Origin of the sequence: Mesobacillus subterraneus (assembly GCF_023715485.1) — a bacterium.
GTDB lineage: Bacteria > Bacillota > Bacilli > Bacillales > Cytobacillaceae > Mesobacillus > Mesobacillus subterraneus_B.
In genome coordinates this window covers 57,296-139,531 of record NZ_JAMBOF010000011.1, presented here as the reverse complement: position 1 = coordinate 139,531, position 82,236 = coordinate 57,296, and the positions used below count along the sequence as shown (strand labels likewise).

At 42.7% G+C, this 82,236-nt stretch carries 76 protein-coding genes and 1 other annotated feature (1 of these 77 running past the window's edge); of the genes, 22 read left to right on the top strand and 54 right to left on the bottom strand.

Going from position 1 to position 82,236, the window contains the following annotated elements:
* Nucleotides 1-264: 264 nt before the first annotated feature.
* Entirely contained in the window at nucleotides 265-762 is a 498-nt protein-coding gene (queF, locus tag M3204_RS16560; protein WP_251484203.1) for a preQ(1) synthase, read from the bottom strand.
* Between the two features lie 438 nt (nucleotides 763-1,200).
* Here queF and deoC point away from each other — a divergent pair, with 438 nt between their 5' ends.
* The 3 genes from deoC to M3204_RS16545 all read left to right on the top strand — a co-directional run bounded on the left by deoC (nucleotide 1,201) and on the right by M3204_RS16545 (nucleotide 3,221).
* Nucleotides 1,201-1,875: a deoxyribose-phosphate aldolase gene (gene deoC / locus M3204_RS16555; protein ID WP_251484201.1), complete on the top strand. Its 675-nt coding sequence runs from the start codon at nucleotides 1,201-1,203 to the stop codon at nucleotides 1,873-1,875.
* A gap of 179 nt (nucleotides 1,876-2,054) precedes the next feature.
* Nucleotides 2,055-2,462, top strand: coding sequence for a cytidine deaminase (locus M3204_RS16550; RefSeq protein ID WP_251484199.1), 408 nt, complete (start codon nucleotides 2,055-2,057; stop codon nucleotides 2,460-2,462).
* 144 nt (nucleotides 2,463-2,606) lie between these two features.
* Nucleotides 2,607-3,221, top strand: a complete 615-nt coding sequence (locus M3204_RS16545; protein WP_251484197.1) for an AmiS/UreI family transporter — start codon at nucleotides 2,607-2,609, stop codon at nucleotides 3,219-3,221.
* A gap of 59 nt (nucleotides 3,222-3,280) precedes the next feature.
* On the opposite strand, the gene M3204_RS16540 is transcribed toward M3204_RS16545, so the two are convergent.
* The 3 genes from M3204_RS16540 to M3204_RS16530 form a co-directional block, all read right to left on the bottom strand.
* Nucleotides 3,281-4,210 carry a manganese-dependent inorganic pyrophosphatase gene (locus M3204_RS16540; protein ID WP_251484227.1) on the bottom strand — a complete coding sequence of 310 codons (930 nt, stop codon included), beginning with the start codon at nucleotides 4,208-4,210 and terminating at the stop codon, nucleotides 3,281-3,283.
* Between the two features lie 237 nt (nucleotides 4,211-4,447).
* Nucleotides 4,448-5,569, bottom strand: a complete 1,122-nt coding sequence (gene ald, locus M3204_RS16535) for an alanine dehydrogenase (protein ID WP_251484195.1) — start codon at nucleotides 5,567-5,569, stop codon at nucleotides 4,448-4,450.
* Between the two features lie 341 nt (nucleotides 5,570-5,910).
* Nucleotides 5,911-6,066, bottom strand: a complete 156-nt coding sequence (locus M3204_RS16530; RefSeq protein ID WP_251484192.1) for a hypothetical protein — start codon at nucleotides 6,064-6,066, stop codon at nucleotides 5,911-5,913.
* Between the two features lie 106 nt (nucleotides 6,067-6,172).
* Here M3204_RS16530 and M3204_RS16525 point away from each other — a divergent pair, with 106 nt between their 5' ends.
* Nucleotides 6,173-6,622 carry a universal stress protein gene (locus tag M3204_RS16525; RefSeq protein ID WP_251484190.1) on the top strand — a complete coding sequence of 150 codons (450 nt, stop codon included), beginning with the start codon at nucleotides 6,173-6,175 and terminating at the stop codon, nucleotides 6,620-6,622.
* A 57-nt stretch (nucleotides 6,623-6,679) separates the two neighbouring features.
* Here the strand turns inward: M3204_RS16525 and argH are convergent, their stop codons facing one another.
* Nucleotides 6,680-8,050, bottom strand: coding sequence for an argininosuccinate lyase (argH, locus tag M3204_RS16520; RefSeq protein ID WP_251484187.1), 1,371 nt, complete (start codon nucleotides 8,048-8,050; stop codon nucleotides 6,680-6,682).
* Entirely contained in the window at nucleotides 8,047-9,252 is a 1,206-nt protein-coding gene (locus M3204_RS16515; RefSeq protein WP_251484184.1) for an argininosuccinate synthase, read from the bottom strand. The genes argH and M3204_RS16515 overlap by 4 nt, the downstream gene beginning before the upstream one ends.
* 212 nt (nucleotides 9,253-9,464) lie before the next feature.
* Between M3204_RS16515 and M3204_RS16510 the strand changes: the two genes are divergently transcribed.
* Nucleotides 9,465-9,782, top strand: a complete 318-nt coding sequence (locus tag M3204_RS16510; RefSeq protein WP_251484181.1) for a hypothetical protein — start codon at nucleotides 9,465-9,467, stop codon at nucleotides 9,780-9,782.
* A 708-nt stretch (nucleotides 9,783-10,490) separates the two neighbouring features.
* Here M3204_RS16510 and M3204_RS16505 read toward each other — a convergent pair.
* The 9 genes from M3204_RS16505 to sppA all read right to left on the bottom strand — a co-directional run bounded on the left by M3204_RS16505 (nucleotide 10,491) and on the right by sppA (nucleotide 18,441).
* Entirely contained in the window at nucleotides 10,491-11,003 is a 513-nt protein-coding gene (locus tag M3204_RS16505; protein ID WP_251484178.1) for a MogA/MoaB family molybdenum cofactor biosynthesis protein, read from the bottom strand.
* Between the two features lie 4 nt (nucleotides 11,004-11,007).
* Entirely contained in the window at nucleotides 11,008-11,844 is an 837-nt protein-coding gene (locus M3204_RS16500; RefSeq protein ID WP_251484175.1) for an EcsC family protein, read from the bottom strand.
* 99 nt (nucleotides 11,845-11,943) lie between these two features.
* Entirely contained in the window at nucleotides 11,944-13,131 is a 1,188-nt protein-coding gene (locus M3204_RS16495; protein WP_251484171.1) for an acetate kinase, read from the bottom strand.
* 448 nt (nucleotides 13,132-13,579) lie between these two features.
* Nucleotides 13,580-14,575 carry a class I SAM-dependent methyltransferase gene (locus tag M3204_RS16490; RefSeq protein ID WP_251484168.1) on the bottom strand — a complete coding sequence of 332 codons (996 nt, stop codon included), beginning with the start codon at nucleotides 14,573-14,575 and terminating at the stop codon, nucleotides 13,580-13,582.
* A 119-nt stretch (nucleotides 14,576-14,694) separates the two neighbouring features.
* Entirely contained in the window at nucleotides 14,695-15,195 is a 501-nt protein-coding gene (tpx, locus tag M3204_RS16485) for a thiol peroxidase (protein WP_251484165.1), read from the bottom strand.
* Nucleotides 15,196-15,418: 223 nt separating this feature from the next.
* Nucleotides 15,419-15,922 carry a GerW family sporulation protein gene (ytfJ, locus tag M3204_RS16480; RefSeq protein ID WP_251484162.1) on the bottom strand — a complete coding sequence of 168 codons (504 nt, stop codon included), beginning with the start codon at nucleotides 15,920-15,922 and terminating at the stop codon, nucleotides 15,419-15,421.
* An 18-nt stretch (nucleotides 15,923-15,940) separates the two neighbouring features.
* A complete protein-coding gene (locus M3204_RS16475) occupies nucleotides 15,941-16,636 on the bottom strand; it encodes a DUF2953 domain-containing protein (RefSeq protein WP_251484148.1) in 696 nt (231 codons plus the stop codon).
* Between the two features lie 74 nt (nucleotides 16,637-16,710).
* Entirely contained in the window at nucleotides 16,711-17,280 is a 570-nt protein-coding gene (locus M3204_RS23895) for an RDD family protein (RefSeq protein WP_435367731.1), read from the bottom strand.
* A gap of 150 nt (nucleotides 17,281-17,430) precedes the next feature.
* Entirely contained in the window at nucleotides 17,431-18,441 is a 1,011-nt protein-coding gene (sppA, locus tag M3204_RS16465) for a signal peptide peptidase SppA (protein WP_251484145.1), read from the bottom strand.
* Between the two features lie 146 nt (nucleotides 18,442-18,587).
* On the opposite strand from sppA, the gene M3204_RS16460 reads away from it, so the two are divergent.
* Complete coding sequence (locus M3204_RS16460; RefSeq protein WP_251484142.1) at nucleotides 18,588-19,388, top strand: NAD kinase; 801 nt, start codon at nucleotides 18,588-18,590, stop codon at nucleotides 19,386-19,388.
* A 70-nt stretch (nucleotides 19,389-19,458) separates the two neighbouring features.
* Here M3204_RS16460 and rarD read toward each other — a convergent pair whose 3' ends face one another.
* From rarD to ezrA, 7 genes are all read right to left on the bottom strand, one after another.
* Complete coding sequence (rarD, locus tag M3204_RS16455; protein ID WP_251484139.1) at nucleotides 19,459-20,391, bottom strand: EamA family transporter RarD; 933 nt, start codon at nucleotides 20,389-20,391, stop codon at nucleotides 19,459-19,461.
* 280 nt (nucleotides 20,392-20,671) lie between these two features.
* Nucleotides 20,672-20,986 carry an iron-sulfur cluster biosynthesis family protein gene (locus tag M3204_RS16450; RefSeq protein WP_251484135.1) on the bottom strand — a complete coding sequence of 105 codons (315 nt, stop codon included), beginning with the start codon at nucleotides 20,984-20,986 and terminating at the stop codon, nucleotides 20,672-20,674.
* Between the two features lie 151 nt (nucleotides 20,987-21,137).
* Entirely contained in the window at nucleotides 21,138-22,721 is a 1,584-nt protein-coding gene (gene mbcS / locus M3204_RS16445) for an acyl-CoA synthetase MbcS (RefSeq protein WP_251484133.1), read from the bottom strand.
* 152 nt (nucleotides 22,722-22,873) lie between these two features.
* Entirely contained in the window at nucleotides 22,874-23,077 is a 204-nt protein-coding gene (locus M3204_RS16440; RefSeq protein WP_251484131.1) for an alpha/beta-type small acid-soluble spore protein, read from the bottom strand.
* Between the two features lie 133 nt (nucleotides 23,078-23,210).
* Nucleotides 23,211-24,419, bottom strand: coding sequence for a tRNA uracil 4-sulfurtransferase ThiI (gene thiI, locus M3204_RS16435; RefSeq protein WP_251484129.1), 1,209 nt, complete (start codon nucleotides 24,417-24,419; stop codon nucleotides 23,211-23,213).
* A complete protein-coding gene (locus M3204_RS16430; RefSeq protein WP_251484122.1) occupies nucleotides 24,416-25,561 on the bottom strand; it encodes a cysteine desulfurase family protein in 1,146 nt (381 codons plus the stop codon). Before M3204_RS16430 ends, thiI begins: the two co-directional genes overlap by 4 nt.
* A gap of 182 nt (nucleotides 25,562-25,743) precedes the next feature.
* Nucleotides 25,744-27,438, bottom strand: a complete 1,695-nt coding sequence (gene ezrA / locus M3204_RS16425) for a septation ring formation regulator EzrA (RefSeq protein ID WP_251484121.1) — start codon at nucleotides 27,436-27,438, stop codon at nucleotides 25,744-25,746.
* Between the two features lie 205 nt (nucleotides 27,439-27,643).
* On the opposite strand from ezrA, the gene hisJ reads away from it, so the two are divergent.
* Nucleotides 27,644-28,444, top strand: coding sequence for a histidinol-phosphatase HisJ (gene hisJ / locus M3204_RS16420; RefSeq protein WP_251484120.1), 801 nt, complete (start codon nucleotides 27,644-27,646; stop codon nucleotides 28,442-28,444).
* A gap of 79 nt (nucleotides 28,445-28,523) precedes the next feature.
* Here hisJ and refZ read toward each other — a convergent pair whose 3' ends face one another.
* Nucleotides 28,524-29,156, bottom strand: coding sequence for a forespore capture DNA-binding protein RefZ (gene refZ, locus M3204_RS16415; RefSeq protein WP_251484115.1), 633 nt, complete (start codon nucleotides 29,154-29,156; stop codon nucleotides 28,524-28,526).
* Nucleotides 29,157-29,308: 152 nt separating this feature from the next.
* Between refZ and M3204_RS16410 the strand changes: the two genes are divergently transcribed.
* Complete coding sequence (locus M3204_RS16410; protein ID WP_251484106.1) at nucleotides 29,309-29,788, top strand: GAF domain-containing protein; 480 nt, start codon at nucleotides 29,309-29,311, stop codon at nucleotides 29,786-29,788.
* Nucleotides 29,789-29,874: 86 nt separating this feature from the next.
* Here the strand turns inward: M3204_RS16410 and megL are convergent, their stop codons facing one another.
* Both megL and M3204_RS16400 read right to left on the bottom strand, forming a co-directional pair.
* A complete protein-coding gene (gene megL, locus M3204_RS16405; RefSeq protein ID WP_251484103.1) occupies nucleotides 29,875-31,086 on the bottom strand; it encodes a methionine gamma-lyase in 1,212 nt (403 codons plus the stop codon).
* Nucleotides 31,087-31,199: 113 nt separating this feature from the next.
* Nucleotides 31,200-33,095: a sensor domain-containing diguanylate cyclase gene (locus M3204_RS16400; RefSeq protein WP_251484093.1), complete on the bottom strand. Its 1,896-nt coding sequence runs from the start codon at nucleotides 33,093-33,095 to the stop codon at nucleotides 31,200-31,202.
* Between the two features lie 459 nt (nucleotides 33,096-33,554).
* On the opposite strand from M3204_RS16400, the gene rpsD reads away from it, so the two are divergent.
* A complete protein-coding gene (gene rpsD / locus M3204_RS16395; RefSeq protein WP_251484083.1) occupies nucleotides 33,555-34,157 on the top strand; it encodes a 30S ribosomal protein S4 in 603 nt (200 codons plus the stop codon).
* Nucleotides 34,158-34,548: 391 nt separating this feature from the next.
* On the opposite strand, the gene tyrS is transcribed toward rpsD, so the two are convergent.
* Nucleotides 34,549-35,808, bottom strand: coding sequence for a tyrosine--tRNA ligase (tyrS, locus tag M3204_RS16390; RefSeq protein ID WP_251484222.1), 1,260 nt, complete (start codon nucleotides 35,806-35,808; stop codon nucleotides 34,549-34,551).
* A 71-nt stretch (nucleotides 35,809-35,879) separates the two neighbouring features.
* Nucleotides 35,880-36,102, bottom strand: a binding site (T-box leader).
* Between the two features lie 142 nt (nucleotides 36,103-36,244).
* Here tyrS and M3204_RS16385 point away from each other — a divergent pair.
* On the top strand, nucleotides 36,245-39,133 hold the full coding sequence (locus M3204_RS16385; protein ID WP_251484066.1) for a transglycosylase domain-containing protein: 2,889 nt from the start codon (nucleotides 36,245-36,247) through the stop codon (nucleotides 39,131-39,133).
* A 263-nt stretch (nucleotides 39,134-39,396) separates the two neighbouring features.
* Here M3204_RS16385 and acsA read toward each other — a convergent pair whose 3' ends face one another.
* On the bottom strand, nucleotides 39,397-41,115 hold the full coding sequence (gene acsA / locus M3204_RS16380; protein WP_251484050.1) for an acetate--CoA ligase: 1,719 nt from the start codon (nucleotides 41,113-41,115) through the stop codon (nucleotides 39,397-39,399).
* Between the two features lie 315 nt (nucleotides 41,116-41,430).
* Between acsA and M3204_RS16375 the strand changes: the two genes are divergently transcribed.
* The 3 genes from M3204_RS16375 (at nucleotide 41,431) to M3204_RS16365 (ending at nucleotide 43,967) form a co-directional block, all read left to right on the top strand.
* Nucleotides 41,431-42,063 carry a GNAT family N-acetyltransferase gene (locus M3204_RS16375; protein ID WP_251484047.1) on the top strand — a complete coding sequence of 211 codons (633 nt, stop codon included), beginning with the start codon at nucleotides 41,431-41,433 and terminating at the stop codon, nucleotides 42,061-42,063.
* A gap of 87 nt (nucleotides 42,064-42,150) precedes the next feature.
* Nucleotides 42,151-42,798 (top strand): acetoin utilization AcuB family protein, encoded by a 648-nt coding sequence (locus M3204_RS16370; RefSeq protein WP_251484044.1) that lies wholly within the window; start codon nucleotides 42,151-42,153, stop codon nucleotides 42,796-42,798.
* Nucleotides 42,795-43,967, top strand: coding sequence for an acetoin utilization protein AcuC (locus M3204_RS16365; protein WP_251484041.1), 1,173 nt, complete (start codon nucleotides 42,795-42,797; stop codon nucleotides 43,965-43,967). The genes M3204_RS16370 and M3204_RS16365 overlap by 4 nt, the downstream gene beginning before the upstream one ends.
* Before the next feature lie 122 nt (nucleotides 43,968-44,089).
* Here the strand turns inward: M3204_RS16365 and ccpA are convergent, their stop codons facing one another.
* The gene (gene ccpA / locus M3204_RS16360) at nucleotides 44,090-45,088 is read right to left on the bottom strand and encodes a catabolite control protein A (protein WP_251484038.1); all 999 of its coding nucleotides are present in this window, start codon (nucleotides 45,086-45,088) and stop codon (nucleotides 44,090-44,092) included.
* Between the two features lie 348 nt (nucleotides 45,089-45,436).
* Nucleotides 45,437-46,510 (bottom strand): bifunctional 3-deoxy-7-phosphoheptulonate synthase/chorismate mutase, encoded by a 1,074-nt coding sequence (locus M3204_RS16355; RefSeq protein ID WP_251484016.1) that lies wholly within the window; start codon nucleotides 46,508-46,510, stop codon nucleotides 45,437-45,439.
* A gap of 268 nt (nucleotides 46,511-46,778) precedes the next feature.
* On the opposite strand from M3204_RS16355, the gene M3204_RS16350 reads away from it, so the two are divergent.
* The gene (locus M3204_RS16350; protein WP_251484003.1) at nucleotides 46,779-48,926 is read left to right on the top strand and encodes a cell division FtsA domain-containing protein; all 2,148 of its coding nucleotides are present in this window, start codon (nucleotides 46,779-46,781) and stop codon (nucleotides 48,924-48,926) included.
* Nucleotides 48,927-48,958: 32 nt separating this feature from the next.
* Here M3204_RS16350 and ytxJ read toward each other — a convergent pair whose 3' ends face one another.
* The 3 genes from ytxJ to M3204_RS16335 all read right to left on the bottom strand — a co-directional run bounded on the left by ytxJ (nucleotide 48,959) and on the right by M3204_RS16335 (nucleotide 50,324).
* On the bottom strand, nucleotides 48,959-49,288 hold the full coding sequence (gene ytxJ / locus M3204_RS16345; RefSeq protein ID WP_251484000.1) for a bacillithiol system redox-active protein YtxJ: 330 nt from the start codon (nucleotides 49,286-49,288) through the stop codon (nucleotides 48,959-48,961).
* A gap of 68 nt (nucleotides 49,289-49,356) precedes the next feature.
* Nucleotides 49,357-49,827, bottom strand: coding sequence for a YtxH domain-containing protein (locus M3204_RS16340; protein WP_251483985.1), 471 nt, complete (start codon nucleotides 49,825-49,827; stop codon nucleotides 49,357-49,359).
* Nucleotides 49,828-49,844: 17 nt separating this feature from the next.
* Entirely contained in the window at nucleotides 49,845-50,324 is a 480-nt protein-coding gene (locus M3204_RS16335; protein ID WP_251483983.1) for a DUF948 domain-containing protein, read from the bottom strand.
* A gap of 317 nt (nucleotides 50,325-50,641) precedes the next feature.
* Here M3204_RS16335 and M3204_RS16330 point away from each other — a divergent pair, with 317 nt between their 5' ends.
* Nucleotides 50,642-51,757, top strand: coding sequence for an aminopeptidase (locus M3204_RS16330; RefSeq protein WP_251483981.1), 1,116 nt, complete (start codon nucleotides 50,642-50,644; stop codon nucleotides 51,755-51,757).
* A 165-nt stretch (nucleotides 51,758-51,922) separates the two neighbouring features.
* Here the strand turns inward: M3204_RS16330 and murC are convergent, their stop codons facing one another.
* The 5 genes from murC to M3204_RS16305 all read right to left on the bottom strand — a co-directional run bounded on the left by murC (nucleotide 51,923) and on the right by M3204_RS16305 (nucleotide 59,451).
* Nucleotides 51,923-53,224 carry a UDP-N-acetylmuramate--L-alanine ligase gene (murC, locus tag M3204_RS16325; RefSeq protein WP_251483979.1) on the bottom strand — a complete coding sequence of 434 codons (1,302 nt, stop codon included), beginning with the start codon at nucleotides 53,222-53,224 and terminating at the stop codon, nucleotides 51,923-51,925.
* 270 nt (nucleotides 53,225-53,494) lie between these two features.
* Nucleotides 53,495-54,595, bottom strand: a complete 1,101-nt coding sequence (locus tag M3204_RS16320) for a nicotinate phosphoribosyltransferase (RefSeq protein WP_251483977.1) — start codon at nucleotides 54,593-54,595, stop codon at nucleotides 53,495-53,497.
* Nucleotides 54,596-54,841: 246 nt separating this feature from the next.
* A complete protein-coding gene (locus tag M3204_RS16315; protein ID WP_251483975.1) occupies nucleotides 54,842-58,054 on the bottom strand; it encodes a DNA translocase FtsK in 3,213 nt (1,070 codons plus the stop codon).
* A 204-nt stretch (nucleotides 58,055-58,258) separates the two neighbouring features.
* Nucleotides 58,259-59,053 carry a DUF1444 domain-containing protein gene (locus tag M3204_RS16310; RefSeq protein WP_251483960.1) on the bottom strand — a complete coding sequence of 265 codons (795 nt, stop codon included), beginning with the start codon at nucleotides 59,051-59,053 and terminating at the stop codon, nucleotides 58,259-58,261.
* Between the two features lie 83 nt (nucleotides 59,054-59,136).
* Nucleotides 59,137-59,451, bottom strand: a complete 315-nt coding sequence (locus M3204_RS16305; RefSeq protein ID WP_251483959.1) for a thioredoxin family protein — start codon at nucleotides 59,449-59,451, stop codon at nucleotides 59,137-59,139.
* A 236-nt stretch (nucleotides 59,452-59,687) separates the two neighbouring features.
* Here M3204_RS16305 and M3204_RS16300 point away from each other — a divergent pair, with 236 nt between their 5' ends.
* Nucleotides 59,688-60,008: a hypothetical protein gene (locus M3204_RS16300; protein ID WP_251483956.1), complete on the top strand. Its 321-nt coding sequence runs from the start codon at nucleotides 59,688-59,690 to the stop codon at nucleotides 60,006-60,008.
* A 106-nt stretch (nucleotides 60,009-60,114) separates the two neighbouring features.
* Here M3204_RS16300 and M3204_RS16295 read toward each other — a convergent pair whose 3' ends face one another.
* The 3 genes from M3204_RS16295 to M3204_RS16285 all read right to left on the bottom strand — a co-directional run bounded on the left by M3204_RS16295 (nucleotide 60,115) and on the right by M3204_RS16285 (nucleotide 62,453).
* Nucleotides 60,115-60,618 (bottom strand): hypothetical protein, encoded by a 504-nt coding sequence (locus M3204_RS16295; protein ID WP_251483954.1) that lies wholly within the window; start codon nucleotides 60,616-60,618, stop codon nucleotides 60,115-60,117.
* A 172-nt stretch (nucleotides 60,619-60,790) separates the two neighbouring features.
* Nucleotides 60,791-61,312, bottom strand: coding sequence for a DUF84 family protein (locus M3204_RS16290; RefSeq protein ID WP_251483952.1), 522 nt, complete (start codon nucleotides 61,310-61,312; stop codon nucleotides 60,791-60,793).
* Between the two features lie 67 nt (nucleotides 61,313-61,379).
* Nucleotides 61,380-62,453, bottom strand: coding sequence for a M42 family metallopeptidase (locus tag M3204_RS16285; protein WP_251483950.1), 1,074 nt, complete (start codon nucleotides 62,451-62,453; stop codon nucleotides 61,380-61,382).
* 436 nt (nucleotides 62,454-62,889) lie between these two features.
* Between M3204_RS16285 and M3204_RS16280 the strand changes: the two genes are divergently transcribed.
* Nucleotides 62,890-63,204 carry a PepSY domain-containing protein gene (locus tag M3204_RS16280; RefSeq protein ID WP_251483947.1) on the top strand — a complete coding sequence of 105 codons (315 nt, stop codon included), beginning with the start codon at nucleotides 62,890-62,892 and terminating at the stop codon, nucleotides 63,202-63,204.
* Between the two features lie 25 nt (nucleotides 63,205-63,229).
* Here M3204_RS16280 and M3204_RS16275 read toward each other — a convergent pair whose 3' ends face one another.
* Entirely contained in the window at nucleotides 63,230-64,069 is an 840-nt protein-coding gene (locus M3204_RS16275; RefSeq protein WP_251483932.1) for a YtnP family quorum-quenching lactonase, read from the bottom strand.
* Between the two features lie 350 nt (nucleotides 64,070-64,419).
* Nucleotides 64,420-65,064, bottom strand: coding sequence for a tRNA (guanosine(46)-N7)-methyltransferase TrmB (gene trmB, locus M3204_RS16270; RefSeq protein ID WP_251483928.1), 645 nt, complete (start codon nucleotides 65,062-65,064; stop codon nucleotides 64,420-64,422).
* A gap of 159 nt (nucleotides 65,065-65,223) precedes the next feature.
* On the opposite strand from trmB, the gene M3204_RS16265 reads away from it, so the two are divergent.
* Entirely contained in the window at nucleotides 65,224-65,502 is a 279-nt protein-coding gene (locus M3204_RS16265; RefSeq protein ID WP_251483925.1) for a YtzH-like family protein, read from the top strand.
* A 9-nt stretch (nucleotides 65,503-65,511) separates the two neighbouring features.
* On the opposite strand, the gene M3204_RS16260 is transcribed toward M3204_RS16265, so the two are convergent.
* From M3204_RS16260 to thpR, 5 genes are all read right to left on the bottom strand, one after another.
* Nucleotides 65,512-66,285, bottom strand: a complete 774-nt coding sequence (locus M3204_RS16260) for a phosphotransferase family protein (protein ID WP_251483922.1) — start codon at nucleotides 66,283-66,285, stop codon at nucleotides 65,512-65,514.
* Nucleotides 66,286-66,672: 387 nt separating this feature from the next.
* Nucleotides 66,673-68,823 (bottom strand): type I pullulanase, encoded by a 2,151-nt coding sequence (pulA, locus tag M3204_RS16255; protein ID WP_251483919.1) that lies wholly within the window; start codon nucleotides 68,821-68,823, stop codon nucleotides 66,673-66,675.
* On the bottom strand, nucleotides 68,810-69,790 hold the full coding sequence (locus tag M3204_RS16250; protein ID WP_251483917.1) for a diacylglycerol/lipid kinase family protein: 981 nt from the start codon (nucleotides 69,788-69,790) through the stop codon (nucleotides 68,810-68,812). Before M3204_RS16250 ends, pulA begins: the two co-directional genes overlap by 14 nt.
* Nucleotides 69,791-69,891: 101 nt before the next feature.
* Nucleotides 69,892-70,866 carry an NERD domain-containing protein gene (locus tag M3204_RS16245; protein ID WP_251483914.1) on the bottom strand — a complete coding sequence of 325 codons (975 nt, stop codon included), beginning with the start codon at nucleotides 70,864-70,866 and terminating at the stop codon, nucleotides 69,892-69,894.
* A 31-nt stretch (nucleotides 70,867-70,897) separates the two neighbouring features.
* Complete coding sequence (gene thpR / locus M3204_RS16240; protein ID WP_251483912.1) at nucleotides 70,898-71,479, bottom strand: RNA 2',3'-cyclic phosphodiesterase; 582 nt, start codon at nucleotides 71,477-71,479, stop codon at nucleotides 70,898-70,900.
* 351 nt (nucleotides 71,480-71,830) lie between these two features.
* On the opposite strand from thpR, the gene cysK reads away from it, so the two are divergent.
* Nucleotides 71,831-72,769, top strand: a complete 939-nt coding sequence (cysK, locus tag M3204_RS16235; RefSeq protein WP_251483909.1) for a cysteine synthase A — start codon at nucleotides 71,831-71,833, stop codon at nucleotides 72,767-72,769.
* Nucleotides 72,770-72,868: 99 nt separating this feature from the next.
* Here cysK and speD read toward each other — a convergent pair whose 3' ends face one another.
* From speD to pepV, 3 genes are all read right to left on the bottom strand, one after another.
* Complete coding sequence (gene speD, locus M3204_RS16230) at nucleotides 72,869-73,717, bottom strand: adenosylmethionine decarboxylase (RefSeq protein ID WP_251483905.1); 849 nt, start codon at nucleotides 73,715-73,717, stop codon at nucleotides 72,869-72,871.
* Nucleotides 73,718-73,987: 270 nt separating this feature from the next.
* Nucleotides 73,988-74,842 carry a D-amino-acid transaminase gene (gene dat, locus M3204_RS16225; protein WP_251483903.1) on the bottom strand — a complete coding sequence of 285 codons (855 nt, stop codon included), beginning with the start codon at nucleotides 74,840-74,842 and terminating at the stop codon, nucleotides 73,988-73,990.
* 36 nt (nucleotides 74,843-74,878) lie between these two features.
* Nucleotides 74,879-76,294 carry a dipeptidase PepV gene (gene pepV / locus M3204_RS16220; protein ID WP_251483901.1) on the bottom strand — a complete coding sequence of 472 codons (1,416 nt, stop codon included), beginning with the start codon at nucleotides 76,292-76,294 and terminating at the stop codon, nucleotides 74,879-74,881.
* A gap of 512 nt (nucleotides 76,295-76,806) precedes the next feature.
* On the opposite strand from pepV, the gene M3204_RS16215 reads away from it, so the two are divergent.
* Nucleotides 76,807-77,028 (top strand): DeoR family transcriptional regulator, encoded by a 222-nt coding sequence (locus tag M3204_RS16215; protein ID WP_207500860.1) that lies wholly within the window; start codon nucleotides 76,807-76,809, stop codon nucleotides 77,026-77,028.
* Between the two features lie 193 nt (nucleotides 77,029-77,221).
* Here the strand turns inward: M3204_RS16215 and M3204_RS16210 are convergent, their stop codons facing one another.
* The gene (locus M3204_RS16210; RefSeq protein ID WP_251483885.1) at nucleotides 77,222-77,938 is read right to left on the bottom strand and encodes a pseudouridine synthase; all 717 of its coding nucleotides are present in this window, start codon (nucleotides 77,936-77,938) and stop codon (nucleotides 77,222-77,224) included.
* Between the two features lie 104 nt (nucleotides 77,939-78,042).
* Here M3204_RS16210 and M3204_RS16205 point away from each other — a divergent pair, with 104 nt between their 5' ends.
* Complete coding sequence (locus M3204_RS16205; protein WP_251483882.1) at nucleotides 78,043-78,291, top strand: hypothetical protein; 249 nt, start codon at nucleotides 78,043-78,045, stop codon at nucleotides 78,289-78,291.
* 45 nt (nucleotides 78,292-78,336) lie between these two features.
* On the opposite strand, the gene M3204_RS16200 is transcribed toward M3204_RS16205, so the two are convergent.
* Entirely contained in the window at nucleotides 78,337-79,962 is a 1,626-nt protein-coding gene (locus M3204_RS16200; protein ID WP_251483879.1) for a putative polysaccharide biosynthesis protein, read from the bottom strand.
* Nucleotides 79,963-80,448: 486 nt separating this feature from the next.
* Between M3204_RS16200 and M3204_RS16195 the strand changes: the two genes are divergently transcribed.
* Nucleotides 80,449-81,720, top strand: a complete 1,272-nt coding sequence (locus tag M3204_RS16195) for an NAD(P)/FAD-dependent oxidoreductase (protein ID WP_251484219.1) — start codon at nucleotides 80,449-80,451, stop codon at nucleotides 81,718-81,720.
* Nucleotides 81,721-81,959: 239 nt separating this feature from the next.
* On the opposite strand, the gene M3204_RS16190 is transcribed toward M3204_RS16195, so the two are convergent.
* Complete coding sequence (locus M3204_RS16190; protein ID WP_251483875.1) at nucleotides 81,960-82,145, bottom strand: sporulation protein Cse60; 186 nt, start codon at nucleotides 82,143-82,145, stop codon at nucleotides 81,960-81,962.
* 56 nt (nucleotides 82,146-82,201) lie between these two features.
* Nucleotides 82,202-82,236: the 3' portion of a rhodanese-like domain-containing protein gene (locus tag M3204_RS16185; RefSeq protein WP_251484216.1), read on the bottom strand. It continues 277 nt past the right edge of the window; only the last 35 of its 312 coding nucleotides appear in the window; the start codon falls outside the window, past its right edge; it ends in the stop codon at nucleotides 82,202-82,204.

The window sequence follows — 82,236 nt, the reverse complement described above, 5'->3', positions numbered from 1 at the left end:
TCTGTGTTAAAATTGGACATGGATAAAGTACTCCTCTCAAAAGGTTATTGTGGTGATAACTCAGAGAGTACTTTGTCCTTTTTTCTTTGTCTAGAAAAAGGCCTTACACATACATTTATAAACCATCGGTTTTATAGCGAAAATTTCTTTTTTATAGCGAATTTCTTATTTTTATAGCGAAAATCAGATTTTAATAGCGAACTGGAAATTCCGGACGATTTTTTCCAATTCAAAAAAGAGCAGCGGCGGCTGCTCTTTTCAACATTAGCGGTTATCTACTTTCTCAGGATACATATCGTGGTTCATCATGCGGTAATTAGCCATTTCTTCATACTTAGTGCCAGGCTTGCCGTAGTTTGTGTAAGGGTCGATTGAAATTCCGCCTCTTGGAGTGAATTTCCCCCAAACTTCGATATACCTTGGATCCATCAGCTTAATCAGGTCATTCAATATGATGTTCATGCAATCTTCGTGAAAATCTCCGTGATTCCTGAAGCTGAATAGATACAGCTTCAGCGCTTTGCTTTCGACCATCAATTTATCAGGAATATAGCTGATATAAATCGAAGCAAAATCAGGCTGTCCCGTGATTGGGCATAGACTTGTGAACTCTGGTGTATTGAATTTCACAAAGTAATCCCTGTATGGATGTTTATTCTCAAATGTTTCAAGGATTTCAGGGCTGTACTCAAACAGGTACTTCGTTCCCTGGTTGCCAAGCAATGTCAGATCTTTCATTTCTTCTTCTTTTCTTCCAGCCATTTTAAAAGCCTCCCATGATGTCCGCAAACGCTTTTCGAGGCCAAAAACCCCACTATCTGCCCTAATAAAATAAAAAACCATATCCTCTGGGATATGGTTGAAATTCTTCAAAGCCATAGTTTTTTATAGAGGGTGTCCGCTATGAACCTCTCCCGCGAGTACGGGATGCATATTAATTTTTATAAGGCAACTATAATGAAACGATTGCTGAATGTCAAAAGAAAAATTTTTCTGTGTCTTCGCTTCGAATAACAAAGATGTGACAGTTTCATGTATTACCAGTTTTTATTTTTACATATGTTCAAATGATTATTTACAATTGTTCAACCACCTGATATATTATTCATGTAAGTTACACATAATAACTCTTGGCAATATATTTTTCTTCTTAATGAAAGCGTTTCAACATATTCTGAATACGGAAAGGGTTTGAATTGAATGACTAACGAATTAGCAAGAATGATCGACCACACATTACTTAAAGCAAATGCAACTGAAGCTGAGATTGTTAAATTGGCTGAGGAAGCAAAAGAATATAAGTTTGCATCTGTATGCGTAAACCCAACTTGGGTAAAGACGGCTGCACAAATTCTTAAGGGTGCAGAAGGTGTGGAGGTTTGTACAGTAATCGGCTTCCCTCTTGGAGCTTCAACATCTGAAGTAAAAGCTTTCGAAACAACGAATGCAATTGAAAATGGTGCAACTGAAGTTGATATGGTCATCAATATCGGCGCATTGAAAGACAAGCAGTACGATGTAGTTGAAAATGATATCAAAGCAGTTGTTGAAGCAGCAAAGGGTAAAGCTTTGACTAAAGTTATCATCGAGACTTGCCTTCTTACTGACGAAGAAAAAGAAATGGCTTGCAAGCTATCTGTCAGCGCAGGAGCAGATTTTGTCAAGACTTCTACTGGTTTCTCAACAGGCGGCGCTACAGTTGAAGATATCGCCCTCATGAGAAAAACAGTTGGACCAGATCTAGGTGTTAAAGCTTCTGGCGGCGTTCGCAGCCTTGAGGATGCACAAAGCATGATCGAAGCTGGCGCAACAAGAATTGGCGCAAGCTCAGGTGTTGCAATCATGAATGGCCTGTCTTCAAATTCTTCATACTAAGCGTAAAATCATACCTTACTAAAAAATAGGCTCTGTTAAAGCTGAATGTTGATTTTTAACCCCTGTTGATTGTAGTGGAAGGCGCGTAGACTCCTGCGGGCGGGCGAAGCGCCTGGAACGAAAATCAACAGCCGTGTTAAAAAGAGCTAAAAAATAGATCATGGGAATGGGGAGTGGACATGGATAAGAACATGCTTGTTGAAAAAGCGATTGAAGCGAGAAGCAAAGCATACGTTCCATATTCTAAGTTTCAGGTTGGCGCTGCAATCGTAATGAACAATGATGAAGTTTATCTTGGCTGCAATATCGAAAATGCTTCTTATGGCCTGACAAACTGTGCCGAAAGAACGGCAATTTTCAAGGCTGTATCAGAGGGTGCTACTGAAATCAAGGCGATTGCAGTAGTCGGAGACACTGAAGGTCCAATTTCTCCATGCGGTGCCTGCCGTCAGGTAATTGCAGAATTTTCGAATGATGATACAAAAATTTACCTTGCCAACCTTAATGGCGATGTAATGGAAACGACGATCAGTGAAATTCTTCCTGGTTATTTTTCATCCAAGGATATGGATAAGAAAATTGATTAAGATCAATATTTTACCAGCTTAATGTAGGGCAATTCCTTTCCTTAAATGGGTGAAGGAGTTGCTCTTTCTAATTCGGAAGGATTTAGCTCACTTGCTTAATAAAGGAGGAAAGAGCCGCCAATTGATTCAATTGGGGCATACATCATGGGAGACGCAGGTTTATTGCTGTCAGGAGCAGCACTTTTCCTTAACAGCTTAATGCTTCTTGGCCGGGCAAACGCTAAAAGCGTAGCAGTATTCAACTTATTTATCGGAGCAATGCAAGTGATTGTTCCTTTTTACTTAATTGCCGTATCGGACCAGAGCAACTGGACGATTTACAGTCTGGCAAGCATTTTTCTGTTTGGCTTCACTTATCTATATGTAGGTTTAACTTTATTAAAGGACCTAGATGGAAGCGGCCTCGGCTGGTATTCCCTTTGGGTCGCCGTCATTGCCATCATTTACGCCATTGTTGCCTATGTTCATTTCGCTGATATAATCAGCACCCTTACATGGGTAATGTGGGCATATCTCTGGTTCCTGTTCTTTTTGTCAATGGGTTTGAACAAGAAAATCGATGCTTATATCGGCAAGGTTGCAATGGTACAATCCTGGCTGACATTAACACTCCCTGCATTGCTTTCCATGACAGGTATATGGAAAAGTGAACAGGTGGCGGACGCATGGATTTACTTCTCAATCGCTGCATTTGTTTATTTTGGGTACATCACATTAAAACTCAGAAATTCATCAGCAAGAACAGAAAGATTTGCATAGTAACGATAAAAAAACCGTCCTGCCGGATATTGGCATGGACGGTTTTTACTTTCCCCAGTTTATTTAGCAAGTACGTTTGTCAACACAGGCACAACTTGCTTCTTGCGTGAAACAACACCTTTAAGCGTCGCAGTGTTGTTTTCCAGTGTAACATCGAATGCTTGCTCAACAGAAGCTGCTTTTTCACCAAGTGCAAGGGCAGCTGAATCATTTGTTAAAATGTCAGTGATGACCAGGACAAATAGATCCAGGCTTTTCTCTGAGATTTTCTTGTTTAATGCCTCTTCAAGCTCAGACTGGCGTGCGAGCACTTCATTCACATCGACAGTGTTCACCTGTGCGATTTCAACCTTTGAGCTGCCCATTTGGAATTCCTTCGCATCAAGAGATATAAGCTCATCAATTGTTTTGCTGCTTAAATCAGCACCAGCCTTAAGCATATCAAGGCCATACGCATTAGCGTCGACACCAGCAATCTCAGCTAGTTCACGTGCTGCGTCAACGTCCTGCTCTGTGCAAGTCGGGGACTTGAACAATAATGAATCGGAAATGATCGCAGACAGCATTAGCCCTGCGATATTCTTTTCGATTTCCACATTGCTTTCTTTGTACATCTTATTTAGGATTGTCGCAGTGCAGCCAACAGGTTCAACACGGAAATATAGTGGATCGCTCGTTTCGAAATTCGCCACACGGTGGTGGTCAATGACTTCAACGATTTGAACTTTTGTAATATCATCAGCACTCTGCTGGCGTTCGTTGTGGTCAACAAGGATGACCTTGTCCACTTCTTCAGAAACCTTCCCGGCAAGGCGAGGTGCTTCAGCCTTGAAGTAATCAAGCGCATATTGAGTTTCTCCATTAACCTGGCCCAAACGCACTGCTTCCGCATCGACACCAAGCTTTTGCTTTAAGTTAGCATAGGCAATGGCAGAGCAGATTGTATCCGTATCAGGATTTTTATGTCCAAAAACAAGTACTTTTTCCATCATGACACTCCTCAGTTACAATTTATAACGGACATTCTGACTCTCATTTCTAAAATGAAAGAGTCCGTATATCCCATAAATAATATACGCTAAAATGGAAAGATTTTAAACAGCTTTGTACTAATTTGGCGTATTGCTAAGAAAAGCGCTGGAGATGGACAATTCTCGAAGTGAATTTTATGCTTTCTAATTTTGTAAAATAAAAGATCCGGATTTAATCATCCGGATCTAGTGTTATTAGATTTGCTCCAATAATGTTTTTGTTTCAGAATATACAAGGTTATGGGCTTCAGCAACAGCCTGGTAAGTAACATAGCCGTTTAGCGTGTTGATGCCCTTCAATAATGCTTCATTGTCAAGGCAAGCCTTTTTGTAACCTTTGTTTGCGATTTGGACAGCATATGGAACTGTCACGTTAGTCAGTGCGATGGTAGACGTTCTTGGAACAGCTCCAGGCATGTTCGCTACTGCGTAATGCACAACACCGTGCTTTTCATAAGTTGGGTTGTCGTGAGTAGTGATTCTGTCTGTTGTTTCAAAAATTCCACCCTGGTCGATTGCGATATCGACAACGACTGAACCTGGGTTCATGGACTGGATCATTTCTTCATTTACTAGCTTAGGAGCTTTTGCACCTGGAATCAAAACTGCTCCGATTACAAGGTCAGATGCTTTAACAGCTTCTGCGATATTGAAAGGATTTGACATTAGAGTTGTAATATCGGATCCGAAGATATCGTCTAGCTGGCGAAGACGGTCTGGGTTCAAGTCAATCATCGTGACTTCAGCACCTAGTCCGACAGCCATTTTCGCAGCATTCGTTCCTGCTACTCCACCACCGATGATCGTAACTTTTCCTCTTTGTACACCAGGAACTCCCCCAAGAAGGATTCCTTTGCCGCCGTGAACCTTTTCAAGGAACTGTGCGCCAATTTGTGTAGACATACGGCCGGCAACTTCACTCATCGGCGTCAACAATGGAAGTGAGCCGTTTGCAAGCTGTACTGTTTCGTATGCGATACCAACCACCTTGTTCTCAATTAATGCCTTTGTCAGCTCTGGTTCTGGAGCAAGGTGCAAATATGTAAATAAAATCAAGCCTTCACGGAAATAACCGTATTCTTGTGAAAGAGGTTCTTTAACCTTCATGACCATATCCTGGGACCATGCTTCTTCCGCACTGCCAACAATCAAGGCGCCAGCAGCTTTGTAGTCTTCGTCAGTAAAGCTGGAACCAAGACCCGCACCAGCTTCAATAAATACTTCATGACCAAAGTTAACAAGGTTAAGTACACCTGCAGGCGTCATAGCCACACGATTTTCATTATTCTTTATCTCTTTAGGTACACCGATACGCATTATTGCATACCTCCTATAATAATAATTGCCTTACCATTTCAGGCCCTGACACAACTATATCATTTTTCCCTGGAGAAAAAGCAGATATTTTTAGAGGGATAAAAGTATAAAATGGTCAAGGATGAAAACACTTTCATTTTAGTAGAAAAAAAACCTTTTGGCAAAACAATTCGTATAAAATTCCCTAAAATATACTATTCTGTATATTTTTAATCTTATAAAAGTTGAAATATGAATAAATTCTCTATTACAAATACCATTCAACATACTATATCTTTACATTTCCATCTGCTAGAAATAATTAAGCTTGCAGATTGTTTCTGCAAGCTTGTTCTTAATGTTTACCGAAGTTCTTCATTGTTTTCCACAGCAGCCTTCATTTGCTCCTGTCCGACCACCCCACTGTTGTAGGAATCCATAATCTGCTGGCTTACCTGCTCGATGCCCTGATCATCATAATCGTAAAATGACTGGCCGCGCTGCTCCTTTTTCTCCATGCTGGTTGCCTCCTTAAATAATATGCTTGCATCCATAGTTTTCGTTTGATTGTCACAGCTATACTAAGGAATCTATTGTATAATATAGGTAAAGGAGGCGAGAACTATGGCGCTATATTATAAGAGCATTTTAGTTGCCGTTGATGGTTCTAAAGAGGCAGCATGGGCTTTCAAAAAAGCGATTGAAATTGCAAAAAGAAACGATGCAAAGCTAGTCATGACCCACATCATCGATTTGCGTACATTTGCAACTGTTGAAGCTTATGACCGCACGATTTCAGAGCGTGCCAATCAATTTGCTACAGAGCTGATGGAAAACTACAAACAGCAGGCAAGGGAAGCTGGTATTACTAATGTCAGCTACGAAATCGATTATGGTTCACCAAAGGTCAAGATTGCCAAAGATGTTGCTAAAAAATACAACGCCGACCTGATCATTTGTGGAGCCACTGGCATGAACGCGATGGAACGATTTTTCATCGGGAGTGTTTCAGAACACATCACCCGTTATGCATCATGTGATGTCCTAGTCGTCCGTACTGACCAAGACAACTAATAACCAATTTTACAATATCAAAAGCACGCAGTTTTTCAGACTGCGTGCTTTTTCAATTTATACAAGCTCTTTTGCTTTGTCGATTTGCGCTTTTACCTCCGAAAATCCTGTTCCTCCTGCACTGTTCCTTCGTTCAACTGCATTATAAGGGTTCAAGGCTTCATAGATATCTTTTTCAAATAGAGAATTCATTGATTGATATTCCTCTATCGAGAGGTCAGCTAGGTAGCAGCCCTTTTGTATGCAATCGAGCACAAGCTTGCCAACAATTTCATGGGCCTCCCTGAATGGGACTCCCTTTGCTGCCAGATAGTCTGCGAGCTCCGTCGCATTTGAAAAATCGTTCTTGACTGATCCTTCCATCTTCTCTTTCTTAACATTCATCGTCTTAACCATTCCAGAGAAAATTTTCAGCGAGCCTTTAATTGTTTTTACAGTATCGAACATTCCTTCCTTATCCTCTTGCATGTCTTTGTTATACGCTAAAGGCAGTCCTTTCAAAACTGTCAGCAAGCCCATCAGGCTTCCATAGACCCTGCCGGTTTTCCCGCGGATCAATTCGGCCATATCGGGATTTTTCTTTTGCGGCATGATGCTGCTTCCTGTTGTGAACGTATCTGAAAGCTCAATGAACTGGAACTCCTGGCTGGACCATAGGATGATTTCCTCGCATAAGCGTGATAGGTGCATCATTAAAATAGAACTTCCTGACAGAAATTCAAGAATGAAATCCCGATCGCTTACGGCATCAAGGCTATTCTCGTAAATACCTTCAAATCCAAGCATTTCTGCTGTGAAATTGCGGTCGATTGGGAATGTCGTCCCGGCAAGAGCACCGGCGCCAAGCGGGGATAAACTGATTCTTTTTAGACTATCCGTATATCGATGTTTATCCCGCTCAAGCATCCAGAAATAAGCCATGAGATGATGCGCAAATGAAATCGGCTGGGCTCTTTGCAAATGTGTATAGCCTGGCATGATCGTTTCGACGTTCTGTTCTGCCTGGCAGATCAATGTATTTTGAAATTCGGTAATCAAGTCAATGATCTCGCCAACCTGAGTTTTAAGGTATAAATGCATATCCGTCGCAACCTGATCGTTCCTGCTCCTGGCGGTATGAAGCTTGCCTCCAGTTGGACCGATCATTTCGGTTAGATGATGCTCAATATTTAAATGGATATCCTCAAGTTTCGCAGAGTACTCCAGCTCATTGTTCTTTGCTTTCTGCTCCAGCATCTTCAATCCTTGAATGATGTTGTCTGATTCTGACGATGTTATAATCCCGCATTTCGCAAGCATCGCAGCATGTGCAATGCTTCCTTCAATGTCCTGCTGCGCTAATTCCTGGTCAAAGCCGATCGATGCACCGAATTCGTCAACCCAATCTTCTGCCGATCCGGTGAATCTGCCGCCCCACAATTTCTTCACACTGTCACCTTCTTGCCCTGGACCATGCTGTGAACGACTGTCGGAAGCCCCCATAAGTTGATGAAGCCAACAGCAGCGCTATGATCAAACTCGTCGTCTGAAGTATAGGTCGCCAATTTCTCGTTGTATAGAGAATATGGTGATTTTCTTCCTTCAATAATCGCATGGCCTTTGAAAAATTTTACACGGACAGTTCCAGTAACATGCTTCTGGGTTGATTTCAAGAAGGCTGCCAATGCTTCCTGTAGCGGCGAGAACCATAAGCCTTCATAAATCAATTCAGTCATCTTTTTCTCAATGACAGGCTTGAAATGGGCAACTTCCTTAACAAGAGTGATGTCTTCCAGTTCTTTATGCGCTTTAATCAATGTCATTGCTGCCGGAGCTTCGTAAACCTCACGTGACTTTATGCCGACAAGGCGATTCTCGACATGGTCAATTCTTCCGACACCATGCTTTCCTGCGATCGCATTAAGCTCAAGAATCAATTCGGATAGCAGGTAAGTCTTTCCATCAATCGCTGTTGGTACACCTTCCACAAATTCAATTTCGATTAGATCAGGTGTATCTGGTGTGTCTTCTAGCTCTGCAGTCAATTCATATGCCTCAACTGGCGGAGCCTGCCAAGGGTCTTCCAGTATTCCGCATTCATTGCTTCTGCCCCAAAGGTTTTGGTCAATCGAAAATGGGCTGTCAAGATTGATTGGAATTGGAATGCCATTGTTCGCTGCATATGCGATTTCTTCCTCACGAGACCACTTCCATTCACGCACTGGTGCGATTACCTTCAGATCGGGATTCAACGCTTTAATTGAAACCTCAAATCTTACCTGATCATTCCCTTTTCCGGTACAGCCATGTGCTACGGCAACTGCTCCTTCCATCTCTGCAATTTCTACTAGTTTCTTAGAAATCAATGGACGGGAGAGCGCAGAAACTAACGGGTATTTGCCTTCGTATAATGCATGTGCCTGCAAGGCAAACAGTGCATAATCGTTCGCGAATTCTTCCTTCACGTCCAATACATAGGATTGAACAGCACCAATCTTCAACGCTTTTTCCTTTATGAACTGAAGGTCTTTTCCTTCACCTACGTCCAGGCAGCAAGCCACCACTGCATAACCTTGTTCCTTTAGCCATTTAATTGCAACAGATGTATCAAGACCGCCTGAATAGGCTAGTATCACTTTATTTTCAGTCATTTTTTTCATACTCCTTTTTAAACGAATATTTATTCATATAATTTAATTTTTATTCATGTTTATAAAATTAACAGGTTTTAAGGAACATTTCAAGACTAAATTTTAATTTTATTTATCCAGTAATCAGATTGGAGGTCAGGCTAGTATAGAAGAGGGAATAAAAGTATAGTAGAATGGAAGCAATGAATATCGGAATGGGGGCTCCATCAGATATGGAACAATATTTTCTTTATAACAGCCGACTTGGCATTCCCCTCCCTGCTATAAATGGAAGCTGGGAAGAATATGACATAGATACACAACATGCCATCCTGCTCCACTGGGAAAAAATTCGCGGAAGCATTCCTGACCGAATCGCCGAGCTTGAAAAAACAATCAACCTTAAACAGGCCCAGCTTTCAGACGAAAGCAATTTTATTCGCTCATGTGAATTAAACAGCGAAATTGCTGAGCTGGCATCCATCATCAATGACCTTTGGCTCTGGTACCGGACGCATCAGGACATTTCATTGGATAAAATGCACCAATAAGAAATTTGCTCTGGCAGAACTTTCAATCGCATAAAAAAATAGCTTGGAGCTTCCAAGCTATTTTTTATTACTATACTTTTTGCCGAGATAGACTCCGGCGACTAGGCATACTACTCCAAATGCTTTTAATAATCCAATTCCCAAAGGCCCCCAATTGATCAATTGTTGAACCCACCGAAATGCTGCCAATTATTATGAATAAAACAGCTAATACTATTTTCATGATTTCCCCTTTTCATGTAATGCAGAGCGTTTCCTTTTACCCTTTTCCTTGGTACAGCTGTTTTTCGGGCAATGCAGAGCGTTTCCTTTTACCCTTTTCCTTCGTACAGCTGTTTTTCGGGCAATGCAGAGCGTTTCCTTTTACCCTTTTCCTTGGTACAGCTGTTTTTCGGGCAATGCAGAGCGCTTCCTTTTACCCTTTTCCTTCGTACAGCTGTTTTTCGGGCAATGCAGAGCGCTTCCTTTTACCCTTTTCCTTGGTACAGCTGTTTTTCGGGCAATGCAGAGCGTTTTTCTTTTTAACCTTATTCATCGTACAGCGCATTACGGTGCAAACCAGATGGTTTTATCCACATTTTTTCACCAAAAGCTGATTTCAGATTAATGTAAGCTCTACTTCTATCCCCATAATTTCTGCAAACTTTTCCATTCCTTTTTAAAACACTAAAAAAGGATGAAATCCGTTTAGATTCCATCCCTGCATTCTTATAAATCCTTCGTCAGCTCTCTCACTACATGCCCGATTTCGGGGATAATCAATTTTTCCATCGCCAGTCGGACAGCTCCTGTTGAACCTGGTGTTGAAAAGACTGCCCGGTCATTAACGACACCGGCAGCAGCCCGCGACAACAGGGCTGCGGAACCTATGTCCTCAGTGTAGCTGAGCATACGGAAAATTTCGCCAAAACCGGAAATCTCCTTATCAAATATGCTTTGAACGGTTTCGATTGTAACGTCCCGTTTGGCAATCCCTGTGCCTCCGTTTGTTAGAACAACGTCAACATCCGGGTTGCTGCAGCCTTTCAGGACTTCCGATTTAATTGGTTCTGCTTCGTCTTTGACAATCACATACTCGACAATCTTATGGCCTGCTCCTTCGAGCATTTCCTTCATAAGCTTGCCGCTTTTATCCGTTTCTTCTGTCCTAGTATCGCTGACGGTGATCACCTTGCAGCGTACCTGGCTAGGTGCAGCCTGCTTGTGTTCCTGTGTACTCATATTGTTATAGCGCCCCTTTTTCTTTGAAATATCTCATCTGGTAATATTTATGGGCGAATTCAGTAACTCTCCGCGTCAATTGATAGTTTGCCCCTGCTCCAATAGCCATGCTGATGACTGGAAGGCCTTGTATATGCTTTTTACGGAATAAGAGAATAGCCATACCTTTAAAGATTTGCTTGATTGGCTGTTCAAGCCACGTAACGTCTGTCAGGTCATCATTTCCTTCGTAAAAATAAAAGTCTTCAGCCTGTTCCAGGTCATTCTTCAGCTCATTCCAGCCTGTGCTCTGCATCCTTGAAGGCATTGTCGCAGTATGGAAAACCTTCAAAGCCACCATCATCTCAAATGGGGTATTCACTTCAAATCCGTAAGTCATCGCAATCAGCTGGACTATCCTTAGATTGATGACCGCCATCGCTGGCATATCCGCTCCAAGGACGAGATTCCCCCCACTGCCTGACATGCCACCCTGGACTAATGAGTAGACCCTGTGGCGGGCGATTTGCTGACCCGCGATAAACTCCAGCTGCTCGATCGGCAGTTCCCTTAAATCATGGACCGTTTCAAGATCAGGCTGAAATACCCTGCCTGCAGCAAGGATCCTCTCCTTGGCATCCATCTGCAGCTGCGAGCCCTGAATAAGCGAATGAAGATGGAACAGCCAGCTGTCAAACAGTGAGAAAAAACGCTCCTGGACTTCTTCTGGCAAAAGCGCGAAGGAACGCTCGAGATACCGGTCATAGGCAAGTTCAAAATCATTAGGTTCATAGTCATACAGCTTGTTTTCCCAATTGCTTAATTCATCCCGCACCTTTTGTTCCCGATCAGTCAAAGGCATTGAAAAACCTCCAGCATGTGAATTTTCTTCCAGTATAGCATAAAAAATCGTCCAATATAAAAAGGCAGAAGCGGGCTCGCTTCTGCCTGAAAAAATTCTTTATTTAGCCAAACGCACAACATCGCGCGCAATCATGACTTCTTCATCTGTCGGGATGACCATTACTTTAACTGGAGAGTGCGGATAGCTGATGAAAGCTTCTTCTCCACGAACTTTGTTCAAAGCAGGGTCCCAGTAAATGCCCATGAACTCAAGTCCTTGCAGTACTCGTGCACGAATTGCAGTACTGTTCTCGCCTATACCAGCAGTGAAAATGATAGCATCTACACCGCACATGCGGGCTGCATATGAACCGATATATTTATGGATTCTGTCAGCGAATACCTTCAGGGCAAGCTCTGCACGCTCGTTTCCTTTTTCAGCTTCTTCTTCAATGTCGCGAAGGTCGCTGGAGAAGCCTGATACGCCAAGCATCCCGCTTTCTTTATTGAGGACATCTAATACTTGGTCAGCATTCTTGTCCGTTTTTTCCATGATGTATGGAATCAAGGCAGGGTCAATATTACCTGAACGAGTACCCATTGTCACACCAGCGAGCGGAGTGAATCCCATTGAGGTATCAATCGACTTTCCGCCTTCGATCGCAGCAATACTTGCACCATTTCCAAGGTGACATGAAATTAGGCGAAGATGCTCAACGGGACGTCCAAGCATTTCTGCCGCACGTTGTGAAACATACTTGTGAGACGTTCCATGGAAGCCATATTTACGGATTCCGTATTTTTTATAATATTCATATGGAAGGCTGTAAAGGAATGAGTTTTCAGGCATCGTCTGGTGGAATGCTGTATCAAAAACAGCAATTGCCGGAACATTCGGCAGTACTTGCTGGAATGCACGGATACCAGTCAGGTTTGCTGGATTATGCAAGGGAGCAAGCTCTGAGAGCTCTTCGATTTTATTTAAGACTTCTTCAGTGATCAACACAGAATCGTTGAATTCTTCTCCGCCGTGAACAACGCGGTGGCCAATGCCTTCGATTTCATCAAGGGATTGGATGATTCCTAGAGATGTAAGCTTATCAAGAAGGATTTTTACCGCAACTTCATGATCTTGGATATCAGAAACTTCCTTGATTTTTTCCCCATTCACAGAGATTGTGAAAATAGAATCCTTAAGGCCGATTCTTTCAACAATTCCTTTTGTGATTACTTCTTCGCTCGGCATTTCGAACAATTGGAACTTAAGTGATGAGCTGCCGGCATTGATTGCAATTATTTTAGCCATTTTGTACCGCTCCTTTTATATAACAACCTGATAATATATACATTTAAATAGTACACCTTTATTGTGTGCCACAGGCTGCAAATATATCTCTCAATTCCCCATTTAAACACTGTCTTTTTCACATTTCAAGCAAAGCTTTCCCAAACATGAAATGAGTTTTTATTCAGATACTTCTAATGATTTGAAAAAAGCTTCACATACTCATTTTTCACCTTTATGATAAAAGCTCTGTTAAACCTGGTTGTTGATATCCGTTCCAGGCGCTTCGCTTTCCGCGGGCGGCCCGGGGAGCCTCCTCGTCGCTTCACTCCTGCGGGGTCTCCCCTGACCCGTTCATCCCGCAGGAGTCTTCGCGCCTTCCACTCCAATCAACAGAGCTTAAAAATCAACAATGATCTTTAACACAGCCATGATAAAAAAGAACCGGCAATTTATCCGGTTCCTCTCTTTACTTCTCTGTCATCTTATTCTCATTAAACCAAATGTCAATTTTATTTAGCATTCGGTTTACGGCAGCTCCGTCAGAAAGCTTTGGCAGTTCCGCAAGAAGCGCCTGCTTCGGTGCTTTTACTTCTGCACCGTTTTTCTGAAGGATTAAAATGCTCTTCGCAGCTTGTTTATTTTTAAATAATGAAGCCGGCAGCTGTAAAATTCCCTGGACGATTAAATGCTTTTTGATGAACTCATGCAGCAATGGAGCCTGTTCACTTTCAAATAAACCATTTGGAATCATGAAGAACAGATAACCACCTTCTTTCACATGCTTCGTACTTTGCTCAATAAACATGTGATGTGAATAGGTATGCCCTTCTTTTGCCTTAACTTCATAATCCTCCGCCCTAAGGTCGTTAGGATAATAGCCTACAGGAAGATCGCAAATGACGCCGTCCGCTGGATCCACAAACAGTGGTTCAAGGCTGTCCTGATTGAAAAGTTCAACAGGATGTTTTTGTAAGTTGGCATTCACGAAAGCAAGCCTGATTAACAGGTCATCGATATCAACTCCGATTGAGTCAATTTCCTTATCTGTTTGCTGATTCAGGACGGTTGCCAGCAGGTTCCCGGTACCGACGGCAGGATCAAGCAGCCTGAAAGACTTTTTGTTAATAAACTTGTTAACCAGATAGCCGATGAACATGCCCACAGAATCCGGCGTCATCTGATGATTTGGCTGTACATGCTCCTTCATACCTTTCAATATTGCGAGCTGGAAACCTTTGCGAATCTCTTCTTTTGAAAAATCGTCCAGCTTGAATTCTTTATATGTTTTCTCAAGCCTTTTCTTCGTTACTTCATTCAATTCGTCCTGGAGGACTGTTCCCTGGAACATATTCTCGCCCGTTTCGGCCAGAGCCTCCAAATATGTACATGAAAGTTCTTCTTTTAAAATATCCGCAGTAATATTGAATGCGGTGAATAGTTTTTCTACCGGAGTGGTACTCACTTTTTTTCCTCCCGATCCTAATATGTATTTATTTTAGCCATGTTTTCATTTGTCTACAAGGTATATGACTCATAAGCAAAACAAGCCGCAGGATTCTGCGGCTTGTTTCTAGGTTGTTATTATCTAGCTTGCTTTGCAGCTTCAACCGCTGCTTCATAATCAGGATGATCCGTCACTTCACTTACATATTGTACGTATGTTACTTTGTCGCTGGAATCAACAACAAACACTGCGCGAGCCAGCAGGCGAAGTTCTTTGATCGCAACTCCGTATGCCTCACCGAAAGAAAGCTCACGGTGGTCAGATAGAGTTTGAACATTTTCAATACCGGCTGCTCCGCACCAGCGCTTCTGTGCAAACGGCAGGTCAACGCTCACTGTCAAAACCTTAACATTATCAAGTTTTACAGCTTCCTCGTTAAACCGGCGAGTCTCCGCATCACAAACTCCTGTGTCAAGGGAAGGAACTGCGCTGATCAATCTAACTTGTCCCTTAGTATCCTGAAGTGTCACTTCAGACATATCATTTGCAAGAACCTTAAAATCAGGTGCCTGGTCTCCAACCTTCACTTCATTTCCTAACAATGTAACTGCGTTCCCCTTAAATGTAACAGATGCCATACCTGCTCATCCTCCTTGTCCATTATATGTACAGTGTTAATATATCTTTTAAAAAATATTTTTGCAATTATTTTACGGATGACTTTCCATGTCATTGTCGCTGGATATAGTTTTACTATTCCCATCCATTCTCCTTTAGAGTGTATTGAATCTATGTGTTGAAATCATGTAATCCACAAAGTGAAGCTGCCTCCCCATTTGGGAAAGGCAGCCGCCCTGAGCGTTAAAAATCCAAATCTGATTTTTGTCCATTGTACTCTGATTTGTTGTGTTGGCTTTGGTTCTGATTTCCATCCTGATTGTTCTGGTCTTTCTTTGACATCATTTGCTGGATTTTTTCGACAGCCTGCGGTGCCAGATCCAAAATCTTTTCATATAAATGAGTGCTTTCGTCAAGATGAAGCATCTTCACACCTTTAGAGCTGACAATAAGAAATGCGATTGGCGTAATCGAAACACCGCCGCCGCTTCCTCCTCCAAATGGATGCTGGGCCCCTCCGCCGGACTGCCCCCCAGAACCACCGGAGCCGCCAGAACCTCCCTTTGTGCTTTCCAAAACAAATTCACTTCCACCAGCCGCAAAACCGAATCCTACTTTAGAAACAGTCAGGATTACACTTCCATCCGGCGTTTCTACAGGATCCCCAATGATCGTGTTAACATCAATCATTTCTTTTAAACTCTCCATGGCAGTAGTCATAAGTCCTTGAATTGGATGGTCGGACATTCCTGTTTTCCTCCTTGTTTAAACGGTATTAGTTTTATCACCAGAAAGTGCGGACAAAGGCTTTGTCTTGAATTCAGGCCATCCGCCTTTCCAATATTTAACCAGCTTTATTCCTGCTAAAATAGCATGCCCGACTCTGAACTGAATCATACATTTAAAGCTAGTGATTGAAACAGCATGTTGAAAGCTGGGAGTAATCGTCATGACCGGCATATCTTTCAGTTTCATATAATGGCTGAGAACACCAATCACACCGCCTTTTACAGCCCAAAAGGCACCAGTGATCACCGCGGTCGCCGCCGCGTCTCCAACCCCGACCATTGTATGCCATTCTATTTTTCGGATCGTGACTTTTTTTAAGAAATTGCGGATGATTTTGTGAAGTCCGGCAATGTGGGTGAGCAGCTGTTTGAAATCATTGAAGCTATTGAGCAAGTCCGTTTTATCGACCTGTACAGATTTTTCTTCTTTCATATTTTCATTAGGCCCTGTTTGTACCTTTTCTTCAACCACAATTGTGGGAGAATTATCATCAACTTTGATGACAGGTATATCGACCTTATACTTAATAAGGCCTCCCCATGCTCTTACGGTAACCTTAAGATGGTCATTATCATTGCCGTGGAAATAATCAATTAATATTTTCACTTTCGTTATAAGGATAATAATTGCCAGTACGGTGAGAAGCAGTATGGTCAGCAGCACCCATTTCATTGTCCTCCACAACCTTTCAGCCTATTATTATCAACAAAAATGCAAAAAAATAAACCTGCCGGAGCAGGTTCATGTTACCGAGGTTCATATATGACAGCTGTATCGGCGAACAGGTCATGCAAGCCCTGTTTCTTTTTCGTAAAAGCAACGACAACATACAGTACCATTACTGTCGCCGATATGAATCGGCCGATCCATTCACGGAAAAGTACAGTTCCCCATGAAAGCCTGCTGCCATCGAGTTCCACCACTCTTAAACCAAAGACCATTTTTCCAAGAGTCTGGCCATAGAACTTTGTCATCAAAACAAAATACAAGTAAAAAACAACTGCAGTTGTCAAACCCATAGGAGAAATGATTCCGTCCTCAACTAATGAGACATCCAATGCCCTGAACACAGGATTGAGGATCATCCTGTTAATACTTCCGATTACGATCAAATCCAGCAAATATGCCCAAAACCGCATCCAGAATCCGGCATAGAGACCCGCAAACCGATGATGCTCTGCAAGGGTTTCTTCCTGTCCATAAGGCGGGACTGTCGTATACCCGCCTCCTTCTGTTGTATGTTCCAGCTGTGGAGTATCGAGTTTGCTTACGTCTGCAGTGTTGACTTCTGTATGCGAAACCTTCGAATCAGACATTGGGCTGGAGCCTGAGTGCTTATTCTCCGTAAGCAGTGCTCTGTCCAGATTATTCACCGTGCTCTCTTTCTGCACAGTGGAATCGGATTCCGTGTCCGAAATTACGTGGTCATCTTTATCAAATTCATTCGAGTTCATTTTTGTCCCCCCTTATTCCGCATACAAATACATTAAGCGGGGAGAATTAGGCTGGGACAATAACTTCATCAAGCCTGCCATCTCCGCGTCTTTCCCCATGATCTTTTGTGCACCCATGTTGAAGAATGACCCAAAGCCCATGCTTTCTGTGTACTTCACTACCTGGGCATCTCCAAGTTTCTTATCTTTCCTTACTTTTTCGATGACATCATCTAGATAACCAAACCCGTCAATCAAATTCAGCTCTTTTGCCTGGCGGCCGTCATAGATCCTTCCATCCGCGATTTTCTTGACTTCTTCAACAGGCATGCCTCGCCCTTCTGAAATTACTTTTACAAAGCCTTCATATGAGTTGTTGATCATTGACTGAAGGATTTTTCGTTCTTCCTCTGTCATCTCCCTCGTAGGGCTCATGATGTCTTTATATGGGCCGCTTTTAATCGTAACAAAGTCGACTCCGTATTTTTCGGCAAGACCTGAATAGTTGATGCCCTGCATGATGACACCAAGGGATCCCGTCAATGTTTCAGGACTGGCGAAGATTTTATCAGCTGGAGCAGAAACATAATAGCCTCCGGAAGCTGCCATCGACCCCATTGAAACATAGACAGGCTTTTTCGTTTCTTTCTGTATTTCCTTTATTTTATCGTGGATTTCGGCGCTTTCCACGACACCTCCTCCTGGAGAGTTCACTTGCAGGATGATCGCCTTTACATCTTCAGCTTCTTTTACATATTCAAGCTTTTCCATGAAAGCCCTATGGTTATAAAGCGGGCTTTGAAAAAATGATTCTGCGTCCCCTGTATCCTGGATGACGCCATCAATTGACAATACAGCGATTTTGCTCAGCATGTCTCCCTCTTCAATAATCTCTTCGGCAAACATTTCTTCTGAAACAGCAAACATATCAGTGAATGCATTCTCTGCGTCACCGAATGCGAATGTTGACAAAAAATTAATGACTGATGAAGCAATAAACAAACCGATGGCGATTCCTAATGCCGCCCATCTTTTACCATTCATTTTTAAAAGCCCCCTTGAAAATTCCTTGTAATTTCAAATCTTATGAAAAAATGATAAACTGATGTCAATAACATTTATTTTAGCAAAAGTTTTCAAAAGTGGGTAAAAATATGGAAAGAAATACATAATGTTTGGAGGAATCAGTAATGCCAGATCGCCGCAATATTTATTTTTACCATACACCAGACACAAAAATGATGGAAAAAGTTGAGCCTTTATATGAATTGGCAAGACAGTATGACTATAATGTGGTCACAGATCACCGTACTGCCAATATCATTGTCAGTATTGGTGATGATGGGACATTCTTGCAGACTGTAAGAAAGACGGGATTCCGTGATGATTGTTTATATGCCGGAATCTCCACGACTGGAACTCTGAATATGTATTGTGATTTCCATCTTGAAGATACTGATAAAATGATCGAGGCAACCAAAAATGCTCAAATCGAGGTAAGGCGTTATCCGACGATTGAGGTCACAATCGATAATGAAACCTCCTTTATATGTTTGAATGAATTCAGTGTCCGGTCTGCGATCATTAAAGCATTCGTCATGGACGTGTATATTGATGACAAACATTTCGAAACCTTCCGCGGGGACGGCATGATCGTTGCTACTCCAACTGGCAGTACAGCATATAACAAATCTGTAAACGGTGCGGTTGTCGATCCATTGCTTCCATGCATGCAGGTAAGCGAGCTTGCTTCTGTGAACAATAACCATTATCGTACACTCGGCTCTTCATTCATCCTAAGCGGTGACCGCAAGCTTACCTTCAAGGTTGCCCAGGACGGCAATGATTATCCAATTATGGGCATGGATAATGAGGCACTCAGCATCCAGCATGTCGAAAAGTTCGATGTAAAGCTAAGCAATAATTACATCAAGACTGTCAAACTAAAGGACAACTCCTTCTGGGAGAAAGTGAAGAGGACGTTTTTATAGGCTTAAGAAGAAAGCTAGCCAATAAATAAGAGCTATACGCAAAAGAGCTGCGGACCATCCGCAGCTCTTTTTACATATTCATCTCTTTTTCTTTTTTCCACTTTACAGACAATGCAGCCGCCATCCTCGTCCTTGATAGTGAATACAAAATCAAGGCAGACCAGATGAAGGTAAAGGCAAGCAAATGGATCGTAGAGAAAGTTTCATGATATACGAAAATACCTAGAATCAAAGTCAATGTTGGAGCGATATATTGCAGAATCCCGAGTGTTGCGAGAGGAATCCGCTGCGCACCCTTCGCAAAAAACAGCAAAGGAACTGCGGTGGCAGCTCCTGCCCCTGCAAGCAGCAAGCTTGTCGTCCATGAACCCGCAAACAGCGAATCCGTTCCCTGATTAAACAGGTAGCCGATATAGATACCCGCGAGCGGCATCACTACTAGAGTTTCAAGCGCAAGGCCCACTGCTGAATTCACTTTTATCAATTTCTTCGCTAGACCGTAAAGCCCGAATGAGACCGCAAGCGTTAAGGCAATCCACGGAAATTGTCCATATGATACCGTCATGATCAGTACTCCGACGGCTGCCATGGCAAAAGAAACATATTGCATTACTGACAGTCTTTCCTTCAAGAAAATCATGCCAAGGAGCACGCTGACAAGTGGGTTGATATAATAACCAAGACTCGCCTCGATCATCTGGTCGGTATTGACAGCCCATATATAGATGAACCAGTTAATACTGATCAGCAATGAAGCTACAGTCAAAGCCGCAAATTGCTTTTTGTTTTTAGATAACCCTCGCAATGTTTCGGTGAAAAGGTTCCATTTCTTATTGAACACCAGTACAACAGCGACAACGAAAAACGACCAAAACACCCGGTTGGCGAGGATTTCATCCGCATTCACATGATGCAGAAGCTTCCAATAAATCGGAAGGAGTCCCCATAAAATATAAGAAAAAGCTGCGTATAATACTCCAGCCTGATGTTCGTCCCTGTTCATACAGTGTGCACCCCTAATCTTTCTAGACTCGAAATAATATCATTATAAGGGGGAAGAACGGCACTGACAATCTTTTTCTAGAACCAATAATAGACAAATTGCGCTAGAACTGTAGAGATGGTATAAAACTAACCGTTGAAACACAGTTTTAATGACCACCTTGGTCTTAAAAAACAATAATTCGAAATTATGACACTCACGAGAAATTCAGTCTTTTCTCCAATCCTCTTAATACAACGCCCAAAAAAAATAACCCGTTCAGGGCTATTCAATGACTTAATTAGTTTTTAGATTTTAATTTAAAATTGTAACCAAAGGTTTCTTCAGCTGAAGATATCTTATATCCGAACCCTGGCTTGAAATCTAAAAAGATTTTACCTGGGAGTGACTCCAGCGATTTCTTTGGTACGAAAAAGTTAACGCCCTTTTCGCTGATCACGGAATCTTTTTCTTGTTTCGCTTCGATTTGAAGCTCAATATCTGTAGCGATGGAGCATGTACCTACAAACTCCGCTAATATCCTTATGCCTTCATCCTGGTTGAAATGGATCTTATTCAACTCTGCCAATGCAGCCTTTCTAATTTCGATTTCCACTGATCATCACCCTTTCACATATATATATTTACCCAAATTCATCAACTAAACGCCTTTTGTTGTCTCTTTATCTCATTCGGTTTCCTCGGTCAGCTAGAACCAATTAACATACAAAAAGCAGGCTATCATCAGCCTGCTTTCTCCATTCCGATTATTTGCTTGCGCCTTCCAGTTCTTTCTTCCTTAATTCGATTCGGCGGATTTTTCCGGACGTCGTTTTTGGAAGTTCTTCGAGGAACTCAATTTTTCTTGGATATTTGTATGGTGCTGTCAGATCTTTCACATGCTGCTGCAGCTCGGCTACCAGGTTCTCCTGGTCAGGGCTGACGCCGTCACGGAGGACGACAAATGCTTTGACGATATGTCCGCGGATTTCGTCTGGCGAAGCGACTACTGCACATTCTGCAACGTATGGGTGCTTGACGAGGGCATCCTCGACTTCAAATGGCCCGATAGTATAGCCTGAGCTGATGATGATGTCATCACCGCGGCCCTCGAACCAGAAGTAACCTTCCTCATCCTTGGTCGCTTTGTCGCCAGTGACATAGTAGTCTCCGCGGAATTGCATGGCTGTTCGTTCAGGATCTTTGTAATAGTTCTTAAACAATGCAGGCGTTTCAATGTGTACCGCAATGTCGCCAACCTCTCCCGGAGCACATGGCTCCCCATTGTCATTGATGATTTCAACTCGGTTGCCTGGAGTTGGCTTCCCCATCGAACCTGGTCTTAACTCCATACCTTTCGTCACACCGACCAACAGGGTATTTTCTGTCTGGCCATAACCATCACGCACCTCCACATTGAAGTGCTTTTTGAAAGTCTCGATGACCTCTCGGTTAAGCGGCTCACCCGCCGAAACAGCGCTGTGGAGTCCAGGAAGATTGTAATCGCTGAGGTTCTCTACCTTGGCCATCAAACGATATTCGGTAGGTGTGCAGCAAAGAACATTTACATTATATTTTTGCAAGAGGGATAAGTATTTCTGCGGTTCAAATTTGCCATGGTAAACAAGGCCAGTAGCACCTGTGCCCATTACGGATAAAAACGGGCTCCAGATCCATTTCTGCCATCCTGGGCCTGCAGTTGCCCAGACAGTGTCCCCATCCTCAATTCCAAGCCAATTTGCAGCGGCTGTGCGCAAATGCGCATAGGCCCATCCATGTGTATGGACAACCCCTTTCGGATTGCCAGTAGTTCCTGAAGTATAGCTCAGGAACGCCATGTCGTCTCGTTCCGTATCAGCGAGCTGAAGTTCCTCTGATGCTGATTCCATTTCTTTATCAAGCTGAATCCAGCCTTCTTTTTCCTCCCCAATGACAAACTTAGGAAGGTCCACAGTTTCTTCGATTCCGGCGAATTCCTTTGTGTACGGAGCATAGCTGACAATACCCTTTACATCGCCATGGTTGATTCGATATTGAAAATCCTTGGTGCGGAGCATCTCAGAACTTGGGATGACAACTAGTCCCATTTTTAACGATGCAATGTAAACCTGATATGCTTCAATCAGCCTTGGTACGACGACAAGAACCACATCGCCCTGCTTCAAACCATTTTTCAAGAAAACGTTTCCAATTTTATTCGCGTTTTTCAGTAGTTCACGGTATGTAATTTCGTTTGTATGTCCTTCTTCATTTTCCCAGAGTATTGCTTTTCTGCTTGAATCCTGAGCGTAACGCTCCATTTCTGCTACAAGATTATACTTTTGCGGTGCAATCAATTGTTCCCTGTTCATACTGTTCCCCCTAAAATTGATATAGTTTAAAATCCCCACCTTCATTATACAAAATTATTTCAAAATTAAAAATTATATGATAACATTTTTTTAAAATAAGAAAGGAGCGGGACATCTGTCCCGCTCCTTGTAGCCATATTATTAATTTTTAATTAGCGAGAAAATCCGCCACCAAGTTGTTGTTCAGCCATTTGAACTAAACGCTTAGTGATTTCTCCACCTACTGAACCGTTAGCGCGAGAAGTAGTTTCTCCACCAAGTTGTACACCAAATTCAGTTGCGATTTCGTATTTCATTTGATCAAGAGCTTGTTGTACTCCAGGTACTAGAAGTTGATTTGAGCTGTTGTTTGCCATGTGATTTCACCTCCTTGTGAGTATAGAATGTGTAATATCACATGGCTTAATACCGAAGTTTAATTGGTAATTGTTCACAAATTTTTAACATAAGATTTTATCTTGTTTATTAAGATATCTTCAAACACAATGTCTAAAACAAATCATCTACCGGGTCATCTTTTCTCTCAGATGCCGGTTTGACCACCATGCGTTCTGTCCCTTCCACTGCCTTCATAATCAATTCCTCAAAATCAAAGTAGCTTTCAAAGTTTTGGACCTTTTCAAGCTTTGGCTTCGTTTTAGGAGATGCGGGAACAAATACGGTACAGCAATCCTCGTATGGACGGATTGAAATGTCATGGGTATCGATTGTATGGGCAATATCCATGATTTCCTGCTTATCCATCGTGATTAGCGGCCTGATGATTGGTGTGCTTGTCACCTCATTGATTGCATACATGCTTTCAAGCGTCTGGCTGGCCACCTGTCCTAGGCTCTCACCAGTAATGATCGCCAGTCCGCCCTGTTTCTCCCTGATGGCATCCGTGATACGGAGCATGAGTCTTCTAGTGGTAGTCATGGTGTAATTCTCAGGAACCTGCTTGTGGATCGCCTGTTGGATTTCAGTAAACGGCACAATATGAAGCGCAAAGTGACCATTAACCTCAGCAAGCTTTTCTGATAGGTCGATGACCTTCTGTTTTGCTCGCTCGCTCGTAAAAGGAGGGCTGAAGAAATGGACCCCTTCGACTTCAAGACCCCTTTTCATCGTTAAGTAACCCGCTACCGGGCTGTCGATCCCGCCTGAAAGCATCAGCATTCCCTTGCCGCCAGATGCGGCTGGCAGGCCACCGGCACCCTTGATGGTCTCAGCCGAAATATAGGCAGCTTCTTTCCTGATTTCGATCAGGAGATTAACATCAGGCTTGCGGACATCTACTTTCAATCCGTCGATATTTCTTAAAATATGGCCGCCAAACTCAGAGTTGATTCCGTTTGTATCAAGTTCAAACGTCTTATCAGAGCGTTTAGCCGTTATTTTAAACGTTTGACCTGGTCTGTGAATTTTTCTGAAAAGCTCCAGCGCTGCATCTTTCATTTCTTCAAGTTCCTTTTCGACTTTGAGTGCCGGGCTGTAGGATTGGATTCCAAAGATATTTCTCAGCTTCCTTCCAACCTCATCGCTGTCTTCTCCATTCAGCAGGATGAACATACGGTCACGGTCTGCCTGGATGGAAGCATTCGGGAAATCGCTTAAAGCTCTCTTGACATTTTTTCTAAGACGGTCTATGAATTTATTTCTGTTCCTGCCTTTAGTCGATATTTCTCCGTATCTAACTAATATTCGGTCATACATCATTTTTTTACTACCTCGCTTAAATGTTTTACTGCTTCTGCTACTGCTTTTATTGTTTTATCTGCTTCTTCTATTGTATTGCTGTATGTCAGGCTGATTCTGATCGCGCTCTCTGCTTCATCAACTGGGACTCCCATTGCAAGTAAGGTTTTGCTTGCAGCCTTCTTTTTTGAAGAGCAGGCACTCGTAGTCGATACATAAATATTCTTTTCCTCAAGTGCATGGACGAATGTTTCGGCCTTCAGCCCCCTGACTGAAAAATTCAATATATGTGGCGCGTTTTTTTGCTGAGGGGTATGGATGGTAATTTCCTTGATCTGGCTAATTCCATCCCTTAATCTTTCCATTGCTGCTGTCATTTGATTCAGCTTTTCTTTTCTCTGTTCAATCGTCATTCGTAACGCCTTTGACATGGCCACCATACCAGCGACATTTTCGGTTCCGCTCCGCTGCTTCCATTCCTGGTTCCCGCCGGAAAATAATGGAGAAAGGCGGACACCTTCCTTAACGAACAAAGCTCCTGTACCTTTTAAGCCATGGAATTTATGGCCGGAAATCGTGCACAAATGGATGCCCGCCTTGTAGAAGTCTAACGGCACTTTTCCAACCCCTTGGACGTGATCGACATGAAAAAACGCTTTAGGATAATTTTTCAGCACTGCACCAATTTCCTTGATTGGCTGGATGGTCCCTACTTCATTATTGACATGGATGACAGATACAAGGATCGTGTCATCACGCAGTTCGTTCTTGATCGCCTCTGCGCTTACGAAGCCATTTGCGTCCGGGTTGACATACGTAACTTCAAACCCAAGAGATTCAAGCTGTACCATCGCATTTTGGATGGAAGCATGCTCGATGCTTGATGTAATGATATGCTTTCCCCTTTCACGATTGGCCATCGCTGCACCTTTGACGGCAAGATTATTGCTCTCCGTGCCTCCGGATGTGAACAGGATTTCTGATGCTTTGACATCAAGCAGTTTAGCAACCTGGGAACGCGCCTGTTGAAGCAGCTTTTCCGCCTGTCCGCCGATTTTATGAAGGGATGAAGGGTTTCCGAAAAAGTCCTCGGACACCTTCAGAAATGAATCCAATACTTCTTTATAGGGTTTTGTCGTCGCGCTGTTGTCTAAATAAATCATCTTTTCCCCACCTTGTCCAAAACCTTTGCTAACTAAAAAATCTTATCATAACAGCGTTTTATTGAAAAACAATCCAGATTTAGAGTCTTGTCATTTATTATCTCCCAAAACTGGCTAGCATTGACGAAGGTCCAGACTGCCTGCCAAAAAAACAGGCCTCCATTTTTGGAGACCCTTGTTTGTTATGATTGTTTTTCTGCAAGCATTATTTCGATTTTCTTAAGTGCCCCAGGTTCTACTTCTTCAAGGGAAGTTGCAGCCTGTTCAAGCGCCTGGCGATAATCATAATTCCTGAAATACTCTTCTGCTTCACGCAGACCGCGGTCAACTGATGGGTATCTGCTTCGGTATCTGTTTCCATATTGGATTACTTTTTCGGCAAACAAGACTGTTTCAACGATTTCTTCAGTTGATGCTTCCAATTTATTAACAGTAAGAACCGCGATTTCAAGATATTGATGAACAGACGGAATATCAAGCGGCTTTTGTTCAAGTTTTTCATTGACTTGATTGATGCTTTCATAGGCATCGTCCAAAAGATACTTGTAATCTTGTGATAATCCCGGCATATTGCTCTTGGAGATGATGCGGATCATTTCCCCAATCTTTTTGGAAAGCTCCTTCACTTTCTCCCTGGCAGCCATTTCATCTTTCCTCAGAGCGTTCAGCTTCTCCATCAGCACTTTCTGTTCTTCGACGAGAGTGTCCAACTGTTGCTTTGCCTCTTCAAGCTCGACCTTAATCAGGCTCTGGGCTGTATCATTTTCAGTAATTCTGTGATCAATCAATTCAAAGCGCTTGAGCAGACCCTTTAATTGCTGTTCAACATTCGTCTGCGCAGAAAGCTCTTTTTCAGTAAGGTGGTAGCTTTCCTGGATATGCTTTGTTTCTTCCTTCATTGTCTTGCTTTCAGTTATGGCTTTGACAAGAAGTTCCTTGGCCTCATGCTCTGTTTTGTTGATGTATTGTTTAGCGTGGACTTCATGTTCAAGCTGATCGAATAGTTTGTCCACTCTCTCTTTCAAGCCTTTTATGCCCTGTTCAGCTTTATCAACGTCTCCGCTTTCAAGAGAAACCACATACTCAGACAGCTCGGTGCCGATATTTTCTATTTCTGTTTCTGCGTTCAGATGGTCCAGGACATATCCCTGAGATGACATTTCCCTTACTCCATCTTTCAAATCGCTAACTTGTGCAGGAATTGTTGACTGGCAATCGTGAAGCAAATCAGGAATAGCATCCATTTTCACGGAAACCTGTTCGAGCATACCTTGGATTGACAGGACTGTTTCCCTGGCTTCAAGATAATTTCCGTTCTCGGTTTTCTCGTCGAATTCGACGAACTTTGCCTGAATCTGTTCCAGCAATCCCTCAAGGCTTGCCTCCGCTTTTCCAAAGCTATGGCGATGGGTCAGGAGATTTTTCTTGTTTTCCCTGTAATGCTCCTTCAGTCCATCAATTTCCTCACGATTTTTTTCTTCGCTTCCGACCAGTTCATTCAATTCGCTCAAGATCTTTTTAATCTTATCCTCTGTTTCAGTCAATTTCCTGTCAATAACCGCAAGGGATTCTTTCGCTTTTTTGAATCGATATTTATCGATGTATTCCTCTGCATCGAATAAATAATCTTCTACTCCAGGGAGTTTAGCAGTAACAAGTTCATCCCACTCCTGGCGCCACCGTTCAAACAGTTCCTCAGTCTGACCTGTCATGTTAAGCTGCTTCACTTTTGACATTTCATCCAGTACTGGCCGGTTCATGATATCGATTTTCCACGATTCATATCTGTCAACTTCGCTGTAATACTTCCGCTTCATAAAATATCCTACTAAAAAAAGTATGATCAATATCGCAATTCCGCCAATTATGTACTCCATTGTTATCCCCCTGGCCTCACAAATTCCAAGTTCTATATCCTATATATATAAAATGAATTTATAAATGCGTGTATAATGTATTTATATTACCATGTAAACGACAATTTTTGACTATTAAATTCATATTTTTTGTTGAAATTAACCGAATTAAGCCGATTTGACTTAAAATGATACAAAAGATATAACTTTTGGAGGTGTGCTTTTTATGAAGGATGGCCATGTCCACACTTCTTTTTGTCCGCATGGAACAAAGGATACAATAGATGAATATGTTGAAAAAGCCCTGCTGCTTGGCTATACAGAAATCACCTTTGCTGAGCATGCCCCTCTTCCTCCAGGATTCATTGACCCGACGCCTTTAAAGGATAGCGCGATGAAGTTTGAGGATTTGCAACAATACTTTAAAGTGCTTGAACAAGCAAAGCTAAGGTATAAAGGGCTCATAAAAATCAATGCAGGATTTGAGTTGGATTTTATCGAGGGATATGAGGAACAGACTGCAGCATTCCTGAATGAATATGGACGGCACCTCGATGATGCAATTCTATCAGTCCACTTTTTAAAAAATGAGGCTGGACAATATGATTGCCTGGATTACAGTCCGGATCACTTCGCTGCCATGATAGAAAATTACGGCTCCTTAGAAAAAGTTCATCGGCATTATTACCGAACCGTCTTAAAATCAATCAAATGTGATTTGGGTAAATATAAGCCAAAAAGAATCGGACACATTACCCTCGCCAATAAGTTCCAACTAAGGTATCCTCTCACGCATACTTTCACCGAGGAGATTATTGAAATATTGGAGAATGTTTCGGAGTGCGGTTATGAGCTTGATTATAATGGTGCCGGTACAGCGAAGCCTCTGTGCAGAGAGCCCTATCCTCCTGACTGGGTGGTTAATGAAGCTGTAAAAAGAAGCATCCCGCTCGTCTATGGTTCCGATGCCCACCAGGCAAAAGAACTCGGGCAAGGACTAAGTTCGTTGCTGCTAAAACAAAGCTAAAACCGGCCATTGTGAACTGCACCTCCATTGTTAGTTTTGTATCTAACAATTTCGGCGCAGTTCATATGTGCCGTTTTTTTTATATTATTATTAACATTTTCTCCTGATGTTGGTCGATACAGAGTGTCCCTTTGATCCACTGGGAGATCTCACTGCTGTATTTTTCGGCAAAATATCGTTCATGAGGCAGAATATGGAGAACCTCGGTAACATAATGAGTATTTAAAAACGGCATTGATAACAGTCCTTTTAACTGTAAAATGCTGAATGGGACCGATAGTTTTTTGAACTCCCCGGTTTCCATCCCATACTCGAGGACCTTTTTAAAAAGGTAGCGTTCCTTAACATGGTAGGTGGACATAATTTCCCGGACAACCTGTGAATCGATTGTCATCTCTCTTAATATGAACCTTGTTAACTGGGTATTTTCACATTGATACCTTAAGACATTATCAACCATCGCTTTCATGCATATTTCTGCCCCGCACTCCAGCAGTGAAAACCCTTTTTCCAATTCTTCCAGATAGCTTTCAAAAAAGACGGTAAAACAGTTTTCGAGGAGTCCATTTTTATTTTGGAAATAGTATGAGATATTCGCTGCATTCACATCTGCCTTTGCTGCAATATCCCTGATTGATGTACCATTGAAGCCCTTAGTATTAAATAAGAAGATGGCCGCATCAATTATCGCAGCTTTTGAATTTTTTCTCATTTCCACCCCTCACTTTCCTCAGTTAACCTTTACTGTTTACCTTTCTGGAAATAAACACATTTTCCTTTATAAAAAGCTCGACAAAGTCTCCATTGTTTCGCCGTTATTTGATACAATGTATAGTAAAACTTCATGAACGAGGGGGAAAAACGATGTTTAAAGTCGAAACTTACAGCGACAGCCGTGAGAAAAATTACGATTTATTGATAAAGCAATTAAAAGCACTGGTCGAGGATGAAAAGAACGCGATTGCCAATTTGAGCAATGCTTCAGCACTTTTGAACCAATTTCTTGATCGCGTCAATTGGGTTGGCTTTTATTTGATGGAGGATGGCGAGCTTGTTCTAGGCCCATTCCAGGGTCTGCCTGCATGCGTCAGAATCCCGCTCGGCAAAGGAGTCTGCGGAACCTCAGCTTCCAAAATGGAGACAGTCAGGGTTGAGGATGTACATTCATTCCCTGGCCACATTGCTTGTGATGCCGCTTCCCAATCAGAGATAGTCATACCGATGGTCAAAGACGGGAAGCTCCTTGGCGTCCTTGATATCGACTCTCCGGAAAAAAATCGCTTCGATGAAATAGATCAGCAAAAGCTTGAAGAATTTGTTGAAGTGTTAGTGCAGTATATTTAGGCAGGATTACAAAAAAGAAGATGCAGCTGCCGAGGAATTAGGCCGCTGCATCTTTCTTTTTTCTTACTTCTATTTTAAAAAATTATTTAAATAGTTCCGGTTTCCTGCTTGCTTTCTTTCCTGACTGCCTCGAAAGCTGCTTCTAGGTCGTCGCGGATGTCTTCCCACGCCTCAAGTCCGACTGACAACCTGAGCATATTATCCTTGATGCCCATTTTTTCTCTTGCGTCCTTCGGAACTACGGCATGTGTCATTGTTGCAGGATGCTGGATCAATGTCTCTGCATCTCCTAGGCTGACTGCGATCTTAATCAATTTTAACTGGTTCATGAATGCCTGGGCAGCTTTTTGATCGCCTTTTATGTTAAAAGAGATCAGGCCGCCTGGTTTGCGCATTTGCTTTTTCGCAATTGCGTAATCAGGGTGCTTCGGATTGCCAGGAAAAATTACTTCCTCTACAGCAGGATGTTCATATAAATAGGCTGCCAGTTTTTCAGCATTGTCACAGTGGCGGTCCATCCTTACCGGAAGTGTCTTTAAACCCCTTAGTAATAGCCATGCATCAAAAGGAGAAATCACGCCGCCAATATCTTTTTGCGTCGTCATTGAAATTTTTGACATGATTTCCTTCGGCCCTACTGCCACCCCGGCGATTACGTCCCCATGTCCGCAAATATATTTTGTGGCACTGTGGATAACGAAATCGCAGCCAAGCTCAAGTGGGTTTTGCAGATATGGTGAACTGAATGTATTATCAACAACCACCGGTATTCCTTTTTCTCTGCCGACCTCTGCCACCATTTCGAGATCAACGAGCCTCATTGTTGGATTGATCGGTGTTTCAATATAGATGACTCTTGTCTCTGGGGTAATGGCAGCCAATACTTCCTCTCTCGTCGACATCATCGAAAAATCATGGTTAATATCATATTTTTCTTTCATGAGCTGCAAAAGGCCGAATGTACATCCGTATACACCTTGAGAACAAAGGATGTGGTCGCCTGTTCTAGTCAGGGCCACTAATATCGCAGAAACGGCAGCCATCCCAGAAGCAAATGCAAGTGCCTTCTCCCCTTTCTCAATCGCAGCCATCCGCTCTTCAAGCATTGTTACGGTTGGATTTCCAAGACGCGAATAGATATATCCTTCCTCTTCCCCTGCAAAACGTCTTTCACCCTGTTCAGCAGTGTCAAAAGTAAATGTGCTCGTTTGAAACAAAGGAGGAGCAAGGCTTCCCCTGAATTCGTCCGACTTATATCCTGAATGGATTACTTCTGTTTCGAATCTCTTCTCTCCCATTACGATTCCTCCTATATAATTGTAACCGCTTACAAATTACCCCCATAATCAGGATATGATATTTATCCCTATATGGAAAGTAATTTATCTCACAACAAAAAAAAGAAAAGCACTCATTCCTGAGTGCTGATAAAATTAAACTGATTTTCTTTTTGGACAACAACTTTATTTTTCCCGGAGTTTTTCGCGAGATAGAGCGCCTGGTCAGCCCTTTTAAAGACGGACTTGACTGTGTCTTCCTGACCCTTGATCCAAGTGGAAACACCGCACGAAATCGTCACGCTGGGATTAGTATGTTTTTCGACTTTGTCGACAAGCCTGTTCGCAATCATGACACCAATATCAAGCGGCGCTCCCGGTAAATAGATTGCGAGCTCTTCCCCTCCCCATCTGGCGCCAATATCCGTTCCGCGAATATTTTTGGCGATCTGGCGGGCGAGCTGGATGAGTACATCATCCCCAACCTGGTGCCCATACTTATCATTAACACCCTTAAAGTTATCAATATCTATTAATATAAAAGTGCCCTGGGCATCTTCAAGCATCGACAGATTCATTTTGTCATCCAAATATCCGCGTGAATAAAGCTTCGTTAAGTGGTCTGTTACAACCATTTTTTCAAGTTCTTCACGCAGAATTGAATTAGTGAATGCCAAGGTTGAATGGTGGATAAGAGATTGCAGCAACTTAAAAGTGTCAAAGGCAAAGTGATAGGGCTCTTCATGCATGACGAGGGCAAATCCTTTCAGTTCACCGCTTTGGATCATCGGAACACCCATGACCGAGCGGTAATGCAATGAAGCAACCCCATTTTCCGCGACAAAATCCCCTATGAATAGAGGCTCCATTTCCCTTTGAACCCTTCTGCCGACATCAAATATATACTCGGACGCTTCCTTCGAAAAGAAAAAACTGGTGCTTCCCTGGACCACAGTGTAATCATCATTCTCTGAGTCAAGCATGATAAAGCCGACTTCCTGCGCCTTGAACGATTTTAAAATCTGGCCGCATATAAAACTCATAGTATCCGTCAAACGAAGGCTCGTATTGAGCTGGTGCGACGTTTCATTGATCAGCTGGAGATCAGCCACCAATTTCCTGGATTGTTCATAAAGCTTGGCATTTTCCAGGGCGCTTCCTGCAGTATTTGCAAGCAGCTTGATAAATTCAACTTCATTTTGCGGAAAAACAAGAGAGTCAGGGGCTATCACCTGAAGTACTCCGTAAACACCTTGTTTACCTTTTAAAGGAGCATACATAATAGAATTTTTATCAGCCACAGAATCTTCAAATTGGATTTGTCCGCTTACATAAGATTGCATGGCTGTAAAATTTTCGCTGTCATATTCCAAATCTTTTACAGGCAAGCCACCATAACCCTTATGGTCATGGGATAATAGCAAATAATACGTAAAGGAAGGATATACTTCCTGAAGCGTCGAAATGATTTCTCCCAGCACAGCATCCATATCCATTGTGGAATGGAATTTTTCCGTGACCCTGAACAATTGCTTATACCGTTTTTCTTCCTCCAGAGTGTGGACAAGACTTCGTACTTTCTCAATAAAGGCACCACACTCATGAGAGATCATCTCCAAAAGCCTGTCGGAAGCATTGGCTGGTGAATTGCTGTTCATTTTGAATGCGAGCAAACCCGTTAATTTTTCATTATCCTTAAAGGTAAACAGTAAGTCATGATTTGGCATAAACGCTGGCTTGACAATGAAGGTGTTCTGCCCAGACCCAATATTACTCAACAAGCAGTCAGGGACTTTACCTGTGATGATTTCGTTTCCAGCAGCCCGAGTCGTGGCTTCCAATATCAATCCTTGGTTCCATACTTCACAGCTGTATAAATCAACCTCATCAGCTTTCAGCAAAGCTTGCAGCGCAGCCATCATTTGAGATAAAACATTCGAATAGGAAAGAGATTGTCCGCCAGTACTGATCAAATCAAAAAATCGGCATTTTAGCTCCAATATTATTTCACGTTCTACAGTTTCTTCCATATGTATCACCTGTTTTTAAAATCACTTCAGCAGTGATTCGTATGTGGCTCATAATATCCATGCGCATTCAGGCAGAAAAACCTGCATGTGCTCACGTGGCAAGATGCTATATCAATGTAAATAACCAAATTTTCGAAATACAAAACAATTACTGCTAATTATATCATAGACCTAGTAAAATAGTATGATATATAATCATATTCTTTCAGGAAGTATTCATTCTTTCTTTTCAATATTGCCTTGACTTTATGCGAACAAAAATTATATAATACTCTTTGTGTAAAATATCGCAGCCTATGTGACCAACTTTATGTATGTATTTTGTTCCTCAATCTATTTGATGGTGTATCTCGTAACCCGCTGCTGCTAGGGCGAAGGTACATGAAAACAAAATACCCATAACTGTACAATCACAATCTGTTTTTATTTTACAAAATAAAAACTAAGGAGGAGTCATTCATGGCTCGTTATACCGGCCCAAGCTGGAAACTATCCCGCCGTCTTGGAATTTCACTAAGCGGTACAGGTAAAGAATTAGAAAAACGCCCTTACGCACCAGGTCCTCATGGTCCTAACCAGCGTAAAAAATTATCCGAATACGGATTACAATTACAAGAGAAGCAAAAGCTTCGCCACATGTACGGAGTTACTGAGCGCCAGTTCCGTAACTTGTTTGACAAAGCAGGCAAAATGCCTGGTAAGCACGGCGAAAACTTCATGATTCTTCTTGAAGCTCGTTTAGACAACGTTGTTTACCGCCTTGGTCTTGCTCGCACTCGTCGTGCAGCACGCCAGTTAGTAAACCACGGCCACATCATGGTTGATGGCGCACGCGTAGACATCCCATCTTACCGCGTAGCACCTGGCCAGACAATCACACTTCGTGAAAAGTCTCGCAACCTTGATGCAGTTAAAGAAGCAATCGAAGTTAACAACTTCGTACCTGACTTCTTGACTTTCGACGCAGACAAGCTAGAAGGAACTTTCACTCGCATGCCTGAGCGTTCTGAACTTCCAGCTGAAATCAACGAAGCACTTATCGTTGAATTCTACTCTCGTTAATAGTTTGATCTTTAGACCCCTGACCATTCTGGTCGGGGGTTTTGTTTTTGTTTTTACTTTTGTTTTTACATAGGTTTCGGTTACACTTTTCAAGTAATTTTACACAAGTTGCGGAATAAGGGATGAAAGTTGCGGGATTTCAGGTTGAACTTGCGGAATGACGCTGGAAAGTTGCGGAATTTCAGCATGAACTTGCGGAATTTCGACAAAAAGTTGCGGAATGGAAGAAGTTTCAAAAGAATTACTGCTTCAACTTGGACTCCAACTTCGAACAACAACCTTCTATCAGCATTAATTACGCTAAAAACATTATTCCAGAACCAAAAAAACAGTCTTCCTGCAAATGAGGAAGACTGTTTTTCATTGGGCAGTTGCAATCAGCTCGCTTGCCTTAGTATTTAATTAAAAAGTACTTCTTTTTACCGCGGCGGACGATCGTGAATTGGCCTTCGATGCGGTCTGCGTCACCGAGGACATAAGCTGCGTCTGTAACACGTTCTCCATTCAAAGAAACTGCACCATTGCTGACGTCTTCACGAGCCTGGCGTTTTGATGGGGAGATTTTCGCTGCAACAAGCAAGTCAACCAATCCAAGCTCTTCTTCCCCTTCCACTGTAAAAGAAGGAACGTCTTTGAATCCTTGTTTGATTTCTTCAGCCGTCAGGTTTTTCACGTCTCCGCTGAAAAGAGCCGCAGAAATTTTGATTGCCTGCTGGAGTGATTCTTCACCATGGATCATTCGTGTCATTTCTTCAGCAAGGGCTTTTTGAGCCTTGCGAAGATGTGGTTCTTCCTCAACCGCTTTTTCAAGTGCTTCGATTTCTTCTTTTTCTAAGAAAGTAAAGAATTTCAAGTATTTCACAACATCGGCATCAGCTGTGTTGATCCAGAACTGGTAAAACTCGTATGGAGATGTTTTTTCCGGGTCAAGCCATACAGCGCCGCTTTCTGACTTACCAAACTTTGTTCCGTCTGCCTTCGTTACAAGCGGGATTGTTAAACCAAAAGCTTTCGACCCCTCTGCAGACATTTTGCGGATCAGCTCAAGGCCAGTAGTGATATTGCCCCATTGGTCGCTTCCGCCAATCTGCAGTTTGCAGCCATGGTTTTCGTATAAGTGGTAGAAATCCATTGCCTGCAGGATTGTGTACGTGAATTCTGTGAACGAAATACCCGTTTCCAATCTTGAATTAATTGTATCCTTCGCCAGCATGTAATTCACGCCAACGTGCTTCCCGAAGTCACGCAGGAAAGTCACGATATCCATTGAGCCAGCCCAATCGTAGTTGTTGACCATCATTGCGCCATTTTCACCTTCGACGCTGAAAATTTGCTCCAATTGCTTCTTGATGCCTTCTACATTCAGTTGGACTTGATCAAGAGTCTGCAATTTACGCTCCTCGCTTTTTCCGCTTGGGTCGCCAATCAGCCCAGTGGCTCCCCCCACAAGAACGATTGGACGATGCCCTGCATTCTGGAAACGGCGCAATGTCAAGAATGGCAGCAAGTGGCCGATGTGCATGCTGTCCGCAGTTGGATCAACACCGCAGTATAGTGAGATCTTCTCCTTAGAAAGGACATCCTTAATCCCCTCTTCGTCAGTCTGCTGGTAAATAATCCCGCGCCATTCGAGATCCTGTAATAATTCCATCATTCTTCCTCCATTCAAAAATATATTTCGTGACCGGATTTTTGCGAAATAAAAAACGCCCCTGCAATAAATGCAGGGGCGCTGTATGCGCGGTACCACCCGGCTTGAAAACAAAATAAAAAATGTCTTCCACTCAATAAAGTAACGGTTAAACCGGCCGTAGCTACTATGTATTCCAGTTCACTCACGGCGCTCGGGGAGGTAATTCATCCTTCTGTTTGTGCCGGCTCACAGCAGCCGCCGGCTTTCTGGGACATTGACAGAAGCACTACTAATTCCCTTCACAGCTTTTTACTATAAAGTTATTAAAGCATTTTTACCACAAAGTCATATATATTGTCAAATTCGACATAAATTTTCTGAAAAATTAAGATTGTCGCCTTTTCGACAGCGTGTTTATGCTATAATGTATGTGATTTTAGGGGGAATGATATGAATGCAGGAAGAAAAACAGCCTTGGAAAGAGAAATTAAAATCCTTGGGTGCTTTTTTTACGAATAAAAAAACCGTAAAAGGAGCGAGGATTACCTATTCGGTTGTCTGGAACATGCTGCTGTTATTGATTATTGTACTGATCCTTGGTGCAGGATTTGCTGGCGGTGTCGGAGCCGGATATTTCGCATCCCTTGTCAAAGATGAACAAATCAGGCCTTATGAGAATATGAAAAAAGATATATACAACTATGAAGAAACTTCGGATTTATATTTTGATAACGACGTTTATCTCGGCAAGCTGCGTACAGACCTTTACCGTGAAGAAGTAAAGCTTGATGATATGTCAGCGCATTTGGTCAATGCAGTAGTGGCTACTGAGGATGAATACTTCTATGAGCACGATGGTGTCGTACCAAAAGCGATCATGCGCGCACTTTTCCAGGAGGTTACAAACTCAGCGACATCCTCCGGGGGAAGTACACTGACACAGCAGCTCATCAAAAACCAGATCTTGACGAACGAAATTTCTTTCGAACGTAAAGCAAAGGAGATTCTACTCGCTCTCCGTCTCGAAAAATTCTTCGATAAAAAAGAGATTCTGGAAGCCTATTTGAATGTTGCTACATTTGGGCGAAACGCAAATGGCAGTAACATTGCCGGTGTCCAGGCAGCGGCAAAGGGTATCTTCGGTAAAGACGCAAAGGATCTTACTTTGCCTCAGGCAGCATTTATCGCCGGATTGCCGCAGAGCCCATTCGGTTATACCCCGTTCAGCAGCGACCACGGAAAACTCAAGGATGAAACTGGACTTGAACCAGGTTTGACAAGGTTTAAGACAGTGCTTACAAGGATGCATGGCGCTGGATTTATTACGGATGAAGAATTCAAAGAAGCGATTAACCATGATATTACCAAGGATTTTGTAAAAGAGGTTCCTAGTGACAATACGGTCGAAGAATATCCGTACCTCACTTTTGAAATCGAAGGCCGGGCAGTGGAAATTTTAGCAAAAATCCTTGCCGAGCGCGATGGATATGAACCTGAAGATTTCGAAAAAGATAAAGAACTGCGAGCGGAATATCATGCTCTCGCGGATAGAGACCTCCGCCAGAATGGATATAAGATTTATTCAACAATCAACAAAGACATTTATGACAAAATGCAGGTAACAGCCAAGAATTACGCCTATTATGGAAGAGATAAACCACAGGAAGTTCCGGATCCGGATGATCCCAATAAAAAGATAACCATCATGGAGCCTGTTGAAGTTGGCGCGACCTTAATAGAAAACAAGACCGGTAAAATCATCAGCTTTGTCGGCGGACGAAACTTCAAGCGTGAACAACTTAATCACGCCACGAATGCTCCAAGACAAAATGGCTCAACGATGAAGCCGCTTCTTGTATACGCTCCGGCAATGGAGCTGGGTAAACTGCATCCCGGTTCAGTTCTTCCGGATGTAGAAGTATTTCTGAATGGAAAAGCCAAGCCATGGCCAAATAACTATGACATGAGATACAGCGGTTTAACGACTGCACGACATGCGCTTACAAAGTCATACAACGTACCCGCTGTTCTCGCTTATAAAAGCATACTTGCCCAGAGACCGGCAACCTTCCTAGATAAAATGGGGTTCACTAATTTACAAAAAGACGATTATGAAAACCCCTCCACCGCGATTGGTTCCCTGCGAGGCGGTGTAACTGTCGAAGAAAACACCAATGCGTTTGGCACATTCGCAAACGATGGTAAATTCATCGATGCGTATTTAATTGAAAAAATCGTTGATAAACAAGGGAACATCGTGTATCAGCATAAAGCTGAACCAGTCGATGTTTTTAGCCCGCAGACAGCTTACTTAACGATCGATATGATGCGTGACGTTATTAACCGAGGAACGGCGACAGCTGTAAAAGGCAGGCTGAAGTTCGGCTCCGACTGGGCAGGAAAGACAGGAACTGGCCATGAGTACATCGATTCATGGTTTGTTGCAACCAACCCGAATGTATCATTCGGCGTCTGGCTTGGATATGACACACCAAAGGCACTTGAGAGGAATTATAAGGGTCTGAGCTATGGTGTCCGTACCCAATACATCTGGGCTGACCTCATGAACGACGCTTATTCGGTAGCGCCTCAGCTAGTTGATCCTGAAGAACGCTTCAAGATGCCAGGCGGAATCGTCAAGAGATCTTATTGCGGCGTATCAGGCTTGCTGCCTTCAAGCGCATGTTCGAAAGCAGGCCTTGTTGAGTCTGATTACTTCATCGCTAAATACGCACCTACTAAGGTTGATGACAGCCTGGTTGAAAACAAATTCGTTTTCGTTGGGGACAAGCGCTTCCTTGCTCTTGATTCAACACCAGCTGAGTTTACAGAAACAGGTGTCATTCTAAATCCAGAGTATATGGAAAGCATTATCGGACATAAAATCAGGAATCCTCAACAGCTTATTCCTAAAAAGGATGCATGGTCAAAAATCCTTGTTGCAGATGATAAGCTGAGTGAGAATGGCAAGAACCCGTCAGCATTGGGAATCAAGCTTTCAGGCACCACGATTACGTGGGGCAAACATCCTGAAAATGACATTGTCGGCTACAGGATCTATAACAACAAGAAAAAAGTCGGCAGTATCAAAGCTGGAGCAAACTTAGTCTTCAAAGCAGGTGACGGCTCATTCTATGTAACAGCCGTCGATATTGCAGGTAAAGAGTCTGCACCATCCAATATCATAGAGATTGGCAAAAAGGAAGAGCCAAAGGATCCTCCAGCTTATCCAAAACCAAAGGATCCGCCGCCAACCAACCCTAAACCGAAGGATCCACCTAAACCACCGCCGCCGCCACCGCCTGGTGACGGAGACGGAAACGGTAATGGCAACGGAAACTAGCATTATAATAGCAAAACAAACCCCGCATCCTGATGGTTGCGGGGTTTGTTTTTCATTAAGGTGGTTTTTATAGTGATTGTGCTTTATGAATCAAGCTGATAGCCCATTTTTTTTGGGCATCAAGCATCTCTAAGAAGTTTCTGAACCAAGAATGTAATAAAATACTAAGCAGATTTGATAGCAACTAAGTTTAAGAAGTTAGAGCTTTCCTGAACAATAAAAAGAGCGTGAATCTCAAATTCACGCTCTTTCACATTATTAAATTAGTCTTCCATCGTAGACAAGTCACCAGTAGGAAGATCTAGCTCCCACGCCTTCAATACACGGCGCATGATTTTACCGCTTCGTGTTTTCGGAAGCTTGTCGCGGAATTCGATTTCACGCGGAGCTGCATGTGCTGCAAGGCCTTTTTTAACAAATTGGCGAATCTCTTCGATCAATTCGTCTGATTGCTCATAGCCATCACGCAATGCGATAAATGCCTTGATGATTTCTCCGCGGACCGGATCCGGCTTGCCGATGACGCCCGCTTCAGCAACTGCAGGGTGTTCAACAAGCTTACTTTCTACTTCAAAAGGTCCGACACGTTCTCCGGAAGTCATGATGACATCATCAATCCTTCCCTGGAACCAGAAGTAGCCGTCTTCATCCATATACGCTGAGTCCCCGGAAACATACCAGTCGCCAGGCATAAAGTATGAGTCATATTTTTGAGGGTTGTTCCAGATTGTATGCATCATTGACGGCCAGCCCTTTTTGATTGCCAAATTGCCCATTCTGTACGGAGGCAATTCATTGCCCTGGTCATCGACAATCGCCGCTTTTACTCCTGGAATCGGTTTGCCCATTGAACCCGGCTTGATTTCCATGCTTGGATAGTTACAAATCAGCTGTGCGCCAGTCTCTGTCATCCACCATGTATCATGGATGCGAAGGTGGAATACCTTCATACCCCATCTTACAACCTCAGGATTCAGCGGCTCACCAACACTCAAGATATGGCGTAGCGATTTGAGGTCAAACTTCTTCACGACTTCATCCCCTGCACCCATCAGCATCCTGAATGCAGTTGGGGCACTGTACCAGACAGTAACTCCGTACTCTTCGATCATCTTATACCATGTTTCTGGATTGAAACGGCCGCCAATAATGACATTAGACGTTCCAGCAAGCCACGGACCGAAAATCCCATATGAAGTACCTGTTACCCAGCCTGGATCGGCGGTGCACCAATATACATCATCTTCTTTAATGTCCAACACCCATTTCGCTGTCTGATAATGCTGAATCATAGCATTATGGACATGAAGAACGCCTTTTGGCTTTCCAGTTGAGCCAGATGTGTAATGTAAAATCAAACCATCATTGCGGTCCACCCACTCGATCGCAAGCTTGTTGCTTGCTTCGGAAAGCTTTTGTTTAAAGTCAATATACTGACCATTATCCTGCAAATTGTCTCCGACAAGCAGAATGTGTTTTAAATCAGGCAAGTCACTGACAGGAACCCTTTCCAATAGTTCCGGAGTCGTCACCAAAACCTTGGCCCCGCTGTCCTGCAGCCTGTCACGTACAGCACCTTCCATGAATGCTTCGAATAAAGGACCTACAATCGCACCTAGCTTGACCGCTCCGAGAACAGCAAAATACAATTCTGGAGAACGAGGCATAAAGATAAATACACGGTCACCTTTTTCTACATCAGCATAAGTCTTGAAGACATTTCCAGCCTTATTTGTCAGTTCCTTCATTTCTTTAAAAGTATACTTTTCTTTGCGGACACCGTCTTGATAGTACAGCGCGATTTTATTTTTCCTGAACCCATTTGCATGGCGGTCAATCGCCTCATATGCCATATTGACCCTGCCTGTTTCAGACCAGGAAAATTCCTTTTCAGCTTCACTCCAATCAAATTGGCTGTGAAGTTCTCGATAGTTTTTTAAATTATGATCCCCTTGCGTTACTGGTAGCGCTTCCACTTTCATGTATCCATCCCCCTAGTCTTTTATATTTAAAATTCATTATAGTATAAAAATTCGTTTTTCTCAATTTTTAAAATATTTATAGAATAAATTTTATCACAATAATGTTTTAAAAAATTCAGTGTTAGTCTTAACTGTTAATGTCCGTTTCAATCAACACAGTTTCTAAATACAATGACCTTGAAAACTGACTTAATTAAAACTCAATTTTAAACAAAACATCTATTTTAAATCAGAAAATTTTGTGAAAGCGCTTTTATCTGTTAGATTTTATGTATAATAGAATTGACGTTTGAAATGTTGACGGGTGGTGACTGAATGGAACATAAAAAGACTTATAACGCAAAAGAACTGAAAACTCCTCATGGCCGTTTGATCATTGAAGGCCCGATTTCCCCTGAAAAACTGGCAAGCTATGAATTTCATAAAGATTTGGTGGCATTCCGCCCTCCTGCCCAGCAGCATAAGGCTCTTGTCGAGATTGCCGGGCTGCCTGAAGGAAGAATCATCGTAGCTCGTTCAGGGCATATGATCGTCGGCTATGTTACTTACCTATATCCTGATCCGCTTGAAAGATGGTCAGAAGGCAAAATGGATGATTTGATAGAACTAGGCGCTATCGAAGTCATTCCTGAATTCCGCGGCAGCTCTGTCGGCAAGAACCTCTTGATTGTATCCATGATGGATGACGCGATGGAAGACTATATTACTATCACGACAGAGTATTACTGGCATTGGGATTTAAAAGGAACCGGCCTGAATGTTTGGGAATACCGCAAAGTGATGGAAAAAATGATGAATGCCGGCGGCCTTGTCTGGTACGCTACAGATGATCCAGAAATCAGCTCGCATCCTGCAAACTGTTTAATGGCGAGAATCGGAAAAAGAATCCCTCCAGAATCAGTGCAGAAATTCGACCAGCTGCGGTTTATGAACCGTTTCATGTATTGATTAAGCTTTTTCGTAAAATGGCTGAATCAGCCATTTTGATAAAAGTTTTACTTGAAAGATACCTCATCATTCAAGGAGGAAGGAAACATGATTGTCGAGGAAATTATGAAAAAGAATGTCACGACTCTTTTTCCTGAAGATACAATTACAGAAGCGATCAAGCTGATGGCAGATAAAAAGATCCGCCATATCCCGATCGTCAATAGTGAACATGCAGTCGTCGGCCTCGTTTCTGACCGCGATATTAAAGATGCCGCTCCATCGATTTTTCATTGGGATGAGCACAAGGATGAACTCGAGAAGCCTGTTAAATCCATAATGACGACAGATGTGATCACTGGACATCCTCTCGACTTTGTCGAGGAGATTTCTGCAGTATTTTACGAGCATAATATAAGCTGCCTGCCGATCATCAAGGATAAGAAGCTGGTTGGAATCGTATCCGAGACAGATCTTCTCCATACACTCGTCGAACTGACGGGTGCCCACCAGCCTGGATCGCAGATTGAAGTGAAGGTACCGAACAAAGCGGGAATGCTTTGTGAAATAGCATCTGTTATCAGCATGAGAAAAGCAAATATCCAAAGCGTGCTGGTATACCCTGACCAAAAGGATGAGCAATATAAAATCCTCGTCGTAAGAATTCAGACAATGAATCCGATCGCAGTAATCGAGGATCTCAAGAAAGCGGGACATAATGTGCTCTGGCCTAATCTTCCGGGGGTTTCAACATGAGCGACCGCTCTGTGTTTGTCTTTTCAGAAGAGCTGCTGAATTACCGCTTCAGCAGCCACCATCCTTTTAACCAGATGCGCTTGAAGCTTACTTTGGATTTGTTGAAAAAAATAGGCGCAATTGAAGAAAATCAAATAGTGGAGCCGCGGACGGCAACGGATGAAGAGTTATTCCTCGTCCACGATCCTAATTTTGTAAATGCTGTTAAGCTTGCTGGCCAGGGAAAGCTTAAGGGAGATTCAGCAGAAGGCTACGGACTGGGAACTGAAGACACACCGATTTTCGCCAATATGCATGAAGCAAGCGCGCTGCTCGTGGGCGGCACGCTGACTGCTGTAGATCATGTCATGACTGGTAAAGCTGAGCACGCCCTCCATCTTGGCGGCGGACTGCACCATGGTTTTCGGGGCAAGGCCTCTGGCTTCTGTATATATAATGACAGTTCAGTGGCAATAAAATATTTGCAGGAAAAATACAATGCACGAGTATTGTATGTTGATACAGATGCCCACCATGGCGACGGGGTGCAATGGTCTTTTTATGATGATCCTAATGTATGCACTTTATCGATTCATGAAACAGGACGTTATCTGTTTCCGGGAACAGGCAACGTGAATGAACGCGGACAGGGGAAAGGTTACGGATATTCCTTCAATATCCCCGTTGATGCCTTCACGGAAGATGATTCTTGGCTGGATGCTTATAAGAGTGCATTAACTGAAGTGGCCGAATTTTTCAAGCCTGATGTGATATTAACGCAAAACGGCGCCGATGCCCATTATCTGGATCCTCTGACCCATTTATCTGCAACGATGAGAATCTACCGAGAAATCCCGAAGCTAGCGCATGAAATTGCCCATAAATATTGCAGAGGAAAATGGATTGCCGTAGGCGGCGGAGGCTATGATATTTGGCGAGTTGTGCCCAGGGCATGGTCACTGATCTGGCTGGAAATGATTGAAAACTCAAACTTTTATGGCAGCTTACCACAGGATTGGATCAATGAATGGAAGGAAAAAGCACCGGTTGAACTGCCGAAGGAATGGGATGACCCAGAAAATTTATATCCACCCATCCCAAGGAAACCGGAAATCACCGAAAAGAATGCCCAGACAGTTGACAAGGCATTGTACCCAATTCGGTCGAGCAAAAAATCTGAGACTGTATAAGAAAAGCGCAAGTGCCTTGGTCAGCCCCTCGAGTCGCTGGAGCTGGACAATTCTCGAAGTGAATTTTATACTTGCTTACTTTGTAAAAAAGCCCCTTGCATCCGCTGCAAGGGGCTCGCTTATTACTTCGTTGATTTTCTGTTTTCGACTCGGTGTGGCAATACGACGATGTTCTCGTCTACTTTCTCTTTGTTCATATACTTTGTAAGCAAGCGCATAGCGACTGCACCGATATCATATAACGGCTGGACGATTGTTGTAAGCTGCGGACGCACCATTAAAGTCAGCCTAGTGTTATCTGAACTGATAACTTCGAAATCATCCGGCACGCTGTAGCCGCGGTCAAATGCCCCGTGGACAACTCCAAGGGCCATTTCATCGGAACCGACAAGGATAGCTGTCGGCTTTGTATCTAGCTCCAGGATCCTCTCAATGGCCTCAAGACCCGAGTCATACGTATAGTCTCCCTCGACGACAAGCTCTTCCTTATACTCAATTCCCGCATTGCTCAAGGCATTCTTGTAGCCTTCAAGCTTTTTATCTTTGTTGATTGGCTCGTGATGGGGCCCGATAACAAATGCGATTTCCTTATGCCCTTTTTCAATAAAAGCAGATACTGCATCAAAAGAGGCTTGCTCATAATCAATGTTGACAGATGGTATTTCACCAGATTCTTCAATTGAACCAGCCAGGACAATTGGTACCGGTGATTTTTTAAATTCTTCAACATGCTCAGCCTTAATATTGCCACCCATGAATACAATCCCGTCTACTTGCTTTCCAAGCATTGTATTAAGGAGGTGTAATTCCTTTTCAATATTCTGGTCAGAGTTACTTAAAATAATATTGTATTTATACATTGTAGCGATATCTTCGATTCCTCTTGCCAACTCCGCGAAAAACGGACTGGAGATATCAGGGATGATGACTCCGACAGTTGTCGTTTTCTTGCTAGCCAATCCGCGCGCAACCGCATTTGGGCGATAGCCAAGGCGGTCGATGACTTCCATTACTTTTTTCCTTGTAGCAGGCTTTACATTCGGGTTTCCATTGACAACACGTGAAACCGTTGCCATTGAAACGTTCGCTTCCCTTGCAACATCATATATTGTAATATTCATCTATTTCCACTCCTTCAGGTAATAAACGGCGATTTTCAATTAGTTTACAGCAAAAATTGCCACAATAATCATATTTTAAGTTTGTGATTATATGTACAAGTATAATTATGTTATTAATCATACGATATCCGCATCAATCCCGCAATGTGAACAACTTATTTTAACCACATTTTTATCTTAATTTCGACAGAACCATCACGAACAAAAAGCAAAAGCGCCTCGTTCAGCCCCGACAAACGCTGGAGCTGGATTAAGATTACCACATGTAGTATCCACAACTAAATAATTTTATGATTTCTTACACAAATAAAAAAACCTTCCTGCCAATTACAGGAAGGTTTAATCAATTTAGACTCTGACGAATGGAGTAGACTTTAGGCCATTCAAGAACTCATCGAACTGTTTCAAGTCCATCTGCTGGGCATTATCTGATAGTGCTACAGCTGGATCCGGGTGAACCTCTGCCATTACGCCATCAGCCCCAATGGCAAGTGCCGCCCTCGCTGCCGGAAGCAGCAAGTCCCTCCTGCCTGTGGAATGAGTGACATCTACCATTACCGGCAAATGCGTTTCTTTTTTCAGGATAGGTACTGCTGAAATATCGAGCGTGTTCCTTGTAGCTCTTTCATACGTACGGATTCCGCGCTCGCACAAGATGATCTGTCCATTGCCCTGTGCCATAATGTATTCAGCTGCGTTGATGAACTCTTCAATCGTCGCAGCAAGTCCACGTTTTAGCAAAATAGGTTTATTCACAGCGCCAGCGGCCTTAAGAAGTTCAAAGTTCTGCATATTGCGTGCACCGATTTGGATAACATCAAGATAGTCAACAGCTACTTCAATATCTGCAGGAGTAACGATTTCACTGATTACCGCCAAATCATATTCATCGGCAACTCTTTTTAAAATTTTCAGCCCTTCTAAACCAAGACCCTGGAAATCATAAGGTGAAGTTCTTGGCTTGTATGCACCGCCGCGAAGCAATTTAAAGCCCTTTGCTTTTACAGCTTCTGCTACAGTGGCCACCTGTTCATAGGATTCCACTGAACATGGCCCAAATACAAAATCAGGTGTTCCATCACCGATTCTCAATCCTTTTATATCAATAACAGTATCTTCAGGCTTTTTCTTCCTTGAAACAAGAAGTGCCTTGCGGTGGTCATCTGACTGCAGTTCAAGGCCTGCCTTAAAGATTTCCTTAAAGATATGTTCAACTGTCGTGCTTTCAAAAGGGCCCTTATTATTCTCCTTGATTAAATCAAGCATTTCCCTTTCACGTACGGGATCATAACGATAGACGCCCTGTGTTTCTTTTGCGCGGCCAATTTCCTGGACGAGCAGGGCTCTTTCATTAATTAATGATAAAAGCTCTAAATTCAATTCATCCACACGATTTCGAAGCTGGTCAAGATTTTTACTCATTTTCCGTCCCGTCCTTTCGGAATACATTTTAGCCCTAATACAGTAACTCATAAAGAGAAAAAGACCCTTACAGATGCTATACTGCCTCTATAAGAAATATACAATAGCCTGAATCTTCTTTATAGCAACAGCAATGTATGATACATTTTTTATATTAAGGGTAATTATAGCTGAAATAAAATAAGTTGTCACGCAATTTTCTTTAACAATTAAACGCTTTTAAGTAATAAAGCATCGTATGAGATCTTAAGTTAGAAGGTGCATTAATTTGCAGGCAAATGAAAAGCTGTTCGCTCTTGATATTGGAACCCGTTCTGTAGTGGGAATTATTCTCGAAGAATCGGAGGGCCGCCATGAGGTGATCGATATCCTTGTTCGTGAGCACAAGGATCGGTCGATGCTCGATGGCCAAATCCATGACGTATTATCTGTATCCGAAATCATTCGTGAAATAAAAGATGAGCTGGAAAAATCGCACGGAACGTTAACGAAAGTTTGCGTAGCCGCGGCAGGCCGCGCGTTAAAAACAGAACGCTCCAAGGCAGTTGTCGACATTGCCGGAAAGCCAATGTTCTCGAAGCAGGATATCCTCCACCTTGAACTGACTGCTGTACAGCTTGCTCAGGCTGCAGTAGCTGGAGAACGGAATAACGAAAACAGCCATCACTATTATTGTGTCGGATACTCTGTACTTTATTACCAGCTTGATGGAGAAGTAATCGGAAGTTTGATTGACCAGCGCGGGAACGAAGCGTCTGTTGAAATCATCGCGACCTTCCTCCCCAAGGTTGTTGTCGAATCACTGCTTTCGGCATTGGACCGTGCTGGACTTGAAATGGACGCTCTGACTTTAGAACCAATTGCCGCCATTAACGTATTGATTCCTGCTTCGATGAGAAGATTAAATGTTGCACTAGTGGATATAGGCGCAGGAACATCCGATATCGCCCTTACAGATACAGGAACAGTTATTGCTTATGGAATGGTCCCTGTTGCTGGTGATGAAATAACCGAGGCAGTAAGCGATGAATTCTTGCTCGACTTCCCTCTTGCTGAAAAAGCCAAGCGTGAACTGCATGAGCAGAATTCTATTAAAATCACTGATATCCTCGGTTTCGAAATAGAAGTAAGCAAGGAAGAAGCAATTTCACGCATTGCACCGGCGATTGAACGACTGGCAGATTCAATCGGTGATGAAATTTTAAGACTGAATAACTATAAATCTCCTAAAGCTGTCATGCTAGTAGGAGGAGGCAGTCTTACTCCTGAACTGCCCAAAAGGCTGGCAAACAAGCTGAATCTGCCAGAAAACAGGGCTGCGATTCGCGGTCTGGATGCTATTTCATCTGTATCCTTCGCAAGCCATATAGACAAAGGACCTGAATTGGTTACGCCAATTGGGATTGCGATTGCTGCCAAGCAGTCGCCTGTCCAGTACCATACAGTGTATGTCAACGGCCAGCCGGTCAGGCTGTTTGAAGTCAACAAACTGACTGTCGGCGATTGTCTCCTGGCTGCAGGCATCAAAATGAACAAACTTTATGGCAAACCAGGACTAGCCATGATTGTAAGCCTTAATGGAAAAAATGTAACGATCCCTGGCAAACACGGACAGCCGCCCACCTTGCTACGTAACGGTTCCCCCTGTACATTTGATGATGACGTGCATGGAGGAGATGAACTGACCGTACTCAAAGGTGAAGATGGAACAATAACCGAACTTACCTTTCAAGAATTGATAGGAGAGCTTCCCACAAAGGCAGTCATCATTAACGGCAGCCGATATGAAATTAGTGCAAGGATGACCTGCAACAGCAGACCAGTCCCAATGTCACAGGAAATACAGGACAGAGACGAAATCAGCTTTGAAATGCCCTACACAATAGAAGACTTATTAAAGGAACTAAAACTAGCAGAGATTCTTAATGAAGCCCGTCCATTTTACATAAAGCTTGATGGCAAGGAAATCCAGATTCCAGATTTCACCGGAAAGATTTATCTAAATGGCAGCGAAGTCAAACTCCAGCATCATTTTGATCATCTCGATGATATCCGTTTCGAAAATAGGCCAAAGCCAACGCTGGCAAAAGCTGCTGAATTCCTGAACCTTAAAGCATTCGAGTCGTTGCCGGTGTTTTTCAATGAACAACAATTCATGCTGGAAAAGGAGTCAATCCAATTTCACCGTAATGGCAGCAAACTTAATTCTAGTGATTTTCTATTGAATGGTGATGCCCTTACAACAAGACAAAAGGATGTAGAACCTTTTATCTTTCAAGATATTTTCAACTTTGCCCAAATTGAAATTCCTAAAGACAGCGGCAGGTTCACATTGCTGAAAAATGGAGCAAAAGCTGCCTTTGATGAGCAGCTCGCACCGGGAGATAAACTGAGTATTATCTTTGAAAATAAATAGCCAAAAATAAAAAACATCCGATTGGATGTTTTTTATTTAAGATTTTCTTCCTTTGCAGATGTCATTGCTTTTGCTGTAATTTTAAAATGCGATGCATGCCATGCCACATCGGAATTCACAAAGAGGATTGCCTGTGGTGACTCATGTTTGATGTGGAATTTTTCAGCTATATGGTTTGATAGATCACGGGAATCCTGGACAGTTAAAAAATACAGGTTTTCAATCCCAGTTTTCTCGAATTTCGCGTATTCATCATAGCCTGCCTGGCTAATCGGGCATGTCGTGCTGTGCTTCAGCATGAAGAAAGCTTCACCTGATTCTACAAGCTGATCAAATTGTTCAATCGAATCCATTTTTTGCATTCTGATACTCTCCTTTAAAAAAATAAACGGTGAAGTAATCTTATCACTTCACCGTTTGGATGACAAACTTACTGATTCAATTTGGTTTCAGTTTCATCGAAAGCTTTTTGTGTTTCTTCAAGCTTCTTCTGGATTTCTTCCCCAGTAGCAGTGTGCGTGTTTTCCATCGAGCTCGTTTCAGCCATAGAAGTAGGCACCTCTTGAAGTTCACCTTCTTCAACTTGTGAAGCCATTCCATTTTGATTCTTCATGTCCTTCACTTTGTTGACTAGCGTAGAAGACTGCTGAGATACAGTCTCTTTCAATCCGCCAGCCTTTTCCTTTGCTACCGATGCAAGGTCTATCCCCTTGCTCTTTAGTGTTGAAGTTTGCTCATTAAGCGTGCCTCTTAACTCTTTGCCAGACTTCGGCGCAAGCAATAATGCCGCTAAAGCACCTGCAAGTCCGCCAACGATCGCGCCAGTCACGAAATCCCTGGAATTATTGCTCTCCCTCGTAGTGCCGTTTAAGTCATACTGGTTCTGTTCTCGGTTCATCATTCTATCTCCACCTTTCTTTAATACCTAACTCGTTCACGCTGCCTGACTACCATCTGTTCGCCTTCCATCTGGTGGTCAATCTGTGCTGTTTTTTTTGTCTTCCATTTGTCCTTTAATTCAAGGAACACGTTGCTCCATTGAACAACCTGGGAAATCTTATCCTTATTTTTGTCGATCTGGAGATCAACCATTGTTTGTACATTATGGATTGACTGGTTGAATCTTTGAACAGTATTCCCTACATCCTTCACAGCATTAACGACACTGTTCAGGCTTTCAGATTTTCTGGAAATATCATCTGCCAAATTGTTCGTCTTGTGCAGAAGCTCTGTTGTTTCACGAGTGACTCCATCCAACTGCTTTTCCAGGCCATCAAGTGTACCTGATACACTGTCTAAAGTTGTTTGTAAGGATTTCAGTGTTTTTGATAAAGAGATTACCAACACTAAAAATGCAATTGCTATAACAGCAACACTTAGATACAAAATAATTTCCACTGTTTATACACCTCCGTTAGCATATGTACATTTTACCCCGACTAAAGCGACGTAAACCATCTTGTCCAATAAGTATTTCAATATCAGCATAGCCTTTTCCTTCCTTTTTAAGAATATCTTTCTATTAAGGGAAAATCCATCAGATAGCTTGAATATTTTTTGACTTAGGAGTTAAGGGATATTTCAGGATGAGAGTGACTTCGAAATGTCTAGGAAATAAATTAGCCTGGAAGTGTTATAAGGAAAAGAGCACAAATCTTTTCGTTTCGGTTACAATATGGATATGTGCGTTATTAAAATACATAGGAGTGATCTTGGTGAAAGACCCACGTATTCAAACACTGGCAAAAAATTTGATCAACTACTCAGTAAAACTTAAAAAAGGAGAAAAAGTCCTGATTGAAAACTTCGGGCTCCAGCGCGAGCTTGTCACTGCTCTTGTGAAAGAAGCATATGCTGCTGGCGGATACCCATTCGTTTCACTTAAGGACCATCAGGTAGACCGTGCGTTGCTTATGGGAGCACAAGAAGAGCAGTTTAACATGATTGCCGATTTTGAAGCAAACGTGATGAGCAAAATGGACGCATACATCGGCTTGCGCTCTGGGGACAACATCAATGAACACGCCGATGTGCCAGCGGATAAAATGAAGATACATGGCACTACAGTAGGCAAAAAAGTACATAGAGATATCCGTGTTCCTAAAACAAGATGGGTTGTACTTCGCTATCCAAACTCAGCGATGGCACAGCTAGCCAAAATGAGCACGGAAGCATTCGAGGACTTTTATTTCGATGTCTGCAACCTTGACTACGGTAAGATGGACAAGGCGATGGACAGCCTGGCTGATTTGATGAACCGCACAGACAAAGTAAGAATTACTGGACCTGGAACAGACCTGACTTTCTCTATTAAAGATATTCCGGCTGTTAAATGTGCAGGGGAGCTTAATATCCCTGACGGCGAAGTTTACACAGCTCCAGTACGCAACTCTGTCAACGGTGTCATCACTTACAATACACCATCACCATACCAGGGATTCACGTTTGAAAATGTAAAATTGACCTTCAAGGATGGTAAAATCGTTGAAGCAGAAGCAAATGACAGCGAGCGAATCAACAAAATCTTCGATACAGATGAAGGCGCCCGTTATGTAGGGGAATTCGCGATTGGCGTGAATCCATATATCCTTCACCCGATGCAGGATATCCTCTTCGATGAAAAAATTGACGGAAGCTTCCACTTCACTCCAGGACAATGTTATGATGATGCGTTCAATGACAACCATTCCAATATCCACTGGGATATGGTCAACATCCAGCGCCCTGAATATGGCGGAGGCGAAATCTACTTCGATGATGTGCTCATCCGGAAAGATGGACGTTTCGTCGTTTCTGAGTTAGAAGGTTTGAACCCGGAAAACCTTAAATAATTTTAACACAAGGTTGTTTTGCAGGATTGTTGCTTTTTGTACAGACCCCTTTGCCGCTTTCAAAAAGGCTACTGAATTTTTATTTTGTATGAGAAAACAACAAAATTTACGAAAAGAGCCACACACAAAAAGGATGCCAGCCCTATTGGGACAGCATCCTTTTGTTTATACCTGCAATTGTTTTTCATATGCTTCCTGGAACTTTTGGATATCCCCAGCGCCCATGAACAGAATCACGCCGTTGCCATGCTCTTTGAGAACGGCTGTATCTTCTTCAGCAATGATTTCTGCGTCATCTATCTTATCTTTCAAATCCGTGATGGAAAGCTTCCCATGAATCTCTCGTGCAGAGCCAAAAATCTCACAAAGATATACTTTATCCGCCTTGTTAAGGCTTTCCGCAAATTCATTCAAGAAGGCTTGAGTTCTTGTGAAAGTATGCGGCTGGAAGACTGCGATGATTTCACGGTCAGGATATTTTTGCTTCGCTGCATCAATCGTTGCTTTGATCTCCGTTGGATGGTGGGCGTAATCATCAATGATGATCTGGTCTCCGACCTTCTTTTCAGAGAATCTTCTTTTAACACCTTCAAAGGTTTCAAGCTGATCCTGGATGACCTTTGATTCGATGTTTTCATAATGACATAATGCTATGACCGCAAGTGAGTTCAGGACATTATGATCCCCGAACGCCGGAATTGAAAACGTATCATAGAATGTATTCCTGACAAAAACATCGAAGGTAGTCCCACTAGTCGATTTTATGATATTTCTGGCCTGGAAATCATTCTCTTCGCCAAATCCGTAAAATACAACCGGAACCTTTGCCTGGATTTTTTGCAGCTGTTCATCATCGCCACATGCGAAAATACCCTTTTTAACTTGCCATGCCATCTCCTGGAAAGCGGAGAATACGTCTTCAATATTGGCAAAGTAATCCGGGTGGTCAAAATCAATATTCGTCATGATTGCATAGTCCGGGAAATAAGACAGAAAATGGCGGCGATATTCACATGCTTCAAATACAAAGTATTGTGCATCCCGATCGCCCTTCCCAGTACCATCCCCAATAAGGAATGATGTAGGCTTGGCGCCTCTCATCACATGAGCTAGCAAGCCAGTGGTCGAGGTTTTGCCATGTGCGCCCGTAATTCCAACGCTTGTAAAGTTTTGCATAAAATCACCTAAGAAACGGTGATACCTGATGATTGGGAGTCCATGCCTCATTGCCTCCTGAATTTCCTCATGGGTATCCGGGTAAGCATTGCCGGCAATAATCGTCATCCCTGGCTGTATATTTTCCTTATTAAACGGAAGGATCTTTATTCCAGATTTCTCAAGGGCCACCTGGGTAAAAAAGTGCTTGTCATAATCGGAGCCCTGTACCTGATATTCCATATCATGGAGAACTTGAGCTAAGGCACTCATTCCAGACCCCTTTATACCTACAAAATGGTAAATAGTCATATAAAGAACCTCCAACAACGTCTGTATGTAACACAGTATATGACAGATAATCTGATTTGCTCATTGCGCCTGGACAACTCTGAATGGCCCAACGTGATAAACAAAACAGTGGATTTTATCTATCTGCTTTCATGTATTGAATCATTATAACATCATTATTATAAATAACACAGTTTGTTAAAAACCATAATCCTGCATAAATTAACTTTTTCCCTATCAATGCAGCTTTTAAACTTCAAGAACGGATTGTATCTTAAAATTGATGTAGTTTTAAAATTCAACTTTCTCCAGCCTCGGATTAGGCCTGAACCTTCTTCCCAATTTTGCCTGGTGTTTCCCATTCAACATAACATTGTCACCAGTAAAGCCTATTTTCAATTTCAAAAGGCTCCCTCCGACTCCATACAGATCCACAGGCACTTTTTGCTTTTCAAATTCAAGAATTCTTTTCTCGCTGAAACCGCCGCTGACGACGATTTTCACATGGTTAAAGCCCTCATCATCAAGCGCTTTTCTTAATGCGAATATCAATTCTGCATTCACTCCGCGTGGATCAAATGTTCCAAGCAGATGCTGGTTGCGAAGGAAATACTGGTCAATCAGTGTCCTTGAAGTATCAACCCTGACACCTTTTAGCTTTTCCCCGAACTGTCTGGCGACTTTCAATGAATCTGTAATCGCATCATTATTATAATCAACAAGGGCAATTAGCTCATCATTCGGGAAGGTTTCGTGATACGCCTCGGTGGCAGCCACGATATCTCCATTAAACAGCTGGATCAAGGCGTGCGGCATCGTGCCCATTCCCTGCTTGCCCCACCATTCATTCATCGCATGGGTAGCCTGTGCTGTTGCTCCGCCTATGTAGGCAGCATAACCGTCCCCAGCCTGTGTTGTATAATGGTCGTCCCGGTCTCCCATGAAAATCACTGGCTTTTGCTGGCCAGAATAGCTTGCCGCCTTGACTACGTTATAAACATTCGTCGACACCGAAGTCCTTCGCGCAAGGATTCCATCAATGATTCCTTCCAGGTAGCCGAAGTTCTGGTACGGCCCAGTGATTGTAAGGACCGTTTCAAACGGAGCGATTTTATCCCCATCCTTAAGAGAATAAATCTCCAGTTCATCGGGATTGTCTGCAAAGGTTTTTACAAGGGCGATTACCTCGTCCGTCCCGCATAAAACAGCTTCATCCTTTTGGAAAAACTGCATTGTAATTATATTGTCTTCATGATATTTCTTTACAAGCTCTCTTGTCTTAAGAAAATACACGGCAGAAAACCAGCCATCCCTGATTCTTTCATCAAACTTGAAAGTATGGTTTGTCAATCGGCTGATTTTCCCCTGCATTTTCAATTCGATTTCTTTCATCCAAAAAGCTCCTTCAACATCAACCAAATAGGTTTTTAGGCATTAATCTTTATTATAGGCTGTTTTCGCAGGTATTGTTGTTTTTCGAGCCAAGTGTTCATCCCGTATTCCTCTTAACTTCGAGCTCTTTTCGAGGAGGTTTCTGAACAGGGATTGAATTACAACTCGTAATACTATTGGTTATGAAAGCAACCAAGTTTACGAAAAGAGCCTTATTATAAGTATGCAGATAAAGAATACCATTTATTAATCGAATGTACTAGTCTCCTGAAGGGACTCGAGATCAGCCGCTGAAATCAGAACAGCCCTTGGCTTGCTTCCACGCCCTTCGGAAATGAAACCTTGCTGTTCCATCATTTCAATTAATCTGGCTGCACGGTTATAGCCTATCTTGAAACGGCGCTGGACACTGGATGTTGATGCCCCTCCCTGCTCAACGACAAACTCGCAAGCTTCGTAGAAAAGCTCATCTTCATCTTCGGTAATTTGTGCCTTCCTCAGCAATTCCTCTTGTTCAAACAAGTATTGGGGCGGGCGCTGTTCTCTTGCAAAGGCAACAATATCATCAATTTCGTTGTCGGTAACGAAAGTACCCTGCAAACGGAATGGCTTAGATGACCCATTCTCCAGGAACAGCATATCGCCTCGGCCCAGCAGCTTCTCTGCCCCGCTAATATCAATGATTGTCCGTGAATCAATTTGGGAAGACACGGAGAATGCAATCCTTGTAGGAACATTCGCTTTTATAAGACCTGTAATTACATCGACGGATGGACGCTGAGTCGCAATGATCAAATGGATGCCGCAGGCGCGTGCCTTTTGGGCAATACGGCAAATCGCTTCTTCTACATCAGCCGGCGCCATCATCATCAAGTCAGCCAGCTCGTCAATAACAATCACGATGAAAGGAAGCTTATCCGAGAATCTGCGATGCTTCATGGCAAGTTCATTGAATCTGCTGATATCACGGACGCCAGTATGAGCGAAGAGCTCGTAACGGCGTTCCATTTCCTCAACCGCCCACTTAAGCGCCGCCGTCGCTGCTTTTACATCCGTAATAACCGGACTGACCAGATGCGGGATCTGGTTATAAGGGGCCAATTCTACCATCTTTGGATCGATCAGCAGCAGCTTTACATCATCGGGATGTGCTTTAAACAGTAGGCTTACAAGCATCGTGTTGATACACACGCTTTTTCCAGAACCAGTCGCGCCTGCAATCAAGCCGTGAGGCATCTTTTTCAGGTCCGTAACAATCGGCGTCCCGGCTATGTCTAATCCAAGAGCAACCGCTAATGGTGATTCGTGGTCAAGAAATCCGCTGGACTGCAAAATTTCACTTAATAACACAGGCCTGCTTGAATGGTTTGGTACCTCAATTCCAATTGTGTGTTTTCCAGGAATCGGAGCTTCAATCCTAATATCCTTCGCAGCAAGGCTCAACTTGATGTCATCTGATAGATTCGTAATTTTATTGACCTTGACTCCAGGTTCCGGCTGCACCTCAAAGCGGGTAACTGAAGGCCCCTGTGTCATGTTGACCACTCTCGCTCCTACATTAAAGTTTCTTAATGTCTCGTTCAGCATATGCTCCTGTTCGGCAAGCCATTGTGGGTCTGGGGCCTTGAACACTGGAGGGCTTAACAGGTCAAGCGGCGGGAATTCGTATGCTTCGGCTGCAGGTACTTCATTATGAATAGACTCATCCATTTCATTCTCTTTTGAGCCACTTGAAGCAGATTGTAAAGGTGCAGACTGAATATTGGTTAATCCAGGAGCGGACTGAACAGGAACTCGTTCCGGCTCAGTCGGCGATTGACTGCCTGGCTCCGGTCTACTCAGTTCACTGTTTGTTTGACCATCCCAAACGATGGAGTCAGACTGTTGTTCATATGCCGGCTTCAAGGCTTGTTCCCCGTGGGCAGATTGCTTAAATGCTGGCTGCCCAGCTGATTCCTCAGGTGCGGACTGTTCAGGAGAAAAATCGCCGTTTCCTGTAGTTTCCTTACTATTGCCTTGAGCCACCCCTGAGGTTTGCTCGGCTGATTTGGTAACTGCCATTGTTTTTGTTCCGTCTGTCATGAAGGAAGGATATTTTGATACATTACGATCTTCCCATTTTCTTTTATCTTGCTTAAGCATAATGACGTTGAAAGGAAGCTGTCTTGTCTTCGGTCCAGCAGTTTTTTCTGCTACTGCACTGGTATCAGCCTTTGTTTCTGCTGATGCATTTGTTTCTGCTGATACATTTGTTTCTGCTGATACATTTGTTTCTGCTGATACCTCTGTAAGAGCTTCTGCCTTAGCTTCGGCTAATGTTCCTGTTTTTGCTGCTTCTGTGTCTGCTTTTGCTACTGATTCGGCAAATGCTTCCGTTTTTGCCGCTTCCTTTGTTCCGGATTCTATTTTTGCTTCTACACCAGCTTCTTTAGAATCCTGGATGGAATTATGCTGAAGTACTGACTGTCCATCAGCTTCTGTTTGAATATCTTCAGCCTCATGTAGGCCATCTTGATCTTCAAGTGTGGTTCTATGAACTATTTCCACTTCGTCTCTTATTTTTTCAACATCATTTGGGTGTTCAGTACCAAGAATGTGATTTAATGCCTCGGATTCAAGATCGAACTGTCCTTCCTTATCCTCGATTTCAGTCAGCAAGTCTATATCTTGGGTTTCTGCAAAAGTCTCAACTATGTAAATATCATGCATTAGCCCTTCATCGGAGACTTCATTCAATTCGTTATCGAGCACATCTTGCTGGTTCTTGGCTGAAGCTACTTCGGTTACATCGCTTTTTTTGCCTTCGACAGCTGCAATAGCCTGTTCTCGTTCAAATCTGGTCAGTTCGTATTCAACCTCTTCGATCTTATTTTCTGGCTGAGGTTTCCGGGGCGGCCTGTTATAGGCATATATTGGTGACGGAATTTCTGTCGGTTTAAACGGCTGCCTGAATTTTGGCCCGCTGTCCTTTCGGGGTTCATACCGGAATTTTGATACGGATTCTTTAACGGGTTCATTCCTGAATACTTGTCCCGTTTCCCTAACAGATTCATGCTTAGTTTGTGATTTATCCCGTACAGGTTCCCGTCTGAAATTTTGTGAGATTTCCCTCACTTTATCTCGGCGCTGCTTTGAGGATGTTTCCCCTTTAGCTTCACCATCATTTTTCATCCTCAGGGAACCCTGCTCCTTGAAGAATGGTTTCACTTCTGAAGCAGGCTTGACTCGTTCGGGACGTTTTTTATCTGTAGGACGGTTTTCCGCAGCAGCCTCTTCGTCTGGGATCAGAGGGAATCTGAATTGCCCTTTTGGATACTGATATAATACTTTAGCATCAATATCCTTTTTTTGACTTTTTTCTGTTTTTGCAGGCTTAAAAACTGTTTGTTCTCGCTCAATATCATCGAATTCATCATCATCTTTTTGGAACATGGTAAAAACCTTTTTAATCCAGCTCAATTTTTATCACTCTTTCTTTCACATTTCATTACTATTTTAACAGTTAATCAGTTTTTTTCGAGTTAAATTGAAAGAATGAGCATTTTTTACGAGAATAAAATGCAAAGCAAATAAACTTTTGGCTTATAAATTTACAAAACATTACAACACAAGAACATAAAGGGAAAAAGCCCGTGTTCTCCGGGCTTTTGGCTCATTGTGCGTTTATTCTTTTTTTGTCTTTCCTAAAATGAAAATCGGCTCTAACTCGCCGTCTTCATATAGAAAGCTCAAGGCAGTGATCGGCACTCTTCCACTCGCAAAAAAACTCATTGTCATCTGGGCCAATATATCATAGCCAGTGTTATTTTCAACATCAGCAATAATTAAGACATCCTGATGCGGAACAGCCACAGCCATTGTCCCCTTCATCCGTTTTTTCATTTCATTTAAAAAGCTTGTATTTAAAATCCTGCTGGCGTCATAGCCATCATTCGTATTCAGAAAATAGAAGGTGTTTTCGGCTACGAGGTCCTCCTTCATTTTCACTGGAAGCGAACGGACATTAAACAAAGCAGTTTCCCTCACCTGCTTCTCTGTCCAACCTTCTTTTTGCAGAAGCTTGGAATCAATCAGCCTGTAGGTTGTGCCCATGTCCAAAGCATAGTAGATCCGGGTTTCTGCGGTGTGTTCATCGTAAAGGAATGGAACTCCCTCCTCCGCTTCAGCCGGAAAGGACGTCGAGCGGATTACAGGATAGATATTCTTTTCCTTCCCTGATAGCTCCAATGGGCTTTCCATCGCGTTAAGTCCTTCTGAAACGTAATAGACAACCTCATCAATAGCCTTTTCTTTCAGGTCCTGCCACTTTGCGATTATCCCAGGCAGTGCAATTGTGATTCCTCTGCCAGTATTTTTATTTTCTATTCTCAGCTGGTCTTTTTCCCGGTCATATGAAAAGGCCCTGTCGGGATGTTTAAGGCGATCCTCCAGCTCTTTTCGCATTTTTCTGCTGTCCATGACTATCCCTCCATACTTTTAGGAGTTTCTGCAACTCATTTTACATGAAATTTCCCTCCACCTCAAAAGATGGAGGGAAATGATTAGGCAAGGCTTTCTATATAGTTTTCGATTTCCTGCTGTGTCTTTCGATTCTTGCTAACGAAACGGCCAAGCTCCTTGCCATTATCAAAAGCGATGAAGCTCGGGATACCGAAAACATCAAGCTTGATACAAAGGTCAAGGAATTCATCGCGGTCGACAGAAATGAATTCATACTCTTTGTATTTGCTTTCGATTTCAGGTAAGACAGGTTCAATCACGCGGCAATCCGGGCACCAGCCTGCAGTAAATAAAAATATATGTTTTCCATCGTTTTTCAAGACTTCGAATTGTTCCATTGATTCTAAGTTTTTCATTACGAATCCTCCTGATATCAATCTGATTGTACTCCATTTATTTTAACCATGGATAAACAAAAAAGAAACTAATCCGATTTACTGACGGGATTGTTAAAATATTTCCGGAATTGAAAAATGAAAGCTAACCTACCGCAAGCATCTGGTAATTATCTCCAACAAACAATAGAATGTCTGACCAGGAGGAAACAGGGGAAAATAGAAACACAATATTCATTCAATAGGGGAGGTTTCATATGACTTTCAATAATGGAGCGGGGAACAGCGGCAGTGGTGGGCCAGGTGGATTCTTACCATTTATTCAAGGTGTCAGCAATAATGTCAACCCGTTAAAGTTAAATGAGGACAGCTATGATGTCTTTGTTAATAATGACTTTGTTGGACAAAAAAGCCTTAAAAACCAGGGTGAACAACTTTCCGATATTGATGACTTCCTGAAGCACCAAGGAATAAATGACTTTTCTTCAAGCCTCAATGGAGATCAATATCGCATCGAGACAGAAGGACAAGCAGATGGTATTACTAACGCTCTGGAGGTTTATTTTAATAATCGATAACCCATGGAGCTTTACTGCTATTCAGCAGAAGTCAGTGCGTTTCAGCAGAAACGCACTTTTTTCAATGTTTTTTCTCGTAAAATAAAAACGCCATCAGCGACGGCGTTTACTTTACTTTTACAGAATTGGCAATTTTCATCATCGTCTCGGCATCTTTTTTAATATTGTCCGTTTCGGTTGTCAGCTTAACTCCACCTATCCCAATAATTAGCTGATATTGACCTTCCTTCAGCTTCTTGACAAGCATATAGCCAAATTTGCCGTTATTAACGAATGTTTTATTTACATCCCATTCTTTTTGCTGCTTTACAGTTGATTCATAGACGACTTTGCTGTCATCCTTTTCAAGTTGATTATAAAACAGAATATAAGTCCTTGATCCATTCTTAAGCAAAACATTGTTAGGTGATTCTTCTTCTACTTCCACACCAAATGGCAAGTGATAATCTATGTCTTCTGTACTATTATTCGTTTTTTCAGGAGTGCGCTCAAAAGTATCTACAACTGTTTCTTTCGCTTCGACTTTATCTTCAGAAAACGAGGAAGAACAGGCTCCTAGCAGAAATACTCCGATTATAACAAGCCCAAAAGACCTTATTAATTTCATCATACTTTTTTCCCCCTTGCTTAGGACTTAACCACTTCTTTTCTATCATACCTTTCTAGTTTAATCGGTGACAAGGGTTGTCGAGTAATTTTTGTTGGAAATTATACTATTTTTCAGAAATTTGTCGTAAAATCTTTAAATTGATTTAAAAAACAAAAGAAAGACAGACAGTCGCTCAGACTGTCTTTCTCCCCATTTGATATTCATATTGTCCAGCGAGCAATTTCATGACATGGGTGAACATTTCACTTCTGTTGATCTGCCCATTTGTAAATATTCCAACCGCACCTTCATTTTTTCTGACATTCTCTTTCTGTGCATATTTGTCCATAACTGGGCCAAGTTCATCACCAGCCACTAATTTCTCTGCAATTTCTTTTGGAAGAGGAATCCTTGCCCCTCCGGCAATGATAGGCTCCATCCCTTTTGCCGTCAATGCTCCCCAGTTGCACAGCATAAGTCCATGCGGCGTTTGCTGGACCCCGCCCTCTAATCCGATACCAATGGAAGCTCCAGCTCTTTTGGCAGCTTCCATTGCTCTGTTTATTGCCCCTTTGATCGTTTCCTCGTCAGACATTGGCTGCTCGCTTACACCTGATTCAGCATCCACAGCCAGGATTTCATATGAGGAATCCTTAAAGGCTTCTTCGACCGCAGTGATTTTCGCAGGATTTTTTGAGCCGATTGCTATTTTCATTTAAGATTCCCTCCGATAACCATAAAAAAGAGGCAGGTTGGCATCTGCCTTTTTTAAGTTTAATTAACTAGCTATTATTTTTAATTGTCTCCACCGTTGTCTTATCGCATGCTTTGACAAGCTTGACCAGCAATTCCTTGGCAGCAGCATAATCATCGACATGAATCATTGACGCAGCTGTATGGATATAACGGGAACATATGCCGATTACAGCACTTGGCACTCCTTCATTTGAAGTGTGCACTCTTCCAGCGTCCGTGCCGCCCTGGGACACGAAATACTGGTATGGAATATTGTGAGTTTCAGCCATATCCAGGATGAACTCTCTCATGCCTCGGTGCGTGACCATTGAGCGGTCAAGGATTCTTAATAAAGTCCCTTTGCCAAGCTGGCCAAATTCATTTTTATCACCAGACATATCATTTGCCGGACTTGCATCAAGCGCGAAGAAAATATCTGGGTTGATCATATTGGCAGCCGTCTGCGCGCCTCTCAAGCCGACTTCCTCCTGAACAGTTGCCCCTGAATAAAGCATGTTTGGCAGCTGGATATCTTTTGTTTCTTTTAACAATTCGATTGCCAGTCCGCAGCCATAACGGTTATCCCAGGCTTTTGCAAGAATCTTTTTCTCATTTGCCATCGGGGTGAACGGACAAATAGGAACAATTTGCTGGCCGGGTTTAATCCCGAGCTTGATTGCATCTTCTTTGTCATCCGCTCCAATGTCAATCAGCATATTCTTGATTTCCATCGGTTTATTGCGTTTGGATTCATCCAATAAATGTGGAGGAATCGAGCCGATAACGCCTGTAATCGGGCCGTTATTTGTGATGATCTGAACCCGCTGGGCAAGTAAAACCTGACTCCACCATCCGCCAAGTGTCTGGAATCTGATCATTCCATTTTTAGTGATTGATGTAACCATGAACCCGACTTCATCCATATGTCCTGCTACCATGATTTTTGGGCCGTTCGGATCGCCCTTCTTTACTCCGAATACACTTCCCAATTTATCCTGGATCAGTTCATCAGCGTACTGCCCTAATTGCTCCTTCATGAAGCTGCGGACTGCATGCTCATTGCCCGGTGCTCCCGGCAGTTCAGTCAATGTCTTAAAAAGGCTTAATGTTTGCTCATTCATTTTACGGCTCCTTCTCACCAAAAATTTAGATTTCCTAAAGAATATGTATATATACAATGTATTTTACAGAACATTCATTATGCTTGCCAGTCTTTATGCTGGCATTCATGTTTTTTTATAAGGCTCTTTTCGTAAACTTTGTTGCTTTTACAACCAAAAGAAAGATCGGCATTTGGGATTTTTACGAGTTATCCTGCATTCCCTATTCAGAGAGCTCCTCGAAAAGAGCTCGAAATCAAGAGAAATGCGGGATGTAAACTTTGTTCGGAAGACAACACTCTAAGCGAAAACAGCCTTTTATATAGTTAATTGGAGCAAAAATCAACAGTCAAGTTTCATACAGCCTGTCAAAATGCCGCGTGCATTATTTCTTTGCTCAACCAGACGGATTTGTTATGATGAAGATAACCATATATAACCTTGGAGGTCCTTGACTATGAACTGGAAAACCTTTTTCATTGGTGTCGGTGCCGGACTGGCAGGTGCTTATGCCGTAAAGGAACTTGCTTCCCAACAAGAAACCGTCTCAGCTGACAGAGTGCTGAATCACGCAAAAGCAGCGTTTAAAAAATCAGGACCAATCAGCGGCTCATGGATCAATATGAATGCAGAGTCATATTCTAAGCCGCCAATCGAATACCAGGTATACAAGGGCGGAATTTCACGAAACGTTGATGGAAAGGTCGAACAATATGAATTTATCGCCGATGCTTCAACTGGTGCCATTCTCGATGCATATCCTTTAAAATAAGACCTGCTGATGCAGGTCTATTTTTTTATTTCTTTCTATCGATCGTTTCTTTTATCCTTCCATCGTTGTCGAACTTGACTGCACGGTAAACTGCATCATGGTAAAAAGTAAACCAGGCATCCTTGCTGATTCCATACTCGAGCCACTTTTGTTTTTCACTGATTGAATCCATTGGAAAATCATCGTAAGCCATTACCCATAATGGGTTTTGGTGGGCATGTGTTGGCATGATGTCAGCCATGTGGACAATAGTCTTACCATCATCCTCAATAATCATGATGGAATGACCGTCGCTGTGGCCGCCGGTGTGGACCATTTTGATTGGGCCAAGTGACCATTCTTTTTCAAAAGCTTCCACCTGCTGTTCGATTCCCTGCCAATTTTCTTTCCAGTATGTACTTTTTGATCGGATATTCGGGTTTCGCATTTCATCCCATTCAATCTGGGAAGTGACGATTTTAGCATTTGGAAAAACAGATACAAGTTCGCCATTCACATCCTTAGTCAATCCGCAGGCATGATCAAAATGCATATGGGTCATCAAAACGTAGTCAATATCTTCCGGCTTTAAATCCAGTTCTTTCAGGTCAGACTCAATGCTCGATTCCTCAAGAACACCAAAATTCCGCTTTTGCTTTTCATTCAGTTTGCCATTCCCCATGCCGCTTTCAACCAGGAAATTCTTCCCCTCTGCCTGGATCAAAATCGGATCTGTCCTCAGCTCGATCTGATTATTTTCATTTACTCCGTACTTTCTTGACCAGAGAGGTTTCGGGACAACCCCAAACATGGCGCCGCCATCAAGATGAGTGACCCCGCCGTTCAGCCATGACAGTTTAACATTCTTTAGCTCCAGCTTTTCCACATGCCATTCCCCCTTTTTTCTTTGATTGTAACACTCGTGTTTCAAATTTTTAAATAATTCGGATGCTATATGAGGATTAAAATCTGCTAAAGATTCTTATTTTAAAAAATTCATTCAAAATACCTGGTGAAATTATCTCAATTCGAGCTGTTCCAATACTTATTGGCGATAAATCGTTTTTATTGGCGTAATTCACCATTTTATTGGCGAAAATTAACTTTTATTGGCGAATTTCTACACTTTATTGGCGAAACTCACTTTTTATTGGCGAACTGGAAAAAAACCTTAATATTTTCCAATTTTTTCTAATAAAAAAACCCCGATTGATAAAATCGATCGGGTTCAGCAGCTTATTTCGATTGAAATTGCACTTCACAACGATAAATCCGGCTTCCTCTGGAGGAGAACTTTTCCTCATACTCAGTCATGATATTTCCTTCGTAATCACTGTTATGAAGATCAAGACTTACATACTTCAGGAGCATGCCATAATGTGAAAAGCTGACCAGTGAATATTCGAATAATCCCTGGTTATCTGTCTTGAAGTGGATTTCGCCGTTCTTCACGAGGATGGATTCGTATACTTCCAGGAAGGATTTGAAAGTCAATCTCCGTTTCTCATGACGGGTTTTTGGCCACGGATCCGAGAAGTTCAAGTAAACTTGGCTTACATCTCCGCTTGCGAAGTATTTAGCCAGCTCTGCTCCATTAACATTCATCAGCTTGCAGTTAGGAAGCTCAGCTTCAATCAACCTGTCAAGTGCACTGACAATGACGCTTTCCTGCAGTTCTATACCGATATAATTAATTTCTGGATTTGCCTTAGCCATCCCTGTAATGAATTGACCTTTACCGGTTCCAATTTCAATGTGGACCGGCTGGTTTTTTTCAAACGCCTCTCCCCATTTGCCGCGAAACTGTTCTGGCTCATGGATGACGTAATTTGAAAATTGCTGTAATTTATCTTTTGCCCAAGGCTTATTTCTTAATCTCATGCCTACACCTCTGTACTATTTTCATTCGTTTCAAACAATATCATGCAACCCATATGTTTTCAAGATGAAATTTATTGTTGCAGCTCTCATCATGTATAAACACAAAAAGGAATCCACACTATAAAGGTGAATTCCTTTTAAAATGAAAGGGTGATCAGTGTGCCTTTAAGCCACCATGACCAGGTAAATTTATTAAAGGATATATTAAGCAACCAGCAGACTGACTGCTGCGGTTCGGTTGCAGAGTATCAACAGTTGGAGCGCCTTATTAAATCATTGATGGTCAACACGAATGTTGACGGCAATATAAAGTCGATTTTGCAGGACGTTTACCAGTATAGCCAGAACGGAATCAATACCTCTGATTTGGAACAGCATATCCAGTCCAATCAAGGTCAGTTATCACAATGGGTAGATGACATTGGCCAATTTTCATAATAAAAAAATTTAAAAAAGTGCTTTTAAAAATTCAATCCATTTTTCCATCTCAGGGATGCGGTTCTGGTTTTTATGCCACTGAATAGAGGATAGGGACTGTGCATAGGCATACCATTTCATGCGTTGCTTAAGGTCCTCAGTGAGGCTGATGCCATACATATTCAGCCAATCCTCCCATTCCTCCACCGGTATGTAGGAATAGAGAAGAAGTCCAAGATCGATGGCTGGGTCAGCGATCATCGCTCCATCCCAATCAATCAGATACAACTGGTTGTCTTCAGTAAGCAGCCAGTTGTTATGGTTTACATCACAATGGCAGACAACCTTCTCATCAAAGTCAATATTGCCCACGTTTGCTGCCAGGAACTTCATTGATTCTATCACTGCAGGTTTCGCACGGAGCTCTTCATCCAGCTCCTCATTCAAAGCCTGAAGAATCATTCCGGGCTGCAGCGGACTCTTTCCAAGTCTTGTAAGCATGCCAAGAAGCGGTTCAGACGCATGGATCTTTTTCAAAAGCTTGGCCACCCTGTCGTCATTCATATCCCCGGGCTTAAGCTCTCTTCCGTTCATCCATTGCTGTGCCGTTATTACATCTCCGTTTTCTAACCTTTTAGTCCAAACAAGCTTGGGTACGATTCCTTCTGCGGAGAGTACAGCAAGAAAAGGGGACGAATTACGTTTTAGAAAAAGCCTTTGTTCTTCATGCTGTGCAAAATAAGCAGCACCAGTTGCGCCGCCTGCAGGAACAATTTCCCAATCCTGTCCAAATAAATGTTCCAAAGTTAGTCACCTTCATTTATCACTATTTCCATTCTGCTAAAAAACCGGAAATGTCTCTGTAGAATATAAATTCACTGTTGTTCTTATTATCGGAAATTAGAAAAGCGGAAGCGCCTTGTTCAGCCCCGACAAGCGTTGGAGGACCGTCCAGTGAAGTCGCTTTTTGACTTCATTGGACGGTCCGAAACGTCTCGAGGGGCTAGGCGCTGGAGCTGGACACTCGTCTTATTTCAAAATTTAATACTTTGTTAAAAGTAAAAAGACAGCTATTGATAGAAAAATACACACAATAGCTATCTTATAAATTTTATCTCCTAGAGGCTTCGTACGTCAACCCCATGAAGCCCAATTTAATATTGTGAAAAAGTTATCATATATGGAATCTAATTATATTGCTGCCACAAACAAAGAAAATGGCTCCAACAGAACCTTATCTCCTTCTATATGTCGAAAAGGTTTGACAGAGGCTTTTTCATGGTCAGCGAGAACATTCCATCTGCCACTTTCCGAGAACTCCACCAGCTGCTGTGCAGGGGATGGATTGATGAACACCAATATTTTTTCCCAATGCCCAATATCCTTGATTTCCGCTAAAGAAAAACCAATTAACGGTGCTGGCAGCGATAAAAAGGACATATGCCTGCGGATTTTTTCACTGTCTGCGAGTCTGAATGCCTGGTTGGCTTTGCGAATGTCAATGATTCCTTTAATGTAATCGACATTTGCCAGATTCTTATCGCGCAAGTCCCAATCAAGCCAATTCACTTCATCGGGTGAGCGGTAGCTGTTGCCAATGCCTTCTTTTGTCCTGAAAAATTCCTGACCGCTATGCAGGAACGGGATTCCCTGCGCGATTATAACCATTGAAGTCGCAAGCCTGTGCTGCTTTTTCAATACTTTCTCATCCTGGTCGGGATCACAGATCTTCAGCTTATCCCACAGTGTATGGTTATCGTGCGATTCAATATAATTCACAGACTGTGCCGGCTGCATGAACAGGCCATTCTTTCGCTTCCCGATGCCGACGCTGCCTGCCAATACCTGTTTCGCTGCTTCAAGGTACCTGTCATTTCCTAAAGCATACCCTCGATCATAGATGTTAAAGGTACTGCCCTTTATCGAATCCCTGAACCAATCATTGAATTGCCCTATTCCTGGAAGCTTTGCCTGGTTGGCAATATTGGCCTTCCTATCCGGCGTCAGAGGAGTATTGAGGTCCCAGCCTTCCCCTATGATTAGAACGCTGGGGTCAACCGCATTAACAGCCTCTCTGACAGCCGCCATCGTCTCGACGTCTAAGATACCCATCAAATCGAATCGCAGCCCATCAATATGATATTCCTTCAACCAAAATAAAACGGAATCAATAATGAACTTTCTTGCCATCAGCCTTTCAGAGGCGATGTCGTTTCCTACCCCTGTGCCATTGGATGGGAGTCCATGTTCGTCATGGCGAAAATAATATCCTGGTACAATTTTTTCAAAAGGTGAATCTTCACGAATGAACACATGATTGTACACAACATCCATAATCACTCTTAATTCAATTCCGTGGATAACGGAAATCAGCTGTTTTAGCTCGATGATCCGATTATAGGGATCTTCAGGGTCTGTAGCATAACTGCCATCAGGTGCATTGAAATGGACCGGATTATAGCCCCAATTATAGGAATTCCACCTATCAAGCTCATCGACGCCTTCAAAATCGTGAAGCGGAAGAAGTTCTATATGAGTGACACCGAGATTTTTAATATAGGAAAGCCCTGTATTATTTCCATTTGGGCTGGCGGTTCCAAGTTCAGCTGCACCCAGGTAGGTTCCTTTGTTGGATGATCCGCTATGCGGATGCATCGTTAAATCCCTAATATGCGTTTCGTAAATGATGGCATCTACAGCACGTTCAAACGCCGGGGGAGAAACCCTGGATACATGCGTTTTTCCAGGATCTATGATCACGCCATACTCTCCATTAGCAGTAAGGGCCACCGTATAAGGATCTGCTGCTTCTCTCCATTCAAGATTGATGCAAACTAAGAATGAATAGCGATACAATTCAAGGTCCCGTTCGACCTCAATGTTCCAGACACCATTATGCATACGCTTCATATTTATAAGTTCAAGGCTTTGTTCATCGCCCTTAAACAACTTAAGCTTTACTTTCGATGCTGTAGGTGCCCACAATTTAAAAGCACTGCTCCCCGGTGAATAGTTCACTCCAAGGTCATTGCCCCCATAAAAGAATAATTGGTCAAACTCTTCGGTGCGGATCACGGCCCCAATCTGTAAGTCCGTCTCTCCGCCATGGTCATCAGTGACAATATACTGCTTCCCTATTACAGGCGTCACGCTCGATTTGCAAATATATTTTACAGCATGCTCAAGGAAAACTTTATCCTCAATTGCCAATGGCAAATCAACGCCTTCTCCTATTAACCTGAATTCGTTTGAAACTCCTTCAAAATATGAATATGGAAGCAATATGGTAACAAGATTCACTTGATCTAGATAGGCGTTAAACTTCCGTTCAATGGCAATCATCTATTTTCAACTCCTCGGTATGCCCTTCAGTGTTTTTCCCTGAGAAAATATTTAAGGCTTTTGGACACGCCTGGACTTTTAAAGGTGTATGCCCGATTACTTCTCCATCTGCATGGGTTAAAACCTCATCATTCGACCTAATCGAGATATACTTCCCTTTGAATTGCTCAACTTCCTTGAATACCGTATGCTTTCCCCAGAAGACACTGATGAAAACCACCAGCAGCTTCCATCTTGAAAGATCATGCACGACAGTCACATCGAGAAGGCCATCATCAGGCAAAGCATCTGGTGCAATCTTCATGCCGCCTCCGTAGTATGGCTGGTTCGAAACGGTCACAAACCAGGCAGATTTGTATCTGTAATCTTTCCCGTCGATAGATAATTCAATCGGAACGCAGCGGAAGGTGAGCAGTTTCTTGATCAGGATGTAAACGTAGACCAGCCTGCCTAGCGAAATTTGGTTAAGAAGCCTCTTCATATCAGACTCGTTCGACTCTTTTGCCACAACTGCATCAAAGCCTACACCCATATTATTCATAAAGTATGTTTCCTGTAATTCATTGTGCTGAATTTTTCCAATGTCAATTCTCGTTGTTTGCTTTTTATTTTTTTCGATTAATAACCGAAGCGCGTCAATGGACTTTTTCGGAATATGAAAGCCTCTTGAGAAGTCATTCCCAGATCCGCCAGGGATGAAACCGACCGTCACATTGGGATAATTGGCCGTACCATTCACCACTTCATGAAGAGTCCCGTCCCCTCCGACGGCGGCAATCACAATTGAGATGCCATTCGCCTTGCGCGCTATTGACTCTGCAAGTTCTTTCGTATGCCCGGGGTACTCTGTAAAAAAAGCAAGAAAAGATATCTCCATGTTTTTCAGTTCATTCTCTATGTTTCTCCATATCTCCCGGCAGCTCCCATTTTTCGCCTTAGGATTGACGACAAAATAGATTTTTTCCATATGATCAACCTTTATCTCTTTTATTAGGTCCTTGTCGTACCATTGATACTTTTACATCAAATGTTAGTCTATTTTAAAGCTATTCGTTAACTTTGCTGCTCCTATTCATTTTGGTTATCCGGACTATTTTCCCATTCCAGTCTTCTGACAGAGGTTGTCTGGCAATATTGAAGAAGAACCTGGGCCGCTTTTAATTGCATATGCTTTAACGGGGATTTCATTCCTCTTAGCGCCATGAACCAATCCTCAAAATTCCTTTTTTCGATAAACTGCACGCCAAATGGCGGCAGTGGATAATCGATAAACCCATTCCGGCTCAACAGTATTTTTTGCACAGGAAGATCTACACCGTACATATCAAAAAGAGTTTTTACAATCTTTTCAGTCCTGTTTAACGCAATCAGCGGATTCAAAATCTTCATTTCCTTATTCCTTGTTTTCTTGAGCCAAAAGCGTTCCTTGGACCCGACGAAAACCGCGTCATCTTCCTCCTCTAAAAAAGAGACGCAAATAGCAGAGGCAGGAGTAATAAAAATCAGTTCAGCCTCTACTGGAGCTTTTTTTAGCAAAAATATAGGTTTATATAAAATTAGGAACGTATCAGGAAAACGCTGGAGCAGAAATTTCAGCGTCTGGTCATAGGAGAATTCTTTTGCTACAAATGATCTCCCAGTCAACGTTGAACTCGCCCATTTCAGCTGGAATGGCAGCAGCTGATCAAGGAAATGCTGCTTCAGTTCGTCTATTGTTTTTATACTGCTGATCAAATTAACAGCACGTCCATCAATCATCGTATCCTGGTCATCATCCTGTATCGGGATGGTTTCCCGTCTGATTGCTCCTTCTGGTGATTCCGGTTGTCTGACTATACTTTTTAATTTCTGAAAAATAGTGTTAGGCTGTTCATCTATTTGATTGTAGCTGCTGAGTTCGACAGGCTGGACCGGACCATTTTCCCACTTCTCCTTCAAGCCTTCCCATTGCTTTTTTTTCAGCCGGACATATCTTGAAGGATAGAGGTAAATATCCTGGGCATAACGCGATACATAATCTTGAAGTTTTATTAATTGTGCCATAGATTGACCTGCCTTTAATCCTGTAGCCCATTTACATCATGGAATGGGCTGCAAGAGGGAATATTTTAATTGGTTCGTATTTTGGACTTTTCCCCAGATGAGTCTTGTACAAAACGACCCTCTCTGCATTAAATGTGATTTTTTCACTCTTTAAGGGATTCAGCTCTTCTAGCTGTTTATATGTAAAAGGGAATTCACCTGCCCATTTTCTTGCCAACGTGATATGCGGGCTGAACGGGCGTGTTTCGAGTGAGAAACCGGAAGCCTGGCATGCTGAAAAGACATCATTCCTCACTTCCTTCAGGTTCGAGGAATCCTCAAGTCCCGCCCAAAAAATCCGCGGTGTATCATTGCGGCCGAAAATGCCTAAATGGTCGATGTGCAAGTCAAACACGGAATGCATTCTCAAGGCTGACTCTATCAGTTGATTGGATGCCTCCATTTTAGAGCCCTCCGCATTCCCTAAGAATGCCAGGGTTATATGTAAATCCTGAGGATGAACCCAGGTTTTAAAAGGCAGCGCTGCTTTTAGTTTTAATGCTGCACCCTCGAGTATGTCTTTGATCTCCTCCGGCAATTCCAAAGCATAGAAAAAATGTGTATGCTGCTCCATAGCTTCAGTACACCCTTTCTGGATCCATTGAATTTATTGTAGCAAATGGCAGGTAATATTGGCAGATTTTCCTTAATAAGATTTAATCCTTACAAGTTGATAGGAATAGTCTTTTTTTATATGATAATAGGAGCTAACGTTATTTTCCATTCGCATTTAATCAATTATTCACCATTAGGTTCTTATTCTGTTACAATTCCATTATCGCAAGCTTCAGCATTTATACTGATTTTCTCGAATTCAATCATTTAGGAATCTTCATTAATACGGAAAGAAATCATGTTCATATATGTAAAAGCAACGTTTTGTAAATACTATTGCTTATGAACCATTCTCGAGGAGGCAATTGCCATGAAAGTCGTCAATAATATCGCTTCATTAATCGGGGAAACACCCCTTGTAAAATTAAACCGTCTGGCACCTGAGGGTGGTGCTTCTGTATACCTAAAGCTTGAATACTTCAACCCAAGTAAAAGCGTAAAAGACAGAGCTGCGTTCAACATGATTGTTTCAGCAGAAAATGAAGGAAAACTTAAACCAGGTTCAACCATCATTGAACCAACGAGCGGAAATACTGGCATCGGATTGGCGATGAACGCCGCGGCAAGAGGCTATAAGGCGATCCTTGTCATGCCAGATACGATGACAATCGAAAGAATCAACCTGTTGAAGGCATACGGTGCTGATGTAGTCCTCACACCTGGAGATGAAAAAATGCCTGGTGCAATCAAAAAAGCAGAAGAGCTGTTAAAAGAAATTCCCGACAGCTTCATGCCTATGCAATTTGAAAACGATGCTAATCCAGATGCTCACAGAAAATCCACAGCAAAAGAAATCATCGAAGCGATGAAAGAGTTAAATAAGCCTCTCAGCGCTTTTGTTGCAACAGCCGGCACTGGCGGGACGATTACGGGCACAGGTGAAGCACTTAAAGAAGAATATCCTGAGATTGCGGTCCATGTAGTGGAACCAGCTGGTTCACCAGTCCTATCTGGCGGAAAGCCAGGAAAACATAAGCTCGTCGGAACTAGTCCAGGTTTCATCCCAGAAATCCTTAATCAGGACGTCTATGAAAAGATCCATAAAATCGAAGATGAGGATGCGTATGAAACCGCACGAAGACTGGCAAAAGAAGAAGGCATACTGGTCGGCCCATCATCAGGTGCCGCAGCCTTTGCAGCCATCAATGTCGCGAAGCAGCTGAAGCCTGAGGAAGTAGTCATCTGCATCGCCTGTGACACTGGGGAAAGATATCTTTCGAGTGATTTGTTCACGTTCGAGGAGCAATAAGGTTAGATAGAGAAAGGAACTGGCCATTGGCGAGTTCCTTTTGGTTTACTTTTACTCGTATAGAAAAAGGAATTGTTCAGCCACAGTCCTTATTAAACCCTATTCTTCCCTTTCCACTTCTTCATCCTCAAAAATGGTTCCGGAATGCAGTGTAATGCCGGAGACGATTTCTTCCATTTCGGCCTGGATCCTTTCGGTGATTTCTTCCCGTTCTTCAGGAGATAATGATTCTTTTGTATAACCGAAAAGGTAATTATTCAAATCGAATTCCTTCAACTTGCACTTTGTATGAAAGATGTTTTCCTGATAGACATTTACATCGACCATATCGAATTCACTTTTCACATTCTCTGGGATATAATTTTGGATTGAGCTGATATCATGATCAATGAATAATTTGTTCCCATCCTTATCCCTTGTGAACCCTCTTACCCTATAATCAATAGTCATGACATCGGTCTCGAATGAATGAATCAAATAATTCAATGCCTTCAGCGGCGAAATTTCCCCGCAAGTCGAAACATCGATATCGGCCCTGAATGTACTGATTCCTTCATCCGGATGGAATTCCGGATACGTATGAACAGTAATATGGCTTTTATCCAGCTGCAAAACAACATTATTAGGCAGTGGACCTGGCGATTCATCATAGGCTTCATCAGGCACTTCAACAACTGGCCCTTCTGAAACGAGAATTGTCACACTTGCCCCCTGTGGGACATAATCCTGCTTGGCCACATTCAGTACGTGCGCCCCGATAATATCAGAAACATGCGTGAGAATTTTCGTCAGCCGGTCGGCATTATACTGTTCATCAATATATTCAAGATAAGCTTCACGCTCTTCTTTTGTTTTCGTATAACAAATGTCATACATATTAAAGCTTAGTGATTTTGTCAGATTGTTAAAACCATGCAATTCGATATGCTGTGCTGGTGTGAATTTCATCTGTGTTCCCCCTGTTCCGGTATTCTGCTGTGTTTTGTCTTTATTGAAGGCTCGTAAAAATTCCAAAAACGATCTTTTACTTTTGAGATTAAAGCAGTAAGCCTTATTGAACAAAAGCAGGTATCCTGTTGATTTAAATATTTTTATGATACCCATTCCTGCCAAGAAAAAACAAAGAGCCTTGTTTGTTTCTCTTTTATCACGAATTGTTTCGTTTTTTGTCTCACCAACAAAAAATAAACCTGCAGTAACAAAACTGCAGGTTAAAAGTTATATTTTGCCGCACTGGCTTTCAATTTCTGCTTTAAACAGCTTTTGCAGGTTTCTTGTGACTGTTCCAGGCTCACCATTTCCTACTGGCTTACCTTCGATCTCCACAACCGGCATTACTTCAACTGTTGTTCCCGATGAAAAAACTTCATCAGCAGCATTCAGTTCTTCAACTGTATAGGCTCTTTCTTCAAATGCGATTTGTTCTTTTCCGCAAATTTCAAGAACCTTCTGTCTCGTAATTCCGTTCAGGATATGGTTATCTGCAGGATGGGTTATGATCACACCATCTTTGATGATCGATATATTGGAATGGCTGCCTTCTGTAACGGTTTCCCCCCGGTGCAGGATGGCTTCAAAGCAGCCAGCCTCGGCTGCCTTTTGCTTTGAAAGCAAATTGCCAAGCAGATTCAAGCTTTTAATATCACAGCGCAGCCAGCGGATATCTTCATCAAGGATTGCCCGGACTCCCTTTTCCATCGATTCCTCCGGACGTGCGACATTCCGGGTATACGCCACAAATGTTGGCGCAACTCCATTGCCCGGAAAAACATGGTTCCGCGGTGATGTTCCCCTCGTGAATTGCATGTAGACCGTACCCGTCTGTAATTCATTTTTGGCAATCAGCTCTTCCATCTTGCCTTCCAGCTCTTCCGGACTGTATGGAAGCTTCATCCTGATTTTCTCTGCGCTTTCCACAAGACGCTTTAAGTGCTCCTTACCGGTGAACATTTTACCGTTATAAACCCGGATCACTTCATAAACACCATCACCAAACTGATAGCCCCTGTCCTCAATGTCGACCTTGGCAGTGGACCTGTCCATGACTTGGTCATCTACGATTACATATTCCATCTTATTTCCTCCTTAAATGCCGGTAAAAACCTTATGTTATTTTGCCAATTCGTAAATTGCCTGCGCGTAAATAGCGGTAGCTTTGAGAAGATCTTCAATGATCATGTATTCATCCTTTTGGTGCGCAATATCCGGTCTTCCAGGGAATAACGGACCAAAAGCAACCCCGGATTTCAAAGACCTTGCATACGTGCCGCCGCCAATGGAGATTAATTCCGCTTTTTCACCTGTCTGCTCTTCGTATACCTTTTTCAGGGTCTGGACAAGGAAGTCTTTTTCATCAACATGATGAGGGTTGGAGTTAGAGAAATTTTCAATCACAAACTCTTCAGTCTCTAAAAGTTGATTCAGAATTCCTTTCGTCTTTTCGAGTTTCGTTGTTACTGGATAACGCATGTTCAATCCTGCTCGTCCGCCGCCTTCACGTGTATAGGAAAGCTTGCCAACATTGACCGTTAAGTCTCCTGTGATGTCATCGGTATAGGCGATGCCCAATTCCCTGCCGCGTGAATCCTTGCATAAGTACTTGGCCACAAATTGAAAGAATTTATCACTGTCCCCGTCAAGGTTCAGTTGGGAAAGGAAAGTAGCCATATAAAGGCCGGCGTTTTTGCCATTATCCGGTTCCATCCCATGAGCGGATACTCCTTCAAGCTCAAGGATCAGTTTGCCGCTTTCTACGACCGCCTTGCCTTCAAGTTCATTTTGCCTTTTAAAATCCTCGAAACGCTGCACAATATCTGTTTGCCCTTGATGGACTGCAAGCGCTGCTTTGGCAAAGTCAGGAACCATGTTATAGCGGCGGCCTGACGAAAATTCAATAACCTCCGCATCATAGCTTTCTTTTTCAGTTCCTGCAGGTTTAATAACCAAATCATAATCTGCGATGCCTTTTTCAGCGTAGATAATCGGGAAATCAGCATCAGGAGCAAACCCCATCGCAGGCATTTCTTCATGCTCAAAGTAATGGTCAACACAGCGCCAATTGCTTTCTTCATCTGTGCCAATAATCATCCTCACACGCTTGTTGAGCGGCAAGCCCAATTCCTTAACGATTTTCATTGCATAATACGCAGCCATGGTCGGCCCTTTGTCATCGATTGCGCCGCGGGCAAAGATTTTCCCATCACGGATTTCAGCTCCAAACGGATCACTAATCCACCCGTCTCCTTCTGGAACAACATCGACATGACAGAGAATCCCCACGATCTCTTCGCCCTGTCCAAACTCTAGATGGCCAGCAAGGTTGCCGACATTTTTGGCAGTGAATCCATCCTTTTCACCCAGTTGCAAAAGAAAATCCAACGCTTCCTTAACACCTTCTCCAAGAGGTGCTTCAGGGGTTGTATTTTCTTCATCAAGCACACTTTTAATTTTCAGGAGTTCCTGGGCGTCTTTTAACAAATCAGCCTCTCTTTTGTCTACTTCCTTCATCCACTGGATCGAAGTCATAACTATTCCTCCTATATTGATTTAATATGTATAATTGTTCTCTTACAATGCTTTTCCCTCTTCGAGAATACTTAAGCAGAAACGACGTAATTATTGTACCTCAAATCCCACTACTATCTCCTTTGGAAACTTGAATTTATTTTACTCCTTATTCGTTCTTTTCGTAAACTCCGCAGCAAGACTGAAAATTGCGAATATTTTTTCTTAAATTTCTGATAAATGTCATAATTAGCCCGTATAAAGCCATATCGTTAAGTATATAAACAATTAGGGAGGAGGAACTTACTAAGTTAAATGTTAAATTTTTATAAAATACAGTGAATTATCTGGAATTTTATTTTATTAAAGTGTAAAATAGTCCAAAAGGTAAGACATCCTATGACTACCTTTAAAAATGGACGCTAAAGGAGCTGTCTGGAAAGAAGAAAACTACATACTTGAGGATTCGTCTTCAATCAGTTGTCGGTTGCAGAAAATGACAAGGGGTTTAAAAAAGGATAGGGAGTGGTTGTTTGAAACCTTCGACTAACCGGATGATAAACCGCATCAAATCCATCTACATGTTCATTTGTCAGAATGGTACTGTCACAACTCAAGATCTTGTAGAGGAATTCGGCATTACTCCTCGAACCATCCAGAGGGATTTGAATGTCCTGGCTTATAACGACTTAGTGAAGAGTCCGAGCCGAGGTAAATGGACAACAACCCAGAAAAAAGTAAAAATGTCATCTTAATTAGAAAAGCGGAAGCGCCTTGGTCAGCCCCGACAAGCGTTGGAGGGCCGACCGGTGAAGTCGTTCTTTGACTTCATCGGGCGGACCGAAACGACTCGAGGGGCTAGGCGCTGGAGCTGGCCAATACTCATATTTAATTAGCGCTTGCTAAGCTAAAAAGAAATCGCCTGAGCTCATCTCGGCGATTTCTTTTTTAGACTTCATATGTTGTCAGCATTTCCAATTCTTCATCAGTCAGCTCCCTGTATTCGCCGAGCTCGAGCGTTTCATCAAGCTTGAGCGGCCCCATTGATAGCCGCTTCAGGTATATGACTCTTTTACCGACAGCCTGGAACATCCTTTTTACCTGATGGAATTTTCCTTCAGTGATCGTCAGTTCAATATCAGAGGTCAGCCCTGATTTTAAAATGACAAGCTCCCCAGGCTTTGTTTCATAGCCGTCGTCAAGGGTGACGCCGCTTCTGAAAGCTTCGATATCTTCTTCAGTGACTTCCCCATCAATCACGGCAAAATAAGTTTTAGGGACATGTTTCTTCGGCGATAACAGCCTGTGTGAAAGCTGGCCATCATTTGTGATCAGCAATAGCCCCTCTGTATCCTTATCAAGCCTGCCAACTGGAAACGGTTCAAATACCAAATCCTCGACTCCAAGCAAATCGATTACCGTTTCATCGCGATTGTCTTCTGTAGCCGAAATAACTCCTGGCGGCTTGTTCATCATCAAATAAATAAATTCCCTGTACTGAATTTCTTCCCCATTCAATGTCACTGTATCTTTTTCAGGATCGACATGCTGCTTCGCATCTTTAACGATGACGTTATTCACCTTGACAGCGCCGTCCTTTAAAAGTTTCTTCACATCTTTCCTGCTTCCATAACCAAGGTTGGAAAGCACTTTATCAATTCTCATTCGTGAACCTCCCTTATTCTATTGGGCTGCTGCCCATTCCAATTACCGCTTTGATACATAGACTAATATCATACTTTACATTAGATCATGAGGAGATGACCTTAATGAATTATCGACAGCAAGGACAGGGCTTGTATATCCCGCTTCCAGGTGTGCCTGGGGGAGGTTTTCCTGGTGGAGGGTTCCCTGGCGGAGGATTCCCCGGTGGTGGCGGCCAATTTGACCAAAGGCTCGATCGCCTGGAACGACAGGTTCAAAGACTGAGCAATCAACTGGACCGCCTTGAGCGGAGAGTAGACAGGATTGAACGCCGCCTGAACATCCGGGACAATGACCAGCAGTTTTATTATTAATTGCTATGTAGAAAATGGCCTTCTTGAAAGAAGGCCATTCCTTTATTAAATTGGCAGTCTTAATTTCCGTTTAATCTTGGTGACTCGATCTCCAAAGAGCCTGTCCACCAATTTGGTCCTGAATCCGAGATAAAAATAAACAGCAGACCCTATCAAGGCGGATATTCCAATAATCACGATTGACTGGAACTTTGATGCTGGTGACAGGAATTGGACAAGCACTTCATAAAATGCCATCGTTACGCCGGCCATCAATCCAGAAAATACTAGAATAAGGACAATCCTTCGGGTCACAAAGCCCATCGGATATTTGGCGAATTTTTTGATTACAATCATATTTATGATAATCGCTGCTATATAACCAAGTGCAGTCGAAAGAACTGCCCCCTGAGTCTCCAGCATTTTTATCAAAGGGATGTTAAAAGTTAGCTTGACCAATAATCCTGTCAGCAAACTTAAAATCGTAAATCGCTGCTCATTGATTCCCTGCAGGATCGCTGCAGTTACTGAATAGAGGGCGAATAAAATTGCTACCGGGGCGTATGTCATCAAGACTTCCGTGCCCAGGTCATTATGTGCATAGAAAATGGTATACATCGGTTCTGCAAGCAGCGCTATACCAATTGCCGCAGGGACAGTAAGGTACATGAGCACCTGGAAGGTCTGGTCAAGCTGGCGCCTCATTCCTTTGCGGTCATTTTCGATAAATGCCTTCGTGATGCTTGGAACCAGTGTCAGCGAAAATGCTGTTGCTAAAGAGACTGGGATGATGACTAGCTTATGCGATTGGAAATTCAATACTGAAAACGCCGCACTCGCCTCGTTAGAGCTATAGCCAATCGAAGACATCGCTCTAGAGAAAGTCATCATATCAATGAATTGAAACAACGGATTCGCGATTCCTACAAATACAAATGGAGCAGCATAAAGCAAAATTTCTTTGTAAATATCCTTTAAGGATATGTCCAATGTAGCTTTGTCTTCCTTAAGCAGCTCGTCCAAATGCGGCTTCCTTTTTATCCAGTACCAGCCAAGAACAGCAAGGCTGCCAAGCGCACCGATAAAGGCGGCAAATGTCGCTACACTTACAGCGGTAACCATATCACCTTTAAATACATTCAGGACAACAAACGCTCCGGCAAGCACGAAGACAATCCGGACAATTTGCTCGACAACCTGCGATACAGCCGATGGTCCCATCGATTGATGCCCCTGGAAAAATCCGCGGATCAAGCTCATGAATGGTACAACAATCAGTGCGAAGCTTACAGCGCGAATAACTGTCGTCACATCAGCGGCGCTAATTTTCACATCTTTATCGTTAGAATCCATCACCATTTCCGCCAACCCTGGTGCCGTAAAATACATGACAAGGAATGAAAGAATTCCAGTGGCAAGCATGACGGCAACTCCAGATTTGAACAGCTTCCTTCCGACTGCATATTCTTCCAGCGCATTATATTTCGCTATGAATTTAGAGACGGCAAGCGGCACCCCAGCTGTAGCAACGCTGATAAAAATGGTATAAGGAATATAAGAATACGAATAAAGGGCGGTTCCGTACTCCCCTACAATCGCAAAAAAGGGAATAACATAAAATAGCCCCAGCACCTTGGACAAGATCGTGCCAAGGGTCAAAATGAATGTCCCTCTTAAAAGCTTTGATGACATAAGATCCCTACTTTTCAATCTATATTGAGTCGTTTAATTTAATACTTAGGCTCTTTTCGTTTACTTTGTTGCTTTTAAAACCAAAAGTAAAAATCGGCATTTGGATTTTTACGAGTTTTACTGCATTCCCTTTTCAGAAACCTCTTCAAATAGAGCTCGAAAACTAAGAAAAAGGCGGGATGTAAACTTGGTTTGGAAACAACATTCTATGTGAAAACAGCCAATACCTATTACAAACTTGTATTTTACCATAAACAAAACTGGACACTATGATATTTATCAATTATTGCAGATTTTGTTTGCATTCCCTAGTTTACTCCTCTTTTAACCTGTCTGCCAGTTTTGGGGATGAGTTTCTTTCTTCCAGGTAATGCTTATTTTTATATCATCTTCTGCCATGTTTTTCATCTGAAGATGCTATATAATAAGAAAAGCGCAGCGGACAAGAAGCTGCTTATACTGCGAATTGAAAAGATGGTGAAGAAATTGAAATATGATGTAATCGTCCTTGGCGGAGGGCCATCAGGTTTGATGGCTGCGATCGCAGCTGGCGAGCAAGGCGCAAAAGTGCTGCTCATCGACAAAGGAGACAAGCTTGGCCGCAAGCTGGCAATCTCCGGCGGCGGTCGCTGCAATGTGACCAACCGCCTGCCAGTTGATGAAATCATTAAACATATACCCGGAAATGGCAGGTTTCTATACAGTGCCCTGTCAATTTTCAGCAATGAAGATATCATCTCATTTTTTGAAAAGCTGGGAATTGAGCTTAAGGAAGAAGACCATGGCAGGATGTTCCCTGTTACCGACAAGGCTCAGTCTGTTGTCGATGCACTCCTTTCTAAGCTCAGGGACCTTAACGTAGATATCAAAACCAACAGCCCCGCTGCCGATGTCCATTATAAGGATGGCAAGACAGCAGCTGTTGAATTAAAAAATGGAGAAATGATTTATGGTGACAGCATCATTATTGCAGTCGGGGGTAAATCGGTTCCTCATACAGGTTCAACTGGCGACGGATATGCCTGGGCTGAAAAAGCTGGACACACCATTACCGGTCTGTTCCCTACCGAAGTGCCGGTCACATCAAACGAATCTTTTATCAAAGAAAAAGTTCTCCAGGGACTTTCTTTAAGGGGAGTAGCCCTCAGCGTCCTGAACCCAAAAGGAAAAGCATTGATCACGCATAAAATGGATATGATTTTCACCCATTTTGGTATCAGCGGTCCAGCTGTTTTGCGCTGCAGCCAATTCGTCGTTAAAGCAATGCAAAAATGGGACCTAAAAGAAGTGGTAATGTCACTGGACGCCCTTCCCGATATGAAAGAGGAAGACCTTTTCCAGGAAATCAATAAGCTCATAAAAGCAGAACCGAAAAAAGCGGTGAAAAATTTGCTTAAGGGTCTGGTTCCAGAACGCTATCTATTATTCTTGCTGGAATGGAATGATATTGACCCGGCAATGCAGGGCGGCCAGCTTGGCCATGAAAAAATCCGCAGCTTCGCAAAATCAGTGAAGCAATTTGAGTTCAAAGTGAACGGCACCTTGTCTTTAGACAAAGCATTCGTCACCGGCGGCGGCGTTTCTGTCAAAGAAGTCGAACCGCAGACAATGGCCTCCAAGAAAGCAGATGGGCTTTATTTTTGCGGGGAAATCCTCGACATCCATGGGTACACAGGCGGATATAATATTACTTCAGCACTTGTGACCGGCCGGCTGGCGGGAACAAATGCTGCGGTGTATGCACTGCAGAAATTCTAATGGCCATCTTTCAAATCCTGTCCGTCCATGCTGACGGACAGGATTTTGTATTTCAGGATTAATTATCATTATATTGTTGAGGAAGGACAGTAATCTCGGTTTTGTTCCCCGGATTTCACTGATGACGGACAGTAATCTCGGTTTTGCGCCAAGTATTGTCCATCATTGACTCGATGAAGGAAAGGTCTCTGGTTTTTGCACGTATTTCTATTATCAAAAATAAAACAGAGCCTGAAATCTCAGGCTCTGTACACTATCATTGCCGAAAAACAGTAAATCTGTTCTTCGTCCTCTTCCTCAGGAATCACCGCGACATTGTACTTAATGTCCAAAAGTTTCTTTTCATCAAGCTTCTCAAGAAACCGGTTCATTTCCTTTTCAAGATCTTTTTCATGCTCATGATCAAATACTCTGACCTGGATCAAGGCTAAACTTCCTTCCTTTTTTAATCCATTATGGCCAGATTTTCAGAATTTTATAATTACGGACGTTTAGTTTCTCCGCCCCAGCTCATCA

Excerpts from the sequence above, each read along its gene's own strand:
- M3204_RS16370 (WP_251484044.1), top strand. The coding sequence starts at position 42,151 with ATGATTGTCGAGGAAATTATGAAAAAGAATGTCACGACTCTTTTTCCT.
- M3204_RS16550 (WP_251484199.1), top strand. The coding sequence starts at position 2,055 with ATGGATAAGAACATGCTTGTTGAAAAAGCGATTGAAGCGAGAAGCAAA.
- M3204_RS16505 (WP_251484178.1), bottom strand. The coding sequence starts at position 11,003 with ATGAGTACACAGGAACACAAGCAGGCTGCACCTAGCCAGGTACGCTGC.
- tyrS (WP_251484222.1), bottom strand. The coding sequence starts at position 35,808 with ATGGAATTATTACAGGATCTCGAATGGCGCGGGATTATTTACCAGCAG.
- M3204_RS16365 (WP_251484041.1), top strand. The coding sequence starts at position 42,795 with ATGAGCGACCGCTCTGTGTTTGTCTTTTCAGAAGAGCTGCTGAATTAC.
- M3204_RS16280 (WP_251483947.1), top strand. The coding sequence starts at position 62,890 with ATGAACTGGAAAACCTTTTTCATTGGTGTCGGTGCCGGACTGGCAGGT.
- M3204_RS16210 (WP_251483885.1), bottom strand. The coding sequence starts at position 77,938 with ATGAGAATTGATAAAGTGCTTTCCAACCTTGGTTATGGAAGCAGGAAA.
- M3204_RS16205 (WP_251483882.1), top strand. The coding sequence starts at position 78,043 with ATGAATTATCGACAGCAAGGACAGGGCTTGTATATCCCGCTTCCAGGT.
- M3204_RS16305 (WP_251483959.1), bottom strand. The coding sequence starts at position 59,451 with ATGAAAAACTTAGAATCAATGGAACAATTCGAAGTCTTGAAAAACGAT.
- thpR (WP_251483912.1), bottom strand. The coding sequence starts at position 71,479 with ATGGAGCAGCATACACATTTTTTCTATGCTTTGGAATTGCCGGAGGAG.
- ccpA (WP_251484038.1), bottom strand. The coding sequence starts at position 45,088 with ATGAATATTACAATATATGATGTTGCAAGGGAAGCGAACGTTTCAATG.
- murC (WP_251483979.1), bottom strand. The coding sequence starts at position 53,224 with ATGACTATTTACCATTTTGTAGGTATAAAGGGGTCTGGAATGAGTGCC.
- M3204_RS16495 (WP_251484171.1), bottom strand. The coding sequence starts at position 13,131 with ATGGCTAAAATAATTGCAATCAATGCCGGCAGCTCATCACTTAAGTTC.
- M3204_RS16320 (WP_251483977.1), bottom strand. The coding sequence starts at position 54,595 with ATGAAAGAAATCGAATTGAAAATGCAGGGGAAAATCAGCCGATTGACA.
- ytxJ (WP_251484000.1), bottom strand. The coding sequence starts at position 49,288 with ATGCAAAAAATGGATTCGATTGAACAATTTGATCAGCTTGTAGAATCA.
- M3204_RS16540 (WP_251484227.1), bottom strand. The coding sequence starts at position 4,210 with ATGGAAAAAGTACTTGTTTTTGGACATAAAAATCCTGATACGGATACA.
- M3204_RS16375 (WP_251484047.1), top strand. The coding sequence starts at position 41,431 with ATGGAACATAAAAAGACTTATAACGCAAAAGAACTGAAAACTCCTCAT.
- M3204_RS16285 (WP_251483950.1), bottom strand. The coding sequence starts at position 62,453 with ATGAATGAGCAAACATTAAGCCTTTTTAAGACATTGACTGAACTGCCG.
- dat (WP_251483903.1), bottom strand. The coding sequence starts at position 74,842 with ATGGAATATGTAATCGTAGATGACCAAGTCATGGACAGGTCCACTGCC.
- M3204_RS16200 (WP_251483879.1), bottom strand. The coding sequence starts at position 79,962 with ATGTCATCAAAGCTTTTAAGAGGGACATTCATTTTGACCCTTGGCACG.
- M3204_RS16545 (WP_251484197.1), top strand. The coding sequence starts at position 2,607 with ATGGGAGACGCAGGTTTATTGCTGTCAGGAGCAGCACTTTTCCTTAAC.
- M3204_RS16310 (WP_251483960.1), bottom strand. The coding sequence starts at position 59,053 with ATGGACAGCAGAAAAATGCGAAAAGAGCTGGAGGATCGCCTTAAACAT.
- hisJ (WP_251484120.1), top strand. The coding sequence starts at position 27,644 with ATGAAGGATGGCCATGTCCACACTTCTTTTTGTCCGCATGGAACAAAG.
- ytfJ (WP_251484162.1), bottom strand. The coding sequence starts at position 15,922 with ATGTCCGACCATCCAATTCAAGGACTTATGACTACTGCCATGGAGAGT.
- queF (WP_251484203.1), bottom strand. The coding sequence starts at position 762 with ATGGCTGGAAGAAAAGAAGAAGAAATGAAAGATCTGACATTGCTTGGC.
- M3204_RS16475 (WP_251484148.1), bottom strand. The coding sequence starts at position 16,636 with ATGAAATGGGTGCTGCTGACCATACTGCTTCTCACCGTACTGGCAATT.
- megL (WP_251484103.1), bottom strand. The coding sequence starts at position 31,086 with ATGGGAGAGAAGAGATTCGAAACAGAAGTAATCCATTCAGGATATAAG.
- ezrA (WP_251484121.1), bottom strand. The coding sequence starts at position 27,438 with ATGGAGTACATAATTGGCGGAATTGCGATATTGATCATACTTTTTTTA.
- M3204_RS16525 (WP_251484190.1), top strand. The coding sequence starts at position 6,173 with ATGGCGCTATATTATAAGAGCATTTTAGTTGCCGTTGATGGTTCTAAA.
- deoC (WP_251484201.1), top strand. The coding sequence starts at position 1,201 with ATGACTAACGAATTAGCAAGAATGATCGACCACACATTACTTAAAGCA.
- M3204_RS16250 (WP_251483917.1), bottom strand. The coding sequence starts at position 69,790 with ATGGAAAAAATCTATTTTGTCGTCAATCCTAAGGCGAAAAATGGGAGC.
- pulA (WP_251483919.1), bottom strand. The coding sequence starts at position 68,823 with ATGATTGCCATTGAACGGAAGTTTAACGCCTATCTAGATCAAGTGAAT.
- M3204_RS16340 (WP_251483985.1), bottom strand. The coding sequence starts at position 49,827 with ATGATGAACCGAGAACAGAACCAGTATGACTTAAACGGCACTACGAGG.
- acsA (WP_251484050.1), bottom strand. The coding sequence starts at position 41,115 with ATGAAAGTGGAAGCGCTACCAGTAACGCAAGGGGATCATAATTTAAAA.
- rarD (WP_251484139.1), bottom strand. The coding sequence starts at position 20,391 with ATGAACAGGGACGAACATCAGGCTGGAGTATTATACGCAGCTTTTTCT.
- M3204_RS23895 (WP_435367731.1), bottom strand. The coding sequence starts at position 17,280 with ATGTCTGATTCGAAGGTTTCGCATACAGAAGTCAACACTGCAGACGTA.
- M3204_RS16290 (WP_251483952.1), bottom strand. The coding sequence starts at position 61,312 with ATGAAAATAGCAATCGGCTCAAAAAATCCTGCGAAAATCACTGCGGTC.
- mbcS (WP_251484133.1), bottom strand. The coding sequence starts at position 22,721 with ATGAACAGGGAACAATTGATTGCACCGCAAAAGTATAATCTTGTAGCA.
- pepV (WP_251483901.1), bottom strand. The coding sequence starts at position 76,294 with ATGACTTCGATCCAGTGGATGAAGGAAGTAGACAAAAGAGAGGCTGAT.
- M3204_RS16440 (WP_251484131.1), bottom strand. The coding sequence starts at position 23,077 with ATGGCAAACAACAGCTCAAATCAACTTCTAGTACCTGGAGTACAACAA.
- thiI (WP_251484129.1), bottom strand. The coding sequence starts at position 24,419 with ATGATGTATGACCGAATATTAGTTAGATACGGAGAAATATCGACTAAA.
- sppA (WP_251484145.1), bottom strand. The coding sequence starts at position 18,441 with ATGAATGGTAAAAGATGGGCGGCATTAGGAATCGCCATCGGTTTGTTT.
- refZ (WP_251484115.1), bottom strand. The coding sequence starts at position 29,156 with ATGAGAAAAAATTCAAAAGCTGCGATAATTGATGCGGCCATCTTCTTA.
- M3204_RS16500 (WP_251484175.1), bottom strand. The coding sequence starts at position 11,844 with ATGCCTTTGACTGATCGGGAACAAAAGGTGCGGGATGAATTAAGCAAT.
- M3204_RS16300 (WP_251483956.1), top strand. The coding sequence starts at position 59,688 with ATGACTTTCAATAATGGAGCGGGGAACAGCGGCAGTGGTGGGCCAGGT.
- ald (WP_251484195.1), bottom strand. The coding sequence starts at position 5,569 with ATGCGTATCGGTGTACCTAAAGAGATAAAGAATAATGAAAATCGTGTG.
- M3204_RS16245 (WP_251483914.1), bottom strand. The coding sequence starts at position 70,866 with ATGGCACAATTAATAAAACTTCAAGATTATGTATCGCGTTATGCCCAG.
- M3204_RS16530 (WP_251484192.1), bottom strand. The coding sequence starts at position 6,066 with ATGGAGAAAAAGGAGCAGCGCGGCCAGTCATTTTACGATTATGATGAT.
- M3204_RS16430 (WP_251484122.1), bottom strand. The coding sequence starts at position 25,561 with ATGATTTATTTAGACAACAGCGCGACGACAAAACCCTATAAAGAAGTA.
- M3204_RS16355 (WP_251484016.1), bottom strand. The coding sequence starts at position 46,510 with ATGAGTAAAAATCTTGACCAGCTTCGAAATCGTGTGGATGAATTGAAT.
- M3204_RS16460 (WP_251484142.1), top strand. The coding sequence starts at position 18,588 with ATGCCAGATCGCCGCAATATTTATTTTTACCATACACCAGACACAAAA.
- M3204_RS16400 (WP_251484093.1), bottom strand. The coding sequence starts at position 33,095 with ATGGAAGAAACTGTAGAACGTGAAATAATATTGGAGCTAAAATGCCGA.
- M3204_RS16510 (WP_251484181.1), top strand. The coding sequence starts at position 9,465 with ATGGAACAATATTTTCTTTATAACAGCCGACTTGGCATTCCCCTCCCT.
- M3204_RS16295 (WP_251483954.1), bottom strand. The coding sequence starts at position 60,618 with ATGATGAAATTAATAAGGTCTTTTGGGCTTGTTATAATCGGAGTATTT.
- trmB (WP_251483928.1), bottom strand. The coding sequence starts at position 65,064 with ATGAGATTAAGAAATAAGCCTTGGGCAAAAGATAAATTACAGCAATTT.
- M3204_RS16515 (WP_251484184.1), bottom strand. The coding sequence starts at position 9,252 with ATGACTGAAAATAAAGTGATACTAGCCTATTCAGGCGGTCTTGATACA.
- M3204_RS16410 (WP_251484106.1), top strand. The coding sequence starts at position 29,309 with ATGTTTAAAGTCGAAACTTACAGCGACAGCCGTGAGAAAAATTACGAT.
- M3204_RS16385 (WP_251484066.1), top strand. The coding sequence starts at position 36,245 with ATGCAGGAAGAAAAACAGCCTTGGAAAGAGAAATTAAAATCCTTGGGT.
- rpsD (WP_251484083.1), top strand. The coding sequence starts at position 33,555 with ATGGCTCGTTATACCGGCCCAAGCTGGAAACTATCCCGCCGTCTTGGA.
- tpx (WP_251484165.1), bottom strand. The coding sequence starts at position 15,195 with ATGGCATCTGTTACATTTAAGGGGAACGCAGTTACATTGTTAGGAAAT.
- speD (WP_251483905.1), bottom strand. The coding sequence starts at position 73,717 with ATGAAATTCACACCAGCACAGCATATCGAATTGCATGGTTTTAACAAT.
- cysK (WP_251483909.1), top strand. The coding sequence starts at position 71,831 with ATGAAAGTCGTCAATAATATCGCTTCATTAATCGGGGAAACACCCCTT.